Below are 111,978 nucleotides of genomic sequence, written 5' to 3'. Positions count from 1 at the left end.
CAGCTGCGCTCGTACGGCGGCGGGTCGAGGACGAGCAGCCGTACGCCGTCGACCAGGGGGATGTCCGCGGGCGTCCCCTCGTTCCACACCCACTCTCCGGTGGGGGTGACAAGGTTGAAGGATCCGGTGGTGTGCACCTGGCCCGGCCGGTCGCGGCAGACGGCCACCTCCTCGGCGGAGGGGGCCCTGCCGGATATGTGGCCGCCGCCGACGAGAACGTCGGCGAGCAGGGTGTGCAGTTGGAAGTTGTCGCCGATGCCGTCCATGCGCAGCGCGAATCCGGTGCCGGTGGGGCGGTGCAGCACGGTCAGCGGTTCGTCGTCGAGGACCAGCAGTGCGTAGGCGAGGCACTTGAATTCGTGTCCGGACGCCTCCGCCACGCCCCGCAGGGCCCGCAGCAGGCGGTGGCGCAGGGCGCCGCTCAGGGCGGTGCGTACGGCTGCGTGGCCGAGCAGGGCCAGGCACGCCATCTCCCACTGGGGCAGGGTGAGCCAGGCGAGGGCCGCTTCCGGGCCGACGCGCTCGAAGAGGGCGGGGCCCGCCTGGTCGTCCTCCGGGTCGAGGAAGTCGCCTCCGCCGGTCTCCTCCCAGCGTTCGCAGAACTCCCCCACGTCGGCGAGGGTTTCGGCGAGTTCGGTGAACAGGTACGGCGCGCAGGGCACCGGGTCGGCGCCGCGCTCCACGCAGGCGCCGACGACCACGGCAATCGTGCCGCGCGGCCCTGGGGGCACGTCGGCCAGCAGCGCGGCCAGCCGCGGCGCGGCCCCGGCGATCTCCGGGCCGCTCGCCTCCCCGAACCGCCGGTGCAGCGCGGCGAACGCGCGTTCCGTACCGTCGGCGTCGCGTTCGCGTACGGCGGTCTCGAATCCGGCCACGGCGTCAAGGAGGCCTGCGGCCGCGTCGTTCCCAGGGATCATGGACGCAGCCTACCGATGGTTGTGTGCGCGGCAGACGGGAGTCCTACGGCAGAACCTAGGCGGGGCCGGGGATGAGCACCACTCCCGGCCCCGCCCGTCCGCCCTCTCGGCGAACGTCAACTTGGTTGCCGCGCCTACCTTTTGGCTCCCCTGCGGGTGGCGCGCAACCACTCCTTGTTCATGCTGGTGATGGACATGAGCGGAATGCCCTTCGGGCAGGCGGTGGCGCATTCGCCGGCCAGGGTGCAGCCGCCGAAGCCCTCTTCGTCCATCCGGGCCACCATGTCGAGGACCCTGGTCTCCCGCTCGGGTGCGCCCTGTGGCAGCACGTTGAGGTGGTTGATCTTGGCTGAAGTGAACAGCATCGCCGCGCCGTTGGGGCAGGCGGCCACGCACGCGCCGCAGCCGATGCACTCGGCGTGCTCGAACGCGGAGTCGGCGTCCGGCTTGGGCACCGGCGTGGCGTGTGCCTCGGGCGCCGCGCCGGTGGGGGCGGTGATGTAGCCGCCGGCCTGGATGATCCGGTCGAAGGCCGACCGGTCCACGACCAGGTCCTTGATGACCGGGAACGCGGCCGCCCGCCACGGTTCGATGTCGATGGTGTCGCCGTCGTCGAAGGACCGCATGTGCAGCTGGCAGGTGGTGGTGCGTTCGGGGCCGTGCGCGTCGCCGTCGATGACGAGGGAGCAGGCGCCGCAGATGCCCTCGCGGCAGTCGTGGTCGAAGGCGACCGGATCCTCGCCCTTGAGGATGAGTTCCTCGTTGAGGGTGTCGAGCATCTCCAGGAAGGACATGTCGGTGGAGATGCCGTCCACCTCGTAGGTGGACATGGCGCCTTCGGCGTCGGCGTTCCGCTGCCGCCAGACGCGCAGGGTCAGCTTCATGCGTAGCTCCGCTGGGTGGGGTGGACGTACTCGAAGACCAGGTCTTCCCTGTGCAGGACGGGCGCTTCGCCGGTGTCGGTGAACTCCCAGGCGGCGGCGTAGGAGAACGCGTCGTCCTTGCGGGCGGCCTCGCCTTCGGGGGTCTGGGACTCCTCGCGGAAGTGGCCGCCGCAGGACTCGGTGCGGTGCAGTGCGTCGAGGCACATCAGCTCGGCGAGTTCCAGGTAGTCGACGATCCGGTTCGCCTTCTCCAGGGACTGGTTGAACTCCGCTCCGATGCCGGGGACCTTGATGCGCCGCCAGAACTCCGCGCGGATCTGCGGGATGCGTTCCAGGGCCTTGCGCAGCCCGGCGTCGGTGCGGGCCATGCCGCAGAACTCCCACATGAGTTCGCCGAGTTCGCGGTGGAAGGAGTCCGGGGTGCGGTCGCCGTCGACGGCGAGGAGCAGGTTCAGCCGGTCCTCGGTCTCGGCCAGCACCTCCTGCACGGCGGGGTGTTCGACGGTCACCGGTTCCTGGTGCGGGTTGCGGGCGAGGTAGTCGTTGATGGTGGCCGGCAGCACGAAGTAGCCGTCGGCGAGCCCCTGCATCAACGCGGAGGCGCCGAGCCGGTTGGCACCGTGGTCGGAGAAGTTGGCCTCGCCGATCGCGAACAGGCCGGGGACGGTGGTCTGGAGGTCGTAGTCGACCCACAGTCCGCCCATGGTGTAGTGCACGGCCGGGTAGATGCGCATGGGCACCCGGTACGGATCCTCGTCGGTGATCCGCTGGTACATGTCGAAGAGATTGCCGTACTTGGCCTCGACCGCCTCGCGCCCGAGGCGCTCGACGGCGTCGGCGAAGTCGAGGTAGACGCCCTGGCCACCGGGGCCCACTCCCCTGCCTTCGTCGCAGACGTTCTTGGCGGCACGGGAGGCGATGTCGCGCGGGACCAGGTTGCCGAAGGACGGGTAGATGCGCTCCAGGTAGTAGTCGCGTTCGTCCTCGGGGATCCGGTCCGGCGGCCGGGTGTCGCCCTTGGCCTTGGGCACCCAGATCCGGCCGTCGTTGCGCAGCGACTCGCTCATCAGGGTGAGCTTGGACTGGTGGTCGCCGGTGCGCGGGATGCAGGTGGGGTGGATCTGGGTGAAGCACGGGTTGGCGAAGTAGGCGCCGCGCCGGTGTGCCCGCCAGATCGCGGTGGCGTTGGAGTTCATGGCGTTCGTCGACAGGTAGAAGACGTTGCCGTAGCCGCCGCTGGCGAGTACGACGGCGTCCGCGACGTGGGTGTCGATCCGGCCCGTGACCAGGTCCCGGGCCACGATCCCGCGTGCCCGTCCGTCGATCACGATCAGGTCGAGCATCTCGGTGCGCGGGTGCAACTCCACGTTTCCGGCGGCGATCTGCCGGGACAGCGCCTGGTAGGCGCCGAGCAGGAGTTGCTGGCCCGTCTGGCCGCGGGCGTAGAAGGTGCGGGAGACCTGGACGCCGCCGAAGGAGCGGGTGTCGAGCAGGCCGCCGTACTCGCGGGCGAACGGCACTCCCTGGGCGACGCACTGGTCGATGATCTCGACGGAGATCTGGGCCAGCCGGTGGACGTTGGACTCGCGCGCCCGGAAGTCACCGCCCTTGACGGTGTCGTAGAACAGCCGGTGCACCGAGTCCCCGTCGTTGCGGTAGTTCTTGGCCGCGTTGATGCCGCCCTGCGCGGCGATGGAGTGCGCCCGGCGCGGGGAGTCCTGGTAGCAGAACTGGACCACGTGGTAGCCCTGTTCGGCGAGGGTGGCACCGGCCGAGCCGCCCGCGAGACCGGTACCGACCACGATCACCGTGTGCTTGCGCCGGTTCGCCGGGTTGACCAGCTTGGCCTCGAAGCGGCGCCGGTCCCAGCGCTCGGCCACCGGTCCGCCGGGTGCCTTGCGGTCGGCGACGGGTGCGCCGGTCTGGTAGCTCGCGTAGTCCGGGTAACTTGACATGTCAGCTCACCACTCCGGTCATGACGCCCACGGGTACGGCGATGAATCCGGCCGTGAGCAGCAGCGCCAGTACGTCGGCGACGGTCTTGAGGGCGCGGTCGCGGGTGCGGCTGCCGACGCCCAGGGTCTGTGCGGCGCTCCAGAAGCCGTGCCTGATGTGCAGGCCGAGCGCGAGCATCGCGACGATGTAGATGACGTTGCCGTACCAGGTGGAGAAGGTGTCCACGATGTTCTGGTACGGGTGGCCCTCCTGGAAGCCACCGGAGTGCACGGTGCCGGTGGTCAGGTCCAGGAGGTGCCAGACGACGAACAGGCCGAGGATGATCCCGCCCCAGCGCATGGTGCGCGTCGCGTAGCTCGCCCGCGGCTTCTTGTGCACGTACTTGCTGGGGCGGGCCCGCAGGTCGCGGCGGCTCAGCTGGTAGGCGGAGGTGGCGTGGGCGATCACGGCGACGACCAGGACGACGCGGATCAGCCAGAGGGTCCACCCGTAGTGCATGAACGGTTCGCCGACGGTGCGCAGCCAGTGGGCGTAGTGGTTGAACTCGCCCGCCCCGAAGTAGATCTTCAGGTTTCCGATCATGTGCGCGACCAGGTAGAGCAGCATGATCAGGCCGCTGACGGCCATCACCGTCTTCTTGCCGACGGTGCTGCCCCACAGCGTGCGTGCCAGGGACGGCCGTCGGTCCGTTCGCGTTGCCAGAGCCATGGCACAGCACGCTAGGGCCGAAGGCGCCGATCGGTCCAAGACATGGTGTGGCTCGTTTCCATAGCCAGAAGCTATGGCAGGGCTATTCTGGGGGCATGCAGTTCCAGCAGCTCCAGTACTTCGTCGCGGTCGCCGAGACCCGGCACTTCACCCGGGCCGCCGAACTGGTCCATGTGGCACAGCCGTCGCTGTCCCAGCAGATCAAGGCCCTGGAGCGGGAGCTGGGCGCGGATCTGTTCCTGCGGGCACGGGGCAACATCACGCTGACCGACGCGGGCGAGGCGCTCCTGCCGCTGGCCCGGCGCATCCTGGCCGACGCCGACACCGCCCGGCACGAGGTGGCGGAGCTGGTGCAGCTGCGCGGCGGCCGGGTCCGGCTGGGCGCCACCCCGAGCCTGTGCACCGGTCTGCTCCCGGACGTGCTGCGGGCCTTTCACGACCGCTATCCCGGCATCCGGCTGCTGATCGAGGAGGGCGGCTCCCACGACCTGGTACGGCAGCTCGCGCGCGGAGCCCTCGACCTCGCCCTGATCGTCCTCCCGCTGCCGCCCGCCTCACCCGCGCTGACCACGGTGGAGCTGCTGCGCGAGGACCTGGTCGTCGTCTCGTCCCCGGAGGAGCCCGCGCCGGGCCGGGGCGGCCCTGAGGTGCGCGTCGCGGACCTGGCGGGCGAACGCCTCGTGATGTTCCGGCACGGCTACGACCTGCGCGAACTCACGGTGGCCGCGTGCCGCTCCGCGGGCTTCGAGCCGGACTTCGCGGTGGAGGGCGGCGAGATGGACGCGGTACTGGGATTCGTCCGGGCCGGGCTGGGCGTGGCCGTCGTCCCCCGTATGGTCGCCACCCGCTCCGGACGGGCTCTGCGGGTCACTCCGCTCGCGCGGCCCGGGCTGCACCGCACCATCGCGCTGGCACACCGGAGCGACGTGGCTCCGCCTCGGGCCGCCCGGGAGCTGCAGAAGATGCTCGTGGAGCGGTGAGGCCGGTTTCCGTCCGGCCCGGACACGGGCGGCGGGAGCTCAGCTCGTCGCGTCCGCCAGAGCCAGTTCGTGCAGGCGTTCCGGTGGACCCGGGCGGGCGTAGTACCAGCCCTGGGCCGTGTCGCAGCCGAGGATGCGCAGCTGCTCGGCCTGTGCCGCGGTCTCCACGCCCTCCACGGTGACCGCGAGGTCGAGGCTGTGGGCGAGGGAGACGATGCCCTCGACGATCTTCAGGTCGACGGGGTCCGCCGGGAACTGCTGCATGCCCTGGGTGAAGGAGCGGTCCAGCTTCAGCACGCTCACCGGAAGACGCCGCAGGTTGGCCAGGTTCGAGTAGCCGGTGCCGAAGTCGTCGAGGGCGATGTCGACTCCCATCTCCGCCAGTCGGCGCAGCGGTTTGAGCAGGTCGTCGTCGGCGCCGATGAGCGCGGACTCGGTGACCTCCAGGCACAGCGAGTCCGGCGCCACGCCGACCCGCTCCAGGATGTCCACCGTGTCCTGGACCAGCCCCCGATGGGCGAGCTGGCACGGTGAGAGGTTGACGTTGATGCGCATCGGCCCGGCGGCCGACCGGCCGGCGTACCGCTCCCGCCACTCGCGGGCCTGCCGTACGGACTCCTCCAGCACCCACCGGCCGAGCGGCACGATCAGACCGGTGTGCTCGGCGAGCGGGATGAACCGGTCGGGCCCGAGCACCCCGTGCTGCGGATGCAGCCAGCGCACCAGCGCCTCGGCGCCCCGGATGCTGCCGTCGCCGAGGTGGACCAGCGGCTGGTACTCGATGAAGAACTCGCCGCGCTCCAGGGCCGTCGGCAGGGCCGTGGTCAGTCCGTGCCGGGTGATGGCACGGGCGTCGGCCTCCGGGTCGGCCAGCTCGAAGCGGTTGCCGCCCGCCGACTTGGCCCGGTACATGGTGATGTCGGCGCTGCGCAGCACCTCCGCCGGGGTGCGCTCGCCCGCCGGGCCCTCGACGACACCGATGCTGCCCCGCACGAGGAGTTCCCGGCCGTCGATCCTGATCGGGGTGACCAGCGCGTGCAGGATGCGCTCGGCCAGCTCGTCCACCTCGCGCTCGGTGTCGGGACCGGTGGTCAGCGCCACGAACTCGTCGCCGCCGAGCCGGGCCACCATCTCGCCGGGCGCGGTCGCGCAGGACTGGAGCCGGTCGGCGACCTCGACCAGCAGCTGGTCGCCGGCCGCGTGGCCGAGGCTGTCGTTGATGGTCTTGAAGCCGTCGAGATCGAGGTAGCACAGCCCGAAGCGCTGGCCGTCGCCCGCGCCGAGCGCCTTCTCCAGCCGTTCGAAGAACAGGGTGCGGTTGGGCAGCCCGGTCAGCGCGTCGTGCGTCGCCTCGTAGCGCAGCCGCAGGTTGAGCAGCCGTCGCTCGGTGGTGTCCTCCATCAGCGCGAGCTGGTACTGCGGGTCGCCGTCGGCGTCGCGCAGCAGGGAGACCGTCAGGTTGGTCCAAAGAGCCGTGCCGTCGGGGCGGTTGAAGGCCTTCTCGACGTGGTAGTGCTCGCGTTCACCGCGCACCAGCTCCTCGTAGAGCTTCCAGGTCTGGGGCGCGTCCTCGGGGTGGGTCCACTCCATGACATTGCGGCCGCGCACGGCCTGCTCGGAGCCGCCGAACATGCGCAGCAGCGCCTCGTTGACCTGGAGGACCTGGCCGTCGAGGTCGGCGATGCCGATGCCTATGGCGGCGCCCTCGAACACCGCGCGGAACCGGGCCTCGCTGGCGTGCAGTGCCTGCGCCACCACGCCCTGGGCGCGGAGTGCGGCCTGGCCGATGGCCTCCTGCTCGGCCAGGGTCCGCTCGCGCAGCGCCCGGGCGTACCCCGCCGCCATGGCGTGCTGAAGCCGCGAGGAGCGCATCCGCATCTCGTCCAGGCGGCCCTCGTCGCCGCAGTAGAGCACCAGATAGGCATCCACGCAGTCGAGGGTGCGGGCGAGCGCGTCGGGATCGGTGCAGTGCGCGTCGATCAGCGCCGCCCCGACCGCCCTGGCCTCCTCCGCGTCGAAGCTGTGCGCGAGCAGCGCGTCGCCCAAGCGGCAGGCGAGCGGCCAGAGTTGCTCCTCGAACTCCGGTCGGGTGAGCGACGTGGAGGTCACCGGGAACACGGCCCGGCTCCAGATCGTCGCGAAGCGGCGCAGTCTGTCCTCCGGCCCGTCCGGCTCCGCGGTCACGCCGTACGCCCCACGCCGCCGAAACCGGAGAAGGCATAGGGATCCTCGTCCTCCGGCGCGGTCTGGGGCCGCCAGTGCGGCATCGGCACCAGCCCGGGTTCCACCATGTCGTACCCCTCGAAGAACCGCGCGATCTCGTCGCGCGAGCGCATGATCAGCGGGTTGCGGATGTCCTTGTACACGTCCACCGCGCCCTCCGCCCGCTCGGGTGCCAGCGGGATTCCCTCGTACGAGGCGTGCGTGAGGATCAGCAGGCTGCCGGGCGCGAGCGCCTCGCGCAGCTCGGCCAGCGCACCGTAGGGGTCGTCCGCGTCTTCCACGAAGTGAAGTATCGCAACGAGCAGCAGTGCCACCGGCCGGTTCAGGTCGAGCAGTTGCTGTGTCCGGGGGCTGGACAGGATCTCCTGGGGCTTGCGCAGATCCGCGGCCACGACGTCCGTGTGGTCGTTGCCCGCCAGCACCGCCTCGCTGTGCGCCACGGCCACCGGGTCGTGGTCCACGTACAGGACCCGGGCGCCGGGCCGGGCCGCCTGGGCCACTTCGTGGACGTTGCCGAAGGTCGGGATGCCGGAGCCGATGTCGAGGAACTGGTCGATGCCCTGTTCGACGGCGTAGCGCACGGCGCGGCGCATGAACGCCCGGTTCGCCTGCATGATCTTCGGCAGTCCCGGCAGGAACTCCATGGCCCTGCGGGCCGCTTCGCGGTCGACCTCGAAGTTGTGCGAGCCGCCCAGGTAGAAGTCGTAGATACGCGAAACGCTCGGCACCGAGATGTCGATGCTTCGGGGGGCCCAGGCGGGACGCTCCATGTATCTCTCCAAGGCGTAGGCAACGGGCAAAGCGATCCGGTGTTCGAGCAGAGGCTACTGATCGCCCGCCAAAGGAGCGAGCCGAACCGGAAATTGACCATCCGTTCCCGGTCACTGCCTGCGGTTGGTGCCGGGGCGACGTCGCTGAGTGACAAAGGCGGAATGCGAGAATCCGCCCCCTCCGTGCGACACGGAAGGGGCGGACCGGGTGGGCAACCTCGGGGAGGGAGCGCCTACTTCGGCGCGCCGACCAGCTTCCCCTCGGGCGAGACGGCGTACCAAGTACCGCCGACGCCCTGGCCGTTGGTGTCACCGGCGGCCTTGTCGCCGGAGAAGGTGTAGATCGGCCAGCAGTCGACCGTCATCTGCTTGACGCCGTTGTCGGGCCGGATGAAGCCCATCAGGCCCTTCTTCTCGACTCCCTTGGTGTCGTCCGCGGCGACCTCCTTGACGGCCGGCCACTTCGCCAGGCACTCACCGGTGCAGTTGGAGACGGACTTGGGCCATGCCTTGTCCTTCTTGAAGCGGTAGACCGTCATGCCGTTCCTGTCGACGACGATGTCACCGAGCTTGGGGTCCTTGCGGACGGAGAGTCCGGGCAGGCTGCCGGGTCCGGCCTTCTTGCCGGTGGGGGCCAGCGCGAACCACTTGCCGCCCACGCCCTGGCCGTTGACGTCACCGGCGTTGACGTCCTTGGCGTAGCGGTAGGCCGGCCAGCCGCCGACGGTCAGCTGCTTGGTGCCGTCGGCCCGGGTGACCTCACCCAGCAGCGCCTTGTCGATACCGGCGCCGGCCGTGGCGTCGTCCGCGGGAACCGGCGGCCAGGCGGTGGCGCAGTCGCCGTCACAGTTCGACTTGGGCGGATTGGCGGTGTCCTTGTCGAACCGGTAGAGGGAGAGCCCCGAGCCGTCCGTCAGTACCTTGCCCAGGTCCGGGTTGGCGGCCACGGCCAGCTCGCCCGCGGGGGCGGCCTGGCTCGGGGCGGTGGAACTCTGGCTGCCGGCGGCGCCGTATCCGTTGCCCGCCGCGGTACCGGCGCCCGCGGTGGTACCGGCACTGCCGTAACCGCCCGCGGCGGCCGTCGCGCCGACGTTCTGGGCGGCCGACGACGGAGTTGCCGCATTGTCCTGACCGCACGCCGCCGTGAGCAGCACCACCGACACGGCCGTCGCCACCAGTGAGGCGCTCCGCCAGGAGGTCTTCATTGTCCAACTCCCCAAAATCGCCTGGATGTCGCAGCGCCTCTGCGGTGCCGCACGACATGAGGTACGCGGCGAGGGCGCTGTTGTGTTCAACCGGCGTGCGAATTTCTTTCCGGGCGCCACTCGTCGCACGCACGTACCCATGGCCGGGCCGCCGCGGTCCCGCCGGTCAAACCGCCGTGCGGCGCCCGTCCCACCTTCGGGGGCAATCCCTGGGGAGTGGGGCGTGGGACGGCGTTCCGCGGCTCATGATCTCCGTCGTGCAAGGACCCGAACGGACCCGATTCGCGCCCGCGACAAGGGTGTTGCCCGTGCTGGCGCTGACATGGCTCCTCGCGGGCTGCCCGGCCGGTCCGGCGGCGGCCGACGCCTGTGCCGTCGCCTCCACCGGCCCGGACGGAACGGTCGCGGTGGCCGTCGCCGGCGGGGGCTTCTGGCCCACGCCCCCCGTATGCCGTAGGCCCACGCCCACGCCCACGCCCACGCCCACACCGGCGAAGCCGACGCCACCACCCCCGCCGAAGCCCAGGCCGACACCGAAGCCGAGGCCCGTCCCGAAACCGCCACCGCCCGCACCCAAGCCGCCGCCGCCCCTGCCGGCACCGCCTCCACCCCCACCCCCGCCTCCCCCTCCACCGCCGCCGAAGCCGGGCCCGATGCCGAAGCCGGCACCCAGGCCGACCCCGCGCCCGTCGCCGACCCCGGTGAGCTATCCGGAGTACCACTCCAAACCGCCCGCCAGGAAGGCGCCCGGCCGTAGGTCACCCGTCACCTACGTCCTGCTCATCACCGTCCCCGCGATCGTCGCGGTCGCCGCACTGCGCCCGCGCTGACGCCCGCGTGTGTTCCGGTGCGAAGCGCCGTTTCACCTTCTTCGCTCTCGCTTCCCTGGAGGCTTCTGTTGTCGGATTGGCTTGTTCTCGTCCTCGCGATGCTGGGCGCGTGCGGGGTGGTGGTCGTCATCACCCTCGTGCGGCACCGCACCGCCGCCTTGGACGACGACCCCAGCGAGACCCCGGACGTCATCGAGTACATGACCATGTGGATCGGGGTGATCTACGCCATCGTGCTGGGCCTGGCCATCGCGGGCGTGTGGGAGGCGCGCAGCGCCGCCGGGGACCATGTCCAGGCGGAGGCGCAGGCACTGCACGAGATCTCGGAGCGGGTCCGGGTGTACCCGGCCGATGTCCGTGACCGGATTCGGGGCGATGTCAATGCCTATGTCGGACACGTCGTCACCAAGGAGTGGAAGGAGATGGCCGACCACGGTCGGCTCACCGACCGCGGCGCCCAGCTGCTCGACCGGGTCCGGCAGGACGTGACCGACTACCAGCCGACCACTGACTTCCAGGCGCAGGCCTACCAGCCGCTCCTCGACCAGGTCGCCGCGGCCGACCAGGCGCGCAACGCCCGTGCCGACGCGACCGGCGAGACGATGCCGGGCGTGGTCTGGTTCGGGCTGCTCACCGGGGCCCTGGTCACCGTCGGGATGGTGTTCGCGCTCCAGATCAGACGTACCGGACGCGAGCTGGTCCTCGCCGGGCTGTTCTCCGCGACGATCGCCTTCATGCTCTTCCTGATCTGGGACTTCGACTCCCCCTACAGCCGGGGCATCGCGGCGACCGCCGAGCCGTTCCTGGCTCTCTTCCCGCACACGGGTGGATAGCCCGCCCCATGCGGACCTCCGCCCCCGGACGCCTTGGGTGTCCGGGGGCGAAGTTGTGCGGCCTGCGGGTCAGATCCGCTTCTCGTGCCTGCGGCGCATCCAGAAGACACCGCTGCCGACCGCGCCGGCGGTGACCAGTCCGCCACCGATGGCCATGTCGGTCTTCGTCGCCCCGGACGCGATGCTGCCGCCGAAACCGCCGTGGACGCCGCCGATCACGGTGAAGGCGTCCGGGCGGGTCAGACTGCGGCCACCGCAGTTGACCGAGATGTCGTAGGGACCCGGACGGGCGTTGCTGTCGATCGTCGCCACGCCCCTCGCCGTGTCGCTGTTGCCGTTGATCGACGTCAGCGACACCGGGGTGAAGGCGCGTGAGATCGCGACACCGCCGCCCCGGCAGCCGTCCACCGTGATGGTGATCCGGCCACCCGCGGCGATCACGCTGGGTGTGGCGTTGATGTTTCTCGGGAATCCGCCGTTGCCGCCATTGCCTCCGTTGTTCGGGTATCCGTTCGGATACCCGTAAAAGGGGAAGGGAGCGACACCGCCGACTCCGCCCACCCCGCCGATGACACCGCCGATGCCTCCGACACCGCCGATGCCTCCGATTCCGCCGACGCCTCCGACACCGCCGACTCCGCCGACTCCTCCTACTCCTCCGCCGGTGAGACCGGTGCCGCCCCCGACGACGCCACCGCTGGGGGTACTGGGACCGCCCCCGTTGCCCATGCCGTCCGCGACGGCCGCGGGGGCAGCGAGCCCGAGGGCGGCGGCCGTGACGGCAATGGCCGCCAGGACGCGTGTGTTCCTCATGTGATCCTCCGCGGGAGGCACCCCGGGGACCCGTCCCCGGTCAATCGGCGAGAAAGCGCCTCCAGGCAAGACCCTCGGACGTGCGGAACACGCCCGCATGTCGAGAATGGTCCGTCCTGGTGAGCGAACAGGCCCCGGAGAAACCGCACAATCGGAAAAGATTGCAGGTCACGGACCGTCAGAAAATTTCCTGCGAACGGCAACTCGGATGGCGCACCAAAAGGTGCCCGCGCCACCCGTTCGCCCTTCGCCCCGTCGCCGGTCGCGTCCACGGGACTTAGCTTTCTCGTAAGCGCGACTGACGTGGCGTCGGCCGCGTCGAGAGGGGATGGCGAATGTATCTGTCCGAGCTTGCCGAGATCGCCGAAGAGGAGGAACGGCGAAGGAGGCGCGCCCCGTGGGGCGTCATAGCGCTGGTACTGCTGACCGGGCTTGCGCTCATTCGCAACGGCTCGGGCGAATTCGACGTCGGGCCTCCGCAGCCGGCCCAGGCGCAGGCCGCCGTCATCGACAGCGGGGTGTCGCAACCGGGCCTCACCGCGGCTCCCCAGGCCCTGCCGTTCGCCGCCGTCGACCGGATCAGGATCCCCTCGATCCAGGTCGACGCACCGGTGGTGCCGGTGGGCCTCGACACGGACGGCTGGGTCGCCGCGCCGCCGCCCGAGGACCCGAACCTGGCCGGCTGGTTCACCGGTGGCGTCTCGCCCGGCGAGAAGGGCACCGCCGTGGTCGTGGGGCATGTCGACAACACGAAGGGCCCGGCGGTGTTCTACGGACTCGGGTCCCTGAAGAAGGGCAGCCGCGTCGAAGTCGGGCGCAAGGACGGCAAGACCGCGGTGTTCGAGATCTACGGCGTCGAGGTCTTCGCCAAGAGCAACTTCCCCGGAGACCGGGTGTACGGCTCCAAGGGCACGCCCGAACTGCGGGTCATCACCTGCGGCGGAGGCTTCTCCAAGCAGCACGGCTACGACGGGAACGTCGTCGTCTTCGGCCGCCTGGCCGAGGTCCGCTGAACGGACCCCGGCGGGCGGCGCCCGCGCTCAGGCAGGGTGGCGTCGCGGAACAGTGAGGTGGTAGCCGTTGTCGAGCAGAAACGGCAGATACTGACGCAGCGCCTGCACACTCTGAGAACGGTCGCCCCCGGCGTCGTGCGAGAGCACGACGACTCCGGGGGCGGCGCCGTTCTCCACCCGGTCGACGACGGTGCCGGTGCCCGGGGTCGTCCAGTCGGTGCTGTCGACCGTCCAGGCGAGCGGCTCCATGCCCATCTCGGCGCCCAGTTGGAAGGCGGCCCGGTTCCAGGCGCCGTAGGGGGCCCGGAACCACTTGGGGCGCTCTCCGTAGGCGTCCTCGATGACGTCGCTGGTGCGCACCATCTCGGAGCGGATCTGGTTGCGGTCGCACTGGATCAGCAGCGGATGGCTCCAGGTGTGGTTGCCGACGATGTGCCCGTCGTCGGCCATCCGGGCCAGCAGTTCCTTGTTCTCGGCGGCCATCTCCCCGCACACGAAGAACATGGCGCGGACGCCGTGCTCGTCCAGGGTGTCCAGGATGGCCGGTGTGTAGCGGGGGTCGGGTCCGTCGTCGAAGGTCAGCACCATGGTCCGGCCGTCGGCGGGCATCTCCAGGATGGGTTCGGTGCGCACCGCGACGCCGCGCGGCCGGGCGTGTGGGACGCCGTCTCCGGTGAGGGGTCGCAGGCGGTAGGCGGAGGGCTTGTTGAGGGCGGCGCGGGCCTGCGGGCCCGGGGCGGCGGGGGCGGTCACCGGTGCGGGTGTCCCGCCCGTGCGCGACGCGAACAGTCCGGCCGTGCCGGCGGTGCCGAGTGCGGCGGCGCCGGCGATCAGCATCCGGCGCCGGGTGAGCAACTGATCCTTCTGCATGACTCATCAGTCGCCCGACAGGGCTCCGGCGCACCACAACGACACCGGAGCGGCGGCCGGAATGCACCCGGTCGGACGAGTTGTCGGATCGAATGACCGGTCCGGGGCGGCCGGCACCGCCCGCTCCGTCGGGACCGGACCCGGTGGCGGGCGGCGGCCTCCGGGTGGGAACCGGCCGCCTCGCCTACAGGTGTCCCGTTTCCGGGAGTTGGCGCGGCCGGGCGGGCTGCTCGCTCGCCGGACGGCCCGAAGCGGCCGGAGCCGGAGGTTCCGATAGCCTCACTGCTGTGACGGGAGAGCACGAGCAGGACGAGAAGCACGACGAAGGGCACGCGCACCGGTTCGAGCGGGGCACGGACGGCCCGAAGGTCATCGTGGCCGGAGTGGACGGCTCCGATTCCTCGCTGCGCGCCGCGGCCTATGCCGCCGGGCTGGCACGGCGGCAGCACGCGCTGCTCGCCGTGGTGTACGTGCAGCCGGTACTCACGGCCGGGGCCGCGCTCGGTGCGCCGGTGGCGGAGACGACCGACGAGATCGCCGAGGATCTGATCCGGCAGATCCGGGAGGCGGCCGAGCGGCTCAAGGGCATGTACGAGGTGCGCTGGGAGTTCCACACCTTCCGCGGCGACCCCTACACCGGCCTGGTCAAGGCGGCCGACGAACTCCAGGCGGACGCGGTGGTCGTCGGTGCCTCCGAGCAGGCGGGCCACCGGATCATCGGCTCGGTGGCGGTCCGGCTGGTCAAGGCCGGGCGCTGGCCGGTGACGGTGGTGCCGTAACCGGCGCCTCGCGTTCCCGGCGGGGCAACAGGACCGGTGTCACGAGGAGCAGGGCTCCGGCGGCGGCGATCGCGGTGCGGGGCCCGGTGAGGCCGGCCAGCACACCCCACAGCGCGGTCGTGCCCGCGGTGACCGCCTTGCCCGTGACCGACCAGGCGGACAGGGTGCGTGCGACGCGGTCGGGCGGGGTCTGTTCGAGGCGGTGGGTGGCGAGGACCGGGTTGAACACGGCGCAGCAGGTGATCAGGCCGAGTTCGACGGCCATGACGGTCAGCAGTCCGGGGACGCCGGGCCGGACCAGGACCAGGCCGATGGGCCAGCAGGCGCGCAGCGTACCGGCGGCGCGCAGGACGCGGTGCGATCCGTGGCGCGCGGCGAGCGGGCGGGCCAGCCGTGAGCCGGCCAGGCCTCCGAGGCAGGGCACCGCGAAGGCGAGGCCGTACTGCCAGGGCGCGAACCCCAGGTCGCGGAGCATGAGGACGGCGAGCGGCGGTGAGGCCGCCATGAGCAGACCGTTGAACAGGACGGTGTTGAGGAACAGGGGGCGCAGGGCCGGGCTGGTGAGGATGTGCCGCCACCCTTCGAGGAGGCCGCCCGCCCCGGGTGCGGCCTTGTCCGTGCGGGCCGGGTGCGGTTCGCGGCCACCGATGGCGCGGATGCCCAGGGCGGAGAGCAGATAGCTGACCGCGTCCGCCGCGATGGTGGTGACCGGTCCGAACAGGCCGGTGGCTACGCCCCCGAGCGGTGGTCCGAGCACGGTGGCGAGCCAGCTCGTGGCCTCGAACCTGCCGTTCGCGGCGAGCAGTTCTCCCGGCGGGACCAGGGACTTCAGGAACGCTCCGGAGGCCGCGTTGAAGGTGATGTCGGCGGCCGCGACGACGACGGACACGACCATCAGCTGCGTGAGGCCGAGCCCACCGAGCGCGAATGCGGCGGGGACGCTCAGCAGCGCGGCGCAGCGCACCACATCCATGGCGACCATCACCGGCCGCTTGTGGCGGAACTCCATCCACGGCCCGAGCGGCACCGCCAGCAGCGCCCCCACCGCCGGCCCAACGGCGGCCAGCGCCGACACCGCGGCCGGCCCGGCGTGCAGCACGAGGACGGCGGTCAGGGCGAAGGCGTCGAAGGCGAGCCAGGTGCCCAGGGTGCTCACCGCGTACGCGGCCCACAGCCGTCCGAACGCCCGACCCGCCCGCATGCGAAAACCTCCCGTTGCCCCGGGTCATCAAAGCGGACCCGGGGCACGTGGGCCAAACCGTCTCGTGTGCGTGGCGCCTTCCTCGGGGATCACGGCTGAGCCATCATGATCCGCCGTCGGCCGGTTCCCTTCGGCGAAGAGGTGAGGCAGATGGCCGGGCTACGCATGGGAGAAGGAATTCTCCGCCGCAAACCCATCGAACACATCGAGGAGACGGAGGCTACCGGGGACACCGCTCTCGAACGGACGCTCGGGCTGTGGCAGCTGACCGCGATCGGGGTGGGCGGCATCATCGGCGCGGGCATCTTCACCCTCGCCGGGACGGTGGCCCACGGGGTGGCGGGACCCGCGGTCGTCCTGTCCTTCCTGATCGCCGGTGTGGCGAGCGCGACGGCCGCGCTGTCGTACGCCGAGTTCGCCGGGCTCATCCCGAAGGCGGGGTCGTCCTACACGTACGGGTACGTGGTGCTGGGCGAGTTCGCGGGCTGGTTCATCGGCTGGGACCTGCTCCTTGAGTACACGGCGATCGTGGCCGTGGTCGCGATCGGCATCTCCGGCTACTTCGGGTTCCTGGTGGAGCAGCTGGGCGCGGACCTGCCGGACTGGCTGCAGGGCGCTCCGGGCAGCGGTCCCGGGCACCGGGTGGACCTGATCGCCTCGGTGCTGTGCCTGCTGATCGCCTGGCTGCTGAACCTCGGCACGCGCAGCGCCGCCCGCTTCGAGACGGTGGTGGTCGTCCTCAAGGTGCTGGTGGTGCTGCTGGTGGTCGGCGTCGGGATGTTCCACATCGACAGCGCCAACTACCGGCCCTTCTTCCCGTTCGGGATCGGCGGGGCGTTCACCGGCGCGGCCACCGTCTTCTTCGCGGTCTTCGGGTACGACGCGCTGTCGACGGCGGCCGAGGAGTCCAAGGACGCGCAGCGGCACGTGCCGAAGGCGATCATCTACTCGCTGGTGATCTCGATGGTCCTCTATGTCGCGGCCTGTCTGGTACTGACGGGCATGCAGAGCTACCGTGCCATCGATTCGGAGAGCGGCTTCTCCTCGGCGTTCGCCGCGGTGGGCCTGAGCGGGCTGGCGAACGTGATCGCGGTGGGCGCGATCATCGGCATCCTCACGGTGATGTTCACGTTCATGCTCGCGGTCACCCGGGTGTGGTTCGCCATGTCCCGGGACGGGCTGCTGCCCGCGTGGTTCGCGAAGACGCACGCGACCCGGCATGTGCCGACGCGTGTCACCTGGATCGTGGGGTGCGCGTCGGCCGTCCTCGCCGGGTTCGTGCCGATCGGCGAGGCGGCCGAGCTGACCAACATCGGGATCCTGCTGGCGTTCGTGGTGGTGTGCTCGGCGGTGATCGTGCTGCGCTACCGGCAGCCGGATCTGCCGCGCACCTTCCGTACCCCGGGGATGCCGTTCGTGCCCGCGCTGGGTGTGGTCTTCTCGATCTGGCTGATCACGTTCCTGGCCTGGCAGACCTGGGTGCGGTTCGCCGTGTGGTTCGCGATCGGCGTCGTGATCTATTTCAGTTATTCGTACAAGCACTCGCGGCTGGCGGGACGTTAGGGGCCGGTCGACCGCCCCCGGCCCCCACCCGGCCGCACCCACGTCACTCCCCCATGACCAGCCCGTCCTTGGCTGCTCCCCGGCTGAGGACCGCGTCGCGGACGTGGTCGCGCACTCCGGTGAGGTCGGCGCCGCTCGCGATGGCCGCGTTGAGGTCGACCACACGGCCGGCGTCGAGGTCGTACATCTGCGGGATGTACTCGGCCCGGGTGACCTCCCAGCGGGCGCCGGGGCGGCCGGGCGCGGTGAACGTGAAGCGGGCGATGGTGGACTGGATGCCGCGCGGGCCCGGGAGGACCTGCTGGCCGTCCGGCTGGGCGATCTGCGCGCCGTCCGGCTGGGCGCCCTGCTGGCCGGCGATCTGGTCGCCCAGGCCGTAGACCACCCAGGTGCCGTTGACCTTCTCGTACGCCTGCGGGACGTGCGCGCGGGTGCCGAGCACGAGGTCGAGATCGGGGCGGCCGCCCGAGCGCGAGGCGGTGAGCCGCTTGGCGAGGGTGAGTTGCCGCTCGTCGGGCTGGTCCTGCCCCTCGGTGCCCCAGTGCAGCGAGACGACCACCACGTCCGCACCCGCCTTGCGCGCGGCACGGGCGTCGGCGATGACCCGCCGCTCGTCGATCAGGTTGACGGCCCAGGGCTGGGCCGGCGGGAGCGCGACTCCGCTCGTGTCGAACGTGTACGAGAGGTGCGCGACCTTGGCCGGGCCCGCGGGCAGGATCGTGACGGTGCGCGCCTCGCTCTCGGTGCGGGCGGTTCCGGTGTGCCGCAGACCCATGTGGTCCATGAGGTCCAGGGTCTGCCGGATGCCCGCGGCGCCGCCGTCCAGTGCGTGCGCGGAGGCGGTCGAACAGCCGTCGTAGCCGGTCATGGCAAGGCCGAGGGCGAGATCCGGCGGGGCCTGGAAGGTCGGATGGGCGGTGTTGTCGCCGTCCTCCCCGTAGCCCGCGCCCATGTGGCAGAGCGCCACGTCGGCCCGGGACACGGCGGCCGCCGCTCCGGCGAGCATCGGGCGGAAGTCGTAGCCGTTGCCGCCGGCGTCGAAGCGGGCCCGCTCGGCCACGGTGCTGTCCGGCAGCACATCACCGGAAGCCACCAGCGTGAAGGCCCGGGCGGCGGCGGGCGCCGGACGGCCGGGCGGGGCGGAGCCCTCCCGTTCCTGGGCCTGGCACGCGGCGGCCGCCGCGAGGACGGCGGTCAGGACCAGGGCCACCTGTCGTCTGCGTGCGATCATCAGCTCACCCCAAGTGTCGACACAGGAATGAAAATCCATATTTACAGACGATCGGGCATGAATCCGGCAACTCCCCCAGGCGATTCGCGACCTGACGGACCGTTCGTCGTACCGCTCACCGACGCGATCGACCGTCCGCCGCAGACCCCCGCACACCCCCTGTCCCGGCGGCGCGGCCTGCGATGCCATGACGGCCATGACGGCCGGAACCACCCTCCCGCCCCTGACGACGACTGCCGAGCACGAGCTCGCCGCGCTCCAGCGCGAGCACGGCCGGCCGCTGTTCGCACTGCTGCTGCGGCTGTGCGACGGAGACCGGCAGCGCGCCGAGGACCTCGTCCAGGAGACCTTCGTACGCGCCTGGCAGCATCCCGAGGCGTTGCGCGCCGACGACTTCGACTCCGTACGGCCATGGCTGCTGACCGTGGGGCGGCGGCTCGCCATCGACGCGCGCCGGGCGCGGCAGGCGCGGCCGCCGGAGGTCGGCGACGCGGTACTGGAGAACGTGCGGGTGATGGCGGACCACGCCGAACGGGCGGCCGCCGCACTCGACGTCCGCGAGGCTGTGAAGACTCTCACTCCGGAACACCGTGACGTTCTGGTGCTCGTGTATTTCCAAGGGGCGAGTGTTGCGGAGGCCGCGACGGTCCTCGGCATTCCGCCCGGTACCGTGAAGTCCCGCGCGTACTACGCGCTGCGCGCCCTGCGCCGGGTGCTTCCGGGGTATGCGGCCGACCTGCGGTGAAACCGATGCCGTCGTAAAGCCTTCGCAAAGCGCCTTGCTGTGGACCATGTCTGGGCAATCAGCTGTCTTCATCCGTAGTTCCGGATGGGGCCCCGCCCCGGGCCCGGGTTCGGGCGACGCGAACGCACCGGAGGAAGGCGGAAAGGGATGCTGCACAGAGGTCAAGAGAGCACGGGCGGCACCGACGGCGGTGAACTGACCGTGCCCATGGCGTGGTTGTACGCGGAGTACATCGCCGACGAGCTGCTCCGGACCGGCGACCTGATGCCGCCCACGTCCTTCGAGTTCCGGGCCGGCCGCGACGCGCTGGCGCTGACCATCTTCCTGTCCGACACCGACGGTGAGCTGTCCGGGATCCGGGTCGTCACCCAGCTGGACACCTGGCTCTCGCTGACGGCGTACGACCAGCCGTGGCAGGACTGGGTGCGCGAACGGATGGACCGGCTCGGCGCCGAGGCGAGCGCCCGCGGGATCCCCTCACCGGACCTGGACCTGGCGTCCGAGGCCTGGCGCTGGCTGGAGGAGACCGAGCTGCTCGCGCCCGACCTGGACGCGGTGCCCGGCGGCGGAGCGGCCGGCGAGGACGACGGGCCCAAGGTCTGGACACCCGCCTGGCAGCTCGGGCTGCCCCTCGGACATCTCGCCATCCATCTTTTCTGAACCCGCACCAATCCACGGGCGCGACCGCTCCGAATCCCATGAACGGCCCCTTGATTACGATTCGGTCCGTGCCTTGAGTGATTCGGCTGTCCGGTGCGTACGGGTGGGAGCAAGGAGTAACCGAGTAACCCCACCCCCACCCTTCGGCACGAGGATTCGGCATGAGGTCCCTGGAAAGGCATCGCGACGTCGGCGCATACGCGCTCGGCGTGCTCGGCGAGGCGGAGGCGTTCCGCTTCGAGGACCACCTCATGGAGTGCTCTCGCTGCGCGGCACATGTGACCGAATTCGGGCCGGCGACGCGGCAGTTGATGCTGTACCGACGGGCCACGCCGCGCTTCGTGCACCCCATGGCCCAGCCCGGCCCCCGGCTGCTGGACCGCCTGCTGGGCGAGGTGGCAGTACGGCACCGGTGGCGCCGTCGACGCTACCTGTACGGCCTGGCCGCCTCCGTCGTGCTGGCGGTGGCCGGCTCCGGGATCGCGTTCCAGGCCACCGGCCACGAGGGTGACCCGGGCGTCCGGGTCACCGCGGCGACCGACGCGAAGTCGGGCGTGTGGGCGCAGGTGACGACCGCGGACGCGGACTGGGGCAGCCAGATGGAACTGAAGGTCAAGGACGGCGCCGGCCCCCACGCCTGCCGCCTCGTCGTCATCGGCCACAACGGCTCCGAACAGACCGCGGGCAGCTGGACCGAGTCCGGCCCCGGCGCGGCGACGAACACCATTCGGGTGGGCACCGCCCTGCACCCGGACGAGATCGCCCGCTACGAGGTCCGCACGACCGGCGGCGACCGCCTGGTGACACTCAACGCGTCCGGGTGAACCGATCCCCCGGCCGGGCTACTTCAGCAGTCGTGACATCCGCCGGTCCGCCAGTGGCCTGCCACCCGTCTGGCAGGTGGGGCAGTACTGGAGCGAGGAGTCGCTGAAGGAGACCTCGCGGATGGTGTCGCCGCAGACCGGGCAGGGCTCGCCGGTGCGGCCGTGGACGCGCAGGCCGGTCTTCTTCTCCGCCTTCAGCCGGCCGGCGGCGAGGCCCCGGGAGCGTTCGACCGCCTCCGTCAGCGTGGTGCGCAGCGCCTCGTGAAGTCGCCCGATCTCCTCCGGCGCCAGGGAGGCGGCGACCTTGAACGGGGACATCCTCGCGGCGTGCAGGATCTCGTCGCTGTAGGCGTTCCCGACTCCCGCGATCAGGCTCTGGTCGCGCAGGGCGCCCTTGAGCCGGCGCCGTTCGTCCTTCAGCAGCGCGGCCAGGCGGGCCTCGTCGAAGTCGCCGGCCAGTGGGTCTGGGCCGAGCCGGGCCACACCGGGCACCTCCAGCGGATCCCGTACGACGTACACCGCGAGGCGTTTTTGGGTGCCGGCCTCGGTGAGGTCGAAGCCCGCACCGGTCTCCAGCGCCACCCGAAGGGCCAGCGGACCCTTGCCGGGGCGGGGCGGACCGTCCGGCAGCCGCTCCCGCCACTGGAGCCAGCCCGCGCGGGCCAGATGCGTCACGAAGTGCAGTCCGCCGTCCCCCTCGACGTCGAGGAACTTGCCGTGCCTGCGGACCGCGGACACCATGCTGCCCTCGAAGGCGCTCACGGGCGGGTCGTACGTCTTCAGCACGCTGACCGCGACCGGCAGCACCCGCACGATCTCACGGTCGACGAGCTGCTCGGCCAGGAAGTCCTTGAGTGCTTCCACCTCGGGGAGTTCCGGCATACGTCAAGAGTGCCATCACGGTATGACGAATTCGCACCACACACACTTGCCGCCGCCCCTGGCCTCCACCCCCCACACATCGGTGAGCGTGTCGACCAGCAGCAGCCCCCGGCCCGAGACCCCGGACTCCCCCGCCTCCCTGCGGCGCGGCAGGGCGCTGGAGGAGTCCTCCACCTCGACGCGCAGCCGGCGGTCGCTGCCGGTGAGCACCCTGAGGGTGACGATCGCGGAGCCCTCGGTGTGCATCAGGGCGTTGGTGATCAGTTCGTCTGCGACCAGCTCGATCTCGTCGGCGCGCTCCCCGGCGCCCCAGGCGCGCACCGCGGCTCGGGTCATGTGCCGGGCCAGGGTGAGGGCCTCGGGGTCACCCGGGGCCACGTGCTGCTGGAGGCGGGCGCCTGCCCGCACGTTGTCGAGGACCCGGCGGCGCAGCAGGAGCAGGGCCACGTCGTCGTCGCCGCCGCGTGCCTCGGCCGCCTGGATGAGCAGGTTGGCGAGACCGCGTACGTCGTCGGGGCCGGCGGCGATGAGCGCCGTGAGGGCCCGCATGCCGTCGGAGAGGTCGGCGCCGGGCTGCTCGACGAGCCCGTCGGTGCACAGCAGCAGGGTCTGGCCCGGGTCGAGTTCGAGGGTGGTGACGGGGTACTCCAGCCGCCCGAACTCCGCCGACAGCCCGAGCGGCAGTCCGCCCTCGACGGGTACCCGGCGACAGCTGCCGTCCGTGCGGCGCACCAGGGGGTCTATGTGCCCGGCCCGGACCACCTGGACCACCCCGGTGGACAGGTCGGCCTCCGCATACAGACAGGTGGCGAAGCGGTCGGTGTCGAGTTCGTGCAGGAAGACGGAGGCGCGGGCCATGACCGTGGCCGGGGTGTGGCCCTCGGCGGCGTAGGCGCGCAGCACGATCCGCAGCTGGCCCATGACGGCCGCCGCATGTGTGTCGTGTCCCTGTACGTCGCCGATCACGGCGCCGACCCGGCCGCCGGGCAGCGGGATGACGTCGTACCAGTCGCCGCCGATGTCCCGGCCGAGCGCGCCGCCTGCGGAGGCCGAGCGGTAGCGGACGGCGACGTCGGCACCGGGCACGCTGGGTATGGTGCGCGGCAGCATCGCCTGCTGGAGGCCCTGCGCGAGGTCCTTCTCCTGCTCGTAGAGCATGGCCCGTTGCATGCTCTGCGCGATGCTGCTGCCGAGGGCGACCAGGACGGTGCGCTCCTCGTCGGAGAAGCCGTGGCGGTCGCTGTAGAGCAGGCCCATGGCTCCGATCGGGCGGGCCTGTGCGATCAGTGGCAGATAGGCGGCCGAGGTGATGTTCAGGCCGGTGAGGTGCGGCCAGAGGAGGGGGTACCCCCGGGCGAACTCCTCCGGGGACTCGATGAAGCGCGGGGTCAGGGTCCTCACCACGTCGCTCATCGGGTAGGGCTCGTCGATCCGGGTGACCCTGGTGCCGGGCACGAAACTGCCCGCGGGCCCCTCCGCCACCAGCCGGATCCGCCCGGCCTCCACCAGGCCCATGACCAGGCTGGCCGCGCCGAGGTGCCGTACGCCGTGGGTGTCCTTGAGGACGTCGATGACGTCCTGGACGCTGCGGGCGTGGGCGAGGGCCGCGGTGATGACCTGCACGACGTTCGTCTGTCTGCGCACCGCCTCGTCCTGGGCCGCGCGCAGACTGCTCGCCTCCAGGTCGGCCAGCTCCTGTGTGGCGTCCCGGACGATGCCGATGACCCGGCGGGGGCGGCCCGTCCGGTCGCGCCGTATGTAGCCCTGGGTGTGTGTCCAGCGCAGCGTGCCGTCGCGGCAGCGGACGCGGAAGTAGGCGCCGTAGTTCTCGCTGCCGTCCTTGATCGCCCTGGACACCACGGAGTCGAGTCGGCCGGCCTCGGGAGGGGGAACCCGGCTCGACAGGGTCTCGGGGCGCCCGTCGTAGTCCTCGGGGAGGATGTCGAACACCTCGTGGGCGCGGGCGTCCATGTGGACGAGTCCGGTGTCCAGGTCCCAGTCGAACGAGCCCATGCGGTTGAGCGCCAGGATCGGGTCCGGGTGAGCGGTCCAGTCCTCCGGGACCGACAGGGCGCTCGCTCCCCGCTCAGCCATGGAGCCCATGGAGCAACCTTGCCAGGATTCGCCGGATTCTTCGAGTGCTGTGCCGCGAGTGGTTCCGGGGCGGCAGGCGCACTCAGCCGCCGAGGACATCGGCGTCGACGGGGGTGTCGAGGGTGGTGTCGGTCTCGGGGGCTGTTTCGGGGACGGTCCCGTCCGTGGGCCGCGGGAGAAGGCCGGGATCGGTGACGGCGAGGTCGGTGAGGGCGGGATCCGTGACGGTGGGGTCGGTGACGGCCGGGTCGGTGACGGCGGGATCCGTGACGGCCGGGTCGTCGGGTGGCGGGTCCTGGGCGGGCGGCAAGTCCTCCGCGGGTGTCGGCTCCTGGGCGGGTGTCGGCTCCTCGGCGGGACTCGCCGGTGTCGGCTCCTCGGCGGGCGGCAGGTCCTCGGCGGGTTCCGGTTCCTGGCCGGGAGGCAGCTCCTCGGCGGGCACCGACTCCTGGCCGGACGGCCACTGCTGGTCGGGGGCCCATGACAGGTCGGGGGTCGGCTGCCCCGTCGGTGACTGGCTCCACGGGTCCGGCGTGCCGGTCGCGGTGCCCGGGGTGGGCGTGGTCGGGGCGACGGTGGGGCGGGGCGTCTGCGTGTGGGGCGTCTGTGGACGGGGTTGCTGGGCCTGTGGGGTCTGGGGCTGCCGCGCGGGCGGGGACACGACGTGATCGTGCCGGACGTCGTGCCCGATCCGGCGTTCGATCCAGGAGTGACTGGTGGTGTCGACGAGCGAGATGCTCGTGATGGCCTGCGGCGCGGGCCGCACCTCGATCACGTCGGTGGGCCGGTAGCCGGACCAGGGCTGTCCGGCGGTGCCCGGGACGCCGTGGGACGTCTGGGGCGGCTTCAGTGGATTGCCGCAGGCACAGCGGACCCGGGGCACGCCGCGGTCGTCGACGAGCACGGCGGTGCCGGCCTGCAGCACGGACTGGAAGGCGGTCGCCCGGCCGTCCCGGAACCCGTGGTTGGTGACCCCGGTGTCGGCCCGCAGCACGACGGGAGTGAGGCCGCGCAGGAACTCGGGAACCGCCTTGCGGGCGACGCCCTCGGCCCCCGCGAAGGCGAGGCCACGGGCCGGGTCGGCGGCGAGGTAGCGGATCTGCCGCTCGACATCGCAGCTCCCGACCCACGCGGTGCCGCCGTACAGCCCGGGCGTGCCGCCGGACAGGGTGCGCATCCCGGTGCGGGGCACCGAGGCCTGCCGCACGGGGGCGGACGGGCGGGCCAGTGGGGTGGCGGCGGCCGCGTTCGCGGGGCTGGTCACGGTGGAGTCGGTGAAGGGGTCGGGGCCCCGCTCCGCCAGCGGTTGCAGGACGACGCCCTTGCCCGCTCCGGTGGCCTCGGCGCCGCCCCGGGCGCATCCGGCGGCCAGGAGCGCCGTCGCGAGCACACAGGCCGCACCGGTGGTTCCGCTGGGTAGGCGCACTGTGTTCTCCGGCATCGAGGGGACATTCGATTGATCATGTTGAGCGCGTTCTCTGGCGATTCGGTCCTTATTGTCGGCACCGTGTGTGCCGGTTACGCAAGCGGAGCGCTGCGGCGCGCAGAGTGACGCACGGGACGAAGGAGCGCACGGCCGTGGACTGGTTCACCGCACCTGGTTACTGGTGGAGCCGGCTGGTCTTCCAGCGGGCTCTGGCCGGTGTGTATCTCGTCGCGTTCCTGACGGCTGCCTCGCAGTTCCGCGCGCTGCTGGGCGAGAGGGGCATGCTGCCGATCCCCCGGTTCCTGCGCCGCGTGTCCTTCCGCAGCACGCCGAGCCTGTTCCACCTTCACTACTCGGACCGCTTCTTCGCGGTCTGCGCCTGGGCGGGCTGCGCGGTGTCGGCGGCACTGCTCGCCGGTCTGGACTCACTGCTGCCGCTGTGGGGCGCGATGCTGCTGTGGCTGGTCCCCTGGGCGTTGTATCTGTCGGTCGTCAACGTCGGCCAGACCTGGTACGCGTTCGGCTGGGAGTCGCTGCTGCTGGAGGTCGGGTTCCTCGCCGCGTTCCTGGGCAACGACGAGGTCGCGCCGCCCGTCGTCGTCCTCTTCCTGCTCCGCTGGATCCTGTTCCGGGTCGAGTTCGGCGCCGGGCTGATCAAGATGCGCGGTGACGCCTGCTGGCGGAAGCTGACCTGTCTGTACCACCATCACGAGACCCAGCCGATGCCGGGCCCGCTGAGCTGGTTCTTCCACCGTCTGCCGAAGCCGCTGCACCGGGCGGAGGCGGCGGCGAACCACTTCACCCAACTCGTGGTGCCGTTCCTGCTGTTCACCCCGCAGCCGATCGCGACGGCGGCCGCGGCCCTGATGATCGTCACCCAGCTGTGGCTGATCCTGTCCGGCAACTTCTCCTGGCTGAACTGGATCACCGTCGTGCTGGCCGTGTCGGCGCTGCGGATCCCCGGCTCCGCGCCGTCGGCGGCCCCGGCGCCGCTCTGGTACGAGGTCGTCGTGTCCGCCGTCGGCGCGCTGCTCCTCTTCCTGAGCTACCACCCGGTGCTGAACATGATCTCCCGCCGCCAGGTGATGAACCGCTCCTTCGACCCGCTGCACCTGGTGAACACCTACGGCGCGTTCGGCAGCGTGAGCCGGGTGCGGTACGAGGTGGTGGTCGAGGGCACGCTGGACGACGTCCCGCGCGAGGACTCGCCGTGGCGGGAGTACGAGTTCAAGGGCAAGCCGGGCGACCCACGGCGCTGGCCACGCCAGTTCGCGCCCTATCATCTGCGGCTGGACTGGCTGATGTGGTTCGCCGCGCTCTCCCCCGCCTACGCCGAATCCTGGTTCGGCGGGCTGGTGGAACGCCTGCTGGAGAACGATCCCGACACCCTGAGACTGCTCCGCGCCTCCCCGTTCCCGCCCGGCGAGCCCCCGCGCTACGTACGCGCCCGCCTCTTCCGGTACCGGTTCACCACCTGGCGGGAGCTGCGGGAGACCGGTGCCTGCTGGGAGCGGTCCTATGTGCGGGAGTACCTGCCGCCGACCCGGCTGGACTCGGCGGCCGGACGGCCGTAGCCCGCGGGCAGCCGGGCGGGCGAGGGTTGGAGTGCGTCACTGCCTGCGCAGCCGAAGTGTCATCAGCTCGAACGGGCGCAGTCGTACGGCGATGCGATCGCCGTCGTGCGCGGGCGGTGTCGCCTCGGGCCATGGGCGTTCCAGCAGGTCCGTCGAGGTCACGTCGGCGACCGGGAAGCCGCAGGTCAGAGTGGCCCTGGCGCGCGCTCCATGGGCCTCGTGGAAGCGCACGACCACGTCGCCGCTGCCGTCGTCGGCCAGTTTCACCGCCGTGATGACGACGGCGTCGTCATCCACGGTGACCAGCGGTTCGACCGCGTGGCCGCCGGTCAGTTCGCGTTCGGGCAGGTTGATCCGCCAGCCCTCGCGGACCGCGTCCGCGATCCCCGCGCCGGGCACCAGGGCGTGCCGGAAGCGGTGCGTGCCCTGGTCGGTCTCCGGGTCCGGGAAGCGCGGGGCGCGCAGCAGCGACACCCGCACGGTGGTGGTCGTACCGCGGTCGCCGTCGGTGCGGACGGTACGGGTCACGTCGTGGCCGTACGTCGAGTCGTTGACGACCGCGACGCCCCATCCGGGCTCCTCCAAGTGGACGAAGCGGTGGTTGCAGGCCTCGAACCTGGCGACGTCCCACGAGGTGTTGGTGTGGGTGGGGCGGTGGAAGTGCCCGAACTGGGTCTCGGACGCGTACCGTTCGGTGTGCAGGTCCAGCGGGAAGGCGAGTTTGAGGAACTTCTCCGTCTCGTGCCAGTCGACCTCGGTGTCCAGGACGAGGCGCCGTTCGCCCGGTGGCAGGGACAGCACCTGGGCGGCCCGGGAGGCGCCGAAGGACCGCACGACGCGCACCGAGCGGCCGTCCGGCAGGGGGGTCACCTCGTCGGCGTCCGTGAGGTCGGTGACCGTGTTGCGGTAGAAGGCGTCGACGTCCCAGGCGTCCCACATGTTGGGGAGGTCCGGGTGGAGCTGGAGCAGGTTCGCGGCACGGCCGGGGGCGATCGTCTCGCGGTCGGCGTCGACGTCGTACACGGACACCACCAGTCCGCGGGAGTCGATCCCGATCCTCAGCAGGCCGTTGTCCAGGACGTGCCCGCCGTCGGCGCGAGGTGACAGGGTCGTCTCGCCCTCGGCCACCGGTGTGCCCGCGCCGCCCGCCGGGATGCCGCTGCGGGTGTGCGGGGCCGCGTTGAAGGCGAGCGGCAGGGGGCCCGGGCCGGCCAGGGACCGCTGGGCCGCGTCGATGACCGCGTCGAGTTCGGCGGCGAGGCGGTCGTAGGTGGCGCGGGCCTCCCGGTGCACCCAGGCGATGGAGGAGCCGGGCAGGATGTCGTGGAACTGGTGCAGCAGGACCGTCTTCCAGATCCGGTCCAACTCCTCGTAGGGGTAGGCAAATCCGTTGCGCACTGCGGCGGTCGCGGCCCACAGTTCGGCCTCGCGCAGGAGGTGTTCGCTCCGGCGGTTGCCCTGTTTGGTCCTGGCCTGGCTGGTGAGGGTGGCGCGGTGCAGTTCGAGGTAGAGTTCGCCGGTCCAGACGGGCGGATGGGCGTATTCGGCCTCGGCCTTGGCGAAGAACTCGGCCGGGGTCTCCCAGACGACGGTGGCGGAGCCCTCCAGGTCGCGCAGGCGGGCCGCCTTGGCGACCATCTCGCGGGTGGTGCCGCCGCCCCCGTCGCCCCAGCCGGTTGGCGCGAGGGAGTGCCGGGCGGCTCCCTTCTCCCTGAAGTTGCGTGCCGCGTGGGCGATTTCGGAGCCGCGCATGGAGCAGTTGTAGGTGTCGACCGGCGGGAAGTGCGTGAAGATCCGCGTGCCGTCGATGCCCTCCCACAGGAAGCTGTGGTGCGGGAACGCGTTCGTACGGGACCAGGAGATCTTCTGGGTGAGCAGCCATTTGGAGCCCGCCGCCCGGATGATCTGGGGCAGCCCGGCGGCGAACCCGAAGGTGTCCGGCAGCCATGCCTCGTGGTTCTCGATGCCGAACTCGTCGATGAAGAACCTTTTGCCGTACACGAACTGACGGGCCATCGCCTCCGATCCGGGCATGTTGGTGTCCGACTCCACCCACATGCCGCCGGCCGGTACGAAGCGCCCGTCCGACACCGCCTTCGTCACCCGCGCCCACACCTCGGGGCGGTGCTCCTTGACCCATGCCCACTGCTGGGCCTGGGACATGGCGAAGACGAAATCGGGTTCGTCGTCCAGCAGGGCGGTCATGTTGGCGGTCGTGCGGGCCACCTTGCGGACCGTCTCGCGCAGTGGCCACAGCCACGCCGAGTCGATGTGCGCGTGACCGACGGCGCTGACGCGGTGCGCGGAGGCGACGGCGGGGGCGGCGAGGGCGGCGGTCAGATGGGAACGGGCCTGCTCAGCGGTGCTGTTGACGTCCTGAAGGTCGATGGCGTCGAGCGCCCGCTCCAGCGCGCGCAGCAGTTCCCAGCGACGGGCCGACTCCACCGGCAGCTCGGCCATCAGCTCGCCGAGCACCTCCAGGTCGATCACGAGCTGCCACACGGTCTCGTCGAAGACGGCGAGATCCATGCGGGTGAGCGTGTACTGGGGTTCGCCGCCCGCAGTTTCCGGGTCACCGAGCGAGGTGGGCCGGAAGGGGTGGGAACCGAAGACGATCGGGTTGGCGGCGGCCTCGATGTGCAGCCGCACCTCCTCGCCGCCCTTGACGGGCGCGCCGACTCGCACCCACTGGTTTCGCGGGTTGAGGCCCTTCACCGGGCTGCCGTCGGGCCGGTAGACCAGGCCCTCGCACTGGAAGCCGGGCATGTTCCGGTCGAAGCCGAGGTCGAGCAGGGCCTCCACGGTCTTCCCGGCCCACGCCTCGGGCACGGTTCCGGTGACCCGGAACCAGCTGGTGCCCCAGGGGGCGCCCCAGCGGGCTCCCACCTCGACGGGCCGGGGCTGGGCGGCGAGTCCCTCGGCGACCGGCACGGGCTCGCCGGGAGCGTGCCAGACCGCGACCTGGAGGGGTACGGACTCGGGGTACACGGCGGGGCGGACACGCTCGTCGAGGACGCGCCGCAGACGCGCTTCGACCAGGCCGCGGTCGTCATGCATGCGGGGTGCTCCGATGCTGGGTCGAGGGGGTAACCAGGTTTGCGGAGGGGGTAACCAGGTTTACTGCTCCCCCGCGACCGGCCGTTCGAACCGTGGCGGCGCTGCTCTCGACGCAGCGGGGCCGGAGCGTGCACAGTTCTGCCTGCACACCACACCGTCCCCTTCCGAGGAGCATCCGTGACCAGCTGGGCCGGCCGCACCGCCGCCGAGATCGCCGCCGCCGTTCGGGAGAAGCGGGCCACGCCCCGTGAGGTGGTGGCGGACCATCTCGACCGCGTCGAGCGGCTGGACGGCCGGATCGGCGCGTTCCGCAAGGTGCTGGCCGGGCCGGCGCTCGCGGCGGCCGACGAGCTGGCCGAGCGCTCCGATCTGGCCCGGCTGCCGCTCGCGGGTGTGCCGGTGGCGGTGAAGGACAATCTGGCGGTGCGTGGGGAGGCCACCCGGGTCGGGTCGGCCGCGACACCCGACACTCCGGCCGGTGCGGACCATGTGACCGTGGCCCGGCTGCGGGCGGCGGGCGCGCTGGTGCTGGGGCTGACGAACGTGCCCGAGCTGTGCGTCTTCGGCACCACGGAGGGCGTCCACGGCACCTCCCGCAACCCCTGGGACACCGCGCGCACGGCGGGCGGCTCCTCGGGCGGCAGCGCGGCCGCGGTCGCCGGCGGGATGGTGCCCGTGGCCCTCGGCAACGACGGCATGGGGTCGCTGCGCATCCCGGCGGCCAACTGCGGTCTGGTCACACTGAAGCCGGGCCAGGGGGTGGTCCCGGCGGGGATCGGCGAGGGCGACTGGTTCGGCATGTCGGAGAACGGGCCGCTGGCCACGACGGTCGATGACCTGCGCCTGGTCCTCTCGGTGATCGCGGACGCCGAGTTCCGCCACCCCCGGGAGTCCGCCGCACTCGAAATCGCGGTGTCGCTGCGCAGCCCCCTGCCAGGTGTGGTGATCTCCGGGCCGTATACGACCGCCGTCCGCGAGGCGGCCGCCGTGCTGGCCGGCGGCGGGCACCGGCTGCGGCGGGCGGACCCGCCCTATCCGCTGTCCCTGGGGGTCACCGCGCTCCGGCACTGGACCGCGGGCACCGCGGTCGACGCCGAGGGTCTGGATCCGGCGCGGCTGAACCGGCGGACCCGGGTCCACGCGGCCGTGGGACGCCGTTTCGTCCGGGCGGTCGGCACCGGCGAGGCCCGGGACCGTCTGCGTCGTCGGCTGGCCCCCTTCTTCGCCGAGCACGACGTCCTGCTCGCGCCGGCGCTGGCCCGCCGGTCCCCGAAGGCCGGGCCGTGGCACGAGCGGGGCTGGCTGGCGAACGTCCTGGCCAACAGCAACTACTCCCCGATGACCCCGCCGTGGAACCTCACCGGCTGGCCCGCCATGGCCGTCCCGTTCGGCACCCTGCCCTCGGGCGCCCCCTGCGCCGTACAGCTGGTGGGCCGCCCGGGGACGGAGGCGGACCTGCTGGACCTGGCCGGGCAGCTGGAGAAGCTGCGCCCATGGCAGCGCGTGGCACCGCTCGACTGAGCCGCGGCGGCTGTGGCTGGGCTACGGCTACGGCTACGGCTACGTGCCCGTGATTCGGTCCGGACCGCGGGACTCCTCCGCGATCCGGACCGCTGGTCTGCGTTGGTCTGCGCGGCTTCCGGGTCAGTCGACGCTCGGCAGGATGTGGGGTTCGGCGAGGTCGTCCTCGTAGCCCGCGAGGCGGATCGGGGCGGAGCGGGCCCACACGTCGAGGCTGCCGAGCTCTCCGGGCCTGCGGCCCGCGCGCTCCGCGTGTTCCTTGGGGCGCTGATCGCGTTTCGTCGTCTCCGGTGTCACCGCGCACTCCTTATGTGTCGGATCACCCTCGGGCTTGCCGGACAGTCTTCGTTCCGGCACCTGACGCCCGCTCGGGTCTGGATGGAAGGCCAGTTCGGACGCGGTGGCGCCGGTAACTCGGTTGAGCCGGCCGTGGTGAACCAGCTCGTCCCGGGACGGACCGTGGGTGTGGGTGGGACCCAGTGCTGCTGCCCGTCGGCTTACAGGGTAACCAAATGAGCGGGGGTCCGCTCGATAGGGAGTGCAAACAATGTGTAACTATCGCGAGTCACTGCGTGGTCACCCCACCCATTATGCGGCCGCTTGTCACCACTTGCCCGGTGCGTAGTCCTTCATGAAGACCCCGTACAGGTCGTCGCCCGCCTCGCCGCGCACGATCGGGTCGTAGACCCGGGCCGCGCCGTCCACCAGGTCGAGCGGGGCGTGGAATCCGGCCTCGGCCAGCCGCAGCTTGTCGAAGTGCGGGCGCTCGTCGGTGATCCAGCCGGTGTCGACGGACGTCATGAGGATGCCGTCGGTCTGGAACATCTCCTGGGCGCTGGTCCGCGTGACCATGTTCATCGCCGCCTTGGCGGCGTTGGTGTTCGGGTGCCCGGCGCCCTTGTAGCCACGGCCGAAGACGCCCTCCATCGCCGAGACGTTGACGACGTACGCGCGTCCGCTGGCCGCCTGCCGCGCGGCCGCGGCCATCGCCGGGCGCAGCGCGCTGATGAGGATGAACGGCGCCGTGTAGTTGCACAGCTGCGTTTCGAGCAGCTCCACCGGAGAGATCTGCTCGATGGTCTGCACCCAGGTGTTGCTCTCCACGACGTCGGGGACGAGACCGCCCGCGTCGATGGCCGTGCCGTCGAGGTGCCGGGCGACGCTGGCGTTGCCCGCGACCAGCGCGAGATCGGCGACCTGCTGAGCGTCCAGGTTGCTGGTCCCGACGGGCAGCGCGGCGATGCCGTCGACCGCGCCGGAGTTGAACGCGCCGATGACGTGGTGGGCGGGGAGTTCACCGGCGGGCAGCGGGGCGCTCTCGCCCTCGACCAGGGCGGCGTACGCGGCGGGCAGGCGGCGCACGGTCTGTGTCGCGTTGTTGATCAGGATGTCGAGCTGACCCGCCGCCGAGACCTGCTCGGCGAGGGCCACGGCCTGCGCCGGGTCGCGCAGGTCGATGCCGACGACCTCGAGCCGGTGCAGCCAGTCCGCCGAGTCCTCCATCGCCTTGAAGCGGCGGATGGCGTCCTTCGGGAAGCGGGTGGTGACGGTGGTGTGCGCACCGTCGCGCAGCAGCCGCAGCGCGATGTACATGCCGATCTTGGCGCGGCCACCGGTGAGCAGGGCGCGCTTGCCGGTGAGGTCGGCGCGGGCGTCGCGCTTGGCCCGGTTGGTGCGGGCGCAGTCCGGGCAGAGCTGGTGGTAGAAGTAGTCGACCTCGACGTAGCGGCTCTTGCAGGTGTAGCAGGAGCGGGGGCGCTGGAGTATCCCCGCGACCCGCCCGGCCTCGGTCACGGAGGAGGGCAGGATGCCCTCGGTCTCGTCGTCGATGCGCTGGGCGGAGCCGGTGGCGGTGGCCTCGGTGACCGCCTTGTCGTGGGCGGTCTTGGCGGCCCGGCGGTCCTGGCGGCGGCGCTGCTTGACCGTGCGGTAGATGCCCGCCGTGGCCCGGCGCACCGCGATGGCGTCGGGGTGGTCGACATCCAGCTTGTCGAGCTCCTCAAGCACGCTCAGGCACACGGCCAGGCGCTCGGGGTCGATGCCGGGGCCGTAGACCATTTCCTCGGTGGCCGCCGGGCCGTCCTCTGTCACCGTCATCGCGCTGCCGTTCCTGATCACCCGCGCAGCGCTCCGACTCGCGCCCGCTTTCGAAGGCGGAATTTTACGGAGCGGTGGGGCAGAGCGCCAAACTCGTTCATGAACGGGTCAAAAAGCGGACCGGCGCCCTGCGCCCGGCGGGGCGGCCCCGGCCGCCCACGCACCCGGCTCTCAGGGGTCGCAGGCAGTGATCAGCGTCCCGATCTCCTCGGTCACCGCGCGGGCCAGCGCGTCCAGGTCCGGTACCGCGCGGGCGTCGGCGACCAGGCCGTAGTGCACTCGGCCCCGGTAGGTGGAGATCGCGACCGCGAGGGACTGGCCCGGGGCCAGCGGGGCGAACGGGAAGACCTCGGTGAGGGGGTGACCGCCGAGGCGCAGGCCGATGCCGGGCAGGGGCACGCTGGTGACCAGGATGTCGAACCAGAGCCGGGCCGCCTGGCCGACCAGCGGGCCGCCGAGGCGGTGGCCGAGCGCGGGCACGTGGTCGGCGAGCAGGGCGACGGCGCCCGCGCCCCGGTTCGGGCCGGCGTCCTTGTTGCGGTCCATCGCCGTGCGCACCGCGCCGAGACGGCTGACCGGGTCCGGGTCGTCCACCGGAAGCCGTATCAGGTACCCGGAGAGCCGGTTGCCCTGTGGCTGCGCGCCGCGCGGGCGGCGCCGGGAGACGGGGATGAGGGCGCGCGGCGCCACTCCCTCGCTGCCGTCGCCGCGCTCGTCCAGCCAGCTGCGCAGGGCCCCGGCGACGACGGCGATGAGGACGTCGTTGACGGTGCCGCCGACTGCCTTGCGCACCCGGTGCACGTCGTCGATGTCCAGGACCACTCCGGCGGTGCACCGGGTTCCGCTCGGCTCGGCGGTCAGTGCGGCGGAGGTGCGGATGCCCAGGGTGGACAGGGCGACGGAGGCGCCGATGTCCAGCGCCCTGCCCACGTCGGACAGCGCGCCGCGCAGCAGGCCGGGCAGCTTGCGGACGTCGGGCAGCAGCCCGCGCGGCGGCTCGACGGGGCGGGGGCCTCGCTCCGGCATGTCGATCGGGTCGAGGATGCCGGCGGCGAGCCTGAGCGCGCGCAGTCCGTCGGCGAGGGCGTGATGGAACTTGAAGAGCACGGCGAAGGAGACCCCGTCCTGGCCGGGCAGGACATGTGCCTCCCAGGGCGGGCGGTCGCGCTCCAGCGGGCGCTCCATGAGACGGCCGGCGACGGCCTGGAAGTCGTCGGTCGGGGCGTGCAGCCGTACGTGGTCGAGCGGGTCGAAGGCGGGGTCGGGCTCGCGGGTGGCGCCGCCGAAGGTGAGCGGCCGGCGCAGGTCCGGCGGCTGCCAGACGTCGCGGATGCGCATCCGCAGGCCGGGCACGGCGGCGGCGCGGGAGGCGAGCAGGTCGGCCGCGTGGGCGCCGGCGGTGGGCGAGTGCGCGGTGAAGACGCCGAGCGCGCCCAGGTGCATCGGGTGCCGGCCGGACTCGATGTTCCAGAAGGCGAGATCGAGGGGGGCGAGCAGATCAGCAGTCAATGGCTTGCCTCGCATCGACGGTGTATCGGCAGTGGATGGACAAGCAGTCAACCTCCGTCAGCCAATTACAGTCAAGTACGATCAGGCTACGCTCAGTTAACGGCAGGTTAATACCGTCGGCCTCCATGCCGTCAGTTCAGCACCGGCGGTGCCGAACCCGGGGCCGTACCCCACGCGGAGGGTCGCGAGCCCACCCTGAAGTCCAGGGAGCGCGTCCTGCGCAGCTCGCCGGTGGTCACGAACGTCCGGCCGTACGGCGCTCCGTCGGTGCGGACCGACTGGACGTACCGGTCGGCCGCCGAGGTGCCGGGCGCGGTCACGGTCAGCCGTCCGCCGGGCCAGTAGCGGCGGTCCAGGGTGAGGTCGACCCGGTCGAAGACGGGAGTCGTCAGGCCCCAGGTGCCGAATCCGGGCTGGACGGGGAAGAGCCCGATCGACGACAGCACGTTCCATGCGGACATCGTCCCCAGATCGTCGTTGCCGGTCATGCCGGTGGGCCCGTCGGTGAACAGCGTCAGCGCCGCGTGCACCACGTCGGTGGTCTTCCAGGGCTGACCGGTCGACAGATAGGTGTAGGGAGCGATGAGGTCGGGCTCGTTCTGCGGGTTGTAGGTGGCCGCGTTGTAGTAGTCGTACGCGCCCCCGTGCACCCACGCCTCGCGTGCCGTGCCCGCCGGGTCCGCCGTCAGCCGGTCGTAGGCGAAGAACGCGTCCAGCCGGTCGTTGGCCGCCCCCTTGCCGCCGATCAGGTCGATCAGGCCGGGCAGGTCCTGCGGAACCAGCCACTGGTACTGCCAGGCGGTGCCCTCGTGGAAGCCGACGCTCGCGGCCGGGTCGGCCGGTCCGGCGAACGCCCCGGCGGCGTCCCGGGCCCGGAAGAAGCCGGTGGACGGGTCGAAGACGTTGCGATAGTTGCGGGAGCGGGCCGCGTACCGGTCGGCGTCCTCCGGGTGGCCCAGGGAGCGTGCCATCTGCGCCAGCATCGCGTCGGACAGGGCGTACTCCAGGGTGACCGAGGCGCCCTGGTGGTAGTCCGAGTCGCCCATCTTGGACTGCGGGCGGTCCTTGACGTAGGGCGCGAAGCCGTTCGCGATGTACTCCGCGTTGGACTCCCGGCCCGCGATCGGCAGATCGGCCGGCGGCACCCCGTCGGCGTTCCGCCGCAGCAGGCGGTACGCCCGCTCCTCGTGCCCGGCGAGCAGGCCCTGGTGGTAGGCAGTGGTGAGGAACGGGGTGACCGGGTCGCCGGTCATGATGTTCGTCTCGACCGTGCCGTAGCCCCACTTGGGCAGCCAACGACCCTGCTCACCCACCGTCAGCACGGACAGCGCCATGTCCCGGGCCTCGCGCGGCGCGAGCAGCGCGAGCAGCTGGCACTGGGTGCGGTAGGTGTCCCACAGCGACCAGTTCTGGTAGTACGTGAACCCCTGGGCGCGGTGCACGCGCAGGTCCCAGCCCCGGTAGCGGCCGTCCGCGTCGCTTCCGGTGTTCGGCGCCAGGAAGGACCGGTACAGGGCCGAGTAGAAGGTGCGCCGCAGTGCTTGTGGACCTCCCCGGACGCGGACGGCGCGCAGCCGGTCCTCCCAGGCCCGGTGGGCCGCGTCCCGTACGGCGCCGAAGGAACGGCCGCCCTCCTCGCGCAGGTTGACGGCGGCGCCCGCCGCGTCCACGTAGGACAGGGCGGTGGTCGCCGTGACGGTACGGTCCCGGGTGGTGTCGAAACGGAGATAGGCACCGTCGCGTCCCTTGCGCGCGCCCGGTGCCACGGTCTTCCCGTCCCAGGTGCCGTAGGAGGTGAACGGCCGGTCGAAGCGGGTGATCGTGTAGACGGTGTACGGCAGGGTGTTCCGGCAGAAGCCCCGCCCGGTGATCACGGTGCGCACGGTGCGGTCGTCGAGCACCTCCACCTCGCTGCCGACCTTCTTGTGCAGCGACTGGCCCGCGTTGAGCAGGACATTGGCCTTGTCGGTGGCCGGGAAGGTGTAGCGCTGCACGCCGGTGCGGGTGGTCGCCGTGAGTTCGGCGCGGATCCCGGAGGCCAGGCCCACCCGGTAGTAGCCGGGGCTCGCCTGCTCGTCCTCGTGCCGGAACTCGGCCGCGTAGGCGGCGGCGTCGGTCGTCTCGACGTCCCCGGTGGTCGGCAGGGCAGGCAGGTCGCCGCCGATGCGGCAGCCGACACCGGAGAGATGGACCAGGGAGAAGCCGCGGATGCGGCTCTGGGTGTAGTCGTAACCGGTGCTGTGCCCGGTGTCGGGCGAGAGCTGCACCATGCCGAAGGGCATGGCCGCGCCGGGGAAGGTGTTGCCCTCGTTCTGGGTCCCGATGAACGGGTTGACCAGGTCGGTGAGGGCTCCGTCGGTCGGCGCGGCGGCCCGCGCGGCGGGGGTGGTGAACAGCGCGGACGCCGCCATCACCCCGGCCAGGCACAGCCGGGGGCGCCTGGTCCGTCTCATGTCGGATGACCTCCGATGGTTGACATCGCTGTCTGCATCGTGAGGGCCGTACGGCCGAAATACCCGCATCCCGGGCGAATCGCATGAACGCGTCGCACCCGGACCCACGTCAGCCAAACAGACGTACGATAGCCGACGGTTCGACGCTTGTGCTCTCAACTCCCCTGCAGGGAAAGGCCTGGTGGCCGGTCGAAGCAGCAGTCCCCGCAGACTCCGCCGCCGGGCACACGGTAGTAGAGGCAGCAGCTGCGGCGCCGGAAGGCGGTCCCGGTACGGGTACCGGTGGCGTTCAGCAGGGGGTGGGTGAACAGTTCGGCGGTGAGTGCGCGGGCCCGGTCCGCCACGTCGGTACGGCCGCTGCCGCGCGCCCAGCGGCTCAGTTCGCGGGCCGCCGCCGCCAGCGCCGATCCCGCGTTGCCCCACAGCAGCCCGGCCGCGACGCCGTATCGCGTCCGCAGGGCATCCGTCAGGGGTTCGAGGTGACCGCCGAGTACGGTGGCGGCGAGGGTGGCCGGGTCCCCGGGGAGCGGGCGCAGCTCGGTCAGCCAGAGGTCGTCGGGGCAGCCGGCGGCGGTGTCCCAGCGCAGCAGACGCGGATCCAGGTCGGGCAGGCCGCCGTAGAGAACGGAGCAGCCGAGGGCCGCGGACCAGAGGCGGGCCGCGAGCCCCTGCTGGGCGATGGAGGCCGCGACCCGCGTCTCCCGGGTGCCGAGCCGCGACCCGACCGTCTCGACCCGGCGGGCCAGCGCCTCGTCGTACGCCTCCTGGAGGGTGGGCAGCCGCCGCACCGGGGCGGCGCCGTCGTCCGCGCCGTCGTCCATGCGCAGCACGAAGAAGCCGCCGAGGAGGCGCAGCCCGGCGAGATCGGGGTCGAGGTCCACGGACAGCAGTAGTACCAGGGCCACCGGGGCCCGTTGGCCACGGGTCTCCACCCTGTGTCGCCCACCCTGGGGATGATCGGGCCCCGGGTGTACTCCATCGGCAGTAGGAGTCATCGCCTGCTCAGGGACGACGACGGGAACAGCTGGAGCGGGCAGAGTGTTGTGCGTGAAAACCGACCGTTCGCGCTACCGGGTCCAGGGCCCCGGGCTCACGCAGAGGAGCAGCGGCTTATGAGTGCCCTCGCGTTGTCCGTTCTGCTGTCGTTCGTGTCCGCCGTCGCGTACGCGGGCGGAGCGATCGTGCAGGAACAGGTCGCGGTGTCGTCCCCCGGCGAGCAGTACGCGCCGCTGCGCCGGCCGATCTGGTGGGCGGCGGTGGCGCTGAACGGACTCGGCGGGCTGCTGCACGTGGTGGCGCTCGCCTACGGTCCGCTCAGCCTGGTGCAGCCGCTGGGCGCCCTGACGATCGTGTTCGCGCTGCCGATGGCGGCCCTGTTCGTCGGCCGCAGGGCCGGAAAGACCGCCTGGCGGGGCGCGATCATGGCGACCGTGGGCCTCGCGGGTCTGCTGTCCCTGGTCGGCGCGTCCGACGGCCATGCGCTCGACGCCGCCCAGCGCGTGGCCCTGGCTCTCGTCACCGGCGGGGCGATCGTGGCGCTGATGATCGCGGGCCGGGCCGCGCACCGGCATCCGGCGGTGCGCAGTGTGGTGCTGGCCACGGCGGCCGGCACGGCGTTCGGCATGTCGTCCGTGTTCACCAAGACCGTGGCGGTCGACTGGAGCACCGGGGTGCTGCTGAGCGACCTGCCGTCCCTGGCCGTGATCGGCGTGTTCGCCGTCGCGGGCGTGCTGCTGTCGCAGGCGTCGTACCGCGGCGCGGGTCTCGCGGCGCCGCTCGCCACGCTGACCGTGGTCAACCCGGTGCTGGCCGCCGGGGTCGGCATCACCATGTTCGGCGAGACCTTCCGTCACGGCGCCACGGGCACGGCGCTCGCGCTGGGCTGCGGTGCGGTGGCCGCGGGTGGTCTGGTCCTGCTCACCACGGAACGGCTGCGGCAGGCTCCGGTCCCGGCCGGGGCGTCGAGCAGCCGCGGGGCGACGCTCGTCGTCGTACCGCGTCAGCGCGGGGCGTCGATGCTCGACGACTATGTGCCGCACACGGTTCCGGACGACGCGGAGCCCGTCGTGGACGAGGTCCTGGGCCACGGGAACCGTCACCGGCTCCGTGTTCGGGTCAGATCCTGACGCCACCGGCCCGGAGGTAACCGACCGGGTCGATGTCCGTGCCGAAGCCGGGTCCGGTCCGCACCTCGAAGTGCAGATGCGGGCCCGTGGTGTTTCCGGTGGATCCCGAGCGCCCGACCCGCTGTCCTGCGGAGACCGACTGCCCGGCCTTCACGGCGATGGCCGAGAGGTGCGCGTACTGGGTGTAGTGGCCGTCGGAGTGGCGGATGACGACCTGGTAGCCGAACGAGCCGCCCCAGCCCGCCTCGACCACGTGCCCCGCGGCGACCGCCCGCACGGAGGTGCCGGTGGGCACCGGGAAGTCGACACCGGTGTGGTAGCCCTTCGACCAGTGGCCGCCCGCCTGGTGGTAGGGGGTGCCCATGTCCGCGCTCACGGGAGCGACGAGCAGGTGGGCGTCGGGGTGCGTGGAGTGGGCCGGGTGCGAGGTCGTACGGGTCTTCTTCGGGTGGGTTCCTTCGGCCGGCTTCGCCTTCTCCGGGGTCCTCCCGGGCGGGGTCGCCTTGGGCGGGGTCGTCCGCTGCGGGGCGCCGCGCAGGTTCAGCCGCTGTCCCGGAAGGATGAGGTCGGGGTCGGCCCCGACCGTCGTGCGGTTGGCGGCGTAGAGCTGGTGCCAGCCGCCCGGCACATGGTGGTCCTCGGCAATGCCGGAGAGCGTGTCGCCGTGCACGACGGTGTACATCTGCGCCCGGCCCGCGCGTGACTGGGGTGTGGTGTGCGCCTGCACGTCGCGCACCGAGATCCCGGCGGCGTCCGGGGCGGCGCCGCTCCGGGTCAGTCCGGCCCGCACCGAGCACACCGGCCAGGCGCCGGGGCCCTGCCCGTCCAGCACCTTCTCGGCCACCGCGATCTGCTGCTGTCTGGTGGCCAGGTCGGCGCGCGGGGCGTAGGCGGTTCCGCCGTAGGCGGCCCAGGTCGAGCGGGTGAACTGGAGCCCGCCGTAGTAGCCGTTGCCGGTGTTGATGTCCCAGTCGCCGCTGGACTCGCAGGCGGCCACCTTGTTCCAGGTGGCGGCGTCGGCCGCGTCGGCGGTCCCGGCGGCCACGAGCGGGATCGCCATGCCGGCGCCGCCTGCCGTGACGGCGAGAGAGGTGCGGTTGATCCTGCTCGGCTGGTACCGGCGGTGCCGGCCGCGTACGGCCATGGAGAGCCCCCTCCACATGCGTCAGGAGGGGCAAAAGTAAGCGCGGCGAACAGGCCATGACAAGACGGGTATCAGCCGCACTGTCCTGGTAAGTGGCCAGGAATCGCCCCTTGTTGGCCGGATCGATCGACCGGGTACGCGATGAGGCACTGGGCGCCTTCCGTGCGTAATCAAGCCTGGCGGGTCGGATGTGCGGTCGCGGTAGCGGCACGTCAGGATGGTCGAAAGGCAGTGAAGAGCAATACTGACGAGCACAGCCGAGCACGGACGAGCACGACCGGCACCACCTTTCTTTCTGGATTCACGCAATGACCTTCGAGGAGCAGGCGGTATGAGCACTTCAGCGCAGATCGGCGTCACAGGTCTCGCGGTCATGGGCCGCAACCTTGCCCGGAACTTCGCGCGCAACGGCTACACGGTCGCGGTCCACAACCGGACGGCGGCCAAGACGCACGCGCTGGTGGAGGAGTTCGGGAACGAGGGCGACTTCATCGCGGCCGAGACCGCCAAGGACTTCGTGGCGGCGCTGGAGCGACCGCGCCGGCTGGTCATCATGGTCAAGGCCGGTGATCCGACGGACGCGGTGATCGAGGAGTTCGCACCGCTGCTCGAACCCGGTGACATGATCATCGACGGCGGCAACGCGCACTTCGCGGACACCCGGCGCCGCGAGAAGGCACTGCGCGAGCAGGGCATCCACTTCGTCGGCATGGGCGTCTCCGGTGGCGAGGAGGGCGCGCTGCACGGCCCGAGCATCATGCCGGGCGGCCCGAGGGAGTCGTACGACTCGCTGGGCCCGATGCTGGAGAAGATCTCCGCGAAGGCGGCGGACGGCGCGCCGTGTGTGACGCACGTCGGCCCGGACGGCGCCGGTCACTTCGTGAAGATGGTGCACAACGGCATCGAGTACGCGGACATGCAGCTGATCGGCGAGGCGTACCAGCTGCTGCGTGACGTCGCCGGGTACTCCCCCGCGCAGATCGCGGACATCTTCCGCACCTGGAACACCGGCCGTCTCGACTCGTACCTGATCGAGATCACCGCCGAGGTGCTGTCCCACGTGGACGCGGCGACGGGCAAGCCCTTCGTCGACGTGGTGACGGACCAGGCCGAGCAGAAGGGCACCGGACGCTGGACGGTCCAGATCGCCCTCGACCTCGGTGTGCCGGTCTCCGGCATCGCGGAGGCGGTGTTCGCCCGTTCCCTCTCCGGCCACGCGGCGCTCCGCGAGGCCTCCCGGGACCTGGCCGGCCCGAAGCCGACGGCGCTGTCCGATGCCGAGGCGGCGGCCTTCGCCGACCGGGTGGAGCAGGCGCTGTACGCGTCGAAGATCGTGTCGTACACGCAGGGCTTCCACGAGATCACGGCGGGCAGCGACGAGTACGCCTGGAACATCGACCTCGGCGCGGTCGCTTCCATCTGGCGTGGCGGCTGCATCATCCGGGCGGCTTTCCTCGACCGTATCCGGTCCGCGTACGACGCCCGGCGGGACCTGCCGAGCCTGCTGTCCGACAAGACGTTCGCGCAGGAGATCGCGGCGGCCCAGGACGACTGGCGCGAGGTCCTGATCGCCGCCACCCGCGAGGGCGTACCCACGCCGGGCTTCGCCGCGGCCCTCGCCTACTACGACGCGCTGCGGGCGGAGCGGCTGCCGGCGGCCCTCACCCAGGGCCAGCGTGACTTCTTCGGGGCGCACACCTACCGCCGGGTGGACCGGGACGGTTCCTTCCACACGCTGTGGGGCGGGGACCGGTCGGAAGTCTCGGCGTGATCGGCCGGTAGTTCCGTGCGTCAATAGACCGTTCGGTACTGCGGCACGGCCCCGCGCCCCGTTGTCGGGGGCGCGGGGCCGTGCCGCTTGTCACGTCGTCACGCGTCGCGCGCGTCAGGTGAGGGGCGGGCCGGGCTCGGGGTCCGGCACCGGCTCCGGGCCGGGCGGGATCGGCGAGGGCGACGGCGGAGGGGGCGGGCCCGGCCGGGGGCCGGGCGGCGGCTCCGGAGGAGGCGGCTGCGGAGCCGGGGGCGGCTCGGGAGGCGGGACCGGGTTGGGGGGTGGCTGCGGAGGCACGGGGCCCGGGCCGGTGGGACCGGGGCCTGCGGGATCCGGATACGGGTTGGTCATGACGTCCTCCGGCCGGTCGCTCGACGTCGCCTGACTTCTCCCCGCGTACCCCGGCCTCGCGGATTGGAACCAGGGCCTGTCGCCTGCGGCCCGATCCGAACGACAGGCCCCGGGGACCCTGGGATCAGAACCGGCCCGGGTGGGCCACCAGCCACTCCTTCGCGACCCGGCGCAGCTCAGGGTCGACGGCCGGGGCCTCGTCGGGGTGGCGTTCGGCCCAGTTGGTGACGTACGGGCACAGCGGGGCCACCGGCACTGCCTCGCGGGCGGCTGCGGCGTACAGCTCGCGGGCGAGGGAGCCGGCGATGCCCTTGCCCTCATGGGCCGGTTCGACGATCGTATGGACGGGGACCAGGGCGCGCTCGGGAGATTCGAGGACGAAGTACTCGATGTGGCCGACCACTTGACCGCCCGCCACGGCCTCCAGGCGGCCCGCCGCCCGATCGTCACGGATCTCGATGTCACTCATGGCCACGCACGCTCCTGGTCCTGGGGCTGCCGGTCAGGCCCGCACGGCCTGTGGGCTGCGCTCCTGCTCCGAGCCGGGCACCGGCTCGGAGGGATCGGCGCCGAGGGCCACGATCCGGTTGTCGCGGTCCACATGCACCACCCGCGGCCGCAGCGCCCGCGCCTCGGCGTCGGTCACCTGAGCGTAGCTGATGATGATCACCAGATCGCCCGGGTGGACGAGGTGGGCGGCGGCCCCGTTGATCCCGATCACCCCGGAACCGCGCTCACCCTCGATGACGTACGTCTCCAGGCGGGCGCCGTTGGTGATGTCGACGATGTGCACCAGCTCGCCCGGCAGCAGGTCGGCGGCGTCGAGCAGGTCGGCGTCGATGGTCACGGACCCCACGTAGTGCAGGTCGGCCTGGGTGACCGTGGCTCTGTGAATCTTGGACTTGAACATGGTGCGCAGCATCGGTGTACTCCCGGGACTAGGCTCCCTGCCCGCGTTTTTGCAGGTCAAGGGCTAATTCGACACCTTACAGCAGGTGCGGAACGGCCGAGCGGTGCACATGCCGGCGCCCCGGACCACCCAGTGGTCCGGGGCGGGACCCGGCTTCAGTCCAGACGACGGGCACGGACCCACGTCACCAGAGTCATGATCGCGGTGAAGTACGCCGTGCCGGCCAGATAACCCACGTCCTGGACGTACTGCTCGTAGCCTTCCGCCTGCAACTGGAGCGCGAAGGCGACGAGTGCGGTCCCGATCACCGCGAGTCCGGCGGACAGCGTGACGAAAAGTGGGGTTTGTTTCATCCCACAACCTCCCAACGGTTGAACGACCCGGTCACCACCGACTCTACGTGTGATGCCGTCAACGCCCCTAAGGGGCATTGGCGTTGCGCCTCGGGGCATGCCAGGGCCGCCACCGTCAGGAGGCGTGGTGCGGCGGCGCGGGCTCGTCCGGGTTCCACGCGATGGACAACGAGGCCCCGAGCAGCGCCGTGAACAGGCCGATCAGCAGGCCACCGAGATTGCACATCGGGATCGAGAAGAGCGCGAGCGCGATTGTCGCGCTGCCCGCGAACACCCGGACCGTGGGATGAAACCACATGGTGAAGCCGAGCATCACGAGGAGGGTGGTGATGATGAGCGAGCTGGATCCCGCGGTGGTGGTGGGCCGCATGGAGAACTGGCCGACCGTGACGTTCGCATAGGGCACACAGGTGATGGGAATTCCAGCCGGCATGGTCAGCAGTCCCGCAAAGAAGGGGCGGCCGACGCGCCACTCACCGAAACGTCGCCCCCATTCAGAAACACTCATGGATCTCGAATTACTGACGTCCGCGGTCTCCGCCACCACGATTTCCTTGGAATTTGTCGCCGCCGTGCAATCGGCGACCTCCGCCGCATCGCCGGGGTTCATCATGTCTCCCTTCTTGATGCCCGGACTCTTCCCAACGGCCCCGACCGGGATACCGTAGATCTCATTCGTGGTGACCGGCTTGCCCGAAGTACCGTCGATCGAGGTGGTGTACGAGTTGCGCGACGTGATGCTTTTTGCGGTCACCTGTCATGTGTTTACCATCCGAATCCGGTGCGGCCGCAGTTGACGGGTCGGATGATTTGAGCAACAAACCGAACTTTAATCTCAAGTCGTGTGCTGTGGAGGATGCGACTCAGTGATATCTCCGGCCAATCGACGGCCAGGGTATGGAAAGGAGGCAGATTACACGGTTTCTGCGCTTGCCCTGGGCCCGTTCATCCATGTAGTGACCGGTTTTGTTGACACCTTTGCCAGTCTTCTTCTGCTGCACTTCAACCGGGCTTTTCAGCTTGTCCTGCCTGCCCATTTCGCACTCCTCAGCAGCCTCACCCCCTGCCAAGGATCGCCCACCGTGCCGCGACCTGCATCCGCTGCGCCCCGGCGTACTGCGGCGGGACGACATCACCGGCGGCGAGGCGGATGAGGCAGGCTCCGGCCCCTCCATGTGCCGTGCAGAACGATCCCACCCGTGATCATGATCCAGAACAGGTCGGGCCACATGGCGATGCGCTCCAGAGCGCCCACGGCATGCGGAGCCAGTGCGATCAGCGGCAACGCGGCAAGGTTCAGGACTGCGAAGACGACACCCAGCGCGCCCCAACATCTGTAGCGGTCGGCACGGTGGAAGGCCAGGCCCAGAAATGACACGGCCAGGGCCCCTCCCAGAACGGCGACGCCCGCCGACAGCATATGCGCGATCATTCGTTCATTGATTGGATTCAGCCCGACCGACATGGTTCCCGCACTGCCGACGCCGACGCCGAACAGACCGACGTTCCGGAAACGACTGGAAGACCAGAACACGATGTTGCACCACGCGCCCAGGAGTCCGGCGCCGCCGGCCGCCACCCACGCGGCATCGCTGGCCTCGTGCCAGGGGGAACACACCCACTGGCCGTAGAACCGGCCGCATGTGGTGATGCCCAGGTAGGAGATGGGATCGTGCCACAATTTGTAGGGGGAAGCCCACTGCAGTCGCACGATCAGGTCGACCACGAACATCTGGATGATGGAGAGCCAAGCCAGCCCTCCCACCGTCAGTCGTCCGAGCACGTCCGCTGCCGTCGGGCAAAGTAGATCAGAGCCGGAGGTGAATTCATCCAGACCGTCCGGCTGATCACGACCTCTTCGAATGTGTCCCGCAGATCGGACAGCCGGCGCTTTGACGGTGGAGTCCAGTGCGTCCAGGCGTATGCGATCTGGGTGAACACTCCGGTACATTTCAGCGATTGTCCGACGGCAGAAAGCAACGGCCCTTCATAGGCGGTCCAGGGCAGCGAACTCACGATCACGTCGGCGGTAAGATTTCGCGCGGCGAGCTGGTGGGGCAGTGAGGTGGCGTCCCCCAGAATCACATCCACTTCCGGGAACCGGCCCGCGACGGTCTCGGCGAAACGTGGATTCCTCTCGATGGCCAGGTGTTTTCCCCGACCGGCCAATCGACGCTGGATGGCGCTGGTGATTGCGCCGGTGCCCGGCCCGAGCTCAACGACGACTGGATCGCCTCGCTCGGGGACGGAAACAGTCACCTGTCTGGCAAGTCCCAGGGAACTGGGCAGCACCGCTCCTGTCACCAGCGGCGACCTGATGAACTCGCGAAGAAGTAGAAAAGGAGCGGCCATGCGAGCACGTTAACACCCCATGCAGAAAACAACGGGTCAGCCTCGGTCGGCCGTTTCGGTTGTTCATACGGCCGAAAGAGGCCGTCCGGGTGGTCGTGTCGAAGTTCGCGGCGTGCCCGGAACACAGGGCGGTAACGGCGGGTTCCCATACTTCCTCGCCCCAGCACGTCGTCGTTCGTCTGCCCGGATGGCATACGTCCGAGGCGCTGCTCACGTCCCTGAGGAATGGCCTGTGAAAGTGAATCTCGCCCCGCTGGGCACCACCGTCGCCGTGCTCCTGGCCAGTGCCGCCACTCCCGCCGTAGCCCTGGGGGACGGCGGCGGCAACGGGAACGGCACGAGTGTCACCTGCAGTACGCCCGCTCTGATCACCGCGCTCGAGACCGTCAACGCCAACGGCGGCGGAACCCTGCACCTGGCCCGCAACTGCGACTACCAGCTGAACGGCCCCTACGGCGGCGGCAGCAACGGGCTTCCGGTGATCGCGCAGCGGATCACCATCAAGGGCAACGGCGCCACCATCGAACGCACGGGCGGCGGCGACTTCCGGATCTTCGAGGTGAGTGCTCCCCACGGGGACCTCACGGCGCAGGACCTCAAGATCTCGGGAGGCCGCCTCACCACCGCCGGGCAGTTCGGTGCCGGCGTGTATGTGCAGCGCGGCGCAGGGCTGTCGCTGACCGACTCCCTCGTCTCCGGAAACACCAACACGGCGTACTACGGCGGAGCGATCGGCAGCCTGGGCAGCACGACCCTCACCCGCACCGCCGTGACGGACAACTCGGCCGTGCGTGGGGGTGGCCTCTACAGCTCCGGCAGCCTCCGCATCGGCAAGGACTCCCGTCTGAACACCAACCACACGTCTCAGAACGGGGGCGGGCTGTACCTGGACGGCGGGACCGCGTCGATCGCCGACAGCACCCTGAACGGGAACACCGGCGCTTTCGGCGGCGCGGTGGACAACGAGTTCGCGGATGCCGAATTCGACAACTGCGTCATCACGAACAACGGCGCCGCCAACAACGGTGGCGGCCTGTACAACGACGCCGCCGTGGTCCTGCGGAACACCAGGTTCGAGGGCAACAACGCGCTCCGTGGCGGTGCCATCGCCAACGAGGCGTGGGTGAAGGGCTACAGCGTCAAGGTCAAGTCCAACGAAGCCGCCATGGTCGGAGGCGGCATCTACACCAACTTCCCCCTCGAATTCCATGACAGTCAGATCTCGGGGAACACGGCCCGCTTCCAGGGCGGCGGCATCTACAACATCTGGAACGCCACCCTGCACCGCACCACGGTCAGCGGCAACACCGTGACGGACGCGTCGGGTCAGGGCGCCGGGATCTTCAACAGGACCTCGATCGTCCTCGACGACGTCCGCGTCACGGGCAACACCGCCACCGGCGCCTCTTCTCAGGGCGGCGGGATCTACAACTTCAGCGACGCGAACAGCAACACGGGCAACCTCTTCCTGACGAAGACCAAGGTCACCGACAACCAGGCCGGCAGCGCGGGCGGAGTCTGGACCGGCAAGCAGTTCAACGTCTTCAGCAACTCGGCCATCACCGGCAACGCGCCGACCAACTGCATCGGCAGCAGCATCGCACCCGTCTACCACTGCACCAACTGACCCCGGCCGAAGGGTCTCCCGCTGTCGGGGTGCGGCCGGGCAGCCGCGCCCCGACAGCGGAGCCGGGTTCCTAGAAGGTCAGGTTCCAGGCGTCGATCTTGCCGGTGTCCTGGGTCGCTCCGTCACGTACGCGCAGCTTCCAGGTGCCGTTCGCGGTCTCCGACGAGGCATCGACCGTGTACGTCTTGGCGACGTTGTCGGTGCCGTCGTTGTCGGCGAAGTCCTCCAGGGTGTAGACGGTGCCGTCGGGGGCCACGAGCGAGAGCACGAGGTCGCCACGGTAGGTGTGCTTGATGTCCACGCCCACCTTGAGGGCCGCCGGGGCGTTGCCGCTCACACCGGTCACCGTGACCGGGGACTCGACGGTGCTGTTGTCGGCGATCGCGACATCGGTGGTGTTCTCGAAGTACTTGCCGGCCGGCGGGGTACTGCCTACGGCCTTGAGCGCGTCGACCTGTCCCTCGCCGAAGAAGGCGTTCTTGGCGGTCGTGCCCGTGCACCGGCTGTCGGACGGGCAGGCGGTGTCGTTGGCCTGGGAGGCCAGCTTGGCGCGCAGGTCCGCCGGGGTGGCGCCGGGGTTGGTGCTCGCGAGCAGCGCCGCGACACCTGCCACGTGCGGGGACGCCATCGACGTGCCGCTCAGGTTGCCGTACTTGCCGCCCGGGAGCGTCGAGTAGACACCGGACGCCCCGTCACCGCCCGGTGCCGCCACGTCGATGACGTCACGGCCGAAGTTGGAGTACGAGGCCTTGACGTTGCCGTTGCCCATCGCCGAGACGGTTACCACGCCGGGGAGTTCGGTGGGGATGTCGAGGCAGGCGTTGGTGATGGTGCGGGTCACCGGGGTCGAGTCGTTGGGGCTCTCGGTGTCGGTGCGCTTGTTGGCCAGGTCGACGTTGGAGTTGCCCGCCGCCGCGACCTGGAGCGAGCCCTTGTTCTCCGCGTACTCCTGGGCACGCCTGACGCCCTCGATGATCGCTGCCTGGTCCACGTTGTCGGGGCAGTTGAACTGCCACGGGTCCGTGTAGTAGCTGTTGTTGGTGACCTTGAAGCCGTGGTCACCGGCCCACATGAAGCCGCAGACGGTGTTCTCGGCGAAGAACAGGGTGGAGTTCGGCTCGGCGATCCGGACGGAGGCGATCTTCACGCCCGGGGCCACGCCGATGACGCCCTTGCCGTTCTTGGCCGCCGCGATGGTGCCCGCCACGTGCGTGCCGTGCTCGTCGACGTCGCGCCAGGCTCCGGTACGGGTGTCGGCCTTGCCGTAGGCGCAGGACGCGGAGTCGGCCGCGTCGAAGTTGGGCGCGATGTCCTGGTGCAGGTCGTCGACGCCGGTGTCGAGGACTCCGACCTTGACGGCGGAGGAGCCCGTGGTGACGGCCCAGGCCTTGTCCGCCTTGATCTGGGTCATGTCCCAGCGGTTGGACTCGGTGAGGGTGGTGGCGGCCTGCGTGGGCGTGGCCGGCAGGGCGGGGTTGTACGCGTCGGCGGGTACGTCGGAGGTGCGGGTGGCGCCGACCTGCTGGACGCCGCTGACACCGCGCATGGTGGCGGCGAAGGTCGTCGACGTCGAGTGGGCCACGATCACGCCGATGGCGTCGTAGGAGGCGAAGACCGTGCCGCCGTTGGTCGTGATGGCCGCGCGCACGGCGGAGGTGTCACCGGGGGTGGTGATGACCAGGTAGGCCCTGGTGCCGGCGGCCCAGGACGCGGTGGCCGTGGCGGGCGTTGCGGGAGCCGTCGGCGCCGCGGAGGCGGGGGTCACGAACACCGCTGCCGCACCGAGGGCGGCGACCGCCACGACCGAGCGTCTGAGGTGGCGGGATATGAGGGTAGGCAAAGCATCCTCCGAAGGCCCGTGGTGCGATGACACCGACCGGGCCGTGATGTGGGAAGTGGTGGAGGCAAGATGCCAGATCACCGGCCCACATGGGAAGAGAGTTCGATCACACAAGTCACCTGGTTTCAGGGGCGGTTGCACATGACAGCCCGCTTCTTCCGTGACGTTCGGCACACTGCGGCGCCAACCGGAACAACCAATACCGCCGAACGACCGTCTTGAGCATCGACGAACCCCGCTCTGCCCCGCCCCTCGCTGTTCCCGCCCCGCCTGAGAGACTCCGCGCCATGCACACGGTCAGACCCGGTTTCAGCATCCTGTCCGAGGCCTTCGCCGACGACCCCTACCCCTACTTCGCCTGGCTGAGGGAAGAGGCGCCGGTGCACTACGAGCCGGCCATCGACAGCTACTTCCTCTCCCGCTTCCAGGACGTGAAGAGGGTGCTGACCGACCACGAGGCGTTCACGACCGAGACGCTTCAGGTGCGCGCCGAGCCGGTGATGCGCGGGCCGGTGCTCGCCCAGATGACCGGGGCCGAGCACACGGCGAAGCGGAAGATCGTCGTCCGCGGCTTCACCGGACAGGCCCTGCAGCAGCAGACGCGTGCCATCCACAGCAACGCCGCGGAGCTCCTCGCGCCCTTCCTCCCCCGGGGCCGGATGGACCTCGTCAACGACTTCGGCAAGACCTTCGCCGTGTACGTGACGCTCGACGTGCTCGGCCTGGACAAACGGGACTGGCAGCGGGTGGCCGCCTGGCACAGCGGGGTCGCCGAGTTCATCACCAGCATCGTCCTCACTCCCGAACGGCGCCGGCACTGCCTGGACTGTGCCGAGCAGCTGGAGGCCTACCTCGCCCCGGTCATCGCACAGCGGCGCCGCGACCCGGGCGACGACCTCATATCGCGGCTGTGCACGGCCGAGTTCGACGGTATGGCCATGACCGACCGCGAGATCACCGCCCTGATCATCAACGTCCTGGCCGCCTCCACCGAGCCCGCGGACAAAACGCTCGGTCTTCTCTTCAAGCACCTGATCGACCACCCCGAGCAGCTGGCCCAGGTCCGCCAGGACCCGGACCTGCTGCCCGCCGCGATCGCCGAGACCCTGCGCTGCACCCCGCCCGTCCAGCTCATCCCCCGCCAGGCCGAAGGCGACTCGGTGTTCGCGGGCACCACGGTTCCGGCCGGTGCCACCGTCTTCTGCATGATCGGCGCCGCCAACCGCGACCCCGACGCCTTCACCGCCCCGGACACCTTCGACATCCACCGCCAGGACCTGGGCACCGCCCGCTCCTTCACCGCCGCCGCGCAACACCTGGCATTCGGGACCGGACTGCACCAGTGCGTCGGCATGGCCTTCGCACGCGCCGAGATCGAGACCGTCGCCGCGATGCTGCTCCCGCTGCTCGACCGGGTCCGCTACAGCCCCGGCTTCCGCTACCGCGAGACCGGCCTGTACACCCGAGGCCCCGCCGCACTGTCCGTTGACTTCACACCCGTCCGCATTGATTAGGATTCCTGACCTGCAAGACCCGTACCAGGAGTAACAGCAAGGAGAGTGGAAGCCGCCATGGCGTCCGTGGGAGAAAGACTCAGCAGCGCGCGGGTTCGGGCCTTCATAGGCCGGGAAGAGCAACTCGCGTGCTTCGACACCGCTTTGGCCGGCGATCCGCAGGCACCCTTCGCCTTCTATGTGTTCGGGCCGGGCGGTATCGGAAAGTCGACCCTGCTGCGCCGACTGGCGGACGGCGCCCGCACGGCGGGCCGGCTGCTCGTCGAACTCGACGGCCGGTTCGTCAGCCGGGACCCCGCCGACTTCGAGCGCGCGGCCGGTCCCTTCCTGGACGTTCCCGGCACGGTTCTGATCGTGGACTCCTTCGAGCACTGCCAGTGGCTGGAGAGCTGGCTGTGGCACAACTTCCTGCCGCGCGCCGCGGAGAGCACCCTGGTCGTACTGGCCGGCCGGATCGCCCCCCAGCCACAGTGGACCGCGGACCCGGCCTGGACCGGACTCCTGCACGTGACCGAGCTGGAGCCGTTCTCCGAGGACCAGGCCCTGAGCCTGCTGGCCACGGCGCAGATCCGCCCCGAACTGCGCGACCGGGTGCTCCGCTTCGCCGGCGGCAACCCCCTCGCGCTGTCCCTCGCGGCGGCCGCGGGAACGGCGGGCTGCGGCCGGGAGGAGATCTGGGCCCCCTCCGCGGACGTGCTGCGCACCCTTCTGACGGGGCTGATCGGCGAGGTACCCACGGCCGCGCACCGCCGCGCCCTGGAGGTGGCGGCCCAGGCCTACTCGACGTCCGAGGAACTCCTCTCCTCGGTGCTGCCCGAGGAGGACGCCCACCTGCTCTTCTCCTGGCTGCGGGACCTGCCTTTCATGGAGTCCACGCACCGGGGAGTCCACCCCCACGACGCGGCACGCGAGACACTCGCCGCCGACCTGCGCTGGCGGGCGCCCAACGCCTTCGTGAACGTGCGCCGGCGGCTGGCGGACGAATACCTGCGCATACTGCGCGAGGCACCCGAGGAGCGGGTGTGGACCGTCACCGACGAGCTGTTCTTCCTCTTCCGGGACGCGAAGATCCTGGCGCGGCTGCGCACCTGGTCCCGGGAGGACGAGGTGCACGACCGCCCGCTGCACCCGGAGGACATGGATGTCGTCCTGCGCATGGCCGAGGAGACCGAGGGAGCGGAATCCGCCGAGCTGGTCCGCTACTGGGCGGAGCGCCAGCCGGGGGCCTTCAGCGTCTACCGTCTCGTGAACACCGGCCGCGTCGTGGCGTTCACGGCCCGGCTCGCCCTGTCGTTCCCTCCCGACCCCCAGGACCTGGCCACCGATCCCGTCGTGGCCGCAGCCTGGGAGTACGCCGATGCCACGGCGCCGGTACGCGAAGGTGAGCACATCGGCATCAGCCGCTTCACGGTCTACCCGGAGCGCTACCAGGTCCCCTCGCGCGTCATCGACCTCAGCAGTTCCCGTGCCCAGGCGGAGTCCGCCCGTGCGCGTGGCCGTGCCTTCGGGTTCGCCGTGTGGCGGGACGCCGAGGCGTGGGCCGAGCGCGTCAAAGGCACTCTGAGCGACACCGGGGCGCGACCGCGCGTCGGCGACCACACCTACGGACTGTTCAGCGTCGACTGGCGCGAGGTGGGCGTGGAGACCTGGATCCGCAGCTTCATATCCGCCGCCGAGCAGCCGGTCAGCTCAGGGCCGTCCCCTGTCTCCCGCACCACGTTCGACCAGGCCGTACGCGAAGCGCTGACGCACTGGCGCGACACCGACGCCTTCTCCGCCTGCGCACTGCTGCGCACCCGTCTCGCCGCCGACTTCACCGATCCCGTCGCCGAGCTGCGCACCCTGCTGCGCGAGGCCGTCGACGAGCTCGCCCAGGACCCGCGTGGGGTGCGGGCCCGCGACGCCCTCGCGGCGGGCTACTTCTCCGGCGCCCCCACCCAGGAAGCGGCCGCCCGCCGCATCGGCCTCCCCTTCGGCACCTACCGGCGCCATGTGCGCCAGGGCCTGGACCTGCTCTGCGGGAACCTGTGGCAACGGGAGCTGCACGGCCCACGAGAGGCTCTCCAGTGCTCGACCACGTAGGTCCGAGGAGTTGGCGGGCCCGCGCACCTTCGTGAAGCATCGGGTTGCGTGCCGCGTCCTCCTGATGCGCGGCCCGTGCCAGGCGGGTGCTGTGCGAGGGAGAGCAGGGGACGGATGACGGGTGAGACGATCGGTATCGGGCTGGCCGTATTGGTGGGCCTGGCGGGTCTGTGGGCCAGTGCGCGGGAGGCACGGCTGCAGATGCGGCTGAGCCGCCACGGGCTGCACGCTGAGGGCGTGGTGGTGGACCAGGCGCATGAGCCCGGGGACGATTCTTCGACGCCCGTCATCGAGTTCATCGACCGGCAGGGCCGGCGTGTCAGGTTCCGGCCACCCACGACGGCGACGGGGCTGGACCTCGGAACCCGTGCACCGGTCGCCTACCTGCCCGAAAAGCCGAAAAGCGCCCGGGTGTTCACCCGGAAGTACCGCCTGCATGAGATCGTCGCCCTGTTCTTCGGATCCATGATCTTCCTCGGCGTCGCGGCCGGGTGCCTGCTCACGCGCTGAGCCGGTACCGAAGGTGGTGACCCAGTAGATGCTGCCGCCGCCCTCCGTGCGCTGATTCGGCGCCGTCTATGATCCGAGCACCGACTCCTCCCGCCGCCCTCTCTGGCGCGGACCGCATTCGAAACGCAGGTGTTCCCGTCGTGACCGCTACCGCTTCCCTCCCCACCGGCAAGAGACCTTGGCTGCTGGCCCGTTGCACTCAGGTGGGGATAGCCCTGGCGGCCATCGCCGACGTGCCGCGTGCCATCGCGCTGCGCGACGACCAACTGCACCCCACCGCCGCCTCGATGCACCGGTCAGGCCTCACGTCCATGGTGTACCTCGACGTGATGTTGGTGACGGTCGTCCTCTTCCTGATCTGGTTCGTCCGCGGCCGGCGCACCGCGCGCCGGTTCTCCGTCGACGCGTTTCACACCTCCGACGCCGCGGCGGTCGGCAGCTGGCTGATGCCGCTGTTCAACCTGTGGCTGCCGCGCCGGTTGCTGCTGGAAATGTGGCAGGCGACCAGCCGCGACGAGGCGGAGCGGTTCCGCGGCAATGTCGTGGTGAATGCCTGGTGGGTGGCATGGGCGGGGCACGTGGTGTGCCTGGTCGGGAACCAGCTCACCCAGGACAACTCGCTGGTGCTCCTCGTGCTGGCGGAGGTGCTCCTCGCCGTCGCCGCCGTACTCGTCATCTGGCTGATCCAGCACGTCACCGCGCTGCAGAACGCCGCGCTGCGCAAGCTGCCGGCCGCCGGGCCTCTCCTGCCCGCCTGACACGGCTCGTCTCTCGCCGTGAGCCGTGCCGTAGCCAGTAGCCAGTAGCCAGTAGCCAGTAGCCAGTAGCCAGTAGCCAGGGTGTCCAGGGACGGCGACAGCCCGGCAACCAGGCGGCTGACGGGACAGGCCGGTTCCACCCGGTCGTCCGCCAGCGGGTCACGGCGTGGGTGCCTGGGCGGGCTGGGTGTGGTGGAGCTGGGTGTAGCGGCCGCCTGCCGCGAGGAGTTCGTCGTGTGTGCCGCGTTCGACGATGCGGCCGGACTCCACGACGAGGATCTGGTCCGCCGTGCGGATGGTGGAGAGGCGGTGGGCGATGACCACGGCCGTACGGCCCGCCAGAGCCTCGGTCAGCGCCTCCTGGACAGCCGCCTCGGAGGTGTTGTCGAGGTGGGCGGTGGCCTCGTCGAGGATGACCACCCGTTGCCGGGCCAGCAGCAGACGGGCGATGGTCATGCGCTGGCGTTCACCACCGGAGAGGCGGTAGCCGCGTTCGCCGACCACGGTGTCCAGGCCGTCGGGCAGGGATCGTACGACGTCGGCGAGCCGGGCGCGGGTCAGGGCGTCCCACAGTTCGGCGTCTGTCGCGGTGGGGCGGGCGAGCAGGAGGTTGGCGCGCACGGAGTCGTGGAAGAGGTGGCCGTCCTGGGTGACCATGCCCAGGGTGGCGCGCAGTGAGGCGGCGCTCAGGTCGCGTACGTCGGTGCCGCCGAGGCGTACCGCGCCCTCGTCGACGTCGTACAGGCGCGGGAGCAGCGCGGCGATCGTGGACTTCCCGGCGCCGGAGGAGCCGACCAGGGCGACGGTCTGGCCGGGTTCGGCGCGGAACGAGATGCCGCGCAGGACTTCGGCGCCCTCACGGGTGTCCAGGGTCGCGACCTCCTCCAGGGAGGCCAGGGAGACCCGGTCGGCGGACGGGTAGCCGAAGCGGACGTTCTCGAACTCCACGGCCACCGGACCCTCCGGTACCGCGCGGGCGTCCGGCTTCTCCTCGATCAGCGGTTCCAGGTCCAGGACTTCGAAGACCCGCTCGAAGCTGACCAGTGCGCTCATGACCTCGACGCGCGCCCCGGCCAGCGCGGTGAGCGGCGCGTAGAGCCGGGTCAGCAGCAGGGCGAGCGACACCACGGCGCCCGGTTCCAGGGTGCCGCGCAGCGCGAACCAGCCGCCGAGTCCGTACACCAGGGCCAGCGCGAGGGAGGACACCAGGGTCAGCGCGGTCATGAAGACCGTCTGGGCGGTGGCCGTACGGACCCCGATGTCCCGGACGCGGGCGGCTCGCGCCGCGAACTCCGCCGACTCCTCCTCCGGACGGCCGAACAGCTTGACCAGGGTGGCGCCGGGGGCCGAGAAGCGCTCGGTCATCCGGGTGCCCATCTCCGCGTTCAGCGCCGCCGCCTCCCGCTGCATGCGCGCCATCCGGCCGCCCATGCGCCGGGCGGGCACCACGAACACCGGCAGCAGCGCCAGGGCGAGCAGTGTGATCTGCCAGGACAGGGTGAACATGACGGCCAGGGTGAGCAGCAGCGTGACCACGTTGCTGACGATCCCGGAGAAGGTGTTGCTGAACGCCCGCTGCGCGCCGATCACGTCGTTGTTGAGCCGGCTGACCAGTGCCCCCGTGCGCGTGCGGGTGAAGAACGCGACGGGCATGCGCTGCACATGGTCGAACACCGCGGTCCGCAGGTCGAGGATGAGTCCCTCGCCGAGCGTGGCCGAGAGCCGTCGGCCGAGGATGCCGAGCGCCGCCTCGGCGACCGCGATCAACGCGATGAGCAGGGCCAGACGCACGACCGCGCCCCGGTCGCCGTGCGACACGATCGCGTCCACCACCCGTCCGGCCAGCACGGGTGTCGCCACGGCCAGCAGGGCGGTCGCCACCCCGAGCAGCACGAACCAGGCGATACGGCGGCGGTGCGGGCGGGCGAACGCGGCGATACGGCGCAGCGTCGCGCGGTCGAAGGGGCGGCGTTCCTGCTGCGCGGTCATCACGTTGTGCAGCTGCGTCCAGGCCGTGGTCTCCATGCTCATGCGGTCAACCTAGGACCTCAAGCTCCGTTGAGGTCAATGACCCGCTTTCCGTCCGTAAGTCGCCGTCCGCGCTCCTGCCACCCGGTGTTGGTGCGGTGCGGAAACCCTCTGTGGGTGTGACGGCGCTACAACTCCCCCAGCTCCCACCGGGTCGGCTCGCCCGGCGCCTCCCGGTGCGCCAGGTGCTGTGCCTGGTCCCGCTCGTGCTGGTCACGGTGGCCGCGGTGCGGCACCGGTCCGTGCTCGCCGAGGGCTTCGGGCAGCTGCGGACCGCGTCCTGGCCGTGGCTGCTGGTGGCGTGCGCCACCACCTGTCTGACCTGGGTGGCGGCCGCGTTCACCCGGCAGGGTTCGGTGGTGCAGCCGCTGCCCAGGCGTCGGCTGCTGGCCACCCAGTTCGCGGCGGGCGCCGCCAACCATCTGCTGCCGACGGGGCTGGGCGCGAGCGCGGTGAACCTGCGGTTCATGACTGTGTGCGGGGTACCGCCGGCCCGCTCCTCGGCCGCGCTCGCGCTGTACCTGCTCGCGGAGTCCGTCGGCCGGCTGGCTCTGCTGGCGGCGCTGTTGATCGCCTTCCCGGACGCGCTGCGGATCGGCACCCTGCTTCCCCACGGCGCACCGGCGCCGCTGCTGCTGGGGGCGGGTGCCCTGCTCCTGGCCGCGGTGACCGCGCTCATGTGCCTGCGGCGGCCGCGCACGGCCGTGGTCTCCTTCCTGCGCAGCGCGCTGGGCGAGGCGCGGGCGGTGCACACCCGAGCCGCCAGGGCGCCGGCTCTGTGGGGCGGGGCGCTGGCGTTCCCGGCGTTGCAGGCCGCCGGGCTCGCGGCGGTGGGCCGGGCACTCGGACTTCCGGTGCCGCCCGCCCACATGGCACTGGCCTATCTGGCGGCGACCACCGCCGTGGCGCTGGTGCCCACGCCCGGCGGGCTGGGTTCCGTGGAGGCCGCGCTGATCGTGACGCTGGTGGCGGCGGGCGGCCCGGTGACGGTGGCCACCGCGGTCGTCCTCGCGTACCGGATCATCACGGTCTGGGCGCCGCTGGTGCCGGGCGCGCTGACGCTGGGCGTGCTGATCCGGATGAAGGTCATCTGAACCCGGGTGGCACAGTGTCCTTCCTAGCGGTGCGCGTCACGGGCGCGCAGGAAGGGGTTTCGCCCATGCCGGTCCGGCTGGAGCAACAGGGTCACGTCACCACGGTCGTCCTCTCCCGTCCCGAGGTCCGCAACGCGGTGGACGGCCCCACGGCGGCCGAACTCGTCGCCGCGTTCCGGTCGTTCGAGGCCGATGGCAACGCCCGGGTGGCGGTGCTGTGGGGCGAGGGCGGCACGTTCTGCTCCGGGGCGGACCTGAAGGCGGTCGGCACGGAGCAGGGCAACCGGGTGGCCGAGGGCGGCGACGGTCCCATGGGGCCGACCCGGCTGCGTCTGTCCAAGCCGGTGATCGCGGCGGTCGCGGGCCATGCCGTGGCCGGTGGCCTGGAACTCGCCCTGTGGTGCGATCTGAGGGTCGCGGAGGAGGACGCCGTCTTCGGTGTGTTCTGCCGCCGTTGGGGTGTTCCGCTCATCGACGGCGGCACGGTCCGACTGCCCCGGCTGATCGGCACCAGCCGGGCCATGGACATGATCCTCACCGGCCGCCCGGTGCCGGCCCGTGAGGCCCACGACATCGGGCTGGCCAACCGTCTGGTCCCCACCGGCCGTGCCCGCGAGGAGGCCGAGGCGCTGGCCGCCGCCCTCGCCCGCTTCCCCCAGTCGTGCCTGCGCGGCGACCGGGCCTCGGTCCTGGACCAGGACGGGCTCGACGAGACGGAGGCCATGCGTGGTGAACTCCGTTACGGCATGGCGGTGCTGGCGCAGGGCCTGGAGGGCGCGGCACGGTTCGCCGGGGGTTCGGGACGGCACGGGTCCTTCACGGATCTGTGAGCGCCGCGGCCCGGGTCGTCGGCGCGGTCGGCTCATTCCCGGGCCCATGAGCTCCCGTCCGCCGCGAGCCAGCGCAGTACGGCGTCCCCCGCGGCCGACCCGGCGCGGGCCGCCTGCCGGGCGGTGCGGCCTGGGTGCAGCAGGCCGCCGGTGGCGAAGATGCCCGGGTGCGAGGTGGGCGGCCCCGCGCCGAGGGTGAGGCCGCCGCGCCGGGCGAGTTCGTCCTCGGCGACGAACTCGCCGGTGAAGACGACCGTGTCGCAGGGCAGCACCGCCGTACGGCCGTCGCGGTGGCGGACCCGGACCCCCGACAGGCGTCCGTGGCCGAGGAGTTCGGCGACCGCGGTCCCGGTGAGCAGGGGGACCCGACAGCGGAGGCGGGCGTCCAGGGCTCGGGCGGGTGCCGCGCCGGGCCGGGGCGACTCGGTCACCATGGCGACCACGTCGACGCCTGCGGCCCGCAGGGTTCCGGCCGCCCGGTAGGAGACCTCTTCCGCACCGGCCACCACCGCCCGGGTGCCGACCCGCTGGCCGTACAGGTGCACCGCCTGCTGGAGTTCTCCGGTCGTGTACACCCCGGCCGGGCGGGTGCCGGGCACCAGGCGCGCGGCGCGCGGTCGTTCGCGGGCGCCGGTGGCCAGCACGACCGCCCGCGCGGCGATCCTCTCCTGGCCCGAGGGACCGACGGTGGCGAGGGTCAGCGGGCCCACCCGGTCGAGTGCGGTGATCCCGGTCCGGAGCAGCGCACCCGCCCGGACGGCGGCACCGGCCAGCAGCCGCGCGTACGCCGGTCCGGTCAGCGGACGCGTCCAGGTGCCGAAGCCGCCGTGTGCGCAGTGGCGTGGGACTCCGCCCGCGCGCTGTTCCCGGTCGAGGACCTCCACCCGGCCCGCCCCCGCGGCGGCCAGGCGTGCGGCGGCCGCGAGTCCGGCGGGCCCGGCGCCGACGACCAGGACGTCCACCCGTCGTACGTCGGTCACGCGCCCGCCTCCTCGAACATCGCCCGGACCGCCGCACCGCAGTGGAAGCCCTGGCAGCGGCCCGACCTGGCCCGGGTGCGGCGGCGCAGGCCGTCCAGGCCGGCCGGCGGGACCGTACTGGCGAGGGCGTCGCGGATCTCGCCGCGGGTGACGCGTTCGCAGTGGCAGACGAGGGTGCCGTAGGCCGGGTCGGCGGCGATCAGCTCGGGTTGCTGGTAGGGGCGGGGGAACGCCTCGCCGAGGTTGGGCATGCGGACCGGCGCCAGGTCCCGGGCGGGTCCGGGGTCCAGGCCGCAGTCGGTGAGCAGGGCGCTGACATGCGCGGCGATGGCGAGGGACGCGGTCAGTCCGGTGGAGCGGATGCCGCCGACGGTGACGCTGCTCTGCTCGGGGTGGGCGCGGACGCGGTAGTCGTCGTGTTCGGTGGCGGCCCGCAGACCGGCGTAGACCGTGGTGACCTCCTCGTCGAGCAGTGCGGGCAGGATGCGGCGGCCCTTGTCGCGGAGCAGGGCCAGGCCTTCGGCGGTGGACTGGGTCGCGCGTCTGGCGTCGGTGTCGTCCAGGTCCTCGGCCGTGGGGCCGAGCAGCACGTTCCCGTAGACGGTGGGGGCGATCAGTACGCCCTTGCCCAGAGCGGTGGGCACCGGCAGCAGGATGTGGCGGACCACGTCACGGGCGAACTTGTCGAAGACGATGAGCTGGCCCCGGCGCGGGGTGACGGTGAAGCTGTGGTGGCCGAGCTCGCGGTCGAGCGTGTCGGCGTGCAGTCCGGCCGCGTTGACCAGGTACCGGGTGCGCAGGACGCCCCGGGAGGTCGCCAGCCGGTGCGTGCCGTCCGGCTGCCGGCTCACCTTGTCCACACGGGAGTTGAGGTGCAGGTGCACGCCGTGGTGGACGGCCTGGGTGGCGTAGGCGAGTGTAGTCGTCCAGGGGCAGATGATGCTCTCCCCGGGTACGTGCAGGGCGCCGAGCGCGCCCGGGCCGAGGCGGGGCTCCAGCGTGTAGAGCTCCGCGGGGGTCAGTGGCCGGGTGGAGTGGTGGCCGTTGCGTGCGGACTTCTCGGCGAGGCGCGGCAGTTCGGCGAGTTGTTCCTCGTCCCAGGCGACCAGCAGCGCGCCGACCGGTTCGACGGGGATGCCGGACTCGGCGGCGTATTCGGCCAGGAGCCGGGAGCCCTCACGTACCAGCCCGGCTTCGAGGGTGCCGGGGCGGGCGTCGAATCCGGTGTGCAGGATGGCCGTGTTGGCCTTCGACGTGCCGTCGCCGACGTCGTCGCGGGCCTCGACGAGGGCGACCTTCAGGCGGGGGTGGTGGGCGAGTTGGCGGGCGATGGCGCAGCCGACGACTCCGGCGCCGACGACTGTCACGTCGTACGGCCGGGCCGGCAGCGGTCCGTCGGTGGTGACGGTCACGCGGGTGCCCGGTCGAGCAGGGCCGCGACGGCCGTGCGGAAGGTTCCGAGGCGGTCTGCGGCTTCGTCGGCGGTCATTCGGGGCTCGTACACGGCGGCGGGCTTCCAGTCCGGCAGGGCGTCGTGGACGGTCAGGCCCGGCTCGGCGCCGAGGCGGGCCAGGACACCCACCCCGAGGGCGGTGGCGTCGGGCAGCGCGGACACCTCGACCGGGCGTTGCAGCAGATCGGCCTGGGTCTGCATGAGCAGGGCCGAGCGGGTCAGACCGCCGTCCACCCGCAGCACGTCCAGGGGGGTGCCGAGGTCGGTCGCGACGGCTTCGGCCAGTTCGGCGACCTGTGCGGCGAGGCCCTCGCACAGGGCGCGCACCAGGTGTCCGGCGGTGGTGTCGAGTCCGAGGCCGGTCAGCGAGCCGCGCAGGTCGCCACGCCACCAGGGTGCGGCGAGCCCGGCCAGGGCCGGGACGAAGGTCACACCGCCGCTGTCCGGTACCGCGGCGCCCACCCGGTCGAGGTCGGCGGCGCCGGTGATGACGCCGAGGTCGGTGAGCCAGCGCACCGCGGAGGCGGCGGTGTAGACCTGGCCGTCCAGGCAGTGGCTCGTGCGTCCGGCGAGCCGCCAGGCAACGCAGCTGACCAGTCCGGAGGTACCGCGTCTGGGGGTGTCGCCGGTGTGGGCGAGCAGGAACGCGCCCGTGCCATAGGTGCACTTGGCGCCGCCGGGGGCGGTGACGCGCTGGGCGAGCAGGGCGGCCTGCTGGTCCACGGCCAGGCCGGTGAGCGGGATTTCCGGACCGAACGCCGTCGTGGTGCCCACCGGTTGGTCGTTGGCGACGACCTCGGGGAGGTTCTCACCGGTGAGTTGGTAGAGATCGAGGGCGCGGTCCGACCACTCGACGCGGTCCAGGTCGAGGAGCTGGGTGCGGCCCGCGGTGGCGGCGTCGGTGACGTAGGCGCCGGTGAGGCGGTGCACCAGCCAGGCGTCGGTCGTGGTGACGACGCCCTCGCGGGTGAGATGGCGGCGGATCCAGGCCATCTTGGGCGCGGCGAAGTAGGGGTCCAGCGGGAGTCCGGTGAGCTCTCGCAACTCTTCGGCGTGGGGGGCCAGTTCGGTGCAGACGTGCTCGGCGCGGCGGTCCTGCCAGACCAGTGCGTCGGTCAGCGGCCGACCGGTGTCGCGGTCCCAGGCGAGGACCGTCTCGCCCTGGTTGGCCAGGCCCAGTGCCGTCACCGGCTCGCCCGCCTCGGCCAGTGCCCGGTGTCCGGCGGCGAGCACCGACTCGTACAGTTCGGCCGGGTCGGCCTCCACCAGGCCGCCGGGCAGGTGGCGGGGCCGCACTGCGGCGAACCCGGTGCCGAGCACGCCCCGTTCGGGGCAGATCACCAGGGCCTTGGTGCCGGATGTGCCCTGGTCGACGGCGAGCACGGGACCTGTCATCGGACCTCTTTCCTGGGTGGCCGGACAGGCGGCTCCGGATACACAACTGATGATCAGTCCATGTCAGCCTGCCGCCCACCCACGCGAGCCGTCAAGCGAAGACGATGAACGCTCAACTTGTTTACACAGGAAGGGAGTTCGATTCCACTCAGAACAGTGCGTGACACTCAGGCCACACCTCTATAGTGGCGGCCGACTGGATCACCCCGCCCCGACCGCCGCCTCTGTGAGGAGAGCTGTTGCTGCTCCAATCCGCCGTCCCGTCCCGCCCCCACCGCGGAACCGGAAGCTGATGGCCAGAGCGGACACCCGTCCCGTCTTCGACCCCGCCGGTCACGACGACGCCCTGCGCGCCGCGCTGCAGGAACTGCGCACCGGCCGCTGGATGGCGATGCGCGCCCTGCTCGCGGACACCGCCTCCTGGTCGCAGTGGACACGGCGCACCCAGGTCCTGGCGGCCATGGCGGCCGGAACGGACGTGGTGCGGGCCTGGCTCGCCGAGGAGCCGTCCAGCATCCCGGCGCAGGTGATGCACGTGCGGGTGACCGTGGAGCGGGCGCTGCGGGCGCACCGGGACCACAACCGCCGTTCCCACGCGCTGTGGGTGGAGGCCTGGGACGTGAGCGAAACGGCCACCCGGACCGCGCCGCACGACCCGGTGCCCTGGGTGTGCCTGATCGCCCTCGCCCGGATGGACCGGGAACAGAGCTGGGCCGAACACCGCGTGGCGCCACCCGACCCCACCCTGCCGCCCGGCCCGTGGGGACTGCTCGCCGAGGCCGACCGGCGCGACCCGTACAACCGCGAGGCCCATCACCGGATACTCCAGTTCCTGTACGCGCGTACTCCGTCGGGGCGGCCGTCGGAGGCGGTCGCCTACGCCCGCCGTGCGGCCGAGTCCGCCCCGCCGGGGTCCGCGCTGCACGCCCTGCCGCTGTACGTACGGGCCGAGCACTACCGTCGCGGCAAGGGGCAGGACACCGCCCTCGACCTGCACTGGGTGGCGGAGGACGCCACCCGGGAAGCACGGCACGCGCTGCACGCCTGGTTCAACCACTGCCCCGCCGAGGAGCGCTCCCCGCTCGACCTCAACCACCTCGCGCACGCCCTGTGGGGCGCCCTCCAATTCCCCGAGGCGGCAAGGGTGTTCGACGCACTCGGCCCGTACTGCACACCAGCCCCCTGGACGTACCGCACCCCCGACCCGGACCGGGCCCTGCGCCTGTTCCGCCAGGCCCGCACCCGCAGCCAGTCGGCGGCGGACACCTGACCCCACAGAGCTGCATCCCCCATCCCATCCGCTCGACCTTCCCGGAGGATTCCGCATGTCCCCCACCACGGAGCCGACCGCCTCCCCCCATGACGAGGAACGGCGCCTGCGCGAACTCGGCTACCGGCCCGTACTGGCCCGCCGCATGGGCGGGTTCGGCAACTTCGCGATCAGCTTCTCGGTGATCTCGATCCTGTCCGGCTGCATGACGCTGTACGGCTTCGGCATGGGCGCCGGCGGCCCCGCGGTGATGCTGTGGGGCTGGGCGGGGGTCGGACTGTTCGTGCTGTGCGTGGGTCTCGCGCTGGCCGAGGTCACCAGCGCGTACCCGACGTCCGGCGCCCTCTACTACATGGCCGACCGGCTCGGCGGCCGGCGCTGGGGCTGGTACACAGGGTGGCTGAACCTGCTCGGCCTGCTCGGCGCGATCGCCGGCATCGACTACGGCGCCGCCCTGTTCATCGGCGCGTTCGCCAACCTGCGGTGGGGCTTCGAGCCGACACCGGAGAAGACGATGCTCATCTTCGTCGCGATCCTGCTGCTGCACGCCGTGCTGAACCTGTTCGGCGTCCGCCTGGTCAGCCTCCTCAACTCCATCAGCGTGTGGTGGCACCTGGCCGGCGTCGCGCTGATCGTGGGCGCGCTGGCGATCGTCCCCGACCACCACCAGTCGCCGTCCTTCGTCTTCACCCACTTCAGCAACGAGACCGGCTGGTCCAACCCGATCTATGTGGCCGCGATCGGCCTGCTGCTGGCGCAGTACACCTTCTCCGGCTACGACGCCTCGGCGCACCTGTCCGAGGAGACCTCCAACGCCTCCGTGTCCGCGGCGCGCGGCATCGTGCGCGCCATCTGGGTGTCCTGGATCGCGGGCTTCGCCCTGCTCGCGGGCCTCACCTTCGCGATCCAGGACTACGCCGCCACACGGAACAGCGCCACGGGCGTGCCGCCCGCGCAGATCCTGCTCGACGGGCTGGGCACCAATGGGGCGAGCGTGCTGCTGCTGGTCGTGATCACCGCCCAGCTGTTCTGCGGCAACGCCGAGGTGGCCGCGGCCAGTCGTATGGTGTTCGCGTTCAGCCGCGACAAGGCGCTGCCGGGCTCGTCGCTCTGGCGCCGGGTCAGCGACCGCACGCAGACGCCGGTCGCGGCCGTCTGGTTCTCGGTGGGCGTCGCCTGCGTCCTCGCCCTGCCGTCCCTGTACTCGGCGACCGCGTACAACGCGGTGACCGCCATCAACGTCATCGGGATCACCCCCGCGTACGCCATCCCCGTCTTCCTGCGGCTGCGCGCGGGGGACCGGTTCCAGCCGGGCCCGTGGAGCCTGGGCCGGTGGAGCAGGCCGATCGGTTGGATCGCCGTGGTGTGGGTGGCCGTGGTCACCGTGCTGTTCTGCCTGCCGCAGGCGTCGCCCGTGACGGTCGACTCGATGAACTACGCGTCCGTCGCGCTGGCCGTCGTACTGGTACTGGCCAGCGTGTGGTGGTACGTCGCCCGCCGTTCGTACGGGACGCCCACCGCGGCCGCCTACGGTTCCGACCGGGAGCAGGTCGAACTGGCCGAAGGCATCGTCTGACCGGCCCGCTCGTGAGTCCGGTCCGGGTGCGAACCGCCGCCCCGGATACGGCAGGATGAGCGGTCGCGCCGGCCTTCGACGCCGTACCGGCCGGTGCGACCGCACACCCCGGAAGCGAACAGGTGACAACGTGACGAGACTTCACATCCGGCCGTCGGCGGCCCGGTCCGCCGCAGGCTCCAGGCCCGGAGGTGGCCAGTGGACCGCGCGCTGACCCTGAACGACCTGATGCTCGCCGGAATCGCCCTGGCGGCAGGTCTGCTGACGGCCTTCATGTCGCGCACGCTGCTGCGCTGGCTGGCCGGGCACGCCAAGCGGACCCGCTGGAGCGGCGACGACGTCCTGGTGGACGCGCTGCGAACCGTCGTACCGTGGGCGGCGATCGCGGCCGGGGCGTCCGCCGCGGCGGCGGTGCTGCCGCTGACCCGGACGGTCCAGCACCACACCAACCAGTGCCTCCAGGTGCTGCTCATCATCGCCGTGACCGTGTCGTCCGCGCGCGTGATCGCCGGTCTGGTGCAGTCGGTCACCCAGTCCCGCTCCGGTGTCGCCGGATCGGCCACGATCTTCGTCAACATCACCCGGGTGCTGGTGCTGGCGATCGGGTTCCTCGTGGTGCTGCAGACGCTGGGCGTCTCCATCGCACCCCTGCTCACCGCCCTGGGCGTCGGCGGTCTGGCCGTCGCGCTCGCCCTCCAGGACACCCTCGCGAACCTCTTCGCGGGCATCCACATCCTCGCCTCGAAGACCGTCCAGCCCGGTGACTACATCCGGCTGACCAGCGGGGAGGAGGGGTACGTGGTCGACATCAACTGGCGTCAGACGACCGTCCGCCAGCTGTCCAACAACCTGGTGGTCATCCCCAACGGGCAGCTCGCCAAGACGAACATGACCAACTACACGCGTCCCGAGCAGCAGCTGACCATCCTGGTGCAGGTCGGTGTGAGCTACGACAGCGATCTCGACCACGTCGAGCGGGTGACCACCGAGGTCATCGCCGAGGTCATGCGCGACACCACCGGGGCGGTCCCGGACCACGAGCCCGCGATCCGCTTCCACACCTTCGGCGACTCCCGGATCGGCTTCACGGTGATCCTCGGCGTCGGAGAGTTCAGCGACCAGTACCGGATCAAGCACGAGTTCATCAAGCGTCTGCACCGCCGCTACCGCGAGGAGGGGATCCGCATCCCCTCCCCCACCCGCACGGTGGCGCTCCAGCAGGGCGCGGTGGTCATACCGCAGCAGCGCGGCGGCGACGATCTTCCGTCGGACACGGCGATCACCAACTGATCACCGACCGGGGCGGACACGACCCGGGGCGACGGAACCCCGGGCGACCGGACCCGGCCGCCCGGGGACTTCGCAGGCAGGCAGCCGGTTCCGTGCCCGCGACCGTATGCTCGTAGGTGCACCACGTCACCTCCGGAGTCCCCGATGCGTGAGCCGACGACACCCTCGCTCGACCAGCGGCTGGACACGATCGCGCGTCAGCCGTTCCGGGCGAGGTTCCACCTGCGGGGGCGGGACCGGGTCATCGCCGAGTTGAGCGGGCCGACCGCGCTGCGCCGGCACGCCTACGACCTGGTCGCCAAGCGGCTCGCACCGGCCGAGCCGTACAAGGACGGCAGGCAGACCCCGTACCGGGGGCACCCGGTCTTCGTCGCCCAGCACGCGACCGCCACGTGCTGCCGCTCCTGCCTCCAGCGCTGGCACCGGATTCCGAAGGGGCGGCAGCTGACCCGCGCGGAGCGCGCCTACGTGGTGGACGTCATCTGCCGGTGGATCGAGCGCGAGGTGGCGGACGAGGGGACCCCGGTCCGCCACCTGTGACGGGCTCACCGCGTCAGAGCGTGGCCGAGTTGTCGTGGTGACGGGGTACGGCGCGCAGACCGCGCGGTGCCGCCGGGGCGGCGGGGGGCACCGGGGTCACCGTCCAGTCGGGGTGGCCGGGCATGCGCGGCGTCGTCGTCCCGTACAGCCAGTCGCCGAGGAAGCCGGACTGGTCCTGGCCGGAGACCTTCGAGGCGACGTCGATGTAGTCCCGGGTGCTCGCCGCGCGGCCCCGGAAACAGTCCAGGAAGGTTCGTTCCACGGCGTGGAAGACGTCCTCGCCGACGAGTTGACGGAACGCGTAGAGGGTCAGCACGCCGCCCAGGTAGCGCTGGCTGTCGAAGAGATTGGCCGCGTTCGGCGAGGCGACCGGGCCGGAGTCGTGGCGCCACTGGTCGCCGCGGGCGTAGGTGTCCTTCATCCGGGCTTCCATCGTGGTCAGGCCCAGCGAGTCGGCCCAACCGCGCTCGTAGCGGTAGAGCAGCCCGTAGAAGTCGGCGTGTCCCTCGTTCAGCCAGAGGTCGGCCCAGGTGGCGGGGCTGACCATGTTGCCGAAGTAGGAGTGGACCAGCTCGTGCATCATGTGCGAGCCGATCTTCTTCTCCTCCTGGAGCAGGAAGCCCGGCTTGTAGAGCGTGAGCGTCTGCGTCTCCAGGCCGGTGAAGTCGAAGGCCTGCGGGTCGTCGGAGTTGCAGGGCAGCAGGCCGTACGTCTCGAACGGGAAGGCGCCGAGGCGGGCCTCCAGCCATTCGACCAGGCCGGGGGTGAGCGCGAGCGCCGGTTCCAGGGCCTCGGCCCGCGCGGTGGGGACGACATCGCGCAGCGGCAGTCCGTGCGGGCCCTGCCGGTCCTTGACCACGTAGTCGCCGACGGTGATCTGGGCGAGCTCGGTGGCCATCGGGGACCGGGAGCGGTACGTGTAGGCGGTGCGGTCGCCGGCGAGCTTCTCGGTGCGGGTGAGAAGGCCGTTGGCGACCCCGCGCAGCCCGTTCGGGACGGTGACCCGGAAGGTGAAGTGCGCCTTGTCCGAGGGGTGGTCGTTGCACGGGAAGACGGTGTGCGCGGAGTTGGGCTGCGGGCAGATAGCGAACCCGTCCGGGGTGGGCACCCAGGCGGTGTGCGCGAGAGCGCGGCGCGGGTCGGCGGAGTACTCCACGTGCACGGTGGTCCGGGTCCTGGCCCGCAGCTCCCGGCGCGGCGTGACACGCAGCTTCTCGTCCGCCTGCTCGAAGGTGGCGGGGTGGCCGCCGACCCGTATGGAGCGTATGTCGAGGCCGAGCGCGTCCAGGGAGAAGCGGGCCAGGGCCTGGGTGGTGCGGATGTGCAGGGTCGCGGTGGCCTCGACCAGCTTGGTGGTGGCGTCGTAGGCGAGGTCGAGGTGGTACGACGACACGCGGTAGCCGGCGTTCCCGAGGGCCGGGTAGACGGGGTCGCCGAGGGTCTCCGGCCCCGGGGTCCCCTTGTCCCCCGTGGTGGGCAGGGCGTGGGCGGCGGTGCCCGTGGTCAGTGCCGCCGCCGTGCCGATCAGGACGGCCGCCGGGGCCGTCACTCTGCTGCGATATCTCATGGTCCGCTTTCGCTCGGGCGGCCGGGTGGTCACTCCGGCCGTCGATCGGGTCGATAAGTGGGCGATCTCTTGTCATGACCGCCTTCGGACCGTTCCGGTTGCAGTCGAACCGGGGCGATCGCGCGGATTTGTGATCTTCCGAGGCGCGGACCCCTGTCGAGCCCGGGTCGCCCACGAGATATCTTGATGTCGAGCAATGTTGCAGTCGTGGAGACGTGGAGCGGAGTACCCGGTGACTGACTCGACCATCATCTACACCTACACAGACGAGGCCCCCGCCCTGGCGACGCATTCGTTCCTGCCGGTGATCCAGGCGTACGCCGGTCAGGCGGGCGTCGCGGTGGACACCCGGGACATCTCGCTGGCCGGGCGTATCATCGCGGTCTTCCCGGAGTACCTGAACGAGGACCAGCGCATTCCCGACGCGCTGTCCGAGCTGGGCGAGCTGGCCAAGACCGCCGAGGCCAACATCATCAAGCTGCCGAACATCTCGGCGTCCATCCCACAGCTCAGGGCCGCCGTGGCGGAGCTCCAGGGCAAGGGCTACGCGCTGCCGGACTACCCGGACGACCCGAAGTCCGACGAGGAGCGCGAGATCCGCGCCCGCTACGACAAGATCAAGGGCTCCGCCGTCAACCCGGTGCTGCGCGAGGGCAACTCCGACCGCCGCGCCCCGGCCTCGGTGAAGAACTACGCGAAGACCCACCCGCACCGCATGGGCGCCTGGTCCGCGGAGTCCAAGACCAACGTGGCGACCATGGGTGTGGACGACTTCCGTTCCACCGAGAAGTCCGCGGTGATCTCCAAGGCCGGTGCGCTGCGCATCGAGCTGAAGGGCGACGACGGCTCCACCACCGTGCTGCGCGAGTCGGTGCCGGTGCTCGAGGGCGAGGTCGTGGACGCCTCCGTGATGCGTGTCGCCGCGCTGCGCGAGTTCCTCGCCGCGCAGGTCGCCCGCGCCAAGGAGGAGGGCGTCCTGTTCTCCGTGCACCTCAAGGCCACGATGATGAAGGTCTCCGACCCGATCGTCTTCGGTCACGTCGTGCGCACCTTCTTCCCCAAGACGTTCGCGGCGTACGGCGAGACGTTCGCCGCGGCCGGTCTGACCCCGAACGACGGTCTGGGCGGCATCTTCAAGGGCGTCGAGGCCCTGCCGCAGGCTGCCGAGATCAAGGCGTCGTTCGAGGCCGAACTGGCCGAGGGCCCGGCGCTGGCGATGGTGGACTCCGACAAGGGCATCACCAACCTGCACGTGCCGTCCGACGTCATCGTGGACGCCTCGATGCCGGCCATGATCCGCACCTCCGGCCACATGTGGGGTCCCGACGGCCAGGAGGACGACACCCTGGCCGTGCTGCCCGACTCCTCCTACGCGGGCGTCTACCAGGTCGTCATCGACGACTGCCGGGCCAACGGCGCCTACGACCCCGCCGCCATGGGCTCCGTCCCGAACGTGGGCCTGATGGCGCAGAAGGCCGAGGAGTACGGCAGCCACGACAAGACCTTCGAGATCCCGGTCACCGGCACCGTCCGCCTGGTCGACGAGGCGGGCGACGTCGTCCTGGAGCAGACCGTCTCCGCCGGCGACATCTTCCGCGCCTGCCAGACCAAGGACGCCCCCATCAAGGACTGGGTGAAGCTCGCCGTCACCCGCGCCCGCGCCACCGGCGACCCGGCCGTGTTCTGGCTGGACGAGACCCGCGCGCACGACGCCAACCTGATCGCCAAGGTCAACGCCTACCTGCCGGAGCACGACACCGAGGGCCTGGACATCCGCATCCTCGCCCCCGTCGACGCGACCAAGCTGTCCGTCGAGCGCATCCGCCGCGGCGAGAACACCATCTCGGTGACCGGCAACGTGCTGCGTGACTACCTGACCGACCTCTTCCCGATCCTGGAGCTGGGCACCAGCGCCAAGATGCTGTCGGTCGTCCCGCTGATGGCGGGCGGCGGCCTGTTCGAGACGGGCGCCGGCGGTTCCGCGCCGAAGCACGTCCAGCAGCTGGTCAAGGAGGACTACCTGCGCTGGGACTCGCTGGGCGAGTTCTTCGCCCTGGTGCCGTCCTTCGAGCAGTACGCCAAGACCACCGGCAACGCCCGCGCCCAGGTCCTCGCCGACACCCTCGACCGCGCCACGGCGACCTTCCTCAACGAGGACAAGTCCCCGACCCGTCGCGTCGGCGGCATCGACAACCGCGGCAGCCACTTCTACCTGTCCCTGTACTGGGCGCAGGAGCTGGCCCGGCAGACCGACGACGCGGACCTCGCCAAGGCGTTCGCCCCCTTCGCCGAGACGCTCGCCGCGCAGGAGCAGCAGATCGTCGCCGAGCTGATCGCCGTCCAGGGCAACCCGGCCGACATCGGCGGCTACTTCCAGCCCGAGAAGGCCAAGGCGGACGCGGTCATGCGCCCGTCGGCCACCTGGAACGAGACGCTCGCCTCCCTGAGCTGACAACGGCGGCCCCCGGGCCGTCCTCGTGAGTGAACTCCCGCCCCGGCCGGCATCCCCGGCCGGGGCGGCGGCGTTGCGGCCGGACGCGGTTCCGGCTCACCAGTCCCGGGTGGCGATCAGCTCCTCCGCGTCCGCGTCGGTGAAACCGTAGACACCGGCGACGAACCAGAAGTCCTCGGCCATCTCCTCGCGGGCCACGGTCTCGATCTCGCTGCCCGCCGCCTCGAACTCGTCCTGGAGGTCGTTGAACTCCTCCGTGGCCGCGTGGGTCAGGACGTAGAGCGCGGCCAGGTCGGCGGGCCGCTCGGCCTCGATGCGCTCGCACAGGCGCAGCAGGATTCCCCTGCCGAGGTCCACGACCCGGACGGGGTAGTAGTCGTCCCGGTACAGGCCACGCAGAAACGGATGCGCGGTCACCTGCTCGTTGCTGATGGGCATGCGGTCCCCCGGTCCTTGGCTGGTCGTCCGGTTGCTGGTCGTGCTGGTTTGCCGGTCGCGCCGGTCGCACGATGGGGCACCTTCGATCATGCACCGTGCCACTGACAACGCCGCCGACCACACCCCTGCCGATGCCCCGGGAGCAGCCCGTGACCCCGCCCACGCCGTCCTTCGAACTCCTCCCCGGCGCCGCCGACTCCCCGGTGATCCTTCATGTGCCGCACTCCGCGAGGGAGGTGCCGGACGCCGTCCGCGCGGGCATCGTGCTGGACGACACGGCGCTGGAGCGGGAGCTCGACCACATCGTGGACGCGCACACGGCCCAGCTCGCGGCAGCCGCGGCGGAGTCGGCCGGGGTGACCCCCTGGCGGTTCGTGAACCGGCTGTCGCGGCTGGTCGTCGACCCGGAGCGGTTCCCGGACGAACGGGAGGAGATGCTCGCCGTCGGCATGGGCGCCGTGTACACCCGGACCACGCACCGCGCTCCCCTGCGCCCGGCGGACACCGACCCGGAGCCGCTGCTCGAACGCTACTTCCGCCCCTATGCGCGGGCGATGACCGAGGCGGTGCGTGACCGGCTGGCCGCCACCGGACGGGCCGTGGTGATCGACGTGCACTCCTATCCCACCGAGCCGCTGCCCTACGAGCTGCACGGCGACGGCCCGCGGCCGCCGGTCTGCCTGGGCACCGACTCCTTCCACACCCCGGAACCGCTGGTACGGATCGCCCGGGAGGCGTTCGCCCGATGCGGGGAGACCGGCCTCGACCGACCCTTCGGCGGCGCCTATGTGCCCCTGGAGTACTACGGGAAGGACGCCCGGGTGAGCGCCCTGATGGTGGAGATCCGCCGGGACACCTACATGACCGAGCCGGGCGGACCGGCGGGACCCGGCCTGTGCCACCTGGCATCGGCGCTGGCGGCCCTGGTCGACGGCGCCGGGCGCTGACACCACCGGGCGGCCCACTCCCGCAGGACAGGGGCGCGGCCGGGGTACCAGGGTGGAGGGCATGACGGAGGAGACGGACGCGCTCGGCGGCCCGGTGCGGCCGCCCGTGCGGGACTGGCCCGCCCTCGACCTGGCGGGGACCGAGTTCGACCCGGTCCTCGCGGACCTCATGCGGGAGGGGCCGCTGACCCGGATCCGCCTCCCCCACGGCGACGGCTGGGCGTGGCTGGCCACCCGGCACGAGGACGTCAGATCGATCACCACCGATCCCCGGTTCAGCCGGGCGGCACTGATGCGACGTCAGGTGACGCGGCTGGCCCCGCACTTCTCGCCGCGTCCGGGGTCGCTGGCGTTCGCGGACCAGCCCGACCACAACCGGCTGCGCAGACCGGTCGCGGAGGTGTTCACCCCGGCGGCCGCGCAGCGGCTGCGGCCTCGCGCACAGGAGATCCTCGACGCGTTGCTGGACTCGCTCGTCCGGGACGGGCCGCCCGCCGATCTGGTCGGGCGGGTGCTGGAGCCGTTCCCGGTCGCGGTGGTGAGTGAGGTCATGGGGGTGCCGGTGGCCGAACGCGACCGGGTGCACGCCTGGACGCGGCGGATCGTGTCCACCTCGGGCGGTGCGGAGGCCGCCGGCCGGGCGAAGGACGGCCTGTACGGCTGGATCACCGGGACGGTCCGTGCCCGCGCGGGCCGCGCCGGGCGCCCCGACGGCTCGGTGTACTCCCTGCTCGGCGCCGAGGTGACCCGGGGCGGGATCAGCGAGGAGGAGGCGGTGGGGCTCGCCGGGCCGTTGCAGATCGGCGGGGAGGCGGTGACCCACAACTGCGGCCAGCTGCTGTTCCTGGTGCTCACCCGGCCGGACCTGCTCGACCGACTGCGCGAACGGCCCGAGGAACGCGACACCGTCCTTGAGGAGTTGCTGCGCTACGTCCCCCACCGCAGCAGCGTGGGTCTCGCCCGGATCGCGCTCGAGGACGTGACACTGCGGGGCGCCCGGATCAGGGCGGGCGAGGCGGTCTACGTCTCCTATCTGGCCGCCAACCGTGACCCCGAGGTCTTCCCCGACCCGGACCGCATCACCCCCGGACGCGACCCGAATCCCCACCTCGCCTTCGGCAACGGCCCCCACCACTGCACGGCCGCCGTGCTCGGCCGGCTGCTGACCGGCCTGGTGGTCGGCACCCTGCTGGACCGCCTGCCGGAACTGCGTCTGGCGGTACCGTCCGAGGAGGTGCCCTGGCGCCGGAAGACGATGATCCGGGGCCCGCAAGCCTTGCCCGTCACCTGGTGAGGGACGCTTCCCGGCGGACCGGGCGCACGAGGCTCAGGCCCGCAGCCACTCCGTCACGATCACGTCCCCGCCCATCCGCAGCCGCAGCGCGAACGGGCCCGTCAAGGGTGCCTCGCTCACGAAGCGGCCCATCGGGTCAGCCGGGACCTGGTCGGTGGGCCGGGGGCCGGCGAGGATCTCGATGCGGGCCGGTTGCGGTGGCAGAAGCTGGCCCATGAGGCCCTCGCCCGTGACTTCCACGTCCACGGTCAGGTCGCCCGCGCGGAAGGTCAGCATCCTGGGCGCTGCCGTGGCGCCGCGCACCGGGATGGCGTCGACCAGGGAGTCGAAGGTCAGTTCGGCGATCCGGGCGTCAAGGTCGTGCAACGCGTAGGCCTCGATGGCCAGTTGTCGCAGGTCCGCGGGGACGGGGTCCAGGATGGCGGCCGCCTGGCGCAGTTCCTCCTCCAGGACCGCGATGCCGTCGTGGTTCCCGTCCGTGCCGTTCATCTCGTTCACAGTGCCCCCCGTGCGTCCAGTCGTGCCCTCAGCCTGCGCAGACAGCGCTGGCGCAGCGGTCCGATGCTGCCCACGGCGATGCCGAGGGCGGCCGACACCTCCACATAGCTCGGCGGCGGGGAAGCCATCAGGACCCGCAGCAACTGCCGGCAGCGCTCGCCGAGCTCCTCGAACTCCTGCCACAGCCAACGGATCCGCTCGGCCTCGGCGGCCGCCTCCTCCGAGTCGATCAGCGACTGCTCGGGCGTGCGGTCGTCGCTGACGCGGTCCAGGACCTGTGGATCGTCGGTCGGCACCAGACGTGTCAGACTCTTGATCACTTTCAGGCACTCGTGCCGTGCCGTGCTGGCCAGCCAGGCGCCCGCCTTCTCCGGTTCCCGGATCCGGCCCAGGTGCTGGGCGAAGCGGAACCACACCGTCTGGTAGACCTCGTGGCCGTCGGCGTCGGAGAGCCGGTGTGCGCGCACCACGGACCACACCAGCGGGCTCAGCCCTTCCACCAGCGCCTTCCAGGCCGCCGCGTCGCCCTCGACGGCGGACTGGACCAACGCGCCGACTTCTGTTCGGTCCACGTCGTCACCCCTCGTGTACGGCCTGTCATGGTACGCCGTAGAGGGGATGGTTCCGGTACTCATACCGTAGGCGCCGGCCGTGCGACGGAGACCGGCTGCCAGGTCGCCGGGCGGAGCGCCGGTACGTGCGCCCCGCGCACTTCCGCGAACCCGGTTTTGGACGACAGGAGTTGTTCGCGTGCGGCGCGCGGGTCGCGCTCCTTGTGCGCCGTCATGTGATCGGCGACGAGTCCGGCGACGACAGGCGTGGCGAAGGACGTCCCGCTCCACTGCGCGTACCCCTCGAACATCACCTGGTCCGGCTTGCCCGTCGCAGCGTCCCGCCCCTCGCTCAACATGCCGGTGTGGCGCGGGTACTGGCAGGTGCAGGCGTAGGTGAAGCCGTACCGGCAGGCGTCGTAGGTGGAGTGCTGGTACACGTAGGGCACGGGCGTCCCGAAGCCGGTGAGGACACCGGTGAGGCGCTCGCCGGGGGCGTAGACCTTCACCCAGGGGCCGTGGTTGCTGAAGCAGGCGCCGAACTCGCCGTCACCGCGGAGCGCGCCGACCGAGAGCACCGCCTCCGCGTACTCGGGAAGAGCCGCGTAGGCGGCGGGCCAGAACGGTGTGGCGCTGGCGTTGTTGCCGGCGGCCGCGATCAACAGCGTCCCCTGGGCGCGGAGTTCGCGCATGAACGCGTCGATGCCGAGCAGACCGTCGGTGCGGCCGTTTGAGGTGCCCGCGGAAAGGCTGATGATGTCGGGCCAGCCGTCGCGGTCGACGGCCTCGAACAGCTTGGTGCCGAGGTCGGACTCCAGGATGGCGCCGGCGTCGTTCAGGGTGTTGCGCACGGTGACGTCGGTGTTGGGGGCGACGGCGGCGACGAGCCCGGCGATGAACGTGCCGTGTCCGACGTACTGCTGGAGGACTCCCGCGTCGTCGGTCTCGCTGATCTGGGCGTCGCCCTCGGTGTGGGCGAGCAGCGGGCAGGACCGGTGGTCGCGCATGAGACCGGTGTCGATGACCAGGACGCCGACGGCGGTGTCGTGGTCATAAGGTGTCGCGGCGGGCGCCGGGTTCGGTGGCTGGGCCAGCGGGACGGGGACGGGTTCGTCGCCGGGGCAGGCGTTGACCGCGATGGAGACCACGTGGTTGCGGCTGACCAGCCGGTGTCCCCGGCGTCCCTCGGCCTCGCGCATGGCCCGCATCGCGTGCGCCACGGCGTGGTCGCCGCCGCGGTCGCCGTGGCTCGGGTCGCCCACCTGGATACGGGTGACGCCGGTCCGGTTGGTGTCGGGGCCCGCGCGGCGCACATGGTCCTCGACCAGGCCGTCCGTCCGGGTGAAGTGGGCGCGCACGGTGTCCTCGACGGCCCGTGCCTCCTCACCGTCGCGGGCCAGCACGACGCCCTTCTCGTAGAAGAACTCGGCGGAGTCGTCCGGTCCCATCGCGAGGGGTACGTCGGGCATCGAGCGTTGGATCTGGTGGAACTGCTCGTGAAATCGCTGAGGTGCCATGACGTGTTCCTCCCACTGCGACGGCGTTCGTCAGACAGAGCGGCTCAATCCACGATTGATACAGGAGGGCGGGGTGACGTCCAGCCCGGGGTGACGTCCAGTCCGCGGGGCACTAGCGGGGCACTATGTGTAGGACGCTGATCCGCAGGCCAGTACCATCCGTGGGGTGACAGCGGGAAGCGACTCGGTTCTCGAACTGCTGCCGATGGTGTTCGCCGCGCCCAACGAGGCGCTGGCCCGGGCCGAATCGGTGCTGCACGCCGACGCGTCGCCGTCGCACGCCTCCGTCGCCCACCAGGTGATCGGCATCTGGCAGCGGGACTTCGGCGATCTGCGGATCGCCCTGCGCCATCTGCGGCGGGCCCGCGATCTGGCGGCGCGCGCGCAGTCGCCCGACCGGGAGGCCGACGTGCTCGCCACCCTGGGGGTCGCACTGGTGCATGCGGGGCGCACTCGGCAGGGGCTGGCGGCATTCGAGCGCGGGGTCGCGCGCGGCAGCGGGCACACCCGGGCACGGGTCCTGTACCGCCGCGCATATGTGTGGTGGGTGCTGGGCCATCACCGGGAGGCCCTGGAGGACGTGCGCCGGGCGATACCGGTCCTGCGGCAGGCCGGCGACGTGATCTGGACGGCGCGGGCGCTGACGCTGCGGGCGACGGTTCATCTGGCGCTGGGCGCGGTGGACCGTGCCCACGCGGACTTCACGTCGGCCGAGCGGTTGTGGGACACCACCGGCCAGGAGCACGACAAGGCCGACGCGGTGGAGAGCCGGGGCCTGACCGCGTTCCGGTCGGGTGACATCCCGGCGGCGCTGCGGCTGCTCGACGAGGCCGAGGAGCGGTACGCGAAGCTCGGCACGCCGATGTTCATGCTCTACATCCGGCGCTGTGAGGTACTGATGGCGGCCGGCCTGGCACCGGAGGCACTGGCCGAGGCCGACGCGGCCATCGCGGAGCTGGACGAGATCGGCGGGCAGCCGACCCGTAAGGCCGAACTGCTGCTCGTCGCGGCGCGGGCGGCCCGGTCGGCGGGGGACCCGCACACCGCCATCGCCCGTGCCGCCGTGGCCGTACGGCTGTTCGCGGGGCAGCGGCGCACCTGGTGGGAGACGCACGCGCGGCTGGTGATGATCGAGGCGCGGGTGGCTGCCGGGCGCCGGTCGGGGCGGCTGGTGGCGGACGCGGCCGCGGTCGCCGAGCGGCTGGCCTCGTTCGGTTCGCCGACCGCGCCGGAGGCGTCACTGCTGGCGGGCCGGATCGCGCTGGCACTCGGCTGGACGGCCGACGCGGAGCGGCATCTGGCGGTGGCCGCGCGCAGCAGGCACGCCGGGCCGCCGCTGGCCCGGATCACGGGGTGGGCCGCCCAGGCGCTGCGGGCGCGGGCGGCCGGTTCCGGGCGGGGGGTGCTGGAGGCCTGCCGGCGTGGACTGGACGTACTGGACGACCACCGGATGACGCTGGGCGCCTCGGAGTTGCGGGCCAGGGCCACCGCGCAGGGCGCGGAGCTGGCCGCGCTGGCACAGCAGGCCAGTCTCACGCAGGGCGGCCCGCGGCGGCTCCTGGTGTGGAGCGAGCGCTGGCGGGCCACGGTGCTGTCGGCGCCGCCCGCACGGCCGCCCGCCGACCCGGCGCTGCTCAGCGGGCTGACCGCGTTCCGGGAGATCGCGGCCCGGGCGGAGGCCGCGCGCATGGACGGCCGTCCGGTGCCCGCGCTGGAGCGTGAACAGCGGCGTCTGGAACGGGAGATCCGCTCGCGCACCCTGCGCATGCGCGGTGACGTCCCCGGCTACGGCGACCGCTTCGACCCGGCCCGGCTGCTGGACCGGCTCGGCGAGGCACGGCTGGTGGAGCTGGTGGTGCTCGACGGCCGCGTTCAGGTGCTGCTGTGCGGGCAGGGACGGGTACGGCGGTTCGAGGGCGGCGCGCTGGCCGAGGCGGTGGCCGAGGCCGAGCATGTGCAGGCCGGGCTGCGGCGGCTGGCCCACCCCGGCGCCGAGGCCAGGCTGCCGCTGGTGGAGGCGGCGGGGCGGCGGCTGGAGGAGTTGCTGCTGGGCGGTGCCGTACCGCACCTGGGTTCCGGACCGGTGGTGGTGGTGCCGCCGGGCGCGCTGCACCGCGTGCCCTGGGCACTGCTGCCCTCGCTGCGGGACCGGGTGCTCAGCGTGTCGCCGTCGGCGGGCAGTTGGCTGCGCGCCCGGGAGACCGAGCCGCCACGGGACGGGGCGCATGTGCTGGTGCGCGGCCCCGGGCTCGCGACCTGCGGCGCCGAAGTGCCCGAGCTGGCCGACCGGTACGGCACGGCGAAGGTGCTGGAGTACGACGGCGCCCAAGTCCCGAAAGTGCTGGAGGAGTTGGACGGTGCGGCGTTGGCGCACATCGCGGCGCACGGCACGTTCCGGGCGGACAGCCCGCTGTTCTCCGCACTGCGGATGGCCGACGGTCCGCTGATCGTCCACGACTTCGAACGGCTCGCCCGCAGCCCGTACCGGATCATCCTGTCCAGCTGCGACACCGCGCGGCTCGCCACGGTCGGCGCCGACGAGTTGCTCGGCCTCGTCACCGCACTGCTGCCGCTGGGCACAGCGGGCGTGGTGGCGAGCAGCGCGCCCGTCAACGACGAGGCCGTGGTACCGCTCATGCTGGCCCTGCACAAGGGCCTCGAAGCCGGTCTCTCCCTGGCCGAGGCGCTGCGCGACGCACGGGCCACACTGCCCGGGGACGCGGTGCACCGGGCGACGGGCTGGGCGTTCGCGGCATTCGGGGCGGCGTGACGGCCGGGGTCACGACGGTGCGATCCGGCCTCCGAGTTCGTCACCCCATGGAGAGCGTCTGCGCCCGCCCCTGATACAGGCGCGGGCCGGTGTGCCGGTGCTCGAGTTGCCGTACGGCGGCCGTGGCGGTGGGCTGGAAGTCGGACGAGGTGTGCGGAAGGAGCCGGATTCGATGGTGGACCACCCTGACTCCGGGGCCGGTGAGGTGCCCGGCGCCGTGCCCGAGACGTTCGTGTTCGTCTGCGCGCGCTGCGGATACATGTGGCAGGAGGAGTTCCAGGTGGTGTTCTTCACCGACCCGGTCTCACTGGACACCCAGGAGTACGTCGACGAGGCGGGCCGGGCCATGCGGTCGCCGCTGTCCGACGCGGTCTGTGAGCGCTGCGGCGGGCGCAACGTCCGCGTCACGACGCCCGAGCTCGCCGCCCGTCCCGTCCGGGGCGCCGCCCCCCGGCACGAGCACCGCTTCCACCTGCACCGTCACTCGGCGGACGGGCCCGGCGAAGGGCACGGCTCCGGGCACGGTTCCGGCTGAGGGCGCGTACCGCGCGTCACCCGGACAGTCCGGTGCGGTGGCCGACGGGCGTGAGCGGTGATGGCGTGAGGGCACTTACCGCGTTCCCCAGGAGGCCGCCGCGATGAACCGTACGTCCCGTCCCACCCGCGTCCTCGCCCCGGTTCTGGTGGCCGGGGCGCTGCTGGCCACGGCCTCCTGCTCCGCCGGCACGGAGTCCCGGGCGAGCGCGCCCGCCTCGCCCGCGGCAAAGCAGTCCGCGTACCCGTCCGCCACCCCGGCCCTGACCGGATCCGGTGCGCGGGCGGCGCTGATCACCGAGGCGGATCTCGAAGGCGACTGGACGCAGGTGAACAACGCGGCGCGCTGGCGTGACCAGCTGCTCGTCGGCAAGGTCGATGTGGCGGCGTTCCTCAACGCGAAGTCCACCGCCGCCGAGTGCCAGCAGCTGCTCGACAGCCTGTACTCCGACACGCTGCTGGGTCGGCCGCCGGGCGCGTCCGCGCTCACCGGGTTCAGCTGGGGCGACTACCGGCTGCTCTACCAGGTGGGCGACTACGGCCGGGCCTCGCTGGACAAGTCCCTGGACTGGATCAAGAGCCTGCCGCAGAAGTGCGACCAGTTCACCGCGACCGCCGCGGACGGCAGTGAGCGGACGGTGCAGGTCGTCGAGCTCCCGCTGCCCCAGGCCGGCGACGCGCGGCAGGGCGTGACGGTGACCGTGCAGGGCACCGCTGCGGGTGATCCGGTCACGATCAACCTGGACGTCGCCGCGGTCCGGGTCGGCGCCTCCGCCGCCACCGTCACCAACGGCGGCCCCTCGGGCACCGATCACCCCAGCACCGAGGACGCGGTGGAGGCGGGCGCGCACCGTCTGAAGGACGTGCTCGCCGGGAAGACCCCGACCGCGAACCCGAGCCTGTTCGACTGACTCCGTCCGGTACGCCCTCTCCCCATGCACAGAACCATGTGACATATTACTGGCGTGGGGAAACGACTGACCTGCGATGTCGTGGTCGTCGGAGCCGGGATGGTGGGTGCGGCCTGCGCGCTGTACGCCGCTCAGGCCGGGCTCGACGTCCTGGTGGTGGACCGCGGCCCGGTCACCGGCGGCACCACCGGCGCCGGGGAGGGCAATCTCCTCGTCTCCGACAAGGGACCGGGGCCGGAACTCGAACTCGCCCTGCTGTCGGGCAGGTTGTGGGCCGAACTGGCACAGGAGACCGGAGCCGCGATCGAGTACGAGCCCAAGGGCGGCCTGGTGGTCGCCGAGACACCGGAGGACCTGGGCGCGCTGGAACGGTTCGCGGCCGGTCAGCGGGCGGCCGGGGTCACCGCACGGTCCGTGGGCGCCGACCGGCTCCGCGAGCTCGAACCGCGCCTGACGCCCGGGCTCGTGGGCGCGGTGCACTACCCGCAGGACGCCCAGGTCATGCCCGCCCTCGCGGCCGCCCACCTGATCCGCGCCTCGCGCGCCCGCCTCCTGACCGGCCATACCGTGACCGCCGTACCGCGCGACCGGGACGGGGCGGTACGCGGTGTCCGCACGGACCACGGTGACATCCAGGCGCCGGCCGTGGTCAACGCCGCCGGCCCCTGGGGCGGCGAACTGGCCGCTCTGGCCGGGGTACGCCTGCCGGTGCTCCCCCGGCGCGGCTTCGTCCTGGTCACCGAGCCGCTGCCCCGGCTGGTCCGGCACAAGGTCTACGCGGCGGACTACGTGTCCGACGTGGCCAGTGACTCCGCCGCGCTCCGCACCTCACCGGTCGTCGAGGGCACGGCCGCCGGGCCCGTGCTCATCGGCGCCAGCCGGGAACGGGTCGGCTTCGACCGGTCGCTCTCCCTGCCCGCGGTGCGCGCGCTGGCGGCCGGCGCGGTACGGCTGTTCCCGTTCCTGGCGCAGGTACGCGCGCTGCGCACCTACGCCGGATTCCGGCCGTATCTGCCCGACCACCTGCCGGCCATCGGCCCGGACCCGCGTGCGCCGGGCCTGTTTCACGCGTGTGGACACGAGGGTGCGGGTATCGGACTGGCCGCCGCCACCGGCCACTTGACCGCACAGGTGCTCAGCGGGGAGAAACCGGATCTGGACCTGACTCCGTTCCGGCCGGACCGCTTCACCGATACCGCTTCACCGACGAAGAGGTGAACACTCCTTGAATCCTCATGAGTTGACCCGGGCACGACCGGGCCCCGGCTTCACGGTCACCTTCGACGGCCGTTCGGTCGCTGCGCTGCCCGGCCAGACCGTCGCCGCCGCACTGTGGACGGCCGGGGTGACGGCCTGGCGCCACACACGGCGCGAGGGCCGCCCGCGAGGCGTCTTCTGCGGGATCGGGGTGTGCTTCGACTGTCTGGTGACCGTCAACGGCCGTCCGAACCAACGCGCTTGCCTGGTCCCGGTACGGCCCGGAGACGCGATTTGCACACAGGGCGGGACGGGCCACGATGAGGACTGAGCGACCCGAGCGACCGCACCTCGCGGTGATCGGGGCGGGTCCGGCGGGTCTGGCCGCCGCGCTGACCGCCGCCGCGGGAGGGGTACGGGTCACCCTCGTGGACGCCGCCGAGGCGGTGGGCGGCCAGTTCTACCGACAGCCCGCCGAAGGCTTCGGGGCGGGCAGGCCGCGAGCCCTCCACGGGTGGCGGACCTGGCAGCGGCTGCGCGCGGGGCTGGCCGAGCAACTCGCGGCCGGACGGCTCGGGCATCTGGCAGACCATCATGTCTGGTGTGTGGAACGGGAGTCGGAGACACCACGGTTCGTGGTGCACGCACTGCGCGGGCCCGGCCAGGAGGACGGCGTCGCGGTGCGCGCCGACGCCGTACTGCTGGCCACCGGAGGGTACGAGAAGGTGCTGCCCTTCCCCGGCTGGACCCTTCCCGGGGTGGTCACCGCGGGCGGGGCACAGGCGATGCTCAAGGGCGGACTGGTGCTGCCGGGCCGCACGGTCGTGGTCGCCGGTACCGGGCCGCTGCTGCTGCCCGTGGCGACGGGGCTCGCCGCGGCGGGTGCGCACGTGGCCGCACTCGTCGAATCCACCGGCCCCAGGTCGGTGGGGCGCCTGTCGTCCGCGCTGGCGGCCCGGCCGGCGAAGCTCGCCGAGGGCGCGGGGTACGCGCTGCGGCTGCTGCGCCACCGGGTGCCCGTCCTCCCGGGTCACGTCGTGACCGAGGCGCACGGTACCGACCGGCTGGAGGCGGTGACCGTCGCCGCACTCGACGCGCGTGGGGGCATCGGGCGCGGCGGGCGCCGCGTTCCGTGCGACGCCCTCGCCGTGGGGCACGGCATGCTGCCGCACACCGACCTGGCGCAGACACTGGGCTGCCGTCCGACCGACAACGGTGTGCGGGTGGACGGCGAGCAGCGCACCGACGTGCCGGGAGTCTGGGCGGCCGGTGAGGCCACCGGGGTCGGCGGCGCGGACCTCGCCCTCGCCGAAGGCCGTGTCGCCGGGTACTCGGTCGCGGCCCGGCTGCGCGGCAGCCCGCCCGACCCGTCCGCCCGGGCGGCGGCCGCCCGGACCCGGACGCGGCTCCGCTCGTTCGCCGCGGCGGTCGAGTCCGCCTACCGGCCGCCCGCCGGATGGGCCGAGCGGGTCACCGACGACACGGTGGTGTGCCGCTGCGAGGAGGTGACCGCCGGGGAGGTCCGGGCGGCCGTCACCGAGCTGGGCGCGGGCGATCCGCGCACCGTGAAACTGCTCAGCCGGGCCGGGATGGGCTGGTGCCAGGGCCGGATGTGCGAGCCGGCGGTGGCCGGACTCGCCGGGTGCCCGCTCACTCCGGCACGGCGGCCGTTCGCCCGGCCGGTGCCGCTCGGGGTGCTCGCCGGGACGGAGGAGGAACCGCCGCAGTGAGCGGCGCGGGTCTCCCCGCGCCGTGGAACAAACCCAGTCAGTACCATGTCACACGTCACCGGATTGGGGACATCGCTCATGACCATCGCGGAGAACCGCCCCTGGCACGGCGTCCTGGTAGCCACCGCTCTCCCGCTGCGCACCGACCTCACCATCGACCACGACCGGTACGCCGAGCACTGCGCGTGGCTGGTGGACAGCGGCTGCGACGGCGTCGTACCGAACGGCTCGCTGGGCGAGTACCAGGTGCTCACCCCCGGGGAGCGCGCCAGGGTCGTCGAGACGGCAGTGGCCGCGGTGGGCGGCGCGCGGGTGATGCCCGGCGTCGCCGCCTACGGTTCCGGCGAGGCCCGCCGCTGGGCGGAGCACGCGGCCGAGGCGGGCTGCGCCTCCGTGATGCTGCTGCCACCCAACGGCTACCGCGCCGACGAGCGGTCCGTAGTCGCCCACTACGCCGAGGTCGCCCGGGCGGGCCTGCCGTTGGTCGCGTACAACAACCCGGTCGACACCAGGGTCGACCTCGTCCCCGAACTCCTCGCGAGACTCCACGGCGAGGGCCTCGTCCACGCCGTCAAGGAGTTCTCCGGCGATGTCCGACGCGCCTACCGGATCGCCGAACTCGCCCCGGATCTCGATCTTTTGGCCGGTGCGGACGACGTACTACTGGAGCTGGCGCTGGCGGGCGCGAAGGGCTGGGTGGCGGGCTTCCCCAACGCCCTGCCCGCCGCCTCGGCCGAGTTGTACCGGGCGGCCACGGCGACGGACCCGGCCACCGCGCTGCCCCTGTACCGTCGGCTGCATCCGCTGCTGCGCTGGGACTCGCGGGTCGAGTTCGTGCAGGCCGTCAAGTTGTCCATGGACGTCGCCGGCCGGTACGGCGGCCCGGTGCGGCCACCGCGGGTCCCGCTGCTGCCCGAGCAGGAGGCCACGGTCCGCGCGGCCACCGAGAAGGCCCTCGCCGACGGGCTCCGCTGACGCCGCCGGTTCCGTTTCGAGAAGTCCGAGGAGGAAGGTCCGAGCATGCGCAGCAGACTCGTCCTGCACGCCGTCGACTCGCACACCGAGGGCATGCCCACCCGCGTGATCACCGGCGGGGTCGGCGTGCTGCCCGGCGCGACGATGAACGAGCGGCGGCTGTACTTCCGTGAACACCGCGACCACATCCGGCGCCTGCTCGTCCGGGAGCCGCGCGGCCACTCGGCGATGAGCGGCGCGATCCTCCAGCCGCCGACCCGGCCCGACTGCGACTGGGGAGTGCTGTACATCGAGGTGTCCGGGTGTCTGCCGATGTGCGGGCACGGCACCATCGGTGTGGCGACCGTACTCGTGGAGACCGGCATGGTGGAGGTCGTCGAGCCGGTCACCACGGTCCGGCTCGACACCCCGGCCGGAGTCGTCGTCGCCGAGGTCGCGGTGGCGGACGGCGCCGCGCGGAGTGTCACGCTCCGGAACGTGCCGTCCTTCAGCGCGGGCCTCGACCGCAAGGCCGTACTTCCCGACGGACGGCATGTGACATATGACCTCGCCTACGGCGGCAACTTCTACGCGATCCTGCCGCTGGCGGAGTTCGGGCTGCCTTTCGACCGCGCCCGAAAGGACGACATCCTCGCCTCCGGGCTGGCGTTGATGGAGGCGATCAACACCGTCGCGGAACCGGTGCACCCGGAAGACCCGTCGATCCGTGGCTGCCACCACGTCCATCTGTACGCGCCCGGCGCAACCGCCCGCCACTCCCGGCACGCGATGGCCATCCACCCCGGCTGGTTCGACCGTTCGCCCTGCGGCACCGGGACGAGTGCGCGCATGGCACAGCTGCACGCGCGGGGCGAACTGCCCCTGCACACCGAGTTCGTGAACGAGTCCTTCATCGGGACCCGGTTCACCGGAAGACTGCTCGGCACGACCGAGGTGGCGGGCCTGCCCGCCGTCCTGCCGAGCTTCACCGGCCGCGCCTGGATCACCGGCACGGCCCAGTATCTGCTCGACCCGGACGATCCGTTCCCGGAGGGCTTCGTCCTCTAGTGCCCCGGCAGGCAGCGTTTCGGCTCCAGGGCTCCGAACTTCTATGATGCGTGACATGGCACAGAAATCGCAGCAGGCGGACGCTCCCGAGCTGCCCCGCCTCGGTGGTCGGCGCAGTAGTTACCGCGAGCGGGTCGCCGAGGCGCTGCGGGCCGCGCTGATAGCGGGTGAGCTGCGGCCCGGCGAGGTCTACTCGGCTCCCTCGCTCGCCGCGCGCTTCGGTGTCTCGGCCACGCCGGTGCGCGAGGCGATGCTGGACCTGGCCAAGGAGGGGCTGGTCGACACGGTCCCCAACAAGGGCTTCCGGGTGACCGCGGTCTCCGACAGACAGCTCGACGAGTACACGCATGTCCGCTCGCTCATCGAGATCCCCACCGTGGTGGGGCTGGCCTCTACGGCCGACCGGGTGTCCCTGGAGGCGTTGCGCCCGGCCGCCCGCGAGATCGTGGCCGCCGCGGTGGCCGGCGACCTCGTCGCCTACGTCGAGGCGGACACCCGATTCCATCTCGGTCTGCTCGCTCTGGCGGGCAACGCCCACCTGGTGGAGGTGGTCGCCGACCTGCGCGGCCGTGCCCGGCTCTACGGGCTCACCCCGCTGGTGCGGGAGGGACGCCTGCTGGCCTCGGCCGAGGAACATCTGGAGCTGCTCGACGCGCTGCTGGACGGCGACGCCCCCGCGGTGCAGGCGGTCATGACCCGGCATCTGGGCCATGTGCGCGGTCTGTGGGCCGCGCCGCCCGGGCCGGAGCCGAGCTGACCACTCGGCAGTGGTCAGCTCACCTCGGCCCGCGCGGGCCGGTCGTCCAGGAAGCCGCCCGACTGGTGCTGCCACAGCTTCGCGTAGGCGCCGTCGGTCGCCAACAGCTGCTCGTGCGTGCCCTGTTCGACGATCCGGCCGTGGTCGAGGACCACGAGTCGGTCCATCCCGGCGACCGTGCTGAGCCGGTGGGCCACGACGAGCGCGGTCCGTCCTGCCATGAGCCGCCACAGCGCCTCCTGCACGAGGATCTCGCTCTCCGAGTCGAGGGCGCTGGTCGCCTCGTCCAGGAGCAGGATCGGCGCGTCCCGCAGGATCGCCCTGGCGAGCGCGACCCGTTGGCGCTGTCCGCCGGACAGCTTGACCCCGCGTTCGCCCACCATGGTGTCGAAGCCGTCCGGCAGCGCGTCGGCGAACTCCGTGACATGGGCGGCCTCGGCCGCGCGGCGGATCTCCGCCTCGGTGGCGTCCGGCCGGGCGAACGCGATGTTCTCCCGCAGGGTGCGGTGGAACATCGCCGGGTCCTGGGGTACGTAGGAGATCAGGCCGCGCAGATCGGACTGGCGCAGCCGACTGATGTCCTGGCCGCCGATCAGGATCCGGCCCCTGTCGATGTCCGTCATCCGCAGCAGCAGCCGGGTGAGCGTGGTCTTCCCTCCGCCCGACCGTCCGACCAGACCGATCTTCGTCCCGCTGGGCACCGTGAGGTCGAGGCCGTCGAACAGGGGGTCCCCTCCCCCGTGGGCGAAGGTCACCCGCTCGAAGCAGACGTCGGCGGGACGGGACAGCAGCGGCTCCGCTGACTCGGGGTCGAGTACGGTGGGCGGATCCAGCAGCAGTTCGGTGAACTGGGCGGCCTCCGTCATCGAGCTCTCCAGACGACGGTAGATCTGGTTGAACTCGAACATGATCCGGGTCGCGTTGGAGTAGTACGTGAAGGCGACCACGACCGCCTCGACACCGTGCCCTCCGGTGCCGACGGCGACCGCGATCAGCAGCCCGAGGACGTTGGTCAGTACGGACATGGGCGCGACCAGCGTGTCGATGCGCAGATTGGCGTAGTCCCAGGAGCCCAGCGTCAGTCGACGTGAGGCGGCGACACGGGAGCGGTGCTCGGCGGCCTCCCGCTCCTCCGCGGCGAACGCCCGGACGGTCTCCATGTTCATCAGGCTGTCGGCGACATGGCCGGACACCCGGGCGGTGGCCTCCTCCCGCCGGTTGACCAGCGACTGCCGACGGCGGATGAGGGGGGCCACGCACACCCCGGTGAGAACGATCATCACCAACAGGGCGACGACGAGCAGCGGTTCGTAGCGCCACAGCACCACGGACCCGAACAGCAGCGGCACCAGGCTGCCGACGATGTTGAAGGTCAGGGTGTCGGCGAACTCCTCGAAGCGCGAGGCGAAGCTCAGCACCCGCTTGGTGAGGGATCCGGCGAAGTTGTCGTGGAAGAACTTGGCGTCCTTGGCGAACAGTTCGTCCATGCCGATGATGTACAGGCGCTCGATGCCGAGGGCGTCGAGCCGGTTGAGGCAGTGGATTCCGCCGCGCCACAGCGCCTCGGAGACCAGCAGGACGACAGCGAAGCCGACGACGTACGGCAGCGCGGTGCCGAGCGAGATGTCGCTCTGCCCGGCGATGCGGGCGACGAGCTTGGCCACGGCCAGCGGTGCCAGGTAGTTGATGCCGATGTTGCCCAGCGCGGGCAGCAGCATCGCGGGCACCGTCAGCCACCGCAGCCGGGCCAACTCCCGTCCGTAGTAGCGAAGCGCGAGGAGAGCCGGGCCCTTGCCCGGCAGTACCCGGCACGAATCAGGAAGGTCCATTTCAACCCTGAGTGATCGAGTGCGTACGGAAAGTGAAGGCTCGTAGTCTCCCGTCGCTCTCCCCGTGACGTCCAAGGGTTTTTCCGGGACCGGCCACCGGCTGCCGGGCGTGATCGGGGCGCCCACCCCCGCGCCACCACCCCCGCGCCACCACCGCCCGACAGTGTTGCCGCACACAAAAAAGGACGTTCCCTCACGGATGAGAGAACGTCCTCCGACCTGCGAAACGCAGAGTCGGGACGACAGGATTTGAACCTGCGACCCCTTGACCCCCAGTCAAGTGCGCTACCAAGCTGCGCCACGTCCCGGTGCGTTCCCACCCGTTTCCGGATGATCGCGCAGGTCAACCCTACCGCACGCGTACGGGTACTGCTGCCGGACGTCGGGTGACGGGACCGGTGGGTCGGTCGGTGTGGCGGACCGGGACGAGCAGGGCGGCAGCGGCGGCCGCCAGGCAGAGCAGTGCCAGCAGGGTGAAGCCGTGGGTGTAGCCGGAGGCGTAGGGCAGTCCGCCCGGCTGGAGCCGCCCGGTGACCAGGACGCTGGTGAGCGCGGCGCCGATGGAGCCGCCGATGGTACGGATGTTGGCGTTCATGCCGGTGGCGGCGCCGGTCTGCTCGGGCGGGACACTGCCCACGATGAGGTTGGCCATGGAGGCGAAGGCGAGTCCGATGCCGAGGCCGAACACACCGGAGACGACAGCGATGTGCCAGCGTTCGTCGTGCCACAGCACGAGGAAGCCGAGGGCGAGCGCGCCGAACGCGGCGCCACTGGCCAGCTGGACCTTGGCGTTGACGACCGCCGCCAGACGGCCGCCGAGCACTCCGGACAGGAACATCGCGACGAGCATGGGCAGCATCAGCAGTCCGGACTCGGTGACGCTCGCGCCGAAGCCGTAGCCGGCGGCGCCGGGCGTCTGCACGAAGCCGGGGAGGAAGGACCAGATCGCGTACATGCCCGCACCGAAGAGCAGGGCGGCGAGGTTGGTGGTCCACACCGCGGGCAGCCGCATGACCCGCAGGTCGATGAGCGGGCTGCTGGAGCGGGCCTCGGCCGTGAGCCATACGGCGAACAGCACGGCGGCGGCCACGAACAGACCGAGCACCCCGGCCGAGCCCCAGCCCCACCGTCCGGCCTGGCTGAGCGGCAGGAGCAGGGCGACGAGCCAGGCCGACAGCAGTACGGCGCCGCGCCAGCTGACGCTGCCCCGGGCCCGGTTGGGCGAGTCGGGCACATAGCGGAGGGCGATCAGCACGGTCACGGCGACGATGCCGACCGGGATCCAGAAGAGCCAGCGGTAGTCGAGCGCGGAGACGATGGGCCCGGCGGCCACCATGCCGACGCCGCCGCCGGCCGCGATCACGGCGGACAGGTTGCTGATGCTGCGGCTCACGTCGGCCGGGGCGAACTCGTCGCGGATGACGCCGAAGGACAGCGGGAACAGGGCGCCACCTGTGCCCTGGACGACCCGGGCGACGATCAGGACGCCGATGTTCGGAGCGAGCGCGGCGATCAGGCAGCCGGCCAGTACGGCCAGGAGGACCGCGACCAGGGTGCGCTTGCGGCCGTGGAGGTCGCCGATCCGGCCGAGGATCGGGGTGAAGACCGAGGCGGACAGCAGATAGGCAGTCATCACCCAGGTCGCGGTGGACTGGGAGGTGTGCATGGCGTGCTGGACGGTCGGCAGGGCCGGCGCGATCAGCGACTGAAGCATGGAGAACACGCCCGCACCGGTCGCGAGGACCGCGAAGGTGAGACGGGTGGAGCTGCGGGGCATGGCTGAGCCTCTCCGGATCGGAGCGGAAGGTACTGCGGGAATCACTGCGGGAAGTACTGCGGGAGGCGGGCACGCCACGGGCTGCCCGAAGGGATCGCACCCCACACTGCTAAAGTGGAGGCACTCCTCCACCATAGCGGAGGCCACCCTCCGGTTCAACCGGTTCCCGTCCCGGGAGGCACCAGTGACGGCCCAGCGACTCCCCGTCGGCGAGATCGTCGCGGCCCGGCGACCGCTCCGCAGGGACGCCGCACGCAACTACGACGCCCTGCTCACGGCCGCCCGCGAGGTGTTCGCGGAGCACGGAGCTGAGGCCTCCCTGGAGGAGGTCGCGCGCCGCGCGGGCGTCGGCATCGCCACCCTGTACCGGAACTTCCCCACCCGCCGCGACCTCTTCGAGAGCCTCTACGCCGACGAGGTGAACGCCCTGGTCCGGGTCGCCGCCGAGGTCGGCGGACTGCCGCCGTGGGAGGCGCTGACCTCCTGGCTGGACCGGTTCGCGAGCTACATGGTCACCAAGCGGGCGGTGCGGGAGGCCCTCAACGACGAGTCGGAGATCTTCCAGGCCTGCCGGGAGTCGATGTACGGCGCCGGGGAGCCGCTGCTGGAGCGGGCGCAGCGGGCGGGTGCGGCACGCACCGACATGAACTTCACCGACCTGCTGCGGATGGTCGCCGGCATCACCGCGACCTCGTTCGACGACGACGCCCAGCGTGACCGTGTGCTGGCGATCGCCCTGGACGGGGTGCGCACCGGCCGCTGACGTCGTCTACTTGATGAGCGCGTTCGCCACGACCACCACGAGGCCGAGCAGCGCGTCCACCAGGCCGATCAGCAGTGCGGCGGGCCAGTTCCGGGCCGCCGAGCGGGCCGTGATCACCCCCAGGACGAACAGGATGGCCATGTTCAGCCCGAAGGCCGGATATTCGACGCCGTTCGCGGGCAGCCATCCCCAGCCGGCCGCGGCGAGCAGCGCGACCGACGGCAGCACGGCGGCGACCAGCGGCCATTCGTCGGCCAGGTCACGCAGCACGTCCCAGCGGCGGTGCTGCCCGCGTTCGGCGATGTAGTGGGCGTAGCCGTGCGCGAGGGCGGAGGCGAACCCGGTGAACAGCACCCACAGGGCGTCGTAGCGGCGGGCGGCCGGCGTGGAGTGGCCGAACTCGGTGAGGGCGGCGACCATCGAGCTGGCCAGGACGGCGCCGTACACCCCGCCGAAGAGGATGACCTCACGGGAGTCGTGCCGGTGCGGCGCGCGGGCGGGAGCGGCAACCGTCGAGTCAGCCATGCTCACCACGATCGGCCGGGCGGGGCCGTGCCGCCACCCGGCCTGAGCCACCTGGTGCGGGCGACGAAGTGTCCTCTCACCGGCCCGGATGCCGCACACCCTGTCGACGGCGCGGCGGCGGATGATCTCGCTAGGGTCGGCCCATGACGCACAGCTTCGCTCTCCACATCCCCGACGCCGAACTCGAACCCGAGCCGCTCGACCCGGCGCAGATCGTCTCCGGAACACCCGAGGTGACCGGAAAGGTGGTCTGGGAGTCGGCGGACGGCAAGCAGATCCGCGGCATCTGGCAGATCACCCCGGGCGTGGTCACCGACACCGAGGCGGACGAGATGTTCGTCGTGATCAGTGGTACGGCGACGATCGAGGTCGAGGGCGGGCCGACGCTGGAGGTGGGGCCGGGGGATCTGGCCGTGCTGCGGGAGGGCGACCGTACGACGTGGACGGTGCGCGAGACGCTGCGCAAGGTGTACGCGATCAATCTGTGAGGCCGGGGGGCGCCGCGCTGGTGCCCCTGACCTCCAGTGTCGGTACGGCGAGGTGGACCCGGCCGGCTTCCCGGGGCCGGTGCGCTCCCCCGGGTGCTTCGAGACGGTCGAGGAGACAGCGGGCGGCGCGGCGGCCCACCTCGTACGGCGCCGTGTCGACCGTCGTCAGCCAGACGTGCCGCAGCCGGGCGATGCTGGTGTTGTCGTAACCGGTCACCGACACGTCCCGGGGCACCCGCAGCCCGAGTTCCTCGGCCGCCGACAGCGCGCCGACGGAGGCGATGTCGTTGACGGCGAGCAGCGCGGTGGGCCGGTCCGGGCGGCTGAGCAGCCGCACGGTGGCGCGGTAGCCGCCCTCCTCGGTCATGTCGCTGGGCTCGACCAGCGCCTCGGCCGCCCCGGCGGCGAGTCCGTGCTCCCGCAGCGCCGACTCGAAGCCGCGTCTGCGCAGTTCACCCACCGCACCGTACCCCGCGATGTGCGCGATACGGCGGTGGCCGAGCCCGATGAGGTGCTCGGTGACGAGGCGTGCGCCGGTCTCGTCGTCCGCCGCGACGATGTCCACGCCCGGCAGTTCCGGCTCGCGTGTGCCCGCGACGACGACCGGGATCCGCTCGGCGACCGGGCCGAGGACGCCCGGGTCGGGCAGCGTGCCGACCGCCACCAGCCCGTCGACGCCCAGGTCCAGGAAGGGCCCGGCGAGGTCGTCGCCGGTACGGCGGTTGAGGCGGGCGTCGGCGAGCAGCATGTGCAGGCCGTTGTCGCGCAGCAGTGAGTTGAGGCCGTCGAGGAGGTCGACGTACCAGGGGTTGCGCAGGTCGTTGAGGAGGACGCCGACGGTGCGGGTTCGCTGCTCGCTCAGGCTGCGCGCGGCCGCGTTGGTCCGGTAGCCGAGCTCGCGCACGGCCCGCAGCACGGCGTCCCGCTTCTCGGGGCGCACCTGGCCGGAGCCGCGCAGCACCAGCGACACCAGCGACTTGGACACCCCTGCCTGTTCGGCCACGTCGCGGATCGTCGGCTGTCTCATGACATGGACCGTTCCATGCCAGGAGAAGGTTGTCAAAGGCTCCGGGAACACCTGCCGAGGGTCTTGACAGGCGGGTTCAAGCCTTCCAGTGTGGCGTGGACAGGAAATGGACCGGTCCAAAGAGGGGCTGTCATGGCTGTCATGGTGGACGCGTTGGACGCGCCGGACGCGTACGGTGTGGCCGTCGTCGGTTTCGGCTGGATGGGCCGGGTGCACGCCGAGGCGTACGCCCGGGTCACGCACCACTATCCGGGACTGGCGCTGCGGCCCCGCCTGGTGACAGTCGCCGACCCGGTGCCCGGCCGGGCGGAGGAGGCGGCGGCACGGTTCGGGTTCGCCGGGGCGACCCGTGACTGGCGTGAGGTCGCCGCGGATCCGGCGGTGCGGGCGGTCAGCATCACCGTGCCGAACTTCCTGCACCGGGAGGTCGGCGTCGCGATGGCCGAGGCCGGTAAGCACATCTGGATCGAGAAGCCGGTGGGGCTGACGTCGGAGGACGCCCGCACGGTGGCCGACGCGGTCGACGCGGCCGGGGTACGGGGTGCGGTCGGCTTCAACTACCGCAACGCGCCGGCCGTGGAGGCCGCCCGCGACCTGATCGCCGCCGGTGACATCGGCGCGGTGACCCATGTGCGCGTCCGGCTGTTCAGCGACTACGCCGCGCATCCCGACGCCGCCCTCACCTGGCGGTACGAGCGCGGGCGGGGCGGCAGCGGGGTGCTGGGCGATCTGGCGTCGCACGGCGTGGACCTGGCGTGGTTCCTGCTGGGCGACATCGCCTCGCTGAGCGCCGACACGGCGGTCTTCGTGCCCGAGCGGGCCCGTCCCTCCGGCGCGACCGAGGGGCACACACGCGCGCCGGGCGGCGAACGCGGCCCCGTCGAGAACGACGACTACGTCAGCTGTCTGCTGCGCTTCGCCTCCGGTGCCCGGGGCGTGCTGGAGGCCTGCCGGGTGTCGGTCGGCGAGCAGAACAACTACGGCTTCGAGGTGCACGGCTCCCGCGGCGCGGTGTCCTGGGACTTCCGCCGGATGAACGAGCTGGCCGTCAGCCGCGGCGGCGTCTACCAGGACCAGCCCGTCAGCACGGTGTACGTCGGCCCCGCCGACGGCGAGTTCGCGGCGTTCCAGCCGGGCGCCGCCAACGCGATGGGCTACGACGACCTGAAGGTGATCGAGGCGTACCGCTTCCTGCGCTCGATCGCCGAGGACCGCCCGTACGGCACGACCCTCACGGACGCCGTGCGCAGCGCCGTGGCACTCGACGCCATGGCGTTGTCGGCGCGGTCCGGTACCTGGGTCGACGTACCGACGCCGTGACCCTCGAGCCGAAGGAGCCGGCAGACGTGGGACTTCTCGACGACAAGGTCGTCCTGGTCAACGGTGGCACCCAGGGGGTGGGCGCCGCCGTCGCGCGGGCCGCGGTCCGTGAGGGCGCCACGGTGGCCGTCACCGGGCGGCGCCCCGAGCCGGGTGAGGCGCTGGTCGCCCAGAACGTCCTGGGCGGTCTCGACTGACCGACCACCCCCAGCCCATCCGCCACCCACCCTCGCCCACCCTCGCTCACCCTTCCAGGAGTTGCGGTCCTCATGCGTATCGGAATCCTCGGCCTCGGCCGTATCGGCGCCTTCCACGCCGAGACCCTGTCCAAGCTGGACGCCGTCGAGTCCCTCGTCGTCGCCGACCCCGTCGCGGACGCCGCCAGGTCCGCGGCGCAGCGGTACGGCGCGCAGGTGGCGGACTCGCCGGAGGCGGTGCTGGCCGCCGGCGTGGACGGTCTGGTGGTGGCGGCGGCCACCGACGCCCACCCGGCGCTGATCCGCGCCGGGGTCGCGGCCGGTGTGCCCGTCTTCTGCGAGAAGCCCGTCGCCCGCACCATGGCCGAGGGTGTCGAGGTGCTCCATGCGGTCCGGGGCAGTGGGGTGCCGATCCAGATCGGCTACAACCGCCGCTTCGACGCGGGGTTCGCCGCCGCGCGCGCCGTGGTGCGGGGCGGCGAGCTGGGCGCGCTGCACACGGTCCGCTCGACGACCCTGGACCCGGCGCCGCCGCCCGCCGCGTATGTCGCCGCCTCCGGCGGCATCTTCCGGGACTGCTCCGTGCACGACTTCGACATCATCCGCTGGGTGACCGGCCGCGAGGTGACCGAGGTGTACGCGGTGGGCGGCAACCGGGGCGCCGCCCACATCAGGGAGGCGGGCGACGCCGACACCACCGGCGCGCTGCTCACCCTGGACGACGGCACCCTCGCCGTGGTGTCCAACAGCCGCCACAACGGCCGGGGGTACGACGTCCGCATGGAGCTGCACGGCTTCGGGGACTCCATCGCCGTCGGCCTGGAGGACCGGCTCCCGCTGCGCTCGGTCGAGCCGGGCGTGACCTTCCCGTCCGGTACCCCGCACGACTTCTTCATGGACCGCTTCGCCGACGCCTATCGCGCCGAACTGACCGCGTTCACCGAGGTCGTCGCCGGTACCCGGCCGTCCCCCTGCACGGTGGAGGACGCCCTGGAGGCGGGCTGGATCGCGGAGGCCTGCACCCTGTCGCTGCGTGAGCACCGGCCGGTGACGATCGCGGAGGTGCGCGGCGCCTGAACCGCGGGGCGGCGGCCCGCCCGGGTATCACAGGCCGTAGCGGATCGCCACCTCGTCCGGGTCGTACGCGTCCCGCGCGGGGTCCCTCGGCACGGCGGGCTGCTCCTCCACCATGTCCGCCGCCCGCACCCGCTCCGGCAGCACACCGAACCGGGCCCGCCGCAGCGTCGACTCGGCGGCGGCCCCCGCCGTCTCCTCGTGAGCTGCGGGCTCCGCCCGCCTCCCCGACTCCTCGTGCGCCATCCCGGCCTCACCCTCCCGGCGCTCACCGTCCCGGTGCTCACGCCCGTCGTCCTTCACATCCCCGTCCCGTCACTGTTCTGAACGTCCTCACCGCGCCGCCGGTTCCGCCGGGAGGTCGAAGACGTGGCCCGGGGAGACGATGCGCGTGATCGCGTCGCCGAGGAGGGTGCTGGGCTCCTGGCCGTCGTGGCCGATGTCGGTGTTGAGAAGCACGACGAGAGTCGCCTTCGCCGACGGGAGGTAGACGGTCAGGGACTCGTAGCCGGGCAGGGAGCCGTTGTGTCCGATCCAGCCCTGCACGTCGAAGATGCCGAGGCCGTAGCCGGCGCCCGGAATGGACGTCGGCGGTGCGGTGAGCCGCTGTTTCTGGGTGGCGGGGCTGATCAGGACGCCGCCGTACGGGAGCCGGCCGGTGGCCACCGTGGACGCCCATACGCGCAGGTCCTCCAGGTCGGAGATCATCGCGCCGGCCGCCCAGCCCCAGGAGGGGTTCCAGTCGGCCGCGTCCTCCACCTTGCCGGTGGCCGTCTGGTCGGTGTAGCCCTGCGCGTGCGGCTCGGGGAACTCGTTGCCCGCCGGGAAGAGGGTGTGGTCGAGGCCGACCGGGTCGAGGATGTTGTCCTTGACGTAGTCCGCGAGCGGTTTGCCGCCGGCCTTCTCGACGACCAGGCCGAGCAGGACGAGGTTGGTGTTGGAGTAGTCGAACCGCTGCCCGGGCGGGAACAGCACGGGGTGCCGGAAGGCGTAGCCGAGCAGTTGGCGCGGGGTGAACGGGCGCTGCGGGTCGGACGTCAGCGCCTTGAAGAAGCCGTCGTCCTCGGAGTAGTTGAAGAGCCCGCTGCGCATCCCGGCGAGCTGGCGCAGCGTGATCCGGTCGCCGTTCGGTACTCCGCCGACGTATCTGTCGATGGTGTCGTCCAGGCCCAGCCTGCCCTGGTCGGCGAGTTGGAGCAGCGCCGTCACCGTGAACGTCTTGGTCTCGCTGCCGATCCGCATGCGGAGGTCCGGGGACATCCGCTGCCCGGTGGCCTTGTCGGCGACGCCGAAGGAGCGCACGTACTGCCCCTTGCCCGGGGCCCACAGCCCGACGGTCACGCCGGGGATGCCGGCCTGCCGCATGACCCGCCGCACGGCCGAGTCGAGCTGCCGGGTCACGGCGGGGGTGAGCGCGCGGACGTCGTCGCCGGAGGCGGGGGGTGACGGTGCGGGCGGGTCGGCGGTCACGGTGGCGGCAGGCGGGTGGGCCACGGCGGCGGCACCGGTGACCGGCGGCGCGACCAGTGTTCCCACCGCGGTGAGGACGACGGCGCATCCGCGCAGTCGTGCCGGGGAGTACGACATGGCTCAACTCCCGGAGGACACTTGCCCCGCCAGTGCCGGGACACTAGGTCAGGATAGGAGTGCTCGCGCGCCGTCGCCCGTCGGGACGGTGACGTGCGGGAGCCCGGCTTCCTTCCGTAACGCGGGTGAAACTGTCCGTGACCGCCGCCGGTTCAGGCTCCGCACGACCTCAGGAACTGCCGGGTGCGTACCGCGATGGGCAGTGGCCGGTCCGGTTCGCACGGGTACATGTCCTGCTCGACGATGGCGAACAGGTCCACGCCGAGCCGCTGGGCGGCTTCCAGCACCGGCTCCAGCTCCGGTACGCCGGACGGGGGTTCGCACATCACGCCACGGGCGACGGCCGGACCGAACGGCACCTCGCCGGCCACGACTTCGGCGAGGATCTCCGGGTCGACCTGCTTCAGGTGCAGATAGCCGATGCGCTCGCCGTAGGTCTCGATGAGCTTGACGCTGTCGCCGCCGCAGTACGCGTAGTGACCGGTGTCGAGGCAGAGCCCGACCAGGTCGGCGTCCGTCGCGTCGAGGAAGCGCTCGACGTGTTCCTCGGTGTCGATGTGGGTGTCGGCGTGCGGGTGGACGACGATGTCGAGGCCGTATGTCTCCCGCACCTCGCGGCCGAGGCGTTCCATGCCCCGGGTGAGGTGGGTCCACTGCTCGGTGGTCAGCTCCGGCGGTTCGAGGATCTCGGCGGTCTTGTCGTCGCGCCAGAAGGAGGGGATCACCACCAGGTGCTTCGCCCCCGTCGCCCGGGTCAGCGCGGCGACCTGGCCGACGTGTTCCCAGGTGGACTCCCAGACGGCGGGGCCACGGTGGAGGCCGGTGAAGACGGTTCCCGCCGACACCCTGAGGTCACGCCTGGCGATCTCGTCGGTGAGGCGGGCGGGGTCGGTGGGGAGATAGCCGTAGGGGCCCAGTTCGATCCAGGAGTAGCCGGCCTCGGCCACCTCGTCCAGGAAGCGTTCCCACGGCACCTGCCCGGGGTCGTCGGGGAACCAGACCCCCCAGGAGTCGGGGGCGGAGCCCACCCGGATGCGGTCGAGGGCGTTCGCCATGGTCAGGAGGTCCCTTCGGAGTGGGTCGCCACGGGCGCGGTGAGGTCGTCCGCCTCCGGGAGTTCGTCCACGTCGACGCCGCGGACCTGCGCCAGTTCGTGCTTGAGGGCCGCGAGTTCGACACCGCCGGCCATGTGGTTGGTCAGCTCCTCCAGGCTCACCTCGCTGCGGTCGGCGGACAGTTCGAGGGTGCCGAGGCGCAGCACGCTGAAGTGGTCGCCGACCATGTAGGCGTGGTGCGGGTTGTGGGTGATGAAGATGACGCCGAGGCCGCGTTCGCGGGCGGCGGCGATGTACTTCAGCACGACACCGGACTGCTTGACCCCGAGCGCGGCGGTCGGCTCGTCCAGGATCAGTACGCGGGCGCCGAAGTGGACGGCGCGGGCGATGGCCACGCACTGGCGCTGGCCGCCGGACAGGGTGCCGATGGGCTGTTCCATGTCGTCCAGGACGATGCCCATCTCGCGGAGTTCCTCGTCCGCGGTCCGCTTCATGCGGGCGATGTCGAGTCGGCGCACCGGCCAGGGGCCCTTGGTCAGCTCGGAGCCGAGGAAGAAGTTGCGCCACACCGGCATCAGGGGGACGGTGGCCAGGTCCTGGTAGACGGTGGCGATGCCCTTGTCGAGAGCCTGGCGCGGGCTGGAGAACCGCACCGGTTCGCCGTCGACCAGGAAGACTCCCTCGGTGTGCTGGTGCAGCCCGGAGACGATTTTGATCAGGGTGGACTTGCCGGCGCCGTTGTCGCCGAGGACGCAGGTCACCTTGCCCGCGTGGACCGCGAGGTCGACGCCGTGCAGGGCGCGGATGTTGCCGTAGGACTTGCCCGCGCCGCGCAGTTCCACGAGGGGGCGCTCGGGGCGGTCGGTCTGGTGGGCGCCGGTTCCGTTGGTGGTCATGCGGTCACCTCCGGGTCGCCGTGCGGCTGACCCACAGATTGATGAGGACGGCGCCGAGCAGCATCACGCCGAGGAATGCCTTGAACCAGTCGGGGTTCCAGCCCGCGTAGACGATGCCCTGGTTCACCATGCCGAACATGAAGGCGCCGAAGACCGGGCCGATCGCGGAGCCGTAGCCGCCGGTGAGCAGACAACCTCCGATGACGGCCGCGGCGATGTAGATCAGCTCCTGGCCGACGCCTTCCCCGGACTGCACGGTGTTGAAGGAGAACAGGTTGTGCATGCCGATGAACCAGGCGCCGAAGCCGACGGTCATGAACAGGGTGATCTTGGTGAACTTCACCGGGACACCGACGGCACGGGCGCTGTCCTTGTTGCCGCCGACGGCGAAGATCCAGTTGCCGTACTTGGTGCGCAGCAGGACCCAGGTGGCGATGGCGGCGAAGACGAGCCACCACACGACGGTGATCTTCACCTCGACGCCGCCGACGTCGAAGGAGGAGGCGAAGATCTGCCGGGCCTGGTCGAAGCCGTCCATGTCGCTGATGTCGTCGGTCGCCACGTTGCCGGTGATCAGCTTGGTGACGGCCAGGTTCACGCCTTGCAGGATCAGGAAGGTGCCGAGGGTGACCAGAAAGCTCGGCAGGCCGGTCTTCACCACCATCCAGCCGTTGAACGCGCCGATCGCCAGGGAGAGGACCAGGGCGGCGATGACGCCCACCCACACGTTCATGGTCAGCTGGTAGCTGAGCATGCTCGCGGTGAGCGCCGAGGTGATCACGGCGACGCCCGCGGACAGGTCGAACTCGCCGCCGATCATCAGCAGGGCCACCGGCAGGGCCATGATGCCGATGGTCGAGGACTGGTAGAGCACCGTCGCCATCGAGCTGCCCTGGCGGACCGTCGGCGCGGCGATGAGGAAGAAGACGAGAACGGCCAGGGCGCCGAGGAAGACGCCGACCTCGGGCCGGGCCAGCAGCCGCAGCACCAGGGGGCGCCGGGTGGTGCGGCCGTCGGCCTTCCGGTGGCCGGGGGCCGGGGGTGCGGTCACCGAAGGCCCGCCCTGCTGGGTCATGCTCATCACCGGGTGCCCTTCGCGGCGAACTCGGCGACCTTGTCGACGTTGGACTTGTCGACGAAGGCCGGGCCGGTCAGCACGGGCTGCTCGCCGCCGCCGCTGTAGTTGCCGTTGTACTTGTAGAGCCACAGGGAGTCGACCGCCAGGTAGCCCTGGAGGTACGGCTGCTGGTCCACCGCGAACTGGATCGTGCCCTTGGAGATGGCGCTGGTCAGTGCCTTGTTGAGGTCGAAGGTGGCGACCTTGGCCTTGCTGCCCGCGTCGTCCACCGACTGGACCGCCGTCAGCGCGTAGGGGGCGCCGAGGGTGACGACGTAGTCGATGTCCTTGTCCTGCTTCAGCTTGGCGGTGATGGTCGACTTCACCGACGGCATGTCGGTGCCGTTCACGTACAGGGTCTCAGTCGTGCCGGAGAACGTCTTCTTCACTCCGTCGCAGCGCTGGGTGAGGCCGACGTTGCCCTGCTCCTGGATCACACAGGCGACCTTCTTGGCGCCGCTCTGGTTCAGCCGCTTGCCGAGTGCCTCGCCCGCCACGGTCTCGTCCTGGCCGAAGAACTCCCGCAGGCCCAGCTTCTGCCAGTCGCTCACACCGGAGTTGAGGCCGACGACCGGTATGTTCGCCGCGTTCGCCTTGGCGACGACGTCCTTCATGGCGTCGGGCTTGGCGAGGGTGATGGCGATGCCGTCCACTTTCTGGTCGATCGCGTTCTGCACCAGGTTGGCCTGGTTGCCCGCGTTCGGGTCGGCGGAGTAGATGAGCTTGATGTTGTCCTTGGCGGCGGCTGCCTCGGCACCCTTGCGGACGATGTCCCAGAAGGTGTCGCCGGGTGACTGGTGGGTGATCAGCGCGACGGTCATGCGCGGGGTGGTGGCCTTGCCCGCGGCGGCGTTCGCCCCGCCCTCCTCGGCCTTCTTTCCGCCGGAGCTGCTGGAACAGCCGGCGAGTACGAGCGCGGCAGCCGCGGCGGCGGCCACCACGGAGGCCGACATGCGGGAGCGGGAGTGCGAAGTGCGGTCCATCTTTCCGGCACCTCCGGGTCGTGTGCAGTGTGCTGGGACGGGATCCAAGTCCTCGCCACGCCCTCTGTCAATACTTTGTTAAGACATCATTTCACGAACAGGTCCGAATGTAAGCACAAATGAGCGCCGACGCAGCTCGACCCCGGCCGCCGGAGTCGATCTCTACCCGATCGGCGCGGACGTACCCCAAACCCGATCGATGTTGATTTCTGAGCGAAGGTATTGACGCCCCATAGGAGATAGAGCTGTTATTACGCCAACCTGTTCGGTCGAGTTGGTTTCTGATCGGTTTCGAGACCGAACCCGCCCGAACCCTGCCTGACTGGAGCTGCCATGCGCCACATGCCTTCCGTCCCGGGTCCCAGCCGTCGCTCCCTGCTACGCGGAGCCGGCGGAGCAGCCGTGCTCGCCGGCGCCGGGATACCCCTGCTGTCCGCCTGCGGCGGCGGCGCCTCGTCCGACCCGAAGACCGTCACGCTCGGCTCCAACGCGTCCGACGCGGTGCCGAAGAAGGCCCTGGCGGACGTCTACGCGGCGTTCAAGAAGCAGTCCGGCCTCACGGTCGACGTGAACACCAAGGACCACAACACGTTCCAGGAGCAGATCAACTCCTATCTGCAGGGCACGCCGGACGACGTGTTCAACTGGTTCGCCGGGTACCGCATGCAGTTCTTCGCGGCCAAGAAGCTGGCCACCCCGGTGGACGACGTGTGGAAGAAGATCGGCGACAACTTCCCCGACGCCATGAAGAAGCTCAGCAAGGGCGCCGACGGCAAGTACTACTTCGTGCCGCTGACCACGTACCCGTGGGCGGTCTTCTACCGCAGGAGCGTGTTCCGGCAGTACGGCTACCAGGTGCCCGCCACCTGGGACCAACTGGTCGCCCTGTGCAAGCGGATGAAGAAGGACGGCCTGGTGCCGATCGCCTTCGGCGACAAGGACGCCTGGCCCGCGATGGGCACCTTCGACCAGATCGACTTCCGCTTGAACGGGTACGACTTCCACGTCGAGCTGATGGCGGGCAAGGCGTCCTGGACCGACGCCAAGGTGAGGGCCGTGTTCGACCACTGGGCCGAGATCCTCCCCTACCACCAGGACGGCTTCATGGGCCGCACCTGGCAGGACGCGGCGCAGTCCCTGGTGTCCAAGAAGGCGGGCATGTATCTGCTGGGCTCCTTCGTGGCCCAGCAGTTCACCGACAAGGCCGCCCTGGACGACCTCGACTTCTTCCCCTTCCCGGAGATCAACTCCGTGTACGGCCAGGAAACCGTGGAGGCGCCCACCGACGGCTTCATGCTCAGCAAGGCGCCCAGGAACCACGAGGGCGCGACGAAGCTGATGACATATCTGGGCACGCCGCAGGCCGAGGAGACCTACCTCAAGGCCGACCCCAGCGTCGTCGCCGCCTCCACCGAGGCCGGCACCTCCGGGTACTCGGCGCTCCAGAAGAAGGCGTTCGACATGATCAGCGGTGCCAAGAGCCTCACCCAGTTCATGGACCGCGACTCCCGGCCGGACTTCACCTCGACGGTGATGCAGCCAGGACTCCAGAAGTTCCTCCAGAACCCCAAGGGCGTGGACGGCCTGCTGTCTTCGATAGAGCGCCAGAAGACGCAGATCTTCGCGTCCTCGTGAGCCGCCGCGTGACCACCGAGAGGACCACGAAGTCCCCGCGCGCCGCACGGAGCCACCGGCGCCTGCTCACCCGCCGCGACCGGTTCACGCTCGCCCTGATGGCAGGTGTGCCCACCGTCCTGCACGTGCTACTGGTCTGGGTCGCCGCCCTGGCCTCCGTCGCACTCGCCTTCACCACCTGGGACGGCATCGGGTTCGACTCCATCAAGTGGGTGGGCCTCGACAACTTCCGGCAGCTCTTCGCGGACAACCCGCAGTTCTGGCCTGCGGTCCAGCACAACCTCATCTGGTTCGTCGTGCTCATCCTGATCCCGACCCCGCTCGGGCTGTTCCTCGCCGTCCAGTTGGACAAGGGGATCCGCTTCAGCCGCGTCTACCAGACGGCGTTCTTCCTGCCCGTCGTCATCTCGATGGCCTGCATCGGCTTCGTCTGGCAACTCGTCTACAACCCCGACACGGGCCTGATCAACAGCCTCATCGGGGCCAACAGGCCCGGCCACTACGTCGACTGGATCGGCGACCCGGACCTGAACCTCTGGGCCGTCCTCGTCGCCGCCTCATGGCGGCACACCGGGTACATGATGATCCTCTATCTGGCCGGTCTGAAGAGCGTGGACCCGTCGCTGCGCGAGGCGGCGGCACTGGACGGCGCGAACGAGTGGCAGACGTTCAGGAGCGTCATCTTCCCGACGCTGCGCCCCACCAACACGATCGTCCTGGTCGTCACCATCATCGAGGCGCTGCGCGCCTTCGACCTGGTCTTCGTCTTCAACAAGGGTTCCCAGGGCACCGAGTTGCTGTCGATCCTGGTCACCAACAACATCATCGGCGAGTCCAGCCGCATCGGCTACGGCTCAGCGATCGCGGTGGTCCTGCTGGTCATCTCGCTCGTCGTGATCATCCCGTACCTGGTGACCACCTTCCGGAAGGAGCGGCGACCGTGAGCGCGCCCGTCCGTCCCGCCCGTGTCGTACTGCACGTCTTCCTGTCCGCGACGGCGCTGGCCTGGCTCGCCCCGCTGCTGTGGGCGGTCTTCTCCGCGCTGCGCCCGTACGGCGAGACCAGCGACAGGGGCTACGTGTCCTGGCCGGACACCCTGAACCTCGACAACTTCACGAACGCGTTCGAGCAGTCGGACATGGCCCACTACTTCGGCACCACGCTGCTGATCGCGGTGCCCGCCGTGCTGCTCACGCTGTTCCTGTCGTCGCTGGTCGCCTTCTACGTCAGCCGTTTCGACTTCCGTCTCAACCTGGCGCTGCTCCTGGTCTTCACGGCGGGCAACCTGCTCCCCCAGCAGGTGATCATCACACCGCTCTACCGGATGTACCTGCTCACCGACCTGCCCGGGATCACGGAGAGCGGCAAGCTGTACGACTCCGCGCTCGGCCTCGTCCTGATCCATGTGGCGTTCCAGTCCGGGTTCTGCGCCTTCGTGCTGAGCAACTACATGCGCTCCCTGCCGCACGAGCTGACCGAGGCGGCCCTGGTGGACGGTGCCTCGGTGTGGCGGCTGTACTGGCAGATCACGCTGCCGCTGTGCAAGCCGGCGATGGCGGCGCTGGCCACCCTGCTGTCGATCTGGATCTACAACGACTTCTTCTGGGCCCTGGTGCTGATCTCGACCGGCGAGAAGATGCCGATCACCTCGGCCCTGAACAACCTCTCCGGCCAGTACTTCACGGACCCCAACCTGGTCGCCGCCGGAGCACTGCTCACCGCGATCCCCACGCTGATCGTGTACTTCGTGCTCCAGCGGCAGTTCGTCAGCGGTCTGACCCTGGGGGCCGCCAAGGGTTGATGGTCATGGTGGCGGACGGCTCGGGTTACTCTTGCCGCCGTACCGGACACGGGGTGCCCCGCGAGGGCTGAGATCACACCCGTTGAACCTGAACCAGTTCGTACTGGCGGAGGGATGTCACCATGCCATTCGGGCGTGTTTCCAGCGGGCTGCCCACGGGCGGCGGCAGAGCCGTCTTCGACGGACGGATGCCCACGGCTCCCGGTGACCTGAGAGTCGAGGGACACGGCATCGAGCCCGTCCCGCAGGACAACCGCTACGGCGGCGCGGGTCGGCTGTTCACCGTGTGGTTCGCGCCGAACCTGACGATGACCGGCGTGTTCACCGGAACCCTCGGCATCGTGTTCGGCCTCGACTTCGCCACCGCTCTCGCCGCGGTGGTGCTCGGCACCGTGATCGGCGCGGTGCCCACCGCCTACCTCGGCACCTGGGGCAGCCGCACCGGCGCCGGGCAGCTGCCGCTCGCCCGGCTCGCCTTCGGACGCGCGGTGGCACTGCCCGGGGTGCTCCAGTGGGCGTCTTCGGTGGCCTGGGACGCGCTCATCGGCCTGTTCGGCGGGGATGCGCTCGCCCAGCTGTGCGGCTGGCCGTTCTGGCTCGGGGTAATGGTCATGATGCTGGGGCAGGGCGCCCTCGGGGTCCTCGGCTACGAGGCGATCCACCGGCTCCAGATCCTCATGACGTTCGTACTGGCCGCCGCCTTCGCGCTGATCGCGATACGGATGGCGGGCGACGTCCACGTCGTCACTTCGGGCAGCGCGCACGGCGCCGATCGGGCGGGCGCGTTCGTGCTGACCAGCACCGTCGCGTTGAGCCTGACCCTGTCCTGGGCGCCGTACGCAAGCGACTTCAGCCGCTATCTGCCCCGCACCACCTCCCGCTCCCGGATGTTCTGGTACACACTGCTCGGTCTCGTGGCGTCCTTCCTGGCCGTCCAGATCCTGGGCCTGTGGGGTGCCTCGGTGCTCACCGACCAGACGGCCGCGGGCGTGGACCAGCTGCTGGGCGGGGGTGTCCCGGGCTCGCTCGGACTGCTCGCCGTGGCGCTGGCCGCGCTGTGCAGCAACGCCATGAACGACTACAGCGGCTCCCTGGCCCTCCAGACCATCGGGGTGCGTCTGCCCCGCCCCGCGGCCGCCGCCCTCGCCGCGGCGCTCGGTTTCCCGCTGGTGCTGTGGATGCACGCGGCCGACACCACCGCCCGCTTCCAGAACGTCCTCCTGTTCGTCGGGTACTGGATCCCCGGGTTCGTGGCGATCGTGGTGGTCGACTGGCTGGTACGGCGCGAACCGGTGACGGACCTCGCGGCCGCGACGGCCGGCCCGCGGCGGGCCTGGCCCCCGCTGCTGGCGTTCGTCGGCGCATTCGCCGCCGCGGTGCCCTTCATGGACACGGGTCTGTACGTCGGACCCGTCGCCGACGCGCTGCACGGCGCCGATCTCTCGTACTACGTCGCGTTCCTGGTGGCTCTCGCCGTGTACGCCCCGCTGCGCCTCCAGGAGGAGAAGAACGCATGACTCCGCCCCCTTGCGTCCTCACGATCGCAGGGTCGGACTCCGGCGGTGGCGCCGGAATCCAGGCCGACCTGAAGACCATGCTGGCGCTCGGCGCGCACGGGATGAGCGTGGTCACCGCGGTCACCGCGCAGAACTCCGTGGGTGTGCAGGGTGCCTGGGAGCTGCCCGTGGAGGCGGTGCGCGCCCAGTACCGCAGCGTCGTCGACGACATCGGCGTCCAGGCCGTGAAGACCGGCATGCTCGCCTCCCCCGCGCTGGTCACCGCCGTGGCCGAACTGCTCGCGGACGCCGGGGTACCGGTCGTCGTGGACCCGGTGAGCGTGTCCAAGCACGGGGACCGACTGCTCGCCGACGACGCCCTGGACGCCGTGCGCACCCGGCTGCTCCCCCGTGCGACCGTCACCACGCCGAACCTGGACGAGGTGGCCGAGCTGACCGGCATCACGGTGACCGGCGAACAGGGCATGCGGGACGCCGCCGACCGGCTGCTGTCGTACGGCCCCGCGTGGGTGCTGGTGAAGGGCGGGCATCTGCCCGGCGACGCCGTGGACCTGCTGACCGACGGCCGCGAGGAGCACTGGCTGCGCGCCGAGCGCCAGGACAACCGCCACACCCACGGCACGGGCTGCACCCTGGCCTCGGCCGTGGCGGTCGGACTGGCCCGGGGACTCACGGTGCCGGAGGCGGTCCGCCGGGCCAAGGACTACGTCACGGGAGCCATCGCGGCGGGCTTCGCACTGGGCGCCGGGATCGGTCCGGTGGACCACGGGTGGCAGCTGCGGTCACGCGACTGAGCCTGTGCTAGAACCGGCTCCGGGTGAATGACCAGCTTCTCGAACTCCACCAGCCGCGCCCGGTCACGGAGTTGCGGCGACGCCGTCGGCTCGAAGTACTGTTCGGCGCAGACGTTCCAGTGCCGGGCGACGCTGAACGCGGCGAGCCACACCTTGGAGGCGCATCGCTTCGGGGCGTGTTGCGCGAAAACGGCGAGGGGCCGCTTCGGATGGTTCCGAAGCGGCCCCTCGCCTGCGTTCCCGCAAGTCGGGACGACAGGATTTGAACCTGCGACCCCTTGACCCCCAGTCAAGTGCGCTACCAAGCTGCGCCACGTCCCGATGCGTTCACACACGGTGACCCGGGTGATCGCGCGCACCACTTTACCCCACTCGCCGGGGTGGACCGAAGCAGGGCACCGGGGCGGCGATGGACAATCGGGAGCATGGGCAGCACAGACGCGGAGTCGCGGGACCGGGACAGTGCGGGGCGGGCGCGGAACGCGCGCCCGCGGGACGGGCTCGGCAGGCCGCTGCCGTACGGCGCCGAGGGGGTGGCCCGGCAGCCCGAGGGGGTCGTGCGCACCCCGGAGGAGACGGTCCGCGAGGCACAGGAGCTGCTGGACTCCGGCAGGCCCTTCCACGCGCACGAGGTGTTCGAGGACGCCTGGAAGTCACGGCCCGGCGAGGAGCGCACGCTGTGGCGGGGGCTGGCCCAGCTGGCTGTCGGGCTCACCCACGCGGCCCGGGGCAACGTGACCGGAGGCGCGCGGCTGCTGCGGCGGGGCGCGGGGGCCGTGGAGGAGTGGGCGGCGGAGTGCGGCGACAGCCTGCCGCACGGAATGGACCTCGCCGGGCTGGCGGACTGGGCGCGCGTCCTGGCGGACGACGTGGAGCGGGACGGCGCCGGTGCCGTCGAGGCCCGGGAGCGGGCACCGCGGCTGCGCGGACACGGGGCGTCGTAGCCCGGAGCACCCGCTGTCAGTGGCATGGGGCAGACTCGGGACGTGCGAAAGATTCATGTCATCGGCATCGGGGCGGGCGACCCCGACCAGCTGACGCTTCAGGCGGTCAGGGCGCTGCGCGCCACCGACGTGTTCTTCATTCTCGAAAAGGGCGAGGCGAAGAGCGATCTGACCAGGCTGCGCCGGGACATGCTGGACACACACATACCGGACGGGTCGTACCGGCTGGTGGAGGCCCGCGACCCGGAGCGGGACCGGGCCGCGGGCGGCGCGGCCTACTCCCCCGCCGTCGACGACTGGCGCAACGCCCGGGCCGGCATCTACGAGCGGCTGATCGCCGAGGAGCTCGGGGCGGACGAGAGCGGGGCGTTCCTGGTGTGGGGGGACCCGTCGCTGTACGACAGCACCCTCGGGATCCTGGAGGAGGTGCTCGCGCGGGGCGCGGTGACCTTCGAGTACGACGTGGTGCCGGGCGTCAGCAGTGTCTCGGCGCTCGTCGCCCGGCACCGCACGGGGCTGAACCGGGTGGCCCGGCCGGTACAGATCACCACGGGGCGGCGGCTGGCCGAGGGGTTCCCGGCGGGCGTGGACGACGTCGTGGTGATGCTCGACGCGCACCAGGCCTTCCGGCGGTACGCCGACCAGGACATCGACATCTACTGGGGCGCGTACATCGGCACTCCGGACGAGATCCTGGTCTCCGGTCCGATCGCCGAGGCCGGTCCGGAGATCGAGCGGGTGCGGGCCGAGGCGCGCGAGCGCAAGGGCTGGATCATGGACACGTATCTACTGCGCAGACACCCGAAGGACGACTGACCGGCGCTCCCTCGGTCACGCCGGGGCGAGGCCCAGCCGCGTCAGCCGCTCCAGTACGTCCACCACACCCGGCAGCGCGGTCAGGCCGTCCGGCAACGGGGGGCGGCGTACGACGACCACGGACAGCCCGAGCCCGCGTGCGGCCGTCAACTTGGCGGCCGTCGCCTCTCCCCCGCTGTCCTTGGTGACCAGTACGTCCACGCGGTGTTCGCGCAGCAGCGCCAGTTCGCCGTCCTCCGTGAAGGGGCCGCGGGCCAGGATCACCTCGGTGTGCGGCGGCATCGGCGGCTCGGGCGGGTCCACCGACCGTACGACGAAGTGCAGGTCCGTCAGGTGGGCGAAGGCGGCGAGGCCCAGGCGGCCGGTGGTCAGGAACACCCGGCGGCCGAGGCCGGGCAGCGCCGCCGCGGCGGCGTCCAGTGAAGGGACCGGGTGCCAGCGGTCGCCGGGGGCGGGCCGCCAGCCCGGCCTGCGCAGGACGACCAGGGGGATGCCTGTGGCTTCGGCAGCCGTGGCCGCGTTTGCCGTGATCGACTCGGCGAAGGGGTGGGTGGCGTCCACGACCGCGTCCACCCGGTGCTCGCGCAGCCAGTCCGCCAGCCCCTGCGCGCCGCCGAAGCCGCCGACGCGCAGGTTTCCGTCCACCGTACCGGGACGGGCCACCCGTCCCGCCAGTGAGGTGGTGACCCGGACAACCGGCCGCGCCGCCAGCGCGGCGGCGAGGGTCCGCGCCTCAGCGGTGCCGCCGAGGATCAGGACGTGCGGGGACGGTGGGGACATGAGGTGAGGGTACGGCCCCCGACCGCTCCGGGGCTCCAGCGCCTGTCGTTCGGATCAGGCCCTACCCCAGGAGCAGTTGCACACCGCCCACGACGGTCGCCGCGATCACCAGTTGCTCGAAAAGCCGCTGGTTGATCCTGCTCACAGCCCATTTGCCGATCAGCGCACCGGGCACGACGAACACCACGAGTGCGGCATCGAGGAGCAGGGACCGGCCGTCGATCAGGCCGAGCCCCGCGCTGAAGGGCAGCTTGGCCACGTTCACGATCAGGAAGAAGAAGGCCGACGTGCCGAGGAAACCGAGTTTCCGGAAGCCGGCGGACAGCAGATACATGGACATCACGGGGCCGCCCGCGTTGGCGACCATGGTGGTGAACCCGCCGAGTACGCCGTAGGAGCGGGCCTTGATCCGGCCCGCGCGGGTGAGCACCGAGTCCGGTTCCTCGTCCGCGTCGGCCGTGCGCCGCCGCCACACCGTGACGGCGGCCATCAGCAGCAGGATCGCGCCGATCGAGATCCGTACCACCGTGTCGTCGGCCCACACCAGGAACAGCGTGCCGAGCACCACACCGGCCGCCACCGCCGGGAACAGCCGCCACAGCGTGGGCCAGTGGGCGTGCCGACGGTAGGTGGCGACGGCGAGCAGGTCGCCCGCGATCAGCGCGGGCAGCAGTATTCCGGTGGAGGCGCGGGCGGGCAGGACGGCCGCGAAGACGGCGAGGCTGACCGTGTTGGCGCCGCTCACCGCGGTCTTCGAGAAGCCGACCAGGAGTGCCGCGGCGGCCAGGGCGGCGAACTCCCAGCCGGAAACGTGCCAGAGCGTCATCGTGTTCATGCGGGTACCGATGCTATGGGCACGTATCGGCCGGGGACCGGCGGCCCCTGGTCACCGCCGCACGGAGCTGATCAGTGCCGTTCCACCAGCACCGCGCTCCCCTGCCCGACGCCCACGCACATCGTCGCCAGACCACGCTGCGCTCCCGTGCGGCGCATGCGGTGGAGCAGGGTGGTGAGGATGCGGGCGCCCGAGCAGCCGAGGGGGTGGCCGAGGGCGATCGCCCCGCCGCTCGGGTTCACCAGTTCCGGGTCCAGGCCGAGCTGGTCCACGCAGGCGAGGGCCTGGGCGGCGAACGCCTCGTTGAACTCGGCTTCCTGGAGGTCCTCGATCCGCCATCCCATGCGGTCCAGCACCTTGCGGGTGGCGGGCACCGGGCCGATGCCCATCACATCGGGGTGGACGCCCGCCGACGCCCCGGCGGCGTACCGGCCGAGCGACTCCAGGCCGAGTTCGTTCAGGGCCTCCTCGCTGACCAGCAGCAGCCCGGCAGCGCCGTCGTTCATCGGCGAGGCGTTGCCCGCGGTGACCGTGCCACCGTCCTGGAAGACCGGCCTGAGGCGGGCGAGCTTCTCGTAGGAGGTGTCCTCGCGGACACACTCGTCGCTGTCGACGACGGTGCCGTCCGGGCGCTCCACGGGAAGGAGTTCGTCGTCGAAGTGGCCCATCTTGCGGGCCACGGCGGCGCGTTGGTGGCTGCGCAGCGCGAACTCGTCCTGGCGCCGGCGCGAGATGCCGTACCGCTTGGCGACCTCCTCGGCGGTCTCGCCCATGGAGAGCAGGCCGTGGAGGTCCTTCATGGCGGGGTTCACCAGGCGCCAGCCGAGTCGGGTGTCCACCGTCTCGATGCGGTGCGGCAGGGCCTCGTCGGGGCGGGGCAGCACGAAGGGGGCGCGGCTCATGGATTCGGAACCGCCGGCGATCACGATGTCGGCCTCGCCCGCGGCGATGGTGCGGGCGGCGGTGGTGACCGCTTCGAGACCGGAGGCACAGAGCCGGTTGACGGTGGCGCCGGGCACGGTCTCGGGGAGTCCGGCGAGCAGGGCTGCCATCCGGGCGACATTGCGGTTGTCCTCGCCCGCCTGGTTGGCGGCTCCCCAGTAGACGTCGTCGACGCGGGCCGGATCGAGGGCGGGTACGTCGGCGACCAGATGGCGGATGACGGTGGCCGCGAGGTCGTCGGGCCGTACCGGGGAGAGGGCGCCGCGCAGTTTTCCGATGGGGGTGCGGCGGGCGGCCGCGAAGTGGACGGGACGCACGACAGGGCTCCTGACGGACGACATGGCCGGCCGGCACCGGGTCGCGGGCCTGCCGGGCCAAGTTAATTAGCAGTGCTAGTTTTGGACTATAGACCTACCGCCGGGCCCCTGGGAAGATCCTCCGGCACCTTCACCGAGGAGTCGGAGGCCAGGATGAGCGACGCACGGGAACACGTACTCGACGGGACCCACGGCACGATCACCGCACACGAGTGGTCCCCTCCGCAACCCCGGTACATCGCGCTCGTGGTGCACGGGTACGGCGAACACGCCGGGCGTTACGCGGAACTCGCCGGTGTGCTGACCGGACACGGCGCGGCGGTGTACGGCCCCGACCACCTGGGTCACGGCATGTCGGCGGG

Annotated in this window: 98 protein-coding genes, 2 tRNA genes, 2 pseudogenes and 1 riboswitch (2 of these 103 running past the window's edge); of the genes and pseudogenes, 48 read left to right on the top strand and 54 right to left on the bottom strand. The window is 71.4% G+C overall.

What is annotated here, in order from left to right; all coding sequences use genetic code 11:
* The 4 genes from ACIPK3_RS07140 to ACIPK3_RS07125 all read right to left on the bottom strand — a co-directional run.
* On the bottom strand, nt 1-917 hold the 5' portion of the coding sequence (locus ACIPK3_RS07140; protein ID WP_402567054.1) for a hypothetical protein. 112 nt of this gene lie to the left of the window's left edge; only the first 917 of its 1,029 coding nucleotides appear in the window; it begins with the start codon at nt 915-917; the stop codon falls past the left edge of the window.
* Nucleotides 918-1,051: 134 nt separating this feature from the next.
* Entirely contained in the window at nt 1,052-1,801 is a 750-nt protein-coding gene (locus ACIPK3_RS07135; protein ID WP_402567053.1) for a succinate dehydrogenase/fumarate reductase iron-sulfur subunit, read from the bottom strand.
* On the bottom strand, nt 1,798-3,756 hold the full coding sequence (locus tag ACIPK3_RS07130; protein WP_402567052.1) for a fumarate reductase/succinate dehydrogenase flavoprotein subunit: 1,959 nt from the start codon (nt 3,754-3,756) through the stop codon (nt 1,798-1,800). The genes ACIPK3_RS07135 and ACIPK3_RS07130 overlap by 4 nt, the downstream gene beginning before the upstream one ends.
* Before the next feature lies 1 nt (nt 3,757).
* On the bottom strand, nt 3,758-4,429 hold the full coding sequence (locus tag ACIPK3_RS07125; protein ID WP_402567821.1) for a succinate dehydrogenase: 672 nt from the start codon (nt 4,427-4,429) through the stop codon (nt 3,758-3,760).
* A 131-nt stretch (nt 4,430-4,560) separates the two neighbouring features.
* Here ACIPK3_RS07125 and ACIPK3_RS07120 point away from each other — a divergent pair, with 131 nt between their 5' ends.
* The gene (locus tag ACIPK3_RS07120; RefSeq protein ID WP_402567051.1) at nt 4,561-5,445 is read left to right on the top strand and encodes a LysR family transcriptional regulator; all 885 of its coding nucleotides are present in this window, start codon (nt 4,561-4,563) and stop codon (nt 5,443-5,445) included.
* 39 nt (nt 5,446-5,484) lie between these two features.
* Here the strand turns inward: ACIPK3_RS07120 and ACIPK3_RS07115 are convergent, their stop codons facing one another.
* From ACIPK3_RS07115 to ACIPK3_RS07105, 3 genes are all read right to left on the bottom strand, one after another.
* Nucleotides 5,485-7,629, bottom strand: coding sequence for a putative bifunctional diguanylate cyclase/phosphodiesterase (locus tag ACIPK3_RS07115; protein WP_402567050.1), 2,145 nt, complete (start codon nt 7,627-7,629; stop codon nt 5,485-5,487).
* Nucleotides 7,626-8,438 (bottom strand): SAM-dependent methyltransferase, encoded by an 813-nt coding sequence (locus tag ACIPK3_RS07110; protein WP_402567049.1) that lies wholly within the window; start codon nt 8,436-8,438, stop codon nt 7,626-7,628. The genes ACIPK3_RS07115 and ACIPK3_RS07110 overlap by 4 nt, the downstream gene beginning before the upstream one ends.
* Before the next feature lie 233 nt (nt 8,439-8,671).
* On the bottom strand, nt 8,672-9,643 hold the full coding sequence (locus ACIPK3_RS07105) for an SCO0930 family lipoprotein (RefSeq protein ID WP_402567048.1): 972 nt from the start codon (nt 9,641-9,643) through the stop codon (nt 8,672-8,674).
* A gap of 898 nt (nt 9,644-10,541) precedes the next feature.
* Between ACIPK3_RS07105 and ACIPK3_RS07100 the strand changes: the two genes are divergently transcribed.
* Nucleotides 10,542-11,306 (top strand): hypothetical protein, encoded by a 765-nt coding sequence (locus ACIPK3_RS07100; RefSeq protein WP_402567047.1) that lies wholly within the window; start codon nt 10,542-10,544, stop codon nt 11,304-11,306.
* Between the two features lie 69 nt (nt 11,307-11,375).
* Here the strand turns inward: ACIPK3_RS07100 and ACIPK3_RS07095 are convergent, their stop codons facing one another.
* Nucleotides 11,376-11,876, bottom strand: a complete 501-nt coding sequence (locus ACIPK3_RS07095) for a hypothetical protein (RefSeq protein ID WP_402567820.1) — start codon at nt 11,874-11,876, stop codon at nt 11,376-11,378.
* 578 nt (nt 11,877-12,454) lie between these two features.
* Between ACIPK3_RS07095 and ACIPK3_RS07090 the strand changes: the two genes are divergently transcribed.
* Nucleotides 12,455-13,132 (top strand): class F sortase, encoded by a 678-nt coding sequence (locus tag ACIPK3_RS07090; protein ID WP_402567046.1) that lies wholly within the window; start codon nt 12,455-12,457, stop codon nt 13,130-13,132.
* Between the two features lie 27 nt (nt 13,133-13,159).
* Here the strand turns inward: ACIPK3_RS07090 and ACIPK3_RS07085 are convergent, their stop codons facing one another.
* Nucleotides 13,160-14,002, bottom strand: a complete 843-nt coding sequence (locus tag ACIPK3_RS07085; RefSeq protein WP_402567045.1) for a polysaccharide deacetylase family protein — start codon at nt 14,000-14,002, stop codon at nt 13,160-13,162.
* 287 nt (nt 14,003-14,289) lie between these two features.
* Between ACIPK3_RS07085 and ACIPK3_RS07080 the strand changes: the two genes are divergently transcribed.
* On the top strand, nt 14,290-14,781 hold the full coding sequence (locus tag ACIPK3_RS07080) for a universal stress protein (RefSeq protein ID WP_402567044.1): 492 nt from the start codon (nt 14,290-14,292) through the stop codon (nt 14,779-14,781).
* Here the strand turns inward: ACIPK3_RS07080 and ACIPK3_RS07075 are convergent.
* Nucleotides 14,744-15,982 carry an MFS transporter gene (locus ACIPK3_RS07075; protein ID WP_402567043.1) on the bottom strand — a complete coding sequence of 413 codons (1,239 nt, stop codon included), beginning with the start codon at nt 15,980-15,982 and terminating at the stop codon, nt 14,744-14,746. The genes ACIPK3_RS07080 and ACIPK3_RS07075 overlap by 38 nt on opposite strands.
* Nucleotides 15,983-16,132: 150 nt before the next feature.
* Between ACIPK3_RS07075 and ACIPK3_RS07070 the strand changes: the two genes are divergently transcribed.
* Nucleotides 16,133-17,545, top strand: coding sequence for an amino acid permease (locus ACIPK3_RS07070; RefSeq protein WP_402567042.1), 1,413 nt, complete (start codon nt 16,133-16,135; stop codon nt 17,543-17,545).
* Between the two features lie 43 nt (nt 17,546-17,588).
* Here the strand turns inward: ACIPK3_RS07070 and ACIPK3_RS07065 are convergent, their stop codons facing one another.
* A complete protein-coding gene (locus ACIPK3_RS07065) occupies nt 17,589-18,776 on the bottom strand; it encodes a CapA family protein (protein ID WP_402567041.1) in 1,188 nt (395 codons plus the stop codon).
* A 196-nt stretch (nt 18,777-18,972) separates the two neighbouring features.
* Between ACIPK3_RS07065 and ACIPK3_RS07060 the strand changes: the two genes are divergently transcribed.
* From ACIPK3_RS07060 to ACIPK3_RS07050, 3 genes are all read left to right on the top strand, one after another.
* Nucleotides 18,973-19,521: a sigma-70 family RNA polymerase sigma factor gene (locus ACIPK3_RS07060; RefSeq protein WP_402567040.1), complete on the top strand. Its 549-nt coding sequence runs from the start codon at nt 18,973-18,975 to the stop codon at nt 19,519-19,521.
* Between the two features lie 147 nt (nt 19,522-19,668).
* Nucleotides 19,669-20,181, top strand: coding sequence for a hypothetical protein (locus ACIPK3_RS07055; RefSeq protein WP_402567039.1), 513 nt, complete (start codon nt 19,669-19,671; stop codon nt 20,179-20,181).
* A 161-nt stretch (nt 20,182-20,342) separates the two neighbouring features.
* The gene (locus ACIPK3_RS07050) at nt 20,343-21,005 is read left to right on the top strand and encodes a zf-HC2 domain-containing protein (RefSeq protein WP_402567038.1); all 663 of its coding nucleotides are present in this window, start codon (nt 20,343-20,345) and stop codon (nt 21,003-21,005) included.
* A gap of 18 nt (nt 21,006-21,023) precedes the next feature.
* Here the strand turns inward: ACIPK3_RS07050 and ACIPK3_RS07045 are convergent, their stop codons facing one another.
* The 3 genes from ACIPK3_RS07045 to ACIPK3_RS07035 form a co-directional block, all read right to left on the bottom strand.
* On the bottom strand, nt 21,024-21,887 hold the full coding sequence (locus ACIPK3_RS07045) for an Fpg/Nei family DNA glycosylase (RefSeq protein ID WP_402567037.1): 864 nt from the start codon (nt 21,885-21,887) through the stop codon (nt 21,024-21,026).
* Between the two features lie 15 nt (nt 21,888-21,902).
* A complete protein-coding gene (locus ACIPK3_RS07040; protein WP_402567036.1) occupies nt 21,903-23,981 on the bottom strand; it encodes a SpoIIE family protein phosphatase in 2,079 nt (692 codons plus the stop codon).
* 82 nt (nt 23,982-24,063) lie between these two features.
* A complete protein-coding gene (locus tag ACIPK3_RS07035; RefSeq protein ID WP_402567035.1) occupies nt 24,064-25,422 on the bottom strand; it encodes a DUF6777 domain-containing protein in 1,359 nt (452 codons plus the stop codon).
* A 137-nt stretch (nt 25,423-25,559) separates the two neighbouring features.
* On the opposite strand from ACIPK3_RS07035, the gene ACIPK3_RS07030 reads away from it, so the two are divergent.
* Nucleotides 25,560-26,981, top strand: coding sequence for a lipase maturation factor family protein (locus ACIPK3_RS07030; RefSeq protein ID WP_402567034.1), 1,422 nt, complete (start codon nt 25,560-25,562; stop codon nt 26,979-26,981).
* A 36-nt stretch (nt 26,982-27,017) separates the two neighbouring features.
* On the opposite strand, the gene ACIPK3_RS07025 is transcribed toward ACIPK3_RS07030, so the two are convergent.
* Nucleotides 27,018-30,038 carry an alpha-mannosidase gene (locus ACIPK3_RS07025; RefSeq protein ID WP_402567033.1) on the bottom strand — a complete coding sequence of 1,007 codons (3,021 nt, stop codon included), beginning with the start codon at nt 30,036-30,038 and terminating at the stop codon, nt 27,018-27,020.
* A 177-nt stretch (nt 30,039-30,215) separates the two neighbouring features.
* On the opposite strand from ACIPK3_RS07025, the gene ACIPK3_RS07020 reads away from it, so the two are divergent.
* A complete protein-coding gene (locus ACIPK3_RS07020) occupies nt 30,216-31,559 on the top strand; it encodes an amidase (protein WP_402567032.1) in 1,344 nt (447 codons plus the stop codon).
* A 123-nt stretch (nt 31,560-31,682) separates the two neighbouring features.
* Here ACIPK3_RS07020 and ACIPK3_RS07015 read toward each other — a convergent pair whose 3' ends face one another.
* The 5 genes from ACIPK3_RS07015 to ACIPK3_RS06995 all read right to left on the bottom strand — a co-directional run bounded on the left by ACIPK3_RS07015 (nt 31,683) and on the right by ACIPK3_RS06995 (nt 38,499).
* Nucleotides 31,683-31,856, bottom strand: coding sequence for a hypothetical protein (locus ACIPK3_RS07015; RefSeq protein ID WP_402567031.1), 174 nt, complete (start codon nt 31,854-31,856; stop codon nt 31,683-31,685).
* A gap of 306 nt (nt 31,857-32,162) precedes the next feature.
* Nucleotides 32,163-33,656, bottom strand: a complete 1,494-nt coding sequence (locus tag ACIPK3_RS07010; protein ID WP_402567030.1) for an SDR family NAD(P)-dependent oxidoreductase — start codon at nt 33,654-33,656, stop codon at nt 32,163-32,165.
* Between the two features lie 171 nt (nt 33,657-33,827).
* Nucleotides 33,828-35,165 (bottom strand): wax ester/triacylglycerol synthase family O-acyltransferase, encoded by a 1,338-nt coding sequence (locus tag ACIPK3_RS07005; RefSeq protein WP_402567818.1) that lies wholly within the window; start codon nt 35,163-35,165, stop codon nt 33,828-33,830.
* A gap of 131 nt (nt 35,166-35,296) precedes the next feature.
* Nucleotides 35,297-37,618 carry a GH92 family glycosyl hydrolase gene (locus tag ACIPK3_RS07000; RefSeq protein WP_402567029.1) on the bottom strand — a complete coding sequence of 774 codons (2,322 nt, stop codon included), beginning with the start codon at nt 37,616-37,618 and terminating at the stop codon, nt 35,297-35,299.
* A 155-nt stretch (nt 37,619-37,773) separates the two neighbouring features.
* Nucleotides 37,774-38,499, bottom strand: coding sequence for a (2Fe-2S)-binding protein (locus ACIPK3_RS06995; RefSeq protein ID WP_402567816.1), 726 nt, complete (start codon nt 38,497-38,499; stop codon nt 37,774-37,776).
* Nucleotides 38,500-38,730: 231 nt separating this feature from the next.
* On the opposite strand from ACIPK3_RS06995, the gene ACIPK3_RS06990 reads away from it, so the two are divergent.
* Nucleotides 38,731-39,744, top strand: coding sequence for a DMT family transporter (locus ACIPK3_RS06990; protein WP_402567028.1), 1,014 nt, complete (start codon nt 38,731-38,733; stop codon nt 39,742-39,744).
* Here ACIPK3_RS06990 and ACIPK3_RS06985 read toward each other — a convergent pair.
* Nucleotides 39,734-40,888, bottom strand: a complete 1,155-nt coding sequence (locus ACIPK3_RS06985) for a transglycosylase family protein (protein WP_402567027.1) — start codon at nt 40,886-40,888, stop codon at nt 39,734-39,736. The genes ACIPK3_RS06990 and ACIPK3_RS06985 overlap by 11 nt on opposite strands.
* Nucleotides 40,889-41,219: 331 nt before the next feature.
* On the opposite strand from ACIPK3_RS06985, the gene gndA reads away from it, so the two are divergent.
* A complete protein-coding gene (gene gndA, locus ACIPK3_RS06980; RefSeq protein WP_402567026.1) occupies nt 41,220-42,659 on the top strand; it encodes an NADP-dependent phosphogluconate dehydrogenase in 1,440 nt (479 codons plus the stop codon).
* A 475-nt stretch (nt 42,660-43,134) separates the two neighbouring features.
* Here gndA and ACIPK3_RS06975 read toward each other — a convergent pair whose 3' ends face one another.
* The 7 genes from ACIPK3_RS06975 to ACIPK3_RS06945 all read right to left on the bottom strand — a co-directional run bounded on the left by ACIPK3_RS06975 (nt 43,135) and on the right by ACIPK3_RS06945 (nt 46,625).
* Entirely contained in the window at nt 43,135-43,479 is a 345-nt protein-coding gene (locus ACIPK3_RS06975) for a GNAT family N-acetyltransferase (RefSeq protein WP_402567025.1), read from the bottom strand.
* Between the two features lie 33 nt (nt 43,480-43,512).
* Nucleotides 43,513-43,932: an aspartate 1-decarboxylase gene (gene panD, locus ACIPK3_RS06970; RefSeq protein ID WP_402567024.1), complete on the bottom strand. Its 420-nt coding sequence runs from the start codon at nt 43,930-43,932 to the stop codon at nt 43,513-43,515.
* Nucleotides 43,933-44,075: 143 nt separating this feature from the next.
* Nucleotides 44,076-44,273, bottom strand: coding sequence for an SCO3870 family protein (locus tag ACIPK3_RS06965; RefSeq protein ID WP_402567023.1), 198 nt, complete (start codon nt 44,271-44,273; stop codon nt 44,076-44,078).
* A gap of 115 nt (nt 44,274-44,388) precedes the next feature.
* The gene (locus ACIPK3_RS06960) at nt 44,389-45,027 is read right to left on the bottom strand and encodes a DUF6114 domain-containing protein (RefSeq protein ID WP_402567022.1); all 639 of its coding nucleotides are present in this window, start codon (nt 45,025-45,027) and stop codon (nt 44,389-44,391) included.
* Between the two features lie 109 nt (nt 45,028-45,136).
* On the bottom strand, nt 45,137-45,310 hold the full coding sequence (locus ACIPK3_RS06955; RefSeq protein ID WP_402567021.1) for a hypothetical protein: 174 nt from the start codon (nt 45,308-45,310) through the stop codon (nt 45,137-45,139).
* A 95-nt stretch (nt 45,311-45,405) separates the two neighbouring features.
* The gene (locus tag ACIPK3_RS06950; protein WP_402567020.1) at nt 45,406-46,056 is read right to left on the bottom strand and encodes a hypothetical protein; all 651 of its coding nucleotides are present in this window, start codon (nt 46,054-46,056) and stop codon (nt 45,406-45,408) included.
* Complete coding sequence (locus ACIPK3_RS06945; RefSeq protein WP_402567019.1) at nt 46,041-46,625, bottom strand: class I SAM-dependent methyltransferase; 585 nt, start codon at nt 46,623-46,625, stop codon at nt 46,041-46,043. The genes ACIPK3_RS06950 and ACIPK3_RS06945 overlap by 16 nt, the downstream gene beginning before the upstream one ends.
* Nucleotides 46,626-46,857: 232 nt before the next feature.
* Here ACIPK3_RS06945 and ACIPK3_RS06940 point away from each other — a divergent pair, with 232 nt between their 5' ends.
* Nucleotides 46,858-48,252: a hypothetical protein gene (locus ACIPK3_RS06940; protein WP_402567018.1), complete on the top strand. Its 1,395-nt coding sequence runs from the start codon at nt 46,858-46,860 to the stop codon at nt 48,250-48,252.
* A 70-nt stretch (nt 48,253-48,322) separates the two neighbouring features.
* On the opposite strand, the gene ACIPK3_RS06935 is transcribed toward ACIPK3_RS06940, so the two are convergent.
* Nucleotides 48,323-50,092 carry a S8 family peptidase gene (locus tag ACIPK3_RS06935; protein ID WP_402567017.1) on the bottom strand — a complete coding sequence of 590 codons (1,770 nt, stop codon included), beginning with the start codon at nt 50,090-50,092 and terminating at the stop codon, nt 48,323-48,325.
* 287 nt (nt 50,093-50,379) lie between these two features.
* On the opposite strand from ACIPK3_RS06935, the gene ACIPK3_RS06930 reads away from it, so the two are divergent.
* The 4 genes from ACIPK3_RS06930 (at nt 50,380) to ACIPK3_RS06915 (ending at nt 54,956) form a co-directional block, all read left to right on the top strand.
* Nucleotides 50,380-51,606 (top strand): cytochrome P450, cyclodipeptide synthase-associated, encoded by a 1,227-nt coding sequence (locus ACIPK3_RS06930; RefSeq protein WP_402567016.1) that lies wholly within the window; start codon nt 50,380-50,382, stop codon nt 51,604-51,606.
* A 57-nt stretch (nt 51,607-51,663) separates the two neighbouring features.
* Nucleotides 51,664-53,688: an ATP-binding protein gene (locus tag ACIPK3_RS06925; RefSeq protein WP_402567015.1), complete on the top strand. Its 2,025-nt coding sequence runs from the start codon at nt 51,664-51,666 to the stop codon at nt 53,686-53,688.
* Between the two features lie 114 nt (nt 53,689-53,802).
* Nucleotides 53,803-54,198: a DUF3592 domain-containing protein gene (locus ACIPK3_RS06920; protein WP_402567014.1), complete on the top strand. Its 396-nt coding sequence runs from the start codon at nt 53,803-53,805 to the stop codon at nt 54,196-54,198.
* A gap of 140 nt (nt 54,199-54,338) precedes the next feature.
* Nucleotides 54,339-54,956, top strand: coding sequence for a DUF4328 domain-containing protein (locus ACIPK3_RS06915; protein WP_402567013.1), 618 nt, complete (start codon nt 54,339-54,341; stop codon nt 54,954-54,956).
* 159 nt (nt 54,957-55,115) lie between these two features.
* Here the strand turns inward: ACIPK3_RS06915 and ACIPK3_RS06910 are convergent, their stop codons facing one another.
* A complete protein-coding gene (locus ACIPK3_RS06910) occupies nt 55,116-56,981 on the bottom strand; it encodes an ABC transporter ATP-binding protein (RefSeq protein ID WP_402567814.1) in 1,866 nt (621 codons plus the stop codon).
* A 122-nt stretch (nt 56,982-57,103) separates the two neighbouring features.
* Between ACIPK3_RS06910 and ACIPK3_RS06905 the strand changes: the two genes are divergently transcribed.
* Nucleotides 57,104-58,078, top strand: coding sequence for a YbhN family protein (locus ACIPK3_RS06905; RefSeq protein ID WP_402567012.1), 975 nt, complete (start codon nt 57,104-57,106; stop codon nt 58,076-58,078).
* A gap of 65 nt (nt 58,079-58,143) precedes the next feature.
* Nucleotides 58,144-58,908, top strand: a complete 765-nt coding sequence (locus ACIPK3_RS06900) for a crotonase/enoyl-CoA hydratase family protein (RefSeq protein ID WP_402567011.1) — start codon at nt 58,144-58,146, stop codon at nt 58,906-58,908.
* 44 nt (nt 58,909-58,952) lie between these two features.
* Here the strand turns inward: ACIPK3_RS06900 and ACIPK3_RS06895 are convergent.
* The 3 genes and pseudogenes from ACIPK3_RS06895 to ACIPK3_RS06885 form a co-directional block, all read right to left on the bottom strand.
* Nucleotides 58,953-59,888: pseudogene (locus ACIPK3_RS06895) on the bottom strand (FAD-dependent oxidoreductase); the annotation flags it as partial.
* A complete protein-coding gene (locus ACIPK3_RS06890; protein WP_402567010.1) occupies nt 59,885-61,300 on the bottom strand; it encodes an FAD-dependent oxidoreductase in 1,416 nt (471 codons plus the stop codon). The gene ACIPK3_RS06890 and the pseudogene ACIPK3_RS06895, both read right to left, overlap by 4 nt.
* The gene (locus tag ACIPK3_RS06885) at nt 61,297-62,736 is read right to left on the bottom strand and encodes an FGGY family carbohydrate kinase (protein ID WP_402567009.1); all 1,440 of its coding nucleotides are present in this window, start codon (nt 62,734-62,736) and stop codon (nt 61,297-61,299) included. The genes ACIPK3_RS06890 and ACIPK3_RS06885 overlap by 4 nt, the downstream gene beginning before the upstream one ends.
* A gap of 292 nt (nt 62,737-63,028) precedes the next feature.
* On the opposite strand from ACIPK3_RS06885, the gene ACIPK3_RS06880 reads away from it, so the two are divergent.
* The 4 genes from ACIPK3_RS06880 to ACIPK3_RS06865 all read left to right on the top strand — a co-directional run bounded on the left by ACIPK3_RS06880 (nt 63,029) and on the right by ACIPK3_RS06865 (nt 67,412).
* Nucleotides 63,029-64,006, top strand: coding sequence for a hypothetical protein (locus tag ACIPK3_RS06880; protein ID WP_402567008.1), 978 nt, complete (start codon nt 63,029-63,031; stop codon nt 64,004-64,006).
* 55 nt (nt 64,007-64,061) lie between these two features.
* On the top strand, nt 64,062-65,582 hold the full coding sequence (locus ACIPK3_RS06875) for an amino acid permease (protein ID WP_402567007.1): 1,521 nt from the start codon (nt 64,062-64,064) through the stop codon (nt 65,580-65,582).
* A gap of 198 nt (nt 65,583-65,780) precedes the next feature.
* Nucleotides 65,781-66,872, top strand: coding sequence for a mechanosensitive ion channel family protein (locus ACIPK3_RS06870; protein WP_402567006.1), 1,092 nt, complete (start codon nt 65,781-65,783; stop codon nt 66,870-66,872).
* A 144-nt stretch (nt 66,873-67,016) separates the two neighbouring features.
* On the top strand, nt 67,017-67,412 hold the full coding sequence (locus ACIPK3_RS06865) for a DUF4186 domain-containing protein (RefSeq protein ID WP_402567005.1): 396 nt from the start codon (nt 67,017-67,019) through the stop codon (nt 67,410-67,412).
* Nucleotides 67,413-67,425: 13 nt separating this feature from the next.
* Here ACIPK3_RS06865 and ACIPK3_RS06860 read toward each other — a convergent pair whose 3' ends face one another.
* Nucleotides 67,426-68,979: a M1 family metallopeptidase gene (locus ACIPK3_RS06860; protein WP_402567004.1), complete on the bottom strand. Its 1,554-nt coding sequence runs from the start codon at nt 68,977-68,979 to the stop codon at nt 67,426-67,428.
* Between the two features lie 232 nt (nt 68,980-69,211).
* Here ACIPK3_RS06860 and ACIPK3_RS06855 point away from each other — a divergent pair, with 232 nt between their 5' ends.
* Entirely contained in the window at nt 69,212-71,431 is a 2,220-nt protein-coding gene (locus ACIPK3_RS06855; RefSeq protein ID WP_402567003.1) for an NADP-dependent isocitrate dehydrogenase, read from the top strand.
* Nucleotides 71,432-71,527: 96 nt separating this feature from the next.
* On the opposite strand, the gene ACIPK3_RS06850 is transcribed toward ACIPK3_RS06855, so the two are convergent.
* Nucleotides 71,528-71,869: a DUF5713 family protein gene (locus ACIPK3_RS06850; RefSeq protein ID WP_402567002.1), complete on the bottom strand. Its 342-nt coding sequence runs from the start codon at nt 71,867-71,869 to the stop codon at nt 71,528-71,530.
* A 131-nt stretch (nt 71,870-72,000) separates the two neighbouring features.
* On the opposite strand from ACIPK3_RS06850, the gene ACIPK3_RS06845 reads away from it, so the two are divergent.
* Entirely contained in the window at nt 72,001-72,816 is an 816-nt protein-coding gene (locus ACIPK3_RS06845; protein WP_402567812.1) for an N-formylglutamate amidohydrolase, read from the top strand.
* A gap of 61 nt (nt 72,817-72,877) precedes the next feature.
* Nucleotides 72,878-74,110 (top strand): cytochrome P450, encoded by a 1,233-nt coding sequence (locus ACIPK3_RS06840; RefSeq protein ID WP_402567001.1) that lies wholly within the window; start codon nt 72,878-72,880, stop codon nt 74,108-74,110.
* A 33-nt stretch (nt 74,111-74,143) separates the two neighbouring features.
* On the opposite strand, the gene ACIPK3_RS06835 is transcribed toward ACIPK3_RS06840, so the two are convergent.
* From ACIPK3_RS06835 to ACIPK3_RS06825, 3 genes are read right to left on the bottom strand one after another with little or no spacing between them, the layout of a single operon-like run.
* Nucleotides 74,144-74,599 carry a hypothetical protein gene (locus ACIPK3_RS06835; protein ID WP_402567000.1) on the bottom strand — a complete coding sequence of 152 codons (456 nt, stop codon included), beginning with the start codon at nt 74,597-74,599 and terminating at the stop codon, nt 74,144-74,146.
* A 5-nt stretch (nt 74,600-74,604) separates the two neighbouring features.
* A complete protein-coding gene (locus ACIPK3_RS06830) occupies nt 74,605-75,243 on the bottom strand; it encodes an RNA polymerase sigma factor (RefSeq protein WP_402566999.1) in 639 nt (212 codons plus the stop codon).
* On the bottom strand, nt 75,240-76,676 hold the full coding sequence (locus ACIPK3_RS06825) for a S8/S53 family peptidase (protein WP_402566998.1): 1,437 nt from the start codon (nt 76,674-76,676) through the stop codon (nt 75,240-75,242). The genes ACIPK3_RS06830 and ACIPK3_RS06825 overlap by 4 nt, the downstream gene beginning before the upstream one ends.
* 166 nt (nt 76,677-76,842) lie before the next feature.
* Here ACIPK3_RS06825 and ACIPK3_RS06820 point away from each other — a divergent pair, with 166 nt between their 5' ends.
* A complete protein-coding gene (locus tag ACIPK3_RS06820; protein WP_402566997.1) occupies nt 76,843-79,446 on the top strand; it encodes a CHAT domain-containing protein in 2,604 nt (867 codons plus the stop codon).
* A 40-nt stretch (nt 79,447-79,486) separates the two neighbouring features.
* Here ACIPK3_RS06820 and ACIPK3_RS06815 read toward each other — a convergent pair whose 3' ends face one another.
* A complete protein-coding gene (locus ACIPK3_RS06815; protein ID WP_402566996.1) occupies nt 79,487-79,630 on the bottom strand; it encodes a hypothetical protein in 144 nt (47 codons plus the stop codon).
* Between ACIPK3_RS06815 and ACIPK3_RS06810 the strand changes: the two genes are divergently transcribed.
* The 8 genes from ACIPK3_RS06810 (at nt 79,619) to ACIPK3_RS06775 (ending at nt 86,597) form a co-directional block, all read left to right on the top strand.
* Nucleotides 79,619-79,981 carry a hypothetical protein gene (locus ACIPK3_RS06810; RefSeq protein WP_402566995.1) on the top strand — a complete coding sequence of 121 codons (363 nt, stop codon included), beginning with the start codon at nt 79,619-79,621 and terminating at the stop codon, nt 79,979-79,981. The genes ACIPK3_RS06815 and ACIPK3_RS06810 overlap by 12 nt on opposite strands.
* 103 nt (nt 79,982-80,084) lie before the next feature.
* On the top strand, nt 80,085-80,891 hold the full coding sequence (locus ACIPK3_RS06805) for a hypothetical protein (RefSeq protein WP_402566994.1): 807 nt from the start codon (nt 80,085-80,087) through the stop codon (nt 80,889-80,891).
* Nucleotides 80,892-80,945: 54 nt separating this feature from the next.
* Entirely contained in the window at nt 80,946-82,109 is a 1,164-nt protein-coding gene (locus tag ACIPK3_RS06800) for an NAD(P)/FAD-dependent oxidoreductase (protein WP_402566993.1), read from the top strand.
* A gap of 7 nt (nt 82,110-82,116) precedes the next feature.
* Entirely contained in the window at nt 82,117-82,419 is a 303-nt protein-coding gene (locus ACIPK3_RS06795; RefSeq protein ID WP_402566992.1) for a (2Fe-2S)-binding protein, read from the top strand.
* A complete protein-coding gene (locus tag ACIPK3_RS06790; RefSeq protein ID WP_402566991.1) occupies nt 82,409-83,818 on the top strand; it encodes an NAD(P)/FAD-dependent oxidoreductase in 1,410 nt (469 codons plus the stop codon). Before ACIPK3_RS06795 ends, ACIPK3_RS06790 begins: the two co-directional genes overlap by 11 nt.
* Nucleotides 83,819-83,896: 78 nt before the next feature.
* Nucleotides 83,897-84,793, top strand: coding sequence for a dihydrodipicolinate synthase family protein (locus tag ACIPK3_RS06785; protein ID WP_402566990.1), 897 nt, complete (start codon nt 83,897-83,899; stop codon nt 84,791-84,793).
* A 45-nt stretch (nt 84,794-84,838) separates the two neighbouring features.
* Nucleotides 84,839-85,840, top strand: a complete 1,002-nt coding sequence (locus ACIPK3_RS06780) for a proline racemase family protein (RefSeq protein ID WP_402566989.1) — start codon at nt 84,839-84,841, stop codon at nt 85,838-85,840.
* Between the two features lie 43 nt (nt 85,841-85,883).
* On the top strand, nt 85,884-86,597 hold the full coding sequence (locus ACIPK3_RS06775) for a GntR family transcriptional regulator (RefSeq protein WP_402566988.1): 714 nt from the start codon (nt 85,884-85,886) through the stop codon (nt 86,595-86,597).
* Nucleotides 86,598-86,611: 14 nt separating this feature from the next.
* Here ACIPK3_RS06775 and ACIPK3_RS06770 read toward each other — a convergent pair whose 3' ends face one another.
* The 3 genes from ACIPK3_RS06770 to ACIPK3_RS06760 form a co-directional block, all read right to left on the bottom strand.
* Nucleotides 86,612-88,426 carry an ABC transporter ATP-binding protein gene (locus ACIPK3_RS06770; RefSeq protein WP_402566987.1) on the bottom strand — a complete coding sequence of 605 codons (1,815 nt, stop codon included), beginning with the start codon at nt 88,424-88,426 and terminating at the stop codon, nt 86,612-86,614.
* A gap of 234 nt (nt 88,427-88,660) precedes the next feature.
* Nucleotides 88,661-88,734 (bottom strand) — tRNA-Pro (locus ACIPK3_RS06765).
* Between the two features lie 41 nt (nt 88,735-88,775).
* The gene (locus tag ACIPK3_RS06760) at nt 88,776-90,203 is read right to left on the bottom strand and encodes an MFS transporter (RefSeq protein WP_402566986.1); all 1,428 of its coding nucleotides are present in this window, start codon (nt 90,201-90,203) and stop codon (nt 88,776-88,778) included.
* A gap of 184 nt (nt 90,204-90,387) precedes the next feature.
* Between ACIPK3_RS06760 and ACIPK3_RS06755 the strand changes: the two genes are divergently transcribed.
* Nucleotides 90,388-90,966 (top strand): TetR/AcrR family transcriptional regulator, encoded by a 579-nt coding sequence (locus ACIPK3_RS06755; RefSeq protein ID WP_402566985.1) that lies wholly within the window; start codon nt 90,388-90,390, stop codon nt 90,964-90,966.
* Between the two features lie 6 nt (nt 90,967-90,972).
* On the opposite strand, the gene ACIPK3_RS06750 is transcribed toward ACIPK3_RS06755, so the two are convergent.
* Nucleotides 90,973-91,491, bottom strand: a complete 519-nt coding sequence (locus ACIPK3_RS06750; RefSeq protein WP_402566984.1) for a hypothetical protein — start codon at nt 91,489-91,491, stop codon at nt 90,973-90,975.
* A gap of 143 nt (nt 91,492-91,634) precedes the next feature.
* Here ACIPK3_RS06750 and ACIPK3_RS06745 point away from each other — a divergent pair, with 143 nt between their 5' ends.
* On the top strand, nt 91,635-91,979 hold the full coding sequence (locus ACIPK3_RS06745; protein WP_402566983.1) for a cupin domain-containing protein: 345 nt from the start codon (nt 91,635-91,637) through the stop codon (nt 91,977-91,979).
* Here the strand turns inward: ACIPK3_RS06745 and ACIPK3_RS06740 are convergent.
* Entirely contained in the window at nt 91,969-93,006 is a 1,038-nt protein-coding gene (locus ACIPK3_RS06740; RefSeq protein WP_402566982.1) for a LacI family DNA-binding transcriptional regulator, read from the bottom strand. The genes ACIPK3_RS06745 and ACIPK3_RS06740 overlap by 11 nt on opposite strands.
* Nucleotides 93,007-93,147: 141 nt before the next feature.
* Between ACIPK3_RS06740 and ACIPK3_RS06735 the strand changes: the two genes are divergently transcribed.
* From ACIPK3_RS06735 to ACIPK3_RS06725, 3 genes and pseudogenes are all read left to right on the top strand, one after another.
* The gene (locus ACIPK3_RS06735; protein ID WP_402567810.1) at nt 93,148-94,326 is read left to right on the top strand and encodes a Gfo/Idh/MocA family protein; all 1,179 of its coding nucleotides are present in this window, start codon (nt 93,148-93,150) and stop codon (nt 94,324-94,326) included.
* A gap of 26 nt (nt 94,327-94,352) precedes the next feature.
* Nucleotides 94,353-94,499 (top strand): annotated as a pseudogene (locus ACIPK3_RS06730) (SDR family NAD(P)-dependent oxidoreductase); the annotation flags it as partial.
* Between the two features lie 96 nt (nt 94,500-94,595).
* Nucleotides 94,596-95,600: a Gfo/Idh/MocA family oxidoreductase gene (locus tag ACIPK3_RS06725; RefSeq protein WP_402566981.1), complete on the top strand. Its 1,005-nt coding sequence runs from the start codon at nt 94,596-94,598 to the stop codon at nt 95,598-95,600.
* Between the two features lie 27 nt (nt 95,601-95,627).
* Here ACIPK3_RS06725 and ACIPK3_RS06720 read toward each other — a convergent pair whose 3' ends face one another.
* The 6 genes from ACIPK3_RS06720 to ACIPK3_RS06695 all read right to left on the bottom strand — a co-directional run bounded on the left by ACIPK3_RS06720 (nt 95,628) and on the right by ACIPK3_RS06695 (nt 101,235).
* Nucleotides 95,628-95,900 (bottom strand): hypothetical protein, encoded by a 273-nt coding sequence (locus tag ACIPK3_RS06720; protein ID WP_402566980.1) that lies wholly within the window; start codon nt 95,898-95,900, stop codon nt 95,628-95,630.
* Between the two features lie 30 nt (nt 95,901-95,930).
* Complete coding sequence (locus ACIPK3_RS06715) at nt 95,931-97,184, bottom strand: serine hydrolase domain-containing protein (protein ID WP_402566979.1); 1,254 nt, start codon at nt 97,182-97,184, stop codon at nt 95,931-95,933.
* Between the two features lie 152 nt (nt 97,185-97,336).
* Nucleotides 97,337-98,239: a sugar phosphate isomerase/epimerase family protein gene (locus ACIPK3_RS06710; RefSeq protein ID WP_402566978.1), complete on the bottom strand. Its 903-nt coding sequence runs from the start codon at nt 98,237-98,239 to the stop codon at nt 97,337-97,339.
* 2 nt (nt 98,240-98,241) lie between these two features.
* Complete coding sequence (locus tag ACIPK3_RS06705; RefSeq protein ID WP_402566977.1) at nt 98,242-99,135, bottom strand: ATP-binding cassette domain-containing protein; 894 nt, start codon at nt 99,133-99,135, stop codon at nt 98,242-98,244.
* Nucleotides 99,136-99,139: 4 nt separating this feature from the next.
* Nucleotides 99,140-100,216 carry an ABC transporter permease gene (locus tag ACIPK3_RS06700; protein ID WP_402566976.1) on the bottom strand — a complete coding sequence of 359 codons (1,077 nt, stop codon included), beginning with the start codon at nt 100,214-100,216 and terminating at the stop codon, nt 99,140-99,142.
* Nucleotides 100,216-101,235 (bottom strand): sugar ABC transporter substrate-binding protein, encoded by a 1,020-nt coding sequence (locus tag ACIPK3_RS06695; protein WP_402566975.1) that lies wholly within the window; start codon nt 101,233-101,235, stop codon nt 100,216-100,218. Before ACIPK3_RS06695 ends, ACIPK3_RS06700 begins: the two co-directional genes overlap by 1 nt.
* 342 nt (nt 101,236-101,577) lie before the next feature.
* Here ACIPK3_RS06695 and ACIPK3_RS06690 point away from each other — a divergent pair, with 342 nt between their 5' ends.
* From ACIPK3_RS06690 to thiD, 5 genes are all read left to right on the top strand, one after another.
* Nucleotides 101,578-102,870: an ABC transporter substrate-binding protein gene (locus ACIPK3_RS06690; RefSeq protein ID WP_402566974.1), complete on the top strand. Its 1,293-nt coding sequence runs from the start codon at nt 101,578-101,580 to the stop codon at nt 102,868-102,870.
* Nucleotides 102,871-102,878: 8 nt separating this feature from the next.
* Nucleotides 102,879-103,814 (top strand): carbohydrate ABC transporter permease, encoded by a 936-nt coding sequence (locus ACIPK3_RS06685; protein WP_402566973.1) that lies wholly within the window; start codon nt 102,879-102,881, stop codon nt 103,812-103,814.
* A complete protein-coding gene (locus ACIPK3_RS06680) occupies nt 103,811-104,671 on the top strand; it encodes a carbohydrate ABC transporter permease (protein WP_402566972.1) in 861 nt (286 codons plus the stop codon). Before ACIPK3_RS06685 ends, ACIPK3_RS06680 begins: the two co-directional genes overlap by 4 nt.
* A 39-nt stretch (nt 104,672-104,710) precedes the next feature.
* Nucleotides 104,711-104,803, top strand: a riboswitch (TPP riboswitch).
* The gene (locus tag ACIPK3_RS06675; RefSeq protein ID WP_402566971.1) at nt 104,794-106,188 is read left to right on the top strand and encodes a purine-cytosine permease family protein; all 1,395 of its coding nucleotides are present in this window, start codon (nt 104,794-104,796) and stop codon (nt 106,186-106,188) included. (Overlaps the previous riboswitch by 10 nt.)
* Nucleotides 106,185-106,982, top strand: a complete 798-nt coding sequence (gene thiD / locus ACIPK3_RS06670; RefSeq protein ID WP_402566970.1) for a bifunctional hydroxymethylpyrimidine kinase/phosphomethylpyrimidine kinase — start codon at nt 106,185-106,187, stop codon at nt 106,980-106,982. The genes ACIPK3_RS06675 and thiD overlap by 4 nt, the downstream gene beginning before the upstream one ends.
* Before the next feature lie 247 nt (nt 106,983-107,229).
* On the opposite strand, the gene ACIPK3_RS06665 is transcribed toward thiD, so the two are convergent.
* Nucleotides 107,230-107,303 (bottom strand) — tRNA-Pro (locus ACIPK3_RS06665).
* 104 nt (nt 107,304-107,407) lie between these two features.
* On the opposite strand from ACIPK3_RS06665, the gene ACIPK3_RS06660 reads away from it, so the two are divergent.
* Together ACIPK3_RS06660 and cobF are read left to right on the top strand one after the other, a co-directional pair.
* On the top strand, nt 107,408-107,926 hold the full coding sequence (locus ACIPK3_RS06660) for a DUF309 domain-containing protein (protein ID WP_402566969.1): 519 nt from the start codon (nt 107,408-107,410) through the stop codon (nt 107,924-107,926).
* Nucleotides 107,927-107,968: 42 nt separating this feature from the next.
* A complete protein-coding gene (gene cobF / locus ACIPK3_RS06655) occupies nt 107,969-108,742 on the top strand; it encodes a precorrin-6A synthase (deacetylating) (RefSeq protein ID WP_402566968.1) in 774 nt (257 codons plus the stop codon).
* 15 nt (nt 108,743-108,757) lie between these two features.
* Here cobF and ACIPK3_RS06650 read toward each other — a convergent pair whose 3' ends face one another.
* The 3 genes from ACIPK3_RS06650 to ACIPK3_RS06640 all read right to left on the bottom strand — a co-directional run bounded on the left by ACIPK3_RS06650 (nt 108,758) and on the right by ACIPK3_RS06640 (nt 111,616).
* Complete coding sequence (locus ACIPK3_RS06650; RefSeq protein WP_402566967.1) at nt 108,758-109,522, bottom strand: cobalt-precorrin-6A reductase; 765 nt, start codon at nt 109,520-109,522, stop codon at nt 108,758-108,760.
* Between the two features lie 61 nt (nt 109,523-109,583).
* Nucleotides 109,584-110,357 (bottom strand): sulfite exporter TauE/SafE family protein, encoded by a 774-nt coding sequence (locus ACIPK3_RS06645; protein ID WP_402566966.1) that lies wholly within the window; start codon nt 110,355-110,357, stop codon nt 109,584-109,586.
* A 71-nt stretch (nt 110,358-110,428) separates the two neighbouring features.
* Entirely contained in the window at nt 110,429-111,616 is a 1,188-nt protein-coding gene (locus ACIPK3_RS06640) for a thiolase family protein (RefSeq protein WP_402566965.1), read from the bottom strand.
* Nucleotides 111,617-111,769: 153 nt separating this feature from the next.
* Between ACIPK3_RS06640 and ACIPK3_RS06635 the strand changes: the two genes are divergently transcribed.
* Nucleotides 111,770-111,978, top strand: partial view of a lysophospholipase gene (locus tag ACIPK3_RS06635; RefSeq protein ID WP_402566964.1) — the beginning only. 601 nt of this gene lie beyond the right edge of the window; only the first 209 of its 810 coding nucleotides appear in the window; the start codon lies at nt 111,770-111,772; its stop codon lies off the right edge, out of view.

Source organism: Streptomyces sp. NPDC086787, from assembly GCF_044745865.1.
GTDB lineage: Bacteria > Actinomycetota > Actinomycetes > Streptomycetales > Streptomycetaceae > Streptomyces.
Note: the sequence above shows the minus strand (reverse complement) of the source record. Positions and strands in the feature narration are given on the sequence as shown.

What these genes read in the sequence shown, in the direction of transcription:
- ACIPK3_RS07090 (WP_402567046.1), top strand. Translation starts at nt 12,455, where the DNA reads ATGTATCTGTCCGAGCTTGCCGAGATCGCCGAAGAGGAGGAACGGCGA.
- ACIPK3_RS06705 (WP_402566977.1), bottom strand. Translation starts at nt 99,135, where the DNA reads ATGACCACCAACGGAACCGGCGCCCACCAGACCGACCGCCCCGAGCGC.
- ACIPK3_RS06650 (WP_402566967.1), bottom strand. Translation starts at nt 109,522, where the DNA reads ATGTCCCCACCGTCCCCGCACGTCCTGATCCTCGGCGGCACCGCTGAG.
- ACIPK3_RS07035 (WP_402567035.1), bottom strand. Translation starts at nt 25,422, where the DNA reads ATGCCGGAGAACACAGTGCGCCTACCCAGCGGAACCACCGGTGCGGCC.
- ACIPK3_RS06850 (WP_402567002.1), bottom strand. Translation starts at nt 71,869, where the DNA reads ATGCCCATCAGCAACGAGCAGGTGACCGCGCATCCGTTTCTGCGTGGC.
- ACIPK3_RS06805 (WP_402566994.1), top strand. Translation starts at nt 80,085, where the DNA reads ATGAACCGTACGTCCCGTCCCACCCGCGTCCTCGCCCCGGTTCTGGTG.
- ACIPK3_RS06965 (WP_402567023.1), bottom strand. Translation starts at nt 44,273, where the DNA reads ATGAAACAAACCCCACTTTTCGTCACGCTGTCCGCCGGACTCGCGGTG.
- ACIPK3_RS06675 (WP_402566971.1), top strand. Translation starts at nt 104,794, where the DNA reads ATGCCATTCGGGCGTGTTTCCAGCGGGCTGCCCACGGGCGGCGGCAGA.
- ACIPK3_RS07135 (WP_402567053.1), bottom strand. Translation starts at nt 1,801, where the DNA reads ATGAAGCTGACCCTGCGCGTCTGGCGGCAGCGGAACGCCGACGCCGAA.
- ACIPK3_RS06945 (WP_402567019.1), bottom strand. Translation starts at nt 46,625, where the DNA reads ATGGCCGCTCCTTTTCTACTTCTTCGCGAGTTCATCAGGTCGCCGCTG.
- ACIPK3_RS06830 (WP_402566999.1), bottom strand. Translation starts at nt 75,243, where the DNA reads ATGAGTACCGGAACCATCCCCTCTACGGCGTACCATGACAGGCCGTAC.
- ACIPK3_RS06930 (WP_402567016.1), top strand. Translation starts at nt 50,380, where the DNA reads ATGCACACGGTCAGACCCGGTTTCAGCATCCTGTCCGAGGCCTTCGCC.
- ACIPK3_RS06865 (WP_402567005.1), top strand. Translation starts at nt 67,017, where the DNA reads ATGCGTGAGCCGACGACACCCTCGCTCGACCAGCGGCTGGACACGATC.
- ACIPK3_RS07120 (WP_402567051.1), top strand. Translation starts at nt 4,561, where the DNA reads ATGCAGTTCCAGCAGCTCCAGTACTTCGTCGCGGTCGCCGAGACCCGG.
- ACIPK3_RS06780 (WP_402566989.1), top strand. Translation starts at nt 84,839, where the DNA reads ATGCGCAGCAGACTCGTCCTGCACGCCGTCGACTCGCACACCGAGGGC.
- ACIPK3_RS06745 (WP_402566983.1), top strand. Translation starts at nt 91,635, where the DNA reads ATGACGCACAGCTTCGCTCTCCACATCCCCGACGCCGAACTCGAACCC.
- ACIPK3_RS06840 (WP_402567001.1), top strand. Translation starts at nt 72,878, where the DNA reads ATGACGGAGGAGACGGACGCGCTCGGCGGCCCGGTGCGGCCGCCCGTG.
- ACIPK3_RS06660 (WP_402566969.1), top strand. Translation starts at nt 107,408, where the DNA reads ATGGGCAGCACAGACGCGGAGTCGCGGGACCGGGACAGTGCGGGGCGG.
- ACIPK3_RS06810 (WP_402566995.1), top strand. Translation starts at nt 79,619, where the DNA reads ATGGTGGACCACCCTGACTCCGGGGCCGGTGAGGTGCCCGGCGCCGTG.
- ACIPK3_RS07060 (WP_402567040.1), top strand. Translation starts at nt 18,973, where the DNA reads ATGACGGCCGGAACCACCCTCCCGCCCCTGACGACGACTGCCGAGCAC.
- ACIPK3_RS06695 (WP_402566975.1), bottom strand. Translation starts at nt 101,235, where the DNA reads ATGGACCGCACTTCGCACTCCCGCTCCCGCATGTCGGCCTCCGTGGTG.
- ACIPK3_RS07105 (WP_402567048.1), bottom strand. Translation starts at nt 9,643, where the DNA reads ATGAAGACCTCCTGGCGGAGCGCCTCACTGGTGGCGACGGCCGTGTCG.
- ACIPK3_RS07075 (WP_402567043.1), bottom strand. Translation starts at nt 15,982, where the DNA reads ATGCGGGCGGGTCGGGCGTTCGGACGGCTGTGGGCCGCGTACGCGGTG.
- ACIPK3_RS06985 (WP_402567027.1), bottom strand. Translation starts at nt 40,888, where the DNA reads ATGGCCGTACGCGGCCGGCACCGCCGGTACCAGCCGAGCAGGATCAAC.
- ACIPK3_RS07045 (WP_402567037.1), bottom strand. Translation starts at nt 21,887, where the DNA reads ATGCCGGAACTCCCCGAGGTGGAAGCACTCAAGGACTTCCTGGCCGAG.
- ACIPK3_RS06885 (WP_402567009.1), bottom strand. Translation starts at nt 62,736, where the DNA reads ATGACAGGTCCCGTGCTCGCCGTCGACCAGGGCACATCCGGCACCAAG.
- ACIPK3_RS06920 (WP_402567014.1), top strand. Translation starts at nt 53,803, where the DNA reads ATGACGGGTGAGACGATCGGTATCGGGCTGGCCGTATTGGTGGGCCTG.
- ACIPK3_RS06710 (WP_402566978.1), bottom strand. Translation starts at nt 98,239, where the DNA reads ATGGCGAACGCCCTCGACCGCATCCGGGTGGGCTCCGCCCCCGACTCC.
- ACIPK3_RS06975 (WP_402567025.1), bottom strand. Translation starts at nt 43,479, where the DNA reads ATGAGTGACATCGAGATCCGTGACGATCGGGCGGCGGGCCGCCTGGAG.
- ACIPK3_RS07025 (WP_402567033.1), bottom strand. Translation starts at nt 30,038, where the DNA reads ATGCATGACGACCGCGGCCTGGTCGAAGCGCGTCTGCGGCGCGTCCTC.
- ACIPK3_RS06785 (WP_402566990.1), top strand. Translation starts at nt 83,897, where the DNA reads ATGACCATCGCGGAGAACCGCCCCTGGCACGGCGTCCTGGTAGCCACC.
- ACIPK3_RS06835 (WP_402567000.1), bottom strand. Translation starts at nt 74,599, where the DNA reads ATGAACGGCACGGACGGGAACCACGACGGCATCGCGGTCCTGGAGGAG.
- ACIPK3_RS06955 (WP_402567021.1), bottom strand. Translation starts at nt 45,310, where the DNA reads ATGGGCAGGCAGGACAAGCTGAAAAGCCCGGTTGAAGTGCAGCAGAAG.
- ACIPK3_RS06690 (WP_402566974.1), top strand. Translation starts at nt 101,578, where the DNA reads ATGCCTTCCGTCCCGGGTCCCAGCCGTCGCTCCCTGCTACGCGGAGCC.
- ACIPK3_RS06880 (WP_402567008.1), top strand. Translation starts at nt 63,029, where the DNA reads ATGGCCAGAGCGGACACCCGTCCCGTCTTCGACCCCGCCGGTCACGAC.
- ACIPK3_RS06735 (WP_402567810.1), top strand. Translation starts at nt 93,148, where the DNA reads ATGGTGGACGCGTTGGACGCGCCGGACGCGTACGGTGTGGCCGTCGTC.
- ACIPK3_RS07010 (WP_402567030.1), bottom strand. Translation starts at nt 33,656, where the DNA reads ATGACGGTGACAGAGGACGGCCCGGCGGCCACCGAGGAAATGGTCTAC.
- ACIPK3_RS07070 (WP_402567042.1), top strand. Translation starts at nt 16,133, where the DNA reads ATGGCCGGGCTACGCATGGGAGAAGGAATTCTCCGCCGCAAACCCATC.
- ACIPK3_RS07040 (WP_402567036.1), bottom strand. Translation starts at nt 23,981, where the DNA reads ATGGCTGAGCGGGGAGCGAGCGCCCTGTCGGTCCCGGAGGACTGGACC.
- ACIPK3_RS06910 (WP_402567814.1), bottom strand. Translation starts at nt 56,981, where the DNA reads ATGGAGACCACGGCCTGGACGCAGCTGCACAACGTGATGACCGCGCAG.
- ACIPK3_RS06875 (WP_402567007.1), top strand. Translation starts at nt 64,062, where the DNA reads ATGTCCCCCACCACGGAGCCGACCGCCTCCCCCCATGACGAGGAACGG.
- ACIPK3_RS06740 (WP_402566982.1), bottom strand. Translation starts at nt 93,006, where the DNA reads ATGAGACAGCCGACGATCCGCGACGTGGCCGAACAGGCAGGGGTGTCC.
- ACIPK3_RS07110 (WP_402567049.1), bottom strand. Translation starts at nt 8,438, where the DNA reads ATGGAGCGTCCCGCCTGGGCCCCCCGAAGCATCGACATCTCGGTGCCG.
- ACIPK3_RS07130 (WP_402567052.1), bottom strand. Translation starts at nt 3,756, where the DNA reads ATGTCAAGTTACCCGGACTACGCGAGCTACCAGACCGGCGCACCCGTC.
- ACIPK3_RS06790 (WP_402566991.1), top strand. Translation starts at nt 82,409, where the DNA reads ATGAGGACTGAGCGACCCGAGCGACCGCACCTCGCGGTGATCGGGGCG.
- ACIPK3_RS06750 (WP_402566984.1), bottom strand. Translation starts at nt 91,491, where the DNA reads ATGGCTGACTCGACGGTTGCCGCTCCCGCCCGCGCGCCGCACCGGCAC.
- ACIPK3_RS06900 (WP_402567011.1), top strand. Translation starts at nt 58,144, where the DNA reads ATGCCGGTCCGGCTGGAGCAACAGGGTCACGTCACCACGGTCGTCCTC.
- ACIPK3_RS06825 (WP_402566998.1), bottom strand. Translation starts at nt 76,676, where the DNA reads ATGGCACCTCAGCGATTTCACGAGCAGTTCCACCAGATCCAACGCTCG.
- ACIPK3_RS06770 (WP_402566987.1), bottom strand. Translation starts at nt 88,426, where the DNA reads ATGGACCTTCCTGATTCGTGCCGGGTACTGCCGGGCAAGGGCCCGGCT.
- gndA (WP_402567026.1), top strand. Translation starts at nt 41,220, where the DNA reads ATGAGCACTTCAGCGCAGATCGGCGTCACAGGTCTCGCGGTCATGGGC.
- thiD (WP_402566970.1), top strand. Translation starts at nt 106,185, where the DNA reads ATGACTCCGCCCCCTTGCGTCCTCACGATCGCAGGGTCGGACTCCGGC.
- ACIPK3_RS07085 (WP_402567045.1), bottom strand. Translation starts at nt 14,002, where the DNA reads ATGCAGAAGGATCAGTTGCTCACCCGGCGCCGGATGCTGATCGCCGGC.
- ACIPK3_RS06860 (WP_402567004.1), bottom strand. Translation starts at nt 68,979, where the DNA reads ATGAGATATCGCAGCAGAGTGACGGCCCCGGCGGCCGTCCTGATCGGC.
- ACIPK3_RS06990 (WP_402567028.1), top strand. Translation starts at nt 38,731, where the DNA reads ATGAGTGCCCTCGCGTTGTCCGTTCTGCTGTCGTTCGTGTCCGCCGTC.
- ACIPK3_RS07055 (WP_402567039.1), top strand. Translation starts at nt 19,669, where the DNA reads ATGCTGCACAGAGGTCAAGAGAGCACGGGCGGCACCGACGGCGGTGAA.
- panD (WP_402567024.1), bottom strand. Translation starts at nt 43,932, where the DNA reads ATGCTGCGCACCATGTTCAAGTCCAAGATTCACAGAGCCACGGTCACC.
- ACIPK3_RS07065 (WP_402567041.1), bottom strand. Translation starts at nt 18,776, where the DNA reads ATGATCGCACGCAGACGACAGGTGGCCCTGGTCCTGACCGCCGTCCTC.
- ACIPK3_RS06725 (WP_402566981.1), top strand. Translation starts at nt 94,596, where the DNA reads ATGCGTATCGGAATCCTCGGCCTCGGCCGTATCGGCGCCTTCCACGCC.
- ACIPK3_RS06700 (WP_402566976.1), bottom strand. Translation starts at nt 100,216, where the DNA reads ATGAGCATGACCCAGCAGGGCGGGCCTTCGGTGACCGCACCCCCGGCC.
- ACIPK3_RS06775 (WP_402566988.1), top strand. Translation starts at nt 85,884, where the DNA reads ATGATGCGTGACATGGCACAGAAATCGCAGCAGGCGGACGCTCCCGAG.
- ACIPK3_RS06645 (WP_402566966.1), bottom strand. Translation starts at nt 110,357, where the DNA reads ATGAACACGATGACGCTCTGGCACGTTTCCGGCTGGGAGTTCGCCGCC.
- ACIPK3_RS06845 (WP_402567812.1), top strand. Translation starts at nt 72,001, where the DNA reads ATGCCCCGGGAGCAGCCCGTGACCCCGCCCACGCCGTCCTTCGAACTC.
- ACIPK3_RS06715 (WP_402566979.1), bottom strand. Translation starts at nt 97,184, where the DNA reads ATGTCGTACTCCCCGGCACGACTGCGCGGATGCGCCGTCGTCCTCACC.
- ACIPK3_RS06925 (WP_402567015.1), top strand. Translation starts at nt 51,664, where the DNA reads ATGGCGTCCGTGGGAGAAAGACTCAGCAGCGCGCGGGTTCGGGCCTTC.
- ACIPK3_RS07050 (WP_402567038.1), top strand. Translation starts at nt 20,343, where the DNA reads ATGAGGTCCCTGGAAAGGCATCGCGACGTCGGCGCATACGCGCTCGGC.
- ACIPK3_RS06760 (WP_402566986.1), bottom strand. Translation starts at nt 90,203, where the DNA reads ATGCCCCGCAGCTCCACCCGTCTCACCTTCGCGGTCCTCGCGACCGGT.
- ACIPK3_RS07000 (WP_402567029.1), bottom strand. Translation starts at nt 37,618, where the DNA reads ATGAGACGGACCAGGCGCCCCCGGCTGTGCCTGGCCGGGGTGATGGCG.